The sequence below is a fragment of the Prosthecobacter sp. Pr1 genome, from assembly GCF_057652315.1.
Genome location: NZ_JBYFBS010000005.1, coordinates 230,687 through 344,208, shown reverse-complemented (window position 1 = coordinate 344,208; position 113,522 = coordinate 230,687). Strand labels below are relative to the sequence as shown.

Below are 113,522 nucleotides of genomic sequence, written 5' to 3'. Positions count from 1 at the left end.
TCACGCAGCACGGTGGGCAAAATGAACTGGGCCGCCGCCGTGGTGCAGCCGATTTTCAATTTGCCACGCGGCATCTGGTCCAGCGTTCCGAGCACCGCCCGTGCGTGGCTCATGGACTGCAGGATCGTTTCTGCATGGGGCAGCAGCTCTCGCCCTGCATGCGTGAGGTGTACGTGCTTGCCCTGGCGGTGAAACAGCCGGCTGCCGAGGTCTGTCTCCAGGGACTTGATGGCATGACTGACAGCACTCTGCGTGAGGTGCAGTTCGCGTCCGGTCTGCGTGAAGCTGCCGCTGCGTGCCAGGCGGACGAAGGCGCGGAGCTGTCGGGTGTCGATGGCTTGATCCATGAATGCGATTCATACATCAATTGAAAAACATTGCGCCTTGTTTCTGGCGAAATTCTGGCACGTGGCTCGCCTGATGCTGATATGTCGGTGCATGCAGAAGCTCTCCACAGTCCAAAAATCCACATTAGCCGGGGTCGTTCAACCAGTCCGCATCGGGTTCATTCCCTTGGTTGACTGCGCCCCATTGCTGGTGGCCAGGAAGATGGATCTGTTCCGCAAGCATGGTGTGCATGTCGAGCTGAGCTGTGAGGTTGGCTGGGCCACCATCCGGGAAAAACTGCTCTACGGTCAGCTGGATGCAGTGCACGCCATTGCTGGTCTGGCGCTGGCCATGCGTCTCGGGATCAGCGGTCCGCCATGCCGGGTGGTCGCTCCTTTCGTCTTCAATTTGCATGGCAATGCCATCACCCTCAGCCGGGATCTGTGGAACCGTGGCGTGCGTGATGCCACCAGCTTGAAAAAGCTCATCCGCAGCGCCTTCAGCCGCCGCTTCACCTTTGCCATGGTGTCCCGCTATTCCTCCCACAATTTTCTCCTGCGTAAGTGGCTGCAGGCAGGCGGCATTGATGTCGAAAAAGACGTGCGCATCGTCGCGCTGCCGCCCACGCAGATGGCTTCCAGCCTGGCGGCAGGTCTCATTGATGGTTACTGCGTCGGTGAACCTTGGAACTCTTACGCTGTGGATCAAGGCATCGGCTGGATCGCTGCCACCAGTGAACAGCTCGCCCCTGAGCACCCTGAAAAAGTCCTGCTCACCACCGAGCGATTTGTAGGTGCCCATGCTGCAGAGTTCCAGGCGATCATCAACGCCTTGAAAGAGGCCTGCGAGTTTTGTGATGCCAAGGAAAATCGCCCCGAGGTTGCACGTGTTCTTGCTGACAGCGGCTACTTCTCCGGTTCTGAGAAGATCCTGAAACGCTCGCTGGTCGGCCCGCTGGATCTCGGCTTCGACAAATCCGTGGCAGTCACAGATTTCCACATCTTCCACCGTCGTGACGCCAACCTGCCCGTGAGTGAGCGCGGACGCTGGCTGCTCGATCAGTTCATCGCACACGGTCTGCTGACCAGCAGTCAATACACAGACGCCGCCACCGCATTGCTCGAAGCGTGGACTGCCGAACTCCAATTTCCCAAAGCCAAAGCTGCCGCCCGCACCCCCGCCAAATCCAACAAACGCTCCAAACTCGCTCAAGCATGAATCCCACCACTCCACTCACCCGTCGTTCCATTCTGCGCACCGGCACCACCGCCGGTCTCGGTGCTCTTTTCTCCGGTCTGCCTCAGGGCTGGATCGGCTCCGCCTATGCCGATGATTCTCCCGAGTCACCCGACATGAAGTTTGGCATGATCGCTCTCACCGATTGTTCCAGCATCGTCGTGGCTCACGAAAAAGGACTGTTCAAAAAATACGGCATTAATTCCACCGTCAGCAAAGGCGCCAGCTGGGCGGCGATCCGTGATTCACTAAACAATGGCGATATCCAGGCCACTCACATGCTGCTCGGCATGCCGATCGCCAGCACGATGGGCCTGGGCGGCGCGCCAAAGAAGGCGATGATCGCACCGTGGATCATCAACCGCAATGGCCAGGCCATCACGCTTGCCAACACCTTCAAGGGCAAAGTGGCTGACGATCCAAAGGCGCTGAAGCCTTTCGTGGATGAGGCCAAGGCGAAAGGCAATCCTCTCACCTTTGCGATGACGTTCCCACCAGGAACACATGCGATGTGGATGCGTTATTACCTTGCCGCAGGCGGCATCAATCCCGGCGATGCTGCAGGCGCTGGAGCAGATGTTTCCCTGATCACTGTGCCGCCGCCTCAGATGGTGGCTAACATGAAGGTCGGCAAGATGGACGGCTTCTGCGTGGGTGAACCCTGGAACGCGAAGACCATCGCCGAGGACATTGGCTACACCTCCATCGCCACGCAGGGCATGTGGAAAGATCATCCAGAAAAAGTCTGTGCTTTTACGGAGGAATACGCGGCGAAAAATCCGAAGACCGTCAAAGCGGTGCTCAAGGCGCTGCATGAGTCCAGTGTCTGGCTCGACAAGATGGAGAACCGCGAAGAGCAGGCGAACATCGTCAGCGCTGCGACCTACATCAACTGCCCGCCCGAGGCCATCCTGGGGCGTCTGCAAGGCAAGTACAACATGGGTGACGGTCGCAAATTCAAGGACCCGAACTACATGATCTTCAGTGATCGCAACTGCAACTACCCGCAGGCCAAGTATGCCAAGTGGTGGCTCACTCAGCTCCGCCGCTGGGGCTTTGTGGATGGTGCTCCTGACTACGAAGGTGTCGCCAAGCAGGTCATGCGCTCTGACATCTACGAAGAGGCCATGAAGGAAATCGGCTACACTCATGGTGGTGCCGATGAAAAGCCCGAAACGCTTTTCGACGGTGTCACCTTCGATCCGAAGACCGACCTCGAAGCCTATGCCGCATCATTCGCGGTGAAAACGCTCAAAGCTTAACCCCAGACCGCATAGCCGCATTATGCACCTGATCCAACGCTTCAAACTCGACTCCATCATCCTGCCTCTCGGCGCGATCTTGGTCTGCTGTCTTCTCTGGTATCTCATTGCCGGAAAGTCTGTCATCACTGAAAAAATCGATGACTTCGGTGACAAGATCAAAGTCACCAAACGCGCGGGCCTATCCGCCGATCTCCCGACTCCGGTCGAGACATGGACGGCAAGCAAGCTCTACATCACGGAGCCGTTTGCCAAGCGTGGAGAGTTGGATCAGGGCATCTTGCGGTTCACCTGGATGTCTCTGGTTCTCGTGGTGCAGGGCTACTTCATTGCCCTCGTTATTGGTACGCCGATTGGCTTCTGCCTCGGTCTTTCGAAGAAGTTTGCCACAGCCTTTGATCCCATCATTCAAGTGTTGCGGCCGGTCTCACCGCTGGCTTGGCTGCCACTGGGAATGATTCTCTTCAGCGGGGTGAAGTTTGTGAATGGTGAGGGGCGCACGACCTTTGGTGCCTCTGATGCCGCAGCACTTTTCACCATCGCCATCTGTGCGATGTGGCCCACGGTGATGAACACCGCCGTCGGCGTGCGTGCTGTGCCGCAGGATTACCTGAATGTTGCCAAGGTGCTCAAGCTCTCCAAATCAAAGACGCTTTGGAAGGTCCTGGTTCCTGCCACGTTGCCATACATGTTTACGGGCTTCCGCCTGAGCCTCGGCATCGCCTGGCTTGTGATCGTGGCGGTGGAAATGCTCACCGGCACACCCGGTGTGGGAGGCTTCCTCTGGCAGCAATACAACGCCAACAGTTACGCCCACATCATTCTCTGCATCCTCACCATCGGCGTCGTCGGCTACGTGCTCGATCGCCTGATGAGCGTCGTCGAATCGCGGTTCAAAACCGCTTAACCCTCAACTCTGATCCAGATATGCCGCTTATCGAAATCAAAGGTGCCTCCAAAGGCTTTGGGCTTCCGGGCAGCCGCACGGAGGTTCTCAAGAACATCAATCTCTCCGTCGAGGAAGGCGAGTTCGTCGTCATCGTTGGGTATTCGGGTTCGGGTAAATCGACCTTGATCAATCTGCTCTCCGGCCTGGTCAAACCTGACACAGGAACGGCCCTCATTGAGGGGAAGGTGATCACAGAGCCGGGGCCAGATCGTGGCCTGGTTTTCCAAAATTACTCTCTGTTGCCCTGGCTCACAGTGGAGGAGAACATTGCGCTCGCCGTCGATGAGGTCTTCAAGGACTGGACTCCTGAGCAGCGCAAAGAGCACATCGCGAAACACATCGCCATGGTGAAACTCAGCCATGCGGCACACAAGCTGCCCAAGGAGCTTTCCGGCGGCATGCGCCAGCGCGTCTCAGTGGCTCGCACGCTCGCCATGAATCCCAAGGTGCTGCTCATGGACGAGCCCCTGAGCGCACTCGATGCTCTCACACGCGCCCAGCTTCAAGATGAGATCAGCGACATCTGGATGCAGAATAAAACGACGGTCATCTGGATCACCAATGACCCCGACGAAGCCATCCTGGTGGCTGACAAGGTGATTCCCTTGCTGCCTACATCGCCCGCGACACTCGGTGAGACCATGATCGTGGACATTGAGCGGCCGCGTGATCGCAAGGCGATCAATCACGATCCCAAATTCAAAAAACTGCGCGCCGAACTCATCTGCACGCTGCTGGACGCCAAAGGCCGCAACAAAGTGAAGTCTTCAGTGCAAATCAGCCTGCCTGATATCCTGCCCGAAGACCTCACCTACACCAACTCGCTGCAGTTCCTCAATCGCACCGGGCCGAAGCGCCGCAGTGACAACAAGCGTGAAGAAGTGGAGGTGGCAGCATGAGCGCGATCCTCCCCATGCTCGAACTGGATCGTCTGTGGAAGACCTACGACACCCCAAAGGGGCCGATGACGATCGTCAAAGACTTCAATCTCAAACTGAAGGAAGGCGAGTTTGCCACGCTCATCGGTCACAGCGGCTGCGGCAAAAGCACCGTGCTTATGATGGTCGCAGGCCTGAGCGATCCCAGCCAGGGGAACATGATCCTTGCCGGTCGTGAAGCCAGCGGTCCCGGTCCAGATCGTGGCATCGTGTTTCAGTCGCCCTGCCTGCTGCCATGGATGACGGCCTTTGAAAACGTCATGCTCGGTGTGAACCAGGTGTACTTCACCGCCAGCAAATTGGAGCGTCGTCAGATGGCGGAGTATTACCTCACCATCGTGGGGCTTGGCGATGCGATGCACAAGCATCCCGGTGAACTCTCCCAGGGGATGCGCCAGCGCGTGGGCATTGCGCGCGCATTTGCCCTGCAGCCCAAAATGCTGCTGCTCGACGAGCCCTTTGGCATGCTCGATTCGCTCACTCGCTATGAGTTGCAAGAGGTGCTTTTGGAACTGTGGCGCCGCAACCGCATCACCACGCTTATGGTCACGCATGATGTGGATGAGGCTATCTTCCTCTCTGACCGCGTCGTGATGATGACGGACGGACCTGAGGCGGAAGTCGGTGACATTTTGCAGATCCCCTTCGAGCGCCCACGCAACCGAAAACAGATCATGGAAGATCCGCGCTATTACGAGCTGCGCGAGCGCCTCATCACCTTCCTCAACGACAAATCACACATCCGCCCCAGCCGCGATCCGAAGTTTGTCCCGTCTCCAGACATGGCCGCCGAACTGGCCACCCATGCCGCCCCTTTCCCTGCAGCCGCCGCTTAGCCGAATTAACAACGCACCCCTCCCATACCCACATGAAAAGGCTACTCACGCTTTTGCTCGCGACTTCATCGCTCGCACTCGCCCAAACTCCCGCTCCGAAAACCACGGCTCCCGCCCCAGCGCCTGTCCCCGGCTTCACGCTGGCTCCTCCTCCGCCCACCTACGCTCCCATGAAAATGGGCAAGCTGACAGTCGATGTGCAGGAAAAGATGCGCTACGAAATCCGAGACAATAACTTCGACTTCAACGGCGCAGTCAACAGTCCGCAGGACGCTGCCTGGCTGCTCCAGCGTTTTCGTCTGGGGCTTGGGTATGATTTGAATCCATGGCTCAAGCTCTATGTCCAAGGGCAGGACGTACGTGAAATCGGCGGCAGCCGGGCGCGCCAGATCGGAGTGAACGGCGCTGAAGGCGATGATGTCTTTGATGTCCTCAAGGCCTACATCCAGATCGGCAATCTCAAAAAGGGATTCAGTTCCGTCCTCGGCCGCCAGTTCCTGTCCTATGGCGATCAGCGTCTCCTGGGGCCGCTGGAATGGGCCAATCAGGCACGCACTTTTGACGCCTTTAAGTTTCGCTACACCGCGAGCAAGTGGTCTCTTGATCTCTTCACCGCCAGCCCGGTGAACTTTGCCAACAACAAGTGGAACAAGTCGGACCTCCTTGACCAGGCAGATCACCGCAATGCCTTCATGAGCGGGATCTACCTGAGCACGCTCTTTGTGCCCTTCAACACCACCACGGATTTCTATGTGTTTCACAATCGGGATGACGGCACGGCAAACTTCGGCGCACCGACTGGCTCAACGAGCTTTGTCACTCTTGGCACGCTGTGGAAAGGCGATCCGAAGAAGCTGAACGGCTTTGACTATGACACCGAGATGGACTTCCAAACCGGCAAGGTGGGCGGTCGTTCTCTCACCGCCTACGCCGGCCACTGGGGAGCAGGTTACAACTGGTTGAAACACGCATGGAAGCCACGTTTTGGCCTGCAATACAATTATGCCAGCGGCGATGGTGATCCGAACGACGGCAAGATCGGCACCTTCCAGAACCTGTATCCGACGAACCATCTGTTCTACGGCTACATGGATACCACGGCCTGGATGAATGTGCACAACCCCCAGGTGAATTTCAGCTTCATGCCGACGCCCAAGATGAAGGTGATGCTGGACTACCACCTCTACTGGAACGCCAACAATGCCGACGCGTGGTATCGCGCCAATGGTGCCACCAAAGTTCGCCCTCTCAGCACCGCCGCCAATAACGCCAGTAGCTTCCGAGGCCAGGAATTTGACATCACGATGAGCTACAAACTCAACCCTCACGTCGCGTTTCTGACCGGCTACAGCTACTTCATCGCTGGTGATTACCTGAAGCAGACCGGCGCGGCGAGCAATGCCCAGTTCGGCTACGTGCAGGTGCAGATCGATTTCTAATTTCAATTATTCTCAAGCCGCTCTGACAGATGAAAATCGTTCCTCTCATTCCCGAAAATGCACCCTTCAGTGTGGAGCAGCGTGCCTGGTTGAATGGGTTCCTTGCTGGAGTCCTCAATCGTGGCGCTGCGGCCAGTGGTGCAGCACCTGCGGAAACAAAACGACCCTTGCTCATCGCCTTCGGCAGTCAAAGCGGTAATGCGGAAAGTTTGGCCAAGCGGCTGGCCAGGGAAGCATCGGGTCGGGGTTTTGCAGCGCGCGCTGCAGGCCTCGACTCGCTGCAACCCGCCGACCTTGTCAAAGAACAAAACGTCCTTCTCATCACCAGCACCTGGGGGGAAGGGGACATGCCCGACAATGCCGTGTCCTTCTGGGACAGCCTCAATCAAAATGGCAGCAGTCCGAAACTGGATGGCGTGCAGTACAGCATTCTCGCGCTAGGAGACAAAAACTACGGTGATACTTTCTGCCTGGCTGGCAAGAAGCTCGACACACGCCTCGCCGAACTCGGCGCGAAGCGCATTGTGGACCGGGTTGATTGCGACGTAGAGTTCGACGACCTCGCGAAGAAGTGGAGTGCCAATGCTTTCACCGTTTTGAGCGGAGATTCCTCAGCGACATCTGCCGCAGTCGTTGGTGCAGCAGAGGTAGAAGAGACAGGCTATAGCAAAAAGAAGCCGTTCCCAGCCAAGCTCATCGCCAACGTGCCTTTGAATACCCGGGGCAGCAGCAAGGACACCCGACACATTGCTTTCTCGCTCACCGGCAGCGATCTGACCTACGAGGTCGGAGACGCACTGGGCGTGTTCGTACAAAACTGCCCTGAAGTGGTGGATGCGGTCATCGCTGCGCACGCCTTTGATCCGCAGGCGGTGGTGGCTCTGCCTGACGGTGGCAGCGCACCGCTACGGGAGGCGCTCATCAATCACTACGAAGTGAGAAACCTCTACGGAAAAGGGCCTGAAGCCAGTCTGACTCTCACGTCGTTCGTGGAAAATCTGCGCAAGCTGCAGCCTCGCCTTTACTCCATCGCTTCGAGCATCAAGAAGCATGAGAATGAAGTCCATCTCTGCGTCGCAGCGGTCCGCTACAGCAGCGATGGGGGCTCTCACAAGGGGGTGGCTTCCACGTTCCTTGCGGATCGTCTGCCACTCGAAGAGACCACGGGCATCTACTTCCACGCAGCGAACCATTTTCGCCTGCCTGCGGATCTCACAAGGCCCGTCATCATGGTCGGCCCGGGCACCGGCATCGCTCCGTTCCGTGCCTTCCTCGAAGAACGAGAAGCGACACAGGCTTCGGGGAAAAACTGGCTGTTCTTTGGCGATCAAAAGCGCGCCAGCGACTTCCTCTACCACGACCAGATCATTGAGTGGGTGCAAAAAGGACACCTCACACGGCTGGACACCGCCTTCAGCCGCGATCAGGAAGAAAAGATCTACGTGCAAACACGCATGCTGCAGGCCGCCACAGAACTCTGGCAGTGGCTGGAGGAGGGGGCGCACTTCTATGTGTGTGGTGATGCCAAACGCATGGCCAAAGATGTCGATGATGCGCTGCACAGCATCATCCAAACCGCCGGTGGCAAGACGACCGAGGAGGCCGCCGCCTACGTCAACCAAATGAAAAAGGAGAAACGCTATGCCCGCGATGTCTATTGAACCACTTCCCGCTGTGCTCCCGATGAACACCGATTTTTCCGGTGAGCAGAAGCGCTATCTCGAAGGGTTTTTTGCCGGCATTGCCGCAGGCGGAGTCTCCTTTGGTGATCTGGCGCCTGCACCGGCTGCTGCGCCTGCCGGACCCGCGTTGGATGATCTGACCAAGGAGGAGCGCATCAAACGTGAGTTGCATCCTTTTGATGCCATCGAGCAGCTCGTCATGGATGCACGGTGGAATTCCAAGCCCGAGCCTGAGTCGGTGTTTCGCTACAAGTGGAACGGACTCTTCTGGCTGAATCCCGTCAAAGACGGCTACATGTGCCGGCTGCGGATTCCCGGCGGCATCGTGAAGAGCTATCAGTTGCGGGAGCTTGCTGCCATCGCTCGTGAGCTCACCACGGGTTACATTCAGATCACCACGCGGAACAATTTTCAGATCCGCCTCATCGAGCCGAAGAACTGCCCCGAAGTGCTGCGCCGCATCCAGGGCTGCGGCCTGCACTCCAAAGGTGCGGGTGCGGACAACATTCGCAACATCACGATGAACCCATGTGCGGGCTATGATCCGCATGAACTCATCGATGTGCGTCCTTTGGTGAACGAACTCGCCACGCTCATCATTGCTTCCAAGGAGTTCTATGACCTGCCGCGCAAGTTTAACATCGCCTATGATGGCGGTGGCCTCATCTCAGCGGTGGAAGACACCAATGACATTGGTGCCAGTGCCGTGAAGATCGGCGAGAACAGTGAAGGCATCGAGCCCGGAGTTTACTTCCGCATCGCTTTGGGTGGCGTCACAGGACATCAGACCTTTGCCAGTGACTGGGGTGTCATTGTGAAGCCGGAACAGCTCAATGATGTCATGGTCGCGCTGCTGCGAGTCTTCATTCAGTTCGGCGACCGTACGAACCGCAAGAAGGCGCGTTTCAAATATGTCATTGAAGACAAGGGCCTGGATGGTGTGCTGGCCGAAGCTGAGAAGCTGCTGAAGTTCAAACTCACCCGCCTTGCGCCGACGGCACCGTGCCAGGCTAAACGCGAGTTCTCCCAGCAGGGGCATTCACACGTTGGCATGTTTCCGCAGAAACAGGAGGGCTTGGTTTACATCGGTGCCAGCGTTCCCGTGGGGCAGATGACCGCCAAGCAGCTCGACCGCATTGCAGATCTGGCTGACAGTTATGGCTCTGGTGAGATCCGGCTCACGGTCTGGCAGAACTTCATCATTCCGAACATCAAGGCGGCCTACGCTGCCACGGTGGCAAAGTCGCTGAAGAAGCTTGGCTTTCCCAGCGAGCAGTCGAATCTCAAAAGCGGCTTTGTAGCCTGCACCGGCAACAAGTACTGCAAGTTTGCTGCCACCGATACCAAGGGGCACGCCATCTCCATGATGGAGTATCTCGACAAGCGGGTGAAGCTGGACAGGCCCGTGAACATTCACTTCACCGGCTGCGCACACTCCTGCGCCCAGCATTTCATGGGTGACATCGGGCTGCTCGGCACCAAGGTGAAATCCGAAAGCGGTGAGGGCTATCACATCACGGTGGGTGGCGGCTTCGGCGAGAACCGCAAGATAGGCCGCCAGATCTTCAGTGGCGTGGCCTTCGAATCTCTCGGTTCCACTTTGGAGGCGATGCTCAAAGGCTATCTGGACAAGCGCAGCGCAGAGGAAACTTTTCATGCTTTCTGCAATCGGCACACGGTCGGTCAACTGCAGGAGGTGTTCAGCTCTGAGTCATGATATGCGATCTGGAGCGCTCGATCTCAGCTGGCGGCTCTGCCGTCAGCATCATCGACGCGGCACTGCGTGAGCAGCAGACATTGCGCACTCCTGTCGCTCTTTTCTCCGACGAATACGATTCTAAATCAGTGCGTGATCGCTTCACGCATCTCATCCCGCTGAGCAGGCCGGATCCCGGTGAACAGTATGCATTTGAGGTCAATCTGGACGCCTGCACCGGCTGCAAAGCCTGCGTGGCAGCCTGCCATTCTCTGAATGGCCTCGATGACGGGGAGAGCTGGCGCGACATGGGTTTGCTCGTCGGCACCCGGAAGCAGCCGTATCTGCAAACCGTCACCACGGCCTGTCATCACTGTGTCGATCCCGCCTGTGCGGAAGGCTGCCCGGTGCTGGCTTATGACAAAGACACTGTCACAGGCATTGTGCGGCACCTGGATGATCAGTGCATCGGCTGCAGCTACTGCATTTTGAAGTGTCCGTATGAGGTGCCGAAGTTCAATCTGAAGCGTGGCATCGTGCGCAAGTGCGACATGTGCCAGGGGCGCCTCGCTGAAGGGGAGGCGCCTGCCTGCGTCCAATCCTGCCCCAACGAAGCGATCAAAATCAAGGTCGTGAAAATCGAGGCGGTGGCGGATCGTGGCAGCATCATCACGGGGGCCTTTGATTCGAGCTACACACGGCCTACGACGACCTATGTTTCCACACAGCCTGCGCCCACAACCGCCAGACCTGCGGATGCGGGCCGTCTGGATCTGGATCATGGGCATGATCCGCTCGCATGGATGCTGGTTCTCACGCAGATGAGCGCCGGAGGCTTCATCGGTTGCGCCATTGCCATGTGGATGAACTGGATCACCTTGCAGCAGGCTGCCATCACCAGTGCAGCAGCCCTTGTTGTGGGCTTGGCGGGAGTGGCTTTGAGCACGCTGCATCTGGGGCAGCCATTGAAGGCCTGGCGGGCATTTCTTGGCTGGCGCAAATCATGGCTGTCACGTGAGATCATGGCCTTTGGTGCTTTGCCAGCAGGCGGGCAGGCTATCTTTGTGACCTGGTGGCTGGGGAATTTGGAATGGATGAGGCTGGCTGTCACGGGGACTGCAGTAGCAGCCACGTTCGCCGTGTGGTGTTCGGTGATGGTGTATGTGGACACTCGCAGGCCGTTTTGGTCGATGCAGAATGTCGCCACCAAATTCCTCGGCACGATGTTGCTGCTGGGGGGCGTCTTGTGCGCCGTCGTTTGGAGCTGGACCGGCATGGTCATCGCTTCGTGGGCCATGACATTCTCGCTGGTGTGTCGTTGGAGTTTGTCGCTTTGGGAGATTTCCGGTTATCGGCGGGCTTTGGACGATGAGAACTGTGCCTGGCACAAATCAGCGCGCGTATTGCAGAAACACCTGTCGAAGCAAATCGAAGCGCGAGGGCTGCTGCTCATTGCAACTGGCTTGTTGATCCCTGTCATGATCGCCGCAGGGGCCTCGGTGGGGTGGATGTTGAGCTTGTCGCTGCTGCTCACGTTCGGCAGCCAGTTGATGGAGAGGCTGTATTTCTTCACTGCCGCCGCAGGCTCAAAAATGCCGGGGAACTGACCATGATGAAACTTCCTGCCATGACCTTGCGAGAATGGTCCGGCCCTCTCACGGCCGATCTCGTGCGTGAACCCGCGAAGTTTGGCCTTGGGCAGGTGCCATCCCACCTGATGCCGGATGCGACGACGACAGCGGTCTGTGGCTTTTGCTCCACCGGTTGCGGACTTAAAGTCCACCTCAAGGATGGCGCAGCGGTCAATCTCACACCAGATCCTGACTATCCGGTCAACCTCGGTGCCGCGTGCCCTAAGGGCTGGGAGGCTCTAAGTGTGCTCGACGCGCCGGATCGCGCCAGGATGCCGCTGCTGCATGGGAAGGAGGTCGATTGGGACACTGCATTGCGCTACTTCTGCGACAAGATGCGCGGGGTTCTCGATGAGCATGGGCCCGAAGCTGCCGCCTATCTCAGCACCGGGCAGATCATGTTTGAGGAGATGGCCTACCTCGGCGCTCTGGCAAAGTTTGGAATGGGCATGATCCATGGAGATGGCAATACGCGCCAGTGCATGGCCACTGCTGTTACCGCCTACAAGGAGAGCTTTGGTTTTGATGCGCCTCCGTTCACGTATGCTGATTTTGAAGAAAGCGATGTGCTCGTCTTCATCGGTGCAAATCCGTGCATCGCGCATCCGATCATGTGGCAGCGTGTCCTGCGAAACAAACGCCAGCCGCAGATCATCGTCGTTGATCCACGGACCACGGAGACGGCCATGGCCGCCACTCAACATTATGCCATCAAGCCCAAAAGCGATCTCACGCTCCTCTACGGTCTCGCCCATCTCATCATCCGCGACGGCGGCGTGGACACCTCCTTCGTGGAGCAGCACACCAGTGGCTTTGATGACTTTCAGCGCTTCCTCGCGGACTTCCATCCGGCGCGCGTCTCGCAGGAAACAGGCATTAGTGTGCATCGCCTCGTTCATTTTGCGCAGACCATCATCTCCGGATCACCGCGTGTCTCGTTCTGGTGGACGATGGGAGTGAATCAAGGGCATCAAGCCACCCGCACCGCACAAGCCATCATCAATCTGGCACTGATGACAGGGAACATTGGCAAACCCGGCACCGGCGCCAATTCGATCACGGGACAGTGCAATGCCATGGGCTCACGCCTCTTCTCCAACACCACGAATCTGCTTGGCGGGCATGATTTTCGCAATCCACGGCATCGCGAGAAAGTCGCCGCCGCCACCGGCATTCCGGTGGAGCGTATTCCTGACAGGCCCAGCATGGCATATGATCAGATCCTCAAAGCGGCTGACGAAGGCAAGGTGAAGGCGCTGTGGTTTGTGGCCACCAATCCGAGCCATTCGTGGATTGATCAAAACGAGATCAACCGCATTCTCGACAAGCTCGACTTCGTGGTGGTGCAGGACATGTACTGCACGACTGAAACGGCGAAGCGTGCGCATCTGGTGCTGCCAGCGGCGGGCTGGGGTGAAAAGGAGGGCTGCTTCATCAACAGCGAGCGCCGCATCGGGTACAGTCCCAAAGTTCATCGTGCGCCGGGTCAGGCGCTGGCGGATTTTCACATCTTCCGTCTCATCGCCCATTACTGGGGTTGTGATGACTTGTTTCGTGCATGGAGCAGTCCGGAGGCGGTCTTTCGCGTGCTGCAGCGCTGCACGGAAGACCAGCCCTGTGACATCACGGGCATCAATGGGCATGAGATGCTGCGCAAATCCGGCGGTGTGCAGTGGCCGCTTTCCAGAGCTCAAAGTTCCAAGTTTGAAGCTTCAAGCTGGAGGGAGCGCCGCTTGTTTGAGGACGGACAGTTTTTCACTCCGGACAAGCGCGCGAAGTTTGTCTTTGATGCGCCGGAAGCCGCGCCGGAACAGTGCAGCAATGAGTATCCGTTGATTTTGATCACCGGGCGCGGCACCAGCGCGCAATGGCATACGGAGACGCGCACCGGCAAATCCGCAGTGCTGGCGAAAATGATTCCTGAAGAGTTGATGCTGGATCTCAATGCGCAGGATGCTGTCCGTCTCGGCGTGCGTGATGGCATGATGGTGCGCGTCGTTTCGAAGCGAGCTGAACTCACGGTTAAAGCACGGCTTACCACCACAGTCTCACCCGGCGAGGTGTTTCTGCCGATGCATGACAGCCGCGTGAACCAACTGACGCATGCCTCCTATGATCCTCATAGTCGGCAGCCGAGCTACAAGCACTCGGCGGTGAGGGTGGAAAAGTAGCCTTGTTGCCGGGCCACAAGGATTCCTGTTCCACAGGAACAGGGCAATTTTTAGCTACTCGATTTTTCGCACGGTTGTCAGCGTCAGCGAAGGCTTCCCGTTCTCGCGTGCCTGCGCCAGATCGACGGTGAACTCCACCTGCCAGTCGTTCAGTTCTTCGGGATCTGTCAGCACCTGGCAGATGCGCCATGAGCTGTTGTCCTCGCTCGGTTCCACATAGGTATGGCGGCCGTTGCGGGCTTCGTTGTCGAGGCGGATGCGTTCATGCTCCGCGTAATAAGGCTCCATGAGAGCCTCCAGGGATTCGGCGTTGAGTGGGCTGCTGACGGTGCTGACTGCAGCGGCATAGTTTTCCACGGAGAAGGGGCGCAGGAAGCGGAAGATCTCGGTGCGGATGAGTGCGGTGAATTCGCGTTTGTTGCGTGTGATGTCAGGCGCTTCGGCTGGTTTTTCCTCCTGCTCAGCCGGCTTGAAGTTGGGATCGCGCATACGCTCCCATTCATCCAGCAGGCTGGAGTCGGTGCCGCGCAGCACTCCGGCGATCCATGCCTCCATTTCCTGCACGGGTTCGGTTTTGAAGTTCTCGGGCACGGTCTGCGCCAGCACCTTGTGCACGCCGGAGAGATGCCGCAGCAGCACGCCTTCGGCGCGGTGAAGTTCGTAGTCGTTGATGTAGTCGCTGAAGGTGCGGAAGTTTTCGAACATCTCGCGGGCGATGCTTTTGGGCCGGATGTTCTCCTGGCCGATCCATGGGTGTGCCTCACTGAAGGCATTGAAGGTGCTGTAGATGAAGTCGCGGCAGGGTTTCGGGTATTCCAGCTCCTCCAGCTTGGCGATGCGTTCTTCAAACGGGATGCCTTCGTTCTTCATCGCCACCATGGCCTCGTCCTTCACCTGATCGAGCTGACGGCGCAGGATGATGTCCGGATTTTCGAGGATGGACTCGCAAAGGGTCATCACATCCGCCGCATAGGTGGGCGAAGCGGGGTCAATGAGCGCGAGGGTGTCGATGAGATAAAGCGAGAGCGTGTAGTTCAGCGAGAAATCCTCCTGCAGCTCCACATTGAGCCGCAGCTTGGTGCCGTCCTCGTCACGCTGTGCGGTGGGGATGATCTCGATGATCTTGCGCTGCACCAGTGCGCGAAACAGCTCCCAGGCACGCTTCTCGTGCTGTTTCTTCGCGTTGGTTGTTTCGTGCGAGTCTGCAATGAGCTGACGCATCGCGGCACAGGCATCGCCTTTGCGGCTGAGCACCTGAAGCAGCATGCCATGCGAGACTTGAAAGCGCGACATCAGCGGCTCCGGTGCGGCGCTTTGCAGCTTTTTGAAGGTGTCTTCATTCCAGCCCACGAAGCCCTCGGGTGCTTTCTTCTTCACCATTTTGCGCATCTTCTTCACATCGCCGGCAGCCTTGGCTTCCATCTTCGCATTCTCCACCACGTGCTCCGGTGCCTGGCAGACGACGTAGCCCACATCGTCATACCCACGCCTTCCGGCACGTCCGGTGATCTGGTGGAAGTCACGCGCGCTCAGTGTGGCCACCTTCTCGCCGCCATACTTGCTCAAGCGCGTGAGCAGCACGGTGCGGATGGGCACATTCACACCAACGCCCAGGGTGTCCGTGCCGCAGATCACTTTCAGCAGGCCACGCTGTGCCAGTTTCTCCACCAGCACGCGATACTTTGGCAGCAGCCCGGCATGATGAATGCCCACGCCGTGGCTGAGATACTTCTTCACTTCCTTGCCATAGGGGCTGGTGAACTTCGCGCCCAGCATCGCTTCTTTGATCGATGCCTTTTCTGCGGCGGTGCAGAAGTTCAGGCTCATCAGATCCTGCGCAGCCTGCGCGGCTTCGTTCTGCGTGAAGTGCACCAGATACACCGGCGCTTTGTTGGCCGTCACGAGCTCCTGCAGCGTCACATCCACGGACGTCTGCGCATAGCTGAATTCCAGCGGCACCGGCCGCTCATACGCTGCCACCACGGTGGTCTCGGCCTTGGTCAGGTTGGTGAGCTTCTCTTTGAAGAAATCGGAGCCGCCCATCGTGGCGGACATCAGCAGAAAGCGGGAGTCGCTCATCGTCAGCAGCGGCACCTGCCAGGCCACTCCGCGCTCGCGGTCGGAGTAGTAGTGAAACTCATCCATGATGACTTCGCGAAAGGGGGCCTCAGCTCCATCCCGGAGAGCGTAGTTTGAGAGAATCTCCGCCGTGCAGCAGAGGATGGGCGCGTTACGGTTCACCGTGGCATCTCCCGTCGCCATGCCCACGTTGTCAGGGCCAAAGTCGCGGCACAGGGAAAGAAACTTCTCATTCACCAGCGCCTTGATCGGGCAGGTGTACACGGAGCGGCGCCCTTTCGCGAGGGAGCGAAAATGCAGAGCCAGCGCCACCAGCGATTTGCCCGAGCCCGTCGGAGTGTTGAGGATCACGTTGCGATCATCAAACAGCTCCAAGATGGCCTCTTCCTGCGCGGGGTAGAGCTCCAGATTTTTCTCTGCCACGTAGTCAAGAAACCCCGCCAGCAGCTCGTCATTGGAGCAGTCGGTGGATTTCGGCAGTCGGCGCAGCAGCGGGTGATCAGTCATCTCCTGCCCATCGCCTGCGACCATCACGCATGCAACCGTCTGACGAGATCAAAACGGGGGCGGGAAGAAACCTGGAGGTGGGCGCATGCTCGGGCCGCCGGGGGGGCCTCCCGGGCCACCACGCCGACCGCGTCCGGGTGGGCCTAAGCCGCCGCCGGGTGGGCCACGCCGAGCGAAGCTGGCATCCGGCGTGCCTGCGAACTGACGTGGCACGTAGGGATACTCATTCGTGAGCACGTAATAATAAGTGCCCTGAGGAAATTCGGGAGTCACTCCAAAGCGGCCGTTGCTGGCATCCAGGTCGCCGCTGCCTTCAATGTATTCGTAGTCCTGCACAAAGGCTCCATCATACTTGCCACCGGGAGAGCCTGCAGGGCGGGTGCCTTGCTTGATGGCATAGCTGGAATCGAGTTTCTTCAAGGCGCTGTCGCCATCCTTTGCCGTGCTGTAGCCCCAAGGACCGTAAATGGGAAAACCATCAGCCGCCCAGCCGACGAGCACCACCTGCGGCTTGTCTCCGCTGATCTTCTCAATCATGCCATTGGGGATGCCGTGGTAGTGGTAGGCCCCATTGGGCTGCACATGCGCGTTGCTCGCATCGAGCCCGAGATCAATCGCCCCGCCATGCGGTTCATACTGCCAGCCGCTCGCCGGATTGCCCTGCCACCACTCCGCAGCGAAGGGATCAAAGACAACGCCATTCACCGCGATGCCGAAGGGCTGCATGTGAAACGGCACCGGTTTCTCCGCGACCTTCGGATGCAGCGGCACCTTGTAGTCATAGATCTGTGGCGCGATTACGTTGGGATTATGCCGGTTGGGGAACTGTCCGGGTGTGTGATCGGGAATGCCATTGGCCTGAATGCGGCGGTAATTGTCATCCGTGGTGATCTTCACCTCATTCGGCGGCAGCTTTGACGAAGCGGCGAGGCAGGCGGTCACAAGTGCGGTGCTGATCACTTTGATCAGCATGGCAGGGGTGGCAGAGAGGCGGGAAAATCTCATGTCGGGGAGATAACCCTACAGGCGCGGTTTCGTTACAAAAATAATCTGCCACGGGTTCTCTCGATTCCCGCTTGCTTCCGGGGGGGGATTCCGGTTTGCATCCTGTCATGCCGAAGGACTCACGTTCCCAACCCGCCCGCATCCCGCAGGTCGCCGTTCTTGTCGATACTTCGCGGTCTTACGGCCGTGACATCGTGCGCGGCATCCGGCGCTATGTGGCGGAGCACGGCCCGTGGTCGCTGTATCTGGAGCCGCGCGATCTTCGCAGCCGTTTCCCTGACTGGCTCAAAGACTGGCCCGGAGACGGCATTCTCTCCCGCACTGTCGATGCCGCGATGCTGCGCCAGCTCAAGGCGACGAAGCTGCCGGTGATCGAGCTCCGCACCACGGTGCTGCCGCATTCGTTTCCCTTTGTCGGCATGGACAATCGCATCGTTGGCACGCGGGTGGCGGAGCATCTGCGCAATCGCGGCTTCCAGCGCTTCGCCTGCTATCTGGACACCGCCGAGGCCTTCTTCGTCGAACGCAGCGAGTACTTTGCGCAAACTCTGCGCGCGCATGGCTTCGAGTGCTCCCTTTTCAAATCCGGCGGGGCAGGGGCGAAGCGGCTGCGCTGGGATGAGCACCAGCGCGCCTTGTCCGAATGGCTGACGTCTTTGGAGAAGCCCGTGGGGGTTTTTGCGGTAAATGATCAGCTCGGCTTCTGGCTGCTGGATGCGGCGCGCCGTGCAGGCATCGCCGTGCCGGAGGAGGTGGCGGTGGTCGGGGCGGAGAATGACAACATGCTCTGCGACACCGCCTCCCCACCGCTCTCCAGCGTGCGCTTGCGCGGGCAGGCCGTGGGTTACGAAGCAGCGCGCATGCTCGATGAATGGATGGCGAAACGGCGTGTGCCCAAGCCCGGAGAAAAGCATCTGCTGGCGCCGGGGGACATCGTCGTGCGCCAGTCCAGCGACATTGTCGCGGTGGAGGATCCACGCATTGCCGAAGCGCTGCGCTTCATCCGCCAGCATGCCACGGAGCAGATTGACGTGACGCGGGTTGCGCGGGAGACGGCGCTCTCACGCAGTGTACTTGAGCGGCGCATGAAGGCGCTCATTGGCCGCAGCCCTGGGGAGGAGATCAACCGCATCCGCTTTGCTGCGGTGGAAAAACTGCTCACTCAGACTGATCTCACGCTTGATGCCATCGCCGCGCGCTGCGGCTTCACTCACCCGCAGTACATGGCCGAGGCGTTTCGAAAGCGTGCAGGCATGACGCCGGGAGAGTTTCGCCGACAAAGGGCGGTGATCTAAGGTGCGGGATCGGCAGGAGGCTGCCGCTTCGATTGAAACAGCTTCACCGCCTTGAGAATCATCGCAGCACGGGAACCAAAGACGAATTGGTCGAAGTCCGGACGCAGTTCCATGAGGTGCAGGCACATCGCCTGCAAGATCATCAGATCAGCGCCCATGAAGGAAATGGGTTTCCGGCTGGCAAAATAAAACTTCGCACCGCTGCCAACGGCGATTTCCACCTTCGTCAAATCTTCCACGCGGCCTTCAGCGAGCTTCTTGCGGCGGCAGAGCCAGTGGGAGATGACGCCGTCTTCGATACGGATGGAAAAAAGCAGGGTGGGCAGCACGAACACCGGAAGCAAACATCCCATGCCCAGGCAGATTCCCAGCAGGAGCTTCAGATCCAGCGGGCGTCCTTGATGGTGGTTCATGGCGCCAATCGCCACGGCTGCCACTGCGCCTATCACCAGACCGGCGATAAAAATGGAGCGAATCTGTTTCCAAGTGTTGCCGAATTCAGTGCGCATGGTGGAGCATGTTTTAACTGAAATTTGTCTGCGACGGCAAGAAAAAAGGCGGTTCCGATGATCCGGAACCGCCCTGTGAAACTGCTCAGCGCCTGATTAAGGAACGGACTTCACGCTGGAGAAGATCTTGCCCAGAGTTTCGAGGCTCTTCTCGCTGTCTTTCTTTGAGATCCAGTAGGTGATGGTCAGCACCTTGCCGTCTCCCACTTCGGTGAAGAGGAAGCCGATCACGGCCGGGCCCCACTCCTTGCTCTCGCCGCTCCATGAGATGCGGCTCCACTTGCGGCCGGAGTCTTCAAAGTCTTTCGTTTCCTTGGTGGCGGCATCCACCCTCACCTCATGGTCTTCGGTCAGCCACTTGAGGCTCTCCTCGATGACGCTGTCCATCTGCTTTTCATCGGCCACCACTTCGAGGTAGATCGTGGCCACATTGTCGGGAGATTCGGCGAGGATGCCGTCGTCGGAGGCTTCGGGCTCCCAGGAATCTGGGATGCTCACAGTCGTCGCTGGTTTGTCCTCCGGAAGTTTGACCGTGCCGGCCGGAGCCAGAGCAGGGAAAAGGGTGAGGACGAGGGTTGCCGCGAGGAGGGTGTGTTTCATGGGATAGAGTGCCTTGGCACTACAGATCGCAGCAACGCGGCCCATGGGTTTGCCGCAAATGGTATTCCGGTCGCTTTTTTGCGGTCGGTGGTAAAAAAACGGGGTGGATCACTCGATCCACCCCGGTTCTTTGAAGTGCGTACCAACAGCCATGCAGGAACCACTATCTGAAAATTGCGACTGGCGGCCTTGCGCCGCTTTCGTTGTCTGGTGGTAGATTCACACATCTTGAAGAAGATGTGTCAGAACGATGTAAAACATTCGCAAGAAAGACGGCTTTCGTTCAATAAGGTCAGCCTGACCATTGAGTTTATTGAGCCTTTTGGGTTCTGCGCTTTTGCAGCAGTACCTTGGCCACCAGCAGCACGATCACCAGATTGACCACCAGTGCGGACACATGGATGACGCTGGCTTTCTCGTAGATCGCATAAACCTCGGGTGGCAGGTAGATGCAGCCGCCCACCAAGGCCAGCCATTCGGCCCATGCTTTCTGCTTCCACAGCCCATAGGCCTCCGCAAAGCGGATGGTGGAATACAGCAGCGCCATTCCAGCCATCAACCAGAGCCGCTGGTCGGTGAGGGAGGAAAACAGATCAATGAAGATGTGAGGATACTTCCGGGCCGGATTGAGATGCAAATGCTCCACGATTTCGCTGCTCCACACGTGCAGATCCCGGTGCAGCAGCCCCAGCAGGCCGAAACCCGCCAGCAGGACAATCGCCCCCTTGGCTGCTTCGATCGCGGCCACCACATCAAGACTTTTGTGCAGGCCGGAGGAGGTCATGCGGAAGCATGCGCGGAGAGGGGAGGGCGGCAATGGGAAAGCGGGATGATCATTTCATTGTCTCATCGTCTTGTCTGCCATAAGGGGACGTATTTGAAACGAGATCGACCTCCCGGCAGCGCCGCCATCGTCAAATCTTCTGCGCAATGATGACGAGATGCTTCTTCGGCTGCCTGTCATACTCCAGATGCCGGCAGACACAGCCACGCTGTATCTGCAGTTCGAGTGTCGTTTCATCGTAGCTGCGAGCGAGTTCGCTGGGAGTCATGAGATGGGGATGGGCAAAGAATGCGGGTCAAGACTTGGCGCGGTCAATCTCGGCGACAGACAGTCGAAGGAACAATTCATGGAAGGTTTGTTCTTCGATGCCATTAGAGACAGCGGAATGACTGATCTGGGAACCTGCGAACTTGCACCTGTCGGGTGGCGAGATCGTTGGAATCCCAACCAATGTCGATGACACCAGAAATGGCCTCGATTTCCCAAGCATAGACGACTAGAATTTTCTGCCATTCAAACTGTATGATATCGTGGACTGGGTCCAGTAGCTTCCGCCAAAAAGGCATCAGCAGCTCCACGAAATGGTCTGCATCCGAATACTTGCCCACCGTACCCCAGATGAGAACATCGCCTTGGCCTCTCGATTTGTAGAGAAAATTGCCTGCAGCAAGATCAGACAGAAATTCCTCAGCTTCGTTCTCCCCACCTTTAAGAGGAGCAGGATATGGCTGAAAAAATTCCCCAGCCCAATCTTCCTTTCTTGCTTCTTGGGCAAACTCCTTCACGCGATCTGGAGTGCAGGAAATGGGCAGCGATACTTGAATGAGAACACCTAAGCCCATAGTGCGTGCAATAAGAAGCCCGTGAGTTTAGATTTCAAGGCGTTTGATGATTGCGGTCACTCCACAAACCGCACCGTCACACCCTTCACCTGCGCCGCCATTTTGAGGCCGCGCTCCTTGCCCATCACGCAGATGGCGGTGTCCAGAGCATCGCTCGTCATGCAGTCCGGGGCGATCACGGAGCAGGCGATGCGCGCCGTGAGTCCCAGTCCGGTCTGAGGCGAGACGATGTGGGAGTAACGAACGCCTTCGATCTCGGTGAACTGGTACAAGTCTCCCGATGTCGAAACGCCGCAGTTGTGCAGGCGCACGCTCTCCAGTTTTTCTTCCGTTGCGGCACTGGCAAACTGCCGCAGCTTGATCTCCCAGGCATCTTCTCCCGGCGGCGGATCGCCGATGGCGATGTCGCCACCCGCCATGACGAGGGCGCGGTTGAGGCCGTGTTCACGCAGCACGCGCAGGCCGGCATCGGCGGCGTAGCCTTTGGCGATGCCACCGAGATCGAGCAGCATGCCTGGCTTCAGCAGCGTGATGGTGTGCGCTTTGGCATCCATCTGCACGGCGCGCCAGTCGGTGGCGGTGAGCGCCTGCTGGAGGCGGTCTGCGGGGGGCAGTTTGTGGGTGCGTTTGGTACGCCGCCAGAGGTGGGTGAGATTGCCGCAGGTGATGTCCAGGGCACCCTCAGTGAGGCGTGCGAATTCGAGGGAGTGCGAGATGAGGATGAAGAGATCGTCGCTGGCTTTGAAGGGCTTGCTGGGGCCGGCATTGCAGAGCTGCATGAGCTCGCTGTTGGGCTCGTAGTCGGAGAAGACGGCGTTGAGCGCGGCGATGCGTTTGAAGGCGGCATCGGCGGCGGCTTCCGCCTGGGCTTTCGTATCCGCATGCACGGAGATGCGGAAGGTGGTGGCCATGAGCGGCGCGGAGAAATCGAACCGCTCCAGGGCCTGCGCGGGGAGGGCACAGAGGAGCAGGAAAAGGGGGAGGATGGAATACACGGAACTCACGGCAGGTGGATCGTATCGACGAAAAACCCGGCCTTGGAAAGGCCGGGTGTGCAGTGGGGGCGGGAGGCGCCGATTCCTTGTTACCAGGCTGGCTCTGCGTGCAGCGCGTCGGAGAGATTCATGGAAGGCGCAGAGACAGGGCGGATGCGGGTCGTGATGGGCTTTGCCAGTCCTTCACATGCCATGCGGATGAGAGGGATGACGTCGGTGTTTTGGCAGCGAACGAGCAGCACGCGGCGCTGCGGCAGGCCGTGAAGGTAAATGACACCACCGTCGTGCAACTGGACGATTTCCAAACAATCGCCGCTGCCGGAGCGGCGGCCCAGTTCGGAGGCGGCGGACAGGGTGGCATGCGCCAGCACCAGGATGGCGGCCGTGGGTGGCTCAGCATCGCCCGCGCAATCGAGCAAACGCCCGGCGTCATCAGCGATGGCAATCTGAATGACTTCGGGAATGGAGGCGAGGGCGGTGAGTTCCATGGTCAATGCACAAGGCGGGTTTACGCGGCGAGAGCGTGGGTGGGAAGCTCGTGAGGGGTGGCGGAGGTGCTGTCTGCAGGCGCGGTGCGCAGGCGGAACTGATGCAGCACGGCCTGGGAGATGGCATTCAGCGTTGCCAGCACGTTGCGACCGCTGCGTGCGTCCGATTCGAAGCTGAGAAAGGGCGTGGGCCGGTTGTTGAAGAGGTATTCCAGGTACTCGACCGGTGCGGCATTGGGAAGATCCCGTTTGTTGTATTGAATGACGATGGGCAGGCGGTCAAGCGCGCTGCCGTTCATGCGCAGGTTGGCTTCCAGGCTTTGCAAGGAGTGCAGATTGTCGCGCTGGCGGTCCATCTGGGAATCTGCCACAAAGACCACGCCATCTGCCTGCCTCAGCACGAGTTGCAGCGTGGCATTGTAGGTGATCTGGCCGGGGACGGTGTAGAGATGAAAGGTCGTCTTGTAACCGGGAAGGGCATCAGCTTCGACGGCGAGGAAGTCGAAGAAGAGGGTGCGGTCTTGCGCGGTCGAGAGCGAGACGAGGTCGCTGCAGCCATTGGGGTCCAGCTTGGCGTGGATCTGCTGGAGGTTGGACGTTTTCCCGCTGAGCGGACTGCCGCAGTAGACGATCTTGAAGCTGACGGTGCGGTCGTCGTGATTGATGCTGGGCATGGCGGAGGGGGGTGACGAATGGAATGGAATGAAGACCGCAGCCTGTCGCTGAACGCCGGGCTTTTAGTCCAGCATGCGGGCGAGTTCGCGGGCGATGAGAGTGATCTTGTCGCGCATGCCGGTGGAGGGTTCGTCATCATGCAGCACGCCGATGATGGATTCCCCTGGGAAGCAGAACGTCAGCAAACGACCACCCGCATTGACCGTGAAAGTTTCAGCACCTTCAATGCCAATGAGCGGAGCGAGGCCGCGCAACTGACGGGCGATGTCCGGCGCCTGGCGCTGGAACTCCACGGCATCCTCCTTGGATAAATCCGCATGGCTGAGCACCTGGGAGCCATGCAGGCAGACGCAGGCGCTCAGGCCCGGCTGCAGGGCCAGCAGTTCGACGACGCGTGGCGCAGCCAGTTTCTCCTCAGTGCCCAGCAGGGCGCGCAGCAGGAGCTGATCCGTCTGGGTGTCGAGCGGGGAAAGACCGAGGAAGGAATGCTTCACCGCCGCCATTTTAGCCGGAGCCGCCGCGAGCGGTGTGGCTTGAGCTGCGGGTGTCTTGAACAAAGCGGGGGCAGCCGGAGCGAATTTGGGTTCTGGTCTGGACTGCGGTGCTGCCGCCTCTGAAAACAGCGGTACATTCAGCGACGGGGAACTGAACAACCCACGCGAGGCAGGCTGTGGCACCGGGGCCGCAGGCGTGGAGAACGATGGAATTTCTTCCAGGGCTGGAGCGAAGGAAGGGGTGGGCTGAAACGAAACTGGCGCAGGCGCGGGTGTGGCAAACAGGCTGGAGGCTGGTTTGACCTCGGGCGCGGGTGCAAAAGCAGGGGCAGGGGCAGGGGCAGGGGCAGGGGCAGGGGCAGGGGCAGGGGCAGGGGCAGGGGCAGGGCTCTGTGGTGTGGGAACCTGCCCGAGCAGCTGCGCGCTGCTAAATCCTGATTCCGCAGGGCCTTTGCCTGAAAGGGGGCCGGTGGAGGAGGAGGCAAAAGGATCGAAGGGTTTCACCGACCCTGCCAGAGGTGCACTCGGCGGAGACGCTGAAGGAGCCCCTGATGGCGACGGCGATGCACCGAAGGATTGAAACGCTCCGGCGAGTGGCTGCAGGGTGTTCGATGGCGATGCAGACGTCGGTTGTGCGGAGGGGAATGAGAATGCTGCTGGAGCTGGAGGCGGGGGCGCTTCGGCGGGTGCCGCGAGAGGGGAAAATCCAAACTGTGCAGGTGCGCTGGCTGGCTGAGGAGAGCCAAAGGCTGAGATGGGAGAGGAAGCTGCCGCAGGCTGGTTTTGGGTAAAGGGAGCCAATGCCGCAGCGAACATCGGAGCCGGTTGCTGGGGCTCAGCGGGGGCAGTCGGGGAAGAAGCCGCAAACATGGGCTGCGAATTCTGATCTGGCTGCTGCTGAGGATGGGGCTGCACCGAGAAGCGGGCAGGGGCTGGGGCCGCTGCCGGGCTGGGACTGCCAAAGGTGGCTGCCGCCGCAGGTGCCGCCGACATGTTGGTGAGCGAGTGAAACACCTCGTTCTGGGGCAGCTTGATCTTGAAGTCGCGCTTCGCGTTTGAGAGCGTGTTGCGGAAACCGAAATCGGAGATGCCATCAATGAGCATGCCGAGTTCCAGCACCACGTTGCCGGAGGCAATCTGTTCGTGCAGCGCGCTGGCCTGCACGCTGGTGGTGATCCACGCGGGGAGAGTGGCCGGATTGAAGCCCAGTTCTTCAACACTGTAGCCGACAAGAACTGCGGCGAATCCTAATTTCGCCATGCCCGATGAGCCGGGCGCCCCTGCTGGTGCCTGTGAGCCGAAGGCATTCGGCGCGGGAGCTTGCGGCTGGGAGGCAAACGCGTTTGGCGCGGGTGATTGTGGTTGTGGCGCGAAACCGTTCGGCGCAGGTGGCTCGGCCGGTAGTGGCGTCTCCTTCATGGCAGAGACGAAAGCGGAACCAAAGGGCATTGCGGGGGCCGTGGCCACATCTGAAGGCACAGAGGCTCGCTGCTGTGCTGCGGGCGTGAACAAGGTGGAAATGGATGCCTGTGGCTGCGTTGTCGCGGAAGGCGAAGCAGACCAATTTTCCGCCGGTGCAGGGGCAAACGGGGAAGCGGATGGCGCAGCTGCTGCAGGCTGCTGCTGCGGGCTGCCGAAGAGCGAACCATTTGGGCCACCACTCAATGAGAAGAGAGAGCCTGCCGATGTCGCGGGAGCAGACGCTGCGGGCTGTTGCTGCGGACTGCCGAAGGGCGAACCATTCGGGCCACCACCGAACGAGAAAGGAGATCCTGCTGGTGCTGAGGGAGCGGGCGCTTCGGCTTGCTGTGAGGTGCCAAAGGGCGAACCATTCGCGCCACCGCCTAGAGAGAATGGAGAGCCTGCCGATGTCGCGGGAGCAGGCGCTGCGGGCTGCTGTTGCGGGGTGCTGAAGGGGGAGCCATTCGGGCCACCACCGAACGAGAAAGGAGATCCTGCTGGTGTTGAGGGAGCGGGCGCTTCGGCTTGCTGCGAGGTGCCAAAGGGCGAGCCATTCTGGCCACCACCCAGGGAGAAGGGAGATGCGGCTGAGCTGGCGGGAGCGGGTGCGGCTGGCTGCTGCGGGGTGCCGAAGGGCGAACCATTCTGGCCACCACCGAACGAGAAGGGAGACCCTGCCGGCGCAGAGGCCGCTGGTGCTGCGGGCTGCTGCGGCATGCCAAAGGGCGAGCCATTGGGACTCGCGCCAAATGAAAAAGGCGATGCTGGAGGCTGCTGCGCCGAAGGTTCGGCGTTCGGCGGGCTCATCTGGAAAGGAGTGCCCAGGGGAGATGCAGGCGGGCCGAAGGAAAACGGTGCGGGCGATGGGGCTGCGGCAGGAGCGGGGGCCGCACCATTGACCTCGCGGGCTTGCGCGATCAAACCTGGAAGCTTGGCCGCCGGCAGTGACACCATGCGTGGATCTTGGGGTGAGATGGGCACTTGGAAAAGCGCCGGGCAGACCCGGTAGAGTTCAAAAACCGGCAGTGCCGCCTGTCCGCTGCGCAGGGCGTTTTCCAGCAGGGCAGGTGGCAGGGAAAGCGGCTGCTCCGCAGGCAGCGCCCCCATGCGCACCACTTCGGCTGGGAGCTGGTGGATCACATCCCCGACCGTCAGCGGTGAATTCGTGGGCGTGGCTCCGATGACGCTGAAAGGCGACATTCCTGCGGCTGAATTGATCGGCGGTGCAGCAATCGGTTCGTTGCCAGCTGTTCTGAAAAGTGGATTGCCCCCGACTTGGAAGGGGGATGCACCAGCTGGAAACTGTGTAGGGGGAGACGCTTGCATGGAAGAGGGGCTGTTCGTGCCAGGGCCAGCCATTCTCTGAGGATGTGATCCCGCGAAGTATTGTGGAGGGTCTTGCCCCGGTTCGTTAGAACCGGCCCCTCGCTGGAACAAACTTCGGAACGAAAAACTCATCTGCGGATGTAGCGGCCCGACTTAACAAAATAGCAAGCCTGTGTGAAAAATCTAGTAATTATAAAGAAATGCCTCGGCATTAGCGTTATTTAACTGAGCTTAAGTATTATTGCCACACAGTTCAAGCATTTTTCAGCGGTTTCACTTATCTGAATCATTGTTCAGCATCCTTGTGGCCATGCCGGCCATGATTGCATGCTGCTTCGCGCTAAAAGCAGATACGGCCCTGTCTTTAGTGATCGGATCCAGCCTGTCCGAAAAAGAATTTCAGAATCAATGAATTTTCTCTTGCGCAATTCTTCTTTGAAAGCAATATCCCCGCCCGCTCAATCCGAGCAAAACGACCCCTTCGTCTAGCGGTTAGGACACATCCCTTTCACGGATGCGACACGAGTTCGATTCTCGTAGGGGTCGCCACTCTCTTCAAGAGAGTGGCGGCCGAGGAAAATCAGCCACGACTGATCACCGGCAAAACTGCTGCACAATGGTGCCTACTGCCATGCCATGGTAGTGCTGGCCGGAGATCAGGCCGCCCCGTCATTGTCACCGGAAATTGAAGCTTTGCTGGACACCGCAGGCGCATCCGCTAGGCATGCAGGCATGTCTTCATCAGGCGGCAAACTTTTCATCACGGGTCATCAGGGTCTTGTCGGGCGCGCATTGATGCGTCACTACGCCGGCAAGCCGGAATGGCAGGTCATCACCCGCACCAAGGCCGAGCTGGATCTGCGTGACCAGCATGCCACGGATGCCTTCTTTGCAGCAGAGCGGCCGGACCAGGTCATCCTCGCGGCGGCCACCGTGGGCGGCATCAAGGCCAGCTACACCCAGCCGGTCGATTTCCTGCTCAACAATCTGCAGATTCAAAACAGCGTGCTCTCCGCAGCGCACCGCTTTGACACGAAGAAGCTGCTCTTCCTTGGCAGCACCTGCATCTACCCAAAGGTGGTGGAGATGCCCATCCGTGAAGACAGCCTCATGACCGGGCCCATGGAGGAGACCAATGCGCCGTATGGAGTCGCCAAGATCGCAGGGATCAAGCTCTGCCAGGGCTACCGGCATCAGTATGGGCGTGATTTCATCTGCGGCATGCCGGCAAATTTGTACGGCCCCTTTGATAATTTTGATCCCGAGCACTCGCATGTGCTGCCTTCGCTGATCCGCCGTTTTCACGAGGCCAAGCTGCACAACAAGCCCAGCGTCACCCTCTGGGGCAGTGGCAAGCCGACGCGTGAATTCCTCTTCGTGGACGATCTGGCCTCCGCCTGCGCCTTCCTGCTGGAGAACTACAGCAGCCCGGACATCATCAACATCGGCACCGGCGCGGAGATCAGCATCCGCGATGCCGCAGAGGTCATCAAAACCATCATCGGCTACACCGGTGAAATCCTTTGGGACACCACGCAGCCAGACGGCAATCCGCGCCGCCTGCTGGACGTCAGCCGCATGGCAAACCTGGGCTGGAAGGCCAGCACCGACTTCCGTGAAGGTGTGGCGCGCACCTACCAGTGGTTCCTTGACAATCGCGCCACCGCCCGCGTGTGAACCTGCCCATGAAGTCTAGCTGGACACACCAGCACAACAATGCCAATTGAACCCATGGCCATCCAAGCTTTCCGCCCCGTCCTCATCACCCGCAACACCTGCCGTATTTGCGGCTCACGCAGCCTCACTCCTGTCGTCAGCCTTGGGGATCAATTCATTGGCGGCGTGCTTGCCAGCGCTGATGGCAGCGCCCTCATCAAGCGCAAGGTGCCTCTCGATCTCGTGCGCTGCGATCCTTCGCAGGATGAAAACGCCTGCGGTCTGGTGCAGATGCGCCACTCGGTGCCGCCGAAGGTTCTGTATCATCGCTACTACTATGAGTCTGGCATCAACCAGTCCATGATCGACAACCTCACGGGCATCACCCAGCTCGTGGAGCAGACCGTCAGCCTCCGCGCCAAGGACATCGTGCTCGACATCGGCTGCAACGACGGCACGCTGCTCTCCAGCTACAAGACCCAGGGCCTGCGCCACATCGGCATTGATCCTTCGGACGTGGCCCTCAAGGCCCGTGCCAAGGGCTTTGAAGTGGTGAACGACTTCTTCTCCGCCCGCGCCTTCAGGAGCGTGCACGCCACGGAGAAAGCCCGCGTCGTCACCAGCATCTCCATGTTTTATGACTTGGAAAACCCGCACGCTTTTGTGCAGGACATCGCTGATGTGCTCGCCACGGACGGCATCTGGATCCTGGAGCAGAGCTACCTGCCTGCGATGCTGGACATCAACAGCTTCGACACCATCTGCCATGAGCACTTGGAGTACTACTCCCTCGCCGTGCTGGAGCGCCTCTTCGGTGATCACGGCCTCGAAGTCATCGACGTGCATCTCAACGATGTGAACGGCGGCAGCTTCCGCCTCGTGGTGGCCAATGCCGGCCAGGTCAAGCCTTCCACTGAAGCCGCCGCCCGCGTTCAGGATCTCCGCATCCGCGAGTTCGAAATGGCGATCGATTCCGACGCCCCTTACGCCGTCTTCCGCGAAAACATCGAGCGCATCCGCGCCGACCTCACCGCCTTCCTGCAGAAAGCCAAGGCCGAAGGCAAGCTCGTCCACGGCTACGGTGCCTCCACCAAGGGCAGCACCACGCTGCAGTTCTGCAATGTCACGCCCGATCTCGTGCCCGCCATCGCCGACCGCAATCCAGTCAAGTGGGGCAGCTACACCATCGGCACGCAGATCAAGATCATCTCCGAAGAAGAATCCCGCGCCGCCAAGCCCGATTACTACCTCGTGCTGCCATGGCACTTCATGCCTGAGTTCCTCAAGCGTGAGCAGGAATTCCTCGCCCGTGGCGGCAAATTCGTCGTCCCGATGCCGCAGGTGCATCTGGTGGGTTGATCGTAGCGCAAGCGTTCGCTTGCCTTCAGGAGTGGCGGCAACTCGCCGCCATTCCACATTCGGTTTGAATCCCGCGCCGTGCTCGCTCGTCTAGCCAAACACCTATGGAAGACAAGCCCGAGCCAATGACGAACAGCGCCGCGCTGCGCCGTCTGCTTGTGTTCGCACGCGGGCATTGGCGCATCGCCGCGTGGCAGTTTGCGCTGGCCGTGGCGGGCACCTCGCTCATCTTCGTGTTTCCCGGCGTGGTGCGTTGGTTCATGGATGAAATCATTCCGCAGAAGCGCGGCGATCTCATCTGGCGCGCGGGCGGTCTGGCGCTGCTGGCCTTCGCTTTGCGCGAGGGCCTCTTCTACTTCCGCACCCGGGTGAACTGCACCTTTGAGCAGCGCATGATCACGGATCTGCGCAGCCAGTTGCACCGAAAGATCGAACTGCTGCCCCTGCGCTGGTTTGATCACCAAAGCACCGGCGACATCCTCACCAAGCTGGCCGACGACGTGCCCGCCACGCAGCGCGTCATCCTTGAAGGCATCGAGCAGGGCTGCACCGCCGTGCTGCAGATTCTCATCACCGCCATCGTCATGCTGGTGGCGGATGCCAAGCTCGCGCTCATCGTCCTGGCACCCACGCCGTTCATCGCCGCCGGTGGGTGGATCTACTCGCGCTGGGTCTCCCCGCGTGCCACCGCCGCACGCGAGGCCACCAGCGCGCTCAATGCCACGCTGCACGACACCATCACCGGCATCCGTCAGATCAAGAGCTTCACCGCCGAAGAGATGCGGCAGTGGAAATTCCTCGCCGCCAGCCAGCGTCTCAAAGAAAAGCAGACACGCCTCATGGCCGCCTGGGCCTTTTACGCGCCCTCCATGACGCTGCTCGGAAATGGCGGCCTCGTCCTGCTGCTCATGGCCGGTTCCTGGTGGTGTGTGCAAGGAAGTATGACGCCCGGCCAACTGATGGAATTCCTCCTGCTCGTGGGCTTCCTTTACGAACCCATTGCCCGGCTCCATGGTGTGAATCAAACCCTGCTCAACGGCCTTTCTGCGGCCAAGCGCGTCTTCGCCATCTTGGATAATGAAACCGAGGAGGACCTCGATGCCGGACAGTCGCTCGAAGCCATCCATGGCGAGATCGAATTCAACGCCGTCACCTTCAGCTACCGTGCCGAGAAGCCCGTGCTGCATGACATCTCACTGCGCGCAGCCCGTCATCAAACCATTGCCATCGTCGGGGCCACCGGTTCGGGCAAGAGCACGCTCTTCCAGCTTCTCACCCGGTTCTACGATCCGCAAAGCGGTGCCATCACGCTCGATGGCGTGCCGTTGCAAAAACTCAGCAAACGCTTCCTGCGCCAGTCCTGCGCCTACGTCACGCAGGAGGCCTTCCTCTTTGCCGGAACCGTGCGCGACAACCTCCTCATCGGCAAACCCAGCGCGACCGATGACGAACTCTGGGCCGCTTTGCGTGATGCCTGTGCCGAAGACTTCATCCGCCGCAGTCCCGAAGGCCTCGATGCCGAAGTGGGCGAGCGCGGCGTCCTTCTCAGCGGCGGCGAGCGCCAGCGCCTCGCCCTTGCCCGCGCCTTTCTCAAGGACGCCCCCGTGCTTCTCCTCGATGAAGCCACCTCCGCCGTGGATGTGAAATCCGAGCACCTCATCCAGGCCGCGCTGGCCAAACTCCGCGCCAACCGCACCAGCCTCATCATCGCCCACCGCCTCAGCACCATCGTGGAAGCCGATGTGATCTACGTGCTGCATCTTGGAAAAATCCTCGCCCACGGCACGCATGAAGAGCTGCTGCAAAGCTCCGCGTATTACCGCGAGATGGCCGCGCTGGCGTTCGACGGAGGATAGGCCTCCGGCCTGTCAACGGACTGGGGCTTCCAGCCTGAGTCCGGATCCAAAAACGGAGGCGAGACGCCCCGATCCGCAAGACAGGCCGGAGGCCTATCCTACAAACAAAAACGCCTGAGCGTTTTCACACTCAGGCGTTCGTGGATTCAATGAACTCAGTTCAACTCAGTTCGCGCGGCCGAGGTAGGTGCCGTCTTCCGTCTTGACGCTGATCTTGTCGCCAGGGCCGATGAAGAGGGGGACCTGCACGCGCATGCCGGATTCCGTGGTGGCTTCCTTGTACACGTTGTTGGCGGAGTCGCCCTTCACACCGGCAGGGCTGTCGGTGACGGTCATGATGATGTTCGCAGGGAGTTCGATGCCGGCGACGACGTCATCCGCGAAGACGACGAGGTACTTCTGGCCTTCGATGAGGTAGCCGCGGGTCTTGGCGTCCAGCTTGTCTTCACCGATGAGCACGTCTTCAAACGTTTCAGGGTGGATGAAGTGGTAGCCGTCGCCGTCCTTGTAGCTGAATTCGTGGTTGTCTTTAACGAGGTTCACGGACTCGAGCGACTCATTGGAAGTCATGCGCAGGTTGTACATCTTGCCGATGGTGATGCTGCGGACGGACATCTGCACGAACGAGGCCATGCGCGGTGGCGTCTTGAGTTCGGTGTCGGTGACGACGCAAACGTCGTTGTTGTAACGGACGGCGTGTCCTTTGCGGAGATTGATAACTGGTGTGGCTGGCATAAGAGCGTGTTTCCTTGGCGAGTTTGGCGTGCTTTGCAAGCGCCGGTTCGAGGCCTCCGCGCTTCAGGCGGGCGGCGGCGGAATGGTTTCGGAGTTTATTGACAGGCTGTTTAAGACAGATTCAGCGCCCCGCCTTCGCAGAGCTCCTTCTTGCCGAAGGTCTGCAGGTCGTGGCCCATGGCCTGCGCCACGGACATCCAGAGGCGGTTGTGCGCGGCTTTGTCGAACTTCAGGCTGCGGCCCATTTTGAATCCGCAGCCGCCGCCGATCATGATGTAGGGGATGTTGTCGAGCGTGTGGCTGTTGCCCTTGCCGAGTTCATTGGTCCAGACGAGCAGGGTGTTGTCCAGCATGCTGCCGCCGCCGGTGGCTTCGGGGGTCTCGCTCAGGCGCTTGGCCAGGTAGGCAAACTCACCGGCGAACCAAGTGTTGATCTTGATGAGCTTCTCGTAGCTGTCCTTCTTGTCGTCCGGATCGTGCGAGAGGGAGTGGTGGCCCTCCTGGATGCCGAGCCAGCGCATCTGCGCCATGCCCACGGAGCGCATGTACTGCAGCGTGCCGATGCGCGCCATGTCATTGGCCAAAGAGTTCACCAGCAGGTCGATCTGAATGCGGCTGATCTGCGGCGTGTTGTCGTTCACCAGTTCGATGCTTGGGTCCACCTGCGGCACGGGGTGGATCAGCTTGCCCTGTTTGTCGGCATCGGCCAGATCCTGCTCCATGCTGCGCACCAGTGTCATGTGCTGGTCCAGCAGCGCCTTGTCGCGGGCGCTGAGCTTGGAGGACACTTTTTTCAAATCCTCGCGCACATCGTCCAAAATGCTGACAAGGCTGTCCTTGTCCTTCATGCGGCCATAGACCTTCTTGAGGATCTGATGCGGGTCATCAATGGGGGCCACAGGCTGGTTGCCACCGGCATAGCTCATGCGCGTCCACGGGTCCGCGCGCTCCGGCACTGCCACGCCAAACTCCAGGGAGCCAAAGCGCGTCTTCGTTTCCGCGCGGCTCTGCAGGAAGTTTTTCAACTCCTGATCGATGGAGATGTTGCTGGCCCAGCCAGCGGGATTGCCGCCGCCGCCCATGATGTTGCCCTTGAGCAGTTCATCGCAGGTGAGCAGGCAGCTCATGCCGCGCATGTGGCTGTCGCCATCGCCCTTCACTTTGTTGGCGATGCCGTGCAGCACCAGCATCTGCTTTTTGAACGGCTCCAGCGGCTTGAGGATGGACTTGAAACTGAAATCCGCGCCTTCCTGATCCGGCCAGAACTCGTTCGGCAGCGTGCCGTTCGGCGAGAACATGATGATCAGCCGCTGCTTCCGCTGCGGGGCAGGGGCGCCCGTGATGCTGGGCAGCCCGGCGAGGAAGGGCAGGGCACCGGCAGAGATGCCGAGATCGCGCAGGAATTGGCGGCGGTGAAGGTGTTTCATGGGGCAGGCTTTTTTGTCTGAAGGGGGGATAATAATATACCACCGCAGAAGAGCCTATCTAGCACTGAGGCGGGGGCATTGATCATAAATCTGCCGCCCTTCCTTCGCCCCCATCCTTCCAGCGCACCTTACGGCACTTCCTTGATCTGAATATGCCGGTACTCCATCACGCCGCGGTCGCCTTCCAGGCCGATGGGGCCGGTGGCGGGGAGTTTGAGGGCGTCTTCCAGCACCTCGCCGTTGCAGGTGCAGTGGGCCACGCCGTCCTTCACCTCGACCACGATCTGGTTCCACTCCTGCGGCTTGTACGCCTTCAGCTCCTTATACGGACCCGCCACGAGGTAGTCGCGGCATTGCAGCTGAGGCTTGCGGATGAAGACGCCGCTGTCCGCATTCACGCTGGCGCGGAATTCCAGCTTGAGGGTGAAGTTCTTCGGGAACTCGGCCACGGTGTAAAGCTGGCCGGTGAGCTTGTCCATCTCCGTGGGGAAGGTCACGGCGATGACGCCGTCCTTCACGATGTAGCGCCCCGCATCAGCGGCTTCGGTCTTGCCATCGTGCTTCGCGGTGATCGCGCCCGGATTTGGATCATCCTTCTTCGTCTTCTCGCGGAAGCACCAGCCGGTGAGGTCCTTGCCATTGAAGAGCGAGGTGAAGCCCGCCTCCGGCTGCCAGTCTTCAGCATGCAGTGGAAGAGTGGCGAGGACGAAGAGGAGGGCGGCGATGCGTTTCATGGTCGGGAGGATGGGTGGAATGGGAGTGCAGTTAAACGCAGCTTTTTCTCCGGCCCTGCGGAAAAAAGCAAAACAAAACGAGCGGGGGGCGCAGCAGGATATGGAGTGCGGTCGCGGAGTGAGGAACGAACGAAGCTACCGCTTTCGCAGGCCGGACGGCAGACAAAAGCCACAAGACCCACGAAAGCACATTCTCCTCGGAATGCGCAGGCTGCTCACCTCACGCTCACCATGAGACGCTCGAAAGCGGCAGCTTCACTCGTTCCTCGCTGCGCAGCCACACTCCATATTCTGCTGCGAACGCTCACCACCGACTCACTTCGCCACCACGGTAAACCCTTCCTTGCTGTCCTTGATCAGCCAGCCGGCGGCTTCGAGCTGCTTTCTCAAATTGTCCGCAGCGGCCCAATCCTTCGCCTGCTTGGCATCCCAGCGCTGCTGCGCGAGGGCTTGGATATCGGCTGGCACATCGGCGGCGGCTTCGTCCGCGATGGCAGGCAGCGTGAGGCCCAGCGCGCCGAGCATGAAGTGCAGGCCGTTGCGCGCGGCGGCGGCTTCTTCGGCGGAAAGCGTGGCGGGCTTGAGCTTGTTCAGCACGCCAAAGATGGAGCCGATGGCACCGGGGACGTTGAGGTCATTGAGCAGCACCTCCCAGGCTTCGGCAAACGGGCCTGCTGATTTCGCCTCGGGCAGGGCAGGGGAGAGGGCGGCCAGCGCCTTGTCGGCTTTCGCCAGCTTTTGCAGCGCCTGACGTGCGGAATCCAGACTGTGCATGGTGAAGTTCAGCGGCGCGCGGTAGTGGCCGGAGATCAGCACGTAGCGCACCTCCACGGCGCTGTAGCCGCGCTGTGCCAGGTCTTCCAGTGTGTAGAGATTGCCGATGCTCTTGCTCATCTTGCCGCCATCCACCATAAGGTGGGCCACGTGCATCCAGTGGTGGGCAAAGTGCCCGTGCGTGCTGCAGCAGCTCTGCGCGATCTCGTTTTCATGATGCGGGAAGATGAGGTCCACGCCGCCGCTGTGCAGATCGAAGTCCTCGCCGAGGTACTCCAGAATCATCGCGCTGCACTCCAGATGCCAGCCGGGACGGCCTTCACCCCAGGGGCTGGGCCAGAAGTTCTCGCCGTCCTCCGGCTTGCGCGCCTTCCACAGAGCGAAGTCGGTGAGGGAATCTTTCGTGTACTCGTCGCTGTCCGTCGCGCTGGCGGCCTCGCTGGCACCCAGGCGCAACTCGCGGTCTTCCAGGTGGCTGAGCCTGCCGTAGTCTTTGTAGGAGGAAACGCGGAAATACACGCTGCCGTCCGCCGCCGCGTAGGCATGACCACCGGCGATGAGTTTTTCAATCATCGCCACCTGCTGGGAGATGTGGGCCACAGCGGAGGGCTCGATGTGCGGCGGCAGGAGATTCAGCGCGGCGCAGTCGGCATGAAACTTCTTCGTCCAGCCCTGGGTGAAGGCGGTGAGCGTCTGCCCCGCCTTCTGCGAATCGCGGATCGTTTTGTCGTCCACATCCGTGATGTTGCGCACGTGCAGCGTGGGCGTGCCGGATGCCTCCACCACACGGCGCATGACATCCTGCGCCACGAAGGTGCGGAAGTTGCCGATGTGCGCCGGGCCATAGACCGTGGGGCCGCAGCAGTAGAAGCGCAGCGTCTTGCCATCCAGCGGCGTGGTTTCGCGATCAGTGCGGGTCAGGGTGTCGTGGAGCTTCAGGGCGGGCATGGGGGGCGTGGAAAATGAATGGTGAATGCGGAATGTCGAGCGCGGGAATGAGGAGAGGTGGGTGGCATCAAGAGGCCAAAAGCGGTCAAGGGGGCGGAAACGCACCATCGAAGCGGCATCGTCCTCGTTCTCGTTCTCCTACTCGTCCTCGATCCTGCCACCCCGCCACACCCAGAACATACGCACCGTGCCAGACACGTATTGTAGTCCCGCCTTCAGGCGGTTCTGGTCGCGCTACCCAGAGTCCAGATTCCGGCTAAAGCCGGTACTACGGAACAGCCTTGGGTTGATCGTAGCCGCATTGTCAGCGTTCGCCTATTCCTCATCGTCCTCGTTCTCGTTCTCCTACTCGTCCTCGATCCCGCCACCCCGCCACACCCAGAACATACGCACCGTGCCAGACACGTATTGTAGTCCCGCCTTCAGGCGGTTCTGGCCGCGCTACCCAGAATCCAGATTCCGGCTACTGCGCAGCCGCGAAGCGAACCCGGTACTACGGAACAGCGCTGGGGAGCTCGCGGCCGCCTCCAGCATTCCACGCCACCCACCGATGCCCCTTGACCCCGCCCCGGCATGGCGTATCCTAAGTCCTCTCCAAAACGGGGGCGTACTGGTTTCGACGGGTAGCCTTAGTTCGGAGCTGCATGCCGAGGATGATTCGTTGGCCTCGTTAAACACCGGATCAAAAACACAAATGCAAACTCTAACGAGCTAGCACTCGCAGCTTAAGCCCTGCGACATCCTTCAGGCAATGTCTGGTAGCCTGAACGATGCCACTACCAGGCTGGTTTGTTGGCCGGGCGACCGGGTCACAAACGAGATCAAACAGGACGCTGGGTGAAGAGTAGGCTGTCTCAAGCCGCCTCCCACCGAGACCAAAGATGAGACTGAGCATGGAGACGCTACGGGCAACGACTATTCGGACAGGGGTTCAACTCCCCTCGCCTCCACTTTCTTGAAGTCCAAGGGAGTGCGATGGGTTCTGAGAGTATGATTCCCTGAACTTGGGCCAGCACGTTTGGTGAAATCGGTTTTGGAAACGGCTGTCTGCGGAGTCCTGCGCTGAGGGATCGGGACGATCCATCTCCCCCAAAGCCTCCAGCAGGAGAGGGATCGTCTTGATCCCTCAACGCTCCGCCACTCCCAGGGTTCTTAAAGCCCAGCGTCAAAGCTTGCGATCGGCCCAAATTAAAAGCCCCGCCCTCAATGAATCGACACCACCACGCCCGCTCTCACACGCGTGGCCAGGCGGGCGATGTCCCAGTTCGCCAGGCGCACGCAGCCGTGGCTGGCGCTGCGGCCGATGGAGTCGGGATCGCTCGTGCCGTGCAGGCCGATGCCGGGCTTGTTTAGAGCCACCCAGATCACGCCGACGGGATCGTTCGGGCCGGGAGCGAGCAGATACGTTTCGTCGCCACGCTCGCCGGTCTTCAGGAAGGAGAGGTCATAGCGGAAATCCGGCAGGCGGGCGATGCCCTTCACCTTCCATTCACCCAGCGGGGACACCGTCTGCGCGGAGCCGATGGTCACCGGATAAGCAGCCACGAGTTGGCCGTTTTCAAACAAGCGCAGCATGTTGTCCTTCGTGTCCACCTTGATGGAGATCTGGTCAGCCGTCAGCGGGCCGGACTTGGCCGTGGTTGATTCCTCTTTGGCGGGTTTCGCGTCCTTGGCCTTGCCCTTGTCGGCGACTTTGCCCTTCGCTTCGCTGCTCTTCTTGCCAGACTCGGCCTTGGGCTTCTGCTTGCCCTTTTCCTTCTCGTTGGCTGCATCCTTCTCCGCCAGCAGATCCAGCAGCGGCAGCGTCTTCACGCCGCTGATTTCAAAAGGTTGCACATTCGGCACCCTCAGCGTGTCATCGGCTTTCAATGCGTCCAGCTTGCCGGGGTTCAGCTCCTTGAGGTAATCGATGTCCACGTGAAATTTCTCCGCCACCGCCTCCGCCACACTGGCATACGGCAGCCATTTCAGCTTGGCCATTTCCGGCACTTCCTTCGGCAGTTCGCCCGTGGCTTTGACGTCGGCCTCCGTCACCACGTAGTCGATGAAGACGGCCTTCACGCTGGCCAGGTCCATGTCAGCGAGATCCGGCAGCGGGGCGGTCTTTTCTGGCTGGCCTTCCACCTTGGCAGGAGCGGATGCGGCAGGCAGGGAAGGGAGGCCGTGCGCCTCACGATACAAGCCCAGCGCCTTCTCGGAAAAGCCGCCGAAACGCCCATCGATCTTCCCTGGCCCGAAGTTCGCGCGATCAAGAAACACCTGCAGCCGCGTCGCCGCCTCATGATCCGCGGGCATGGCGGGCGTGGCCTTTTCGCTTGGCGCAGCGGTAGCAGCGGGTTTGTCCGCAGCTTTGGCCTTCACCGTTTTCTTGTCAGCCGCCGCAGCGGGCAGGGATGGCCCGCACAGCAGGCTCAGGCTGAAGGTGAGGGCAAGCAAAGGCGGCAAACGAAGCACAGTGGGATACATGCCTAGCTAACGGCGGTGCTGCGGTAAACGGCTGTGCGCGAATCCACACGCGCAGGTGAAGCAGCCCTGGCCCACGAATAACGCAGCCCCCATTTGGAGTGCGGTTGCGCAGTGAGGCACGAACGCAGCTGCCGCTTTCGCCGTGCCGTGTGGTCCCCGCACGCCAGCAGTTCTCCGAAGGCGGGACCACGTGGGACGTTCACCTGCAGGTCAGCTCACGCCCACCACGCGCCTCTCGAAAAGCGGCAGCCAGGCTCATCCCTCGCTTCGCAGCCGCACTCCAAAGCCTCCCATGCCGCATCAGGGTCATGGATGAAAAAAGGCTGCTCCATTCGAAATGAGCCTTGGAAATCTCCCAGTCCGCCGCCGTGCAAAACTCACGGCCGGGCCGCCCCTGCGAATGGCAGAACCACCCCCGCCACCCGCAGCGATACCAGTGACGAGATACCCTGCACTGAACTCCCGCCCCAGCCCGGGCCGCAACTCCTCTCAGGGCCGCCCGCCACCCACCCGATGTCTCACGCCAAAGTCCATTCACCCCACCGCAGGCTCCGCCTGGCGCTCATCGCCACGGCGGTGTTTGTTGTCGTCTTGTTCGGCGCTTACCACTGGCTGGTCAGCACCGCCCAGTCCACCCTGCGGCGGCGTTTGACCGAGCAAGGACTGAGCCTCACCAGCAGCAGCGAGTCATGGTCTCTCTTCGGCGGGGTCACGCTGAACAACGCGGCGCTGCGCGGCCTGCCGGACAATGAGCCTTTGATCGAAATCAGCGCCCTGCAGGTGGACATCCTCTGGCGGGAAGTGTGGAAATCGCGCACCGCCGTCACGCGCTGGCACACCACGGACGGCACCCTCACCCTGCATGATACCGCCGGGGCGGTGAGCTTTGAGCACTTCACCACCGACCTCTCCGTGCAGGACGACAAGATCGAGATCGCCCGGCTCGACACCGTGAATGGGCCCGTCTCCATCGCCGTGACCGGCCAGATCATCACCGCCACACGCAGCACCCCCGCCACCGCTCAGAACGAGGAGGCCTTCAAGATGAGCCTCAAACCCGTGCGCTCCGTGATGGACATGCTGGATTTCAAACCCGGCGGCGGCACCTTCGCCATCACCGGCGGTTTCACGGTGGATCTCCGGCCCGACGCTGCGCAGTGGACCGCCAGCCTGCACGGCAGCGGCGCCAAGCTGGAGCTGCACGGCGTGCCCATGAAACAGGTGGAGGTGGAGGCCCAGATCTCCCAGTCAGACTTGAAGCTCACCTCCAAGATCGCCTTCGAGAAAGGCACCGCCGCCGTGGACGCCACCCTCGCAGGCTGGCAGGATCAGCCGCTGCTGCTCTCCGGCACGCTCATCGACACCGCCGGGCGCAAGGACACCTTCAAAGGCCAGCGCGCGGGCAAGTTCGACACGCTGACCATCTCCCATCTCAGTGGTGACGCGAATCTGCTGGAGCTCGCGCTCAACATCCCCGTGCTCGCGGCCGGGCTGCCGAAGGACGTCAAGGTCACCACCTTTCCAGACATCATCGCGGAGGACTTCGTTTTCAATTCCGGGGCCCATCCCCCGGAGTGGACGCTCGGCTCCATGCGCATTCGCAAAGCCGCCGACCTCGTGGTCACCGTGCGCGAGCATCCGCTCGTCATTGAGCGCCTCCAGGGCGGGGTCTCCTACGACCACCGCGCGTGGCATTTCAAGGGTTTGAAAGGCCGCATGCTCGGCGGCAGCTTCGCGCTCTCCGCCACTTATGATGGCAAAAAACTCAGCGATGCCAACGTCTCTCTACAGAGCCTGCACCTGGACACCCTCACGCCCTGGGTCGGCAAGCTCAGCACCAAGCTGGAGGATGCGCAGATGACGCTCACCTATCGCGGCGTCATTGGCGATGACCCCAGCAACTCCACCGGCAGCGGCACGCTGGATCTCATCCATGCGCCCATCGTCCACGTGCCCCTGCTGGATCAGGCCTATCAGCTCTTCCCCAAAATCCTCAACCGCGAGAGCGCCCGTGACACCGGGGAGGTGCGCACCACCTTCATCATGAAAAACGGCGTCGCCATGGTGGAGCCCATGAAGGTGATCGGGAAGTCCATCGTCGTCACCGCCCGTGGCACCGTGGATCTGAACAAGCGCACCGTGGATGGCCATGGCCGCGCCAACATACGCGGCTTCATGGGGGTGGTCATCTCGCCCATCAGCGTCGTGTTCATGGAGATGCAGGTGAAGGGCCCGTTTGACGACATCCAAGTCGCCCCGCTGGGCCTGATCGGTGCCGCCAAAAGCGTCCTCAAAAATGCCGCCAAACTCAGCAGCCTCGTCCTCCGCGAAGGCGTCTCCGTTCCCTTCGAAGCCCTCGGCATGTTCCGCCGGCAGAGCGGCCGTGAGGGCGCGAAGGCGGCGGAGTGAGGGGGCGTTTTTGCGACCACGATGCCCCGCCGGGTTCGCTGCAGCTCAGGGGCAGGCTTTATCTCCATGAATATGTGAAGCGGCTTGCCAAACCTTTGGCTGAGATGGAATCAAGCTCCGGATGTTTTGAGCGAATGGCCTGCGCGAATAGGTCGGCGGCAGCAGCGAGCGATGTGGAACTCCAATCGACGACAACGTCTGCGTCGAGATATGGGCCAAGCATTTTGCGGACGGATTCATAGTCATTCGGAAATGCACGCCGCAAGCGTTCCTCCTTGTCTCCGATTGGTTGATACCCGCCGTGCTCGTCGCCGAGATAAACTCTCAATGCTCTGTTGATGTCACAAGGTGCGCTCATGTGCGTAGGCCTGGTTTGTGTTGGAGTTGAGGGTTTGGAGTTGGACATTGTGACATCTGACTATCGCCACGGGATCATGTTAGAAATGGAGATCTGGATAACCTGACCATGCCAGGCGCTCCTGCCGCTCACTCGGAGTGAGTTCGTCCGACAACGCCCAGACATGATGCCACACGATTTCTTCTCCAGGGATTTCTGTATCTTCTCTGGCTACACTCGAAGGAGGGCGGGCCGTGGTGGCGGACCTCTTGTCCCACATGGAGGGAGAGTTTTTCCGCAAGAAGCGCTGGAACATTGGCAATTCCGAAAATGGCATTTTCCCCATGGGGTGCAATCCGCCCAAGACGTATTCCTCCCACAGATAGATACCGCGATCGGGAACTGCGGCTCCCTCGCTCTCCAGCCGTTGCAGCGCTTGAGCTGCCATCGAAAGCGCTTCATCCGATGACGACGCGGAACATTTCAGTCCCGGAATTCCGTCAACCGTCACCTCAAACACTCCAGCCGGTGACTTGATCATGTGAAGGGTGAACCAGCGCCGTCGCAATTCTTTCGGTGTTTCGGCTTTCATTTAAAATAGGATGCGCGTGATGGCGGCTAACGACCCCAATCTCAGCGATAGCGGAGGTCGGCGCGATGGCTGCGTGGGCAAAGGCGGTGGAGCAGTCAGCGTGACAGCCGGAGGCGTTCGCTGCAGCGCGGGGTCAGGCGGCATGGTCATGCTCAAACTCCTCCCAATGAATGACGGCTCTGGTCTGTGGGTGCACTCGAACGACGAAACCAGCAACGCCAACCCGCACAAGGCCAAACAAGAGAGTGATGCCACAGAACGGAAGCAATGCAGCGCGACGCCTGTTGAGTGTCTCAGTCCACTCACGGCCGCGTGGACTCAAACGAATCTGCTCGTCGAGGAACTCGATGTATGACTCGTCGAAGCGCGTCTCCTCCAAACCCGTCACCTCGTCAGCGTGCGCACGGAGCGACGCAGGCAAGCTGTCTGCCGCGCGAACTGCCTCGACGAATAAAGCGTGAGAACTCATGAGCGCGTAATGACGCCAAACAGGTGGATGGTGAACGGTTTTGCTGACATGTTGCACCAAGCTAACAAAAACACCGGTTTGTGCGCAAGAGGCCTGTTGTTTTCCGCCTCTTTTCGGGTGCATCTCTTGCCGGATACCCACCTGCAATTCGTCAGCGCCCATTGGCAGCAGTTTGGCTGCTACTCGATTTCTACAACCCGCAAGATGCTGAGCAAATCGCCGACTGGCATCTTGGGGGCCTCTGCCATGGCGATGATTTCGGCCACCTTGTTTTGATCCAAGGTCATGCACCAATCGACCCACGTTGTTTGGACGACGGCATATTTGCGGCATTTCAAGGTGTGATCATTGTCTGTGCCACCAAACGACCAGGAAGAGCCGGCGGAAAAAGGATCGAGTATTTTTTCGTTCCTCCACCATGCGGTATCAACTCGACGCGTGGGCTGGAGATCAAAGAAAAATCCCTCGTCATCACAACGAATCTTTGTCACCAGGCACAGCCATGCGGCCCCTCGTTTATCTCGGTAGATAATCTGGCAGCCGACTGAACACTGCTGAACGAGCGCCGTTATCGCCTGTCTTTTGCTGTCGACCTGGGTGGTGTCCATGGAATGAGAATCATGAGGAGCCGTGAGTTTGTCAACGGGCACCGAGCTATGCGGCGTCATCGCACGCTGGCAGACGGGCGGGCTTACGCCACACCCATCCTGCGACGAGCGCGCCTTCCGGGACGTAGGTTGGGTGTGTTTGGCGCGCCGAGGTTCCTTGTGCCATGTAGACCCCTTCGCCAAACCGCCCGACTCTGGGCGGCACCGAGATATGCGGCGTCTTCGCTCGCTCACGGACGGGCGGGCTGTCGCCACACCCATCCTACGACGGACGCGCATGAGCGCCACGCCTCCCCTCATGCTCTCTAACGTGGTATGATGTAACATAAAGTTGCAGATTCGGTTTGACTTTGAAAAAACGGACCCAAGTCTGTTCTCATCCTTCGGGTGGCTGGTGTGAAGAACGCGGCGGGCCGGGAGGGGGACAGCGGGGGAGGCAGTGAAGAACTCTGAATCTCGCACCATGCAGGCCGGCGCAGCAGCCGGGCCGGGTGTTCCATGGGGTGCATGCACTCTGGCGGATGCCGGGCCGGTGCGGGCGGTGCCGGTTGTTTCCGAGGGCCTGAGCCCATGCCTCTGCCACGCATCCTGCGTCTCTGCGCATCCCCAGGCCGAACCATGCCAATCAAATACCACTTATTACCACTTACTGCTATGAATCTGCCTGAATCCCAAAGCTTCTCTTCCACCTCCTCCACCGCGCCTGTGCCTGCGCCTGGCATCGGCTCCACCAGCAACGCCTCCTCCGGCCACCCCGGCAAGGGCATCGACTCCTCCTCTTCCACGCCTCCATCCGCAGTCTCTGCAGCCTTCTCCCAGGGCTCCCTGCTTGCGTTTGGCGCTGCCTCTGACGCGTCGCTGCCCGTTGCTGGTGTTGTTGCCTGCGCGGCCTCTTGCGATGCGTCTGCGCCCGCCTCTGACGCTTCTGCCGCGCCCTCATTCTCCGGCTCCGCCGCCGCCTCGGAGGGCGGGTGGCTCACGCCGGAGCAGATGGCGCAGAGGCTCAATGTCTCCCGGCGCTGCCTGGGGAACTGGGCGCGGGACCGGATCATCCCCATGATCAAGATCGGGCGGGTGTGCCGCTTTGACCTGCCGCAGGTGATGGCGGCGCTGAAGCAGCACGAGCAGGGAGCCGCCAAGCGCTGAGAAACCCCCAAGCCCACCATGAACACACCCATGAAACTCGAGCTTGATCGTTTGGAGAAGGTCCGGAAGCGCGGCTCCCGGACCTTCGCCCGCTGCCCGGCCTGCGCTGAACTGGACCGGGACAGGGCGGGGGACAACCTCGTCATCTTTGCCAGCGGCTGCTTTTCCTGCGCCGCCTTTCAGCAGGACCGGGGGCACGCACGCCGCATCCTGGAACTGGCGGGAAATGAGGAGGAAAAACGTAAACTCAGCCGCAGCAGCAACGGGCCGAAGGGCGCGTTTCCGCCGCCACGAAAGCGGCGGGAGCCTGCGCCCGCGCCGCCGGTGCTGCCGCCGGACTTTGATTCCCTCACGCGAGCCGCGCGCTGCCGTGTCTTCGGCTGCCCGGAAACGCAGCAGCTCATCGCGGCGGAGTTTGGCGTGCGGGTGGAGACGATCCGCCGCCTGTCCATGCCGGAGGGCGGAGCACTGGGTTTCTTCCCGCGCATCAGCATCTGCGGCTCGCCCTGCCTGCCGGACCGCATCGGCTACATCTACCCGCAGGGCATCAAGATCCGCCAGCCCTGGGGTGAGGGGGCCGCCGTGCGCTTTGCCTGGGCCTGCGGCCGCGCCACGGAGCCCTGGCGGTACTCCTGCGCCAGCGCGCGCCCCGGCGTGCGGCATTACTACCTCACGGAGGGGGGGGCTGACCTCATCGCCATGGCGGATGCTCTTTCAAACCGAATCAAACCAGAAGATGGTATCGCCATGGTGGCCAGTCCGGGCACGTCCTTCCGGGAGGAGTGGGCGCGGCTGTTTGCAGGCTGCGAGGTGAGCCTCTTCTTTGACACAGATGCCGCCGGGGCCGCCGCCGCCGAGCGCACCACCGCCCTGCTGCGCCCGCATGCCAGCCAGGTGCGAATCCTTCACTTCAAACGCTCATGAAAGACCTCCGCAGCTACCACAATACCCTGGGGGCTGAGGCCCTGGCCGCCCTCGTCAGCGATCCCGCAAACTACACCGTGGTGGCCAACTCCGGCAGCGCCAGCACCCTGAGCACCGCCCCGCCTGCGAGTGCAGGGGGAGGGGAGATCGCCATCACCATCACCGGCCCTGCCGCCACGGGGAGCGCGGTGGATTTCACGGACCTGGACGCACGCCGCATCCACCTGGAGCAGCCGCCGACGCAGCCCGTGCCGGTCTTCTCGCTGCTCTCCCAGCAGATCTCCACGGCAGGAAACCTCACCGTCATCTCCGCGCAGGCAAAGGGTGGCAAGAGCGCCGTCGTGGGCGCGATGATCTCCAGCATTCTCGCTGCCGACGCACCGAAGGCAGAGGAGGACGACGACTTTACTTTCGGGGAGCCGGAGCACGATCTCCTCGGCTTCACCGCCGCCGCGCATGGCGGGCGCGCCGTGGTGCTGTTTGACACCGAGCAGTCGCCTTATGATGCGTGGAGCCTCGTGCAGCGCTCCGCGCAGCGTGCCGGCGTCTCCGGCATGCCCGCCTGCTTTCGCGGTTACTCGCTGGCAGACGTTTCCACGGAGCGGCGCCGCGCCTTCCTCGCTGCCGAAATGCAGCGCGCCCAGCAGGAGTGCGGCGGCATCCACAGCGTGTTTATCGATGGCGTGGCCGATTTGTGCAAAAGCCCGAATGACGACATCGAAGCCTTCGCCTTGGTGGAGCACCTCGCGCAGCTCGCCATCGCCCACGCCTGCCCCTTGATCCTCGTGCTGCATGAGAACCCCTCCGGCCTGGAGACCGGCAAGACGCGCGGCCACCTCGGCAGTCAGCTCGAGCGCAAGGCGGAGAGCAATCTGCGCATCGCCAAAGAGGGCAAAAGCGGTGCCTCCATGCTCTTCTCCGAGCGCTGCCGCCATGCCTGCATCTCCCGCGATGACGCCCTGCGCTTCGCGTGGTCCGTGCCTGATGGCATGCACATGACCGTGGAGCCGGAAACGAAGGAGAGCCGCACCGAGACCGCGCGGCAGAATGAGCAGCCGGAGTGCCAGGCGGTGTTTGCGGGGCATGTGGGGGAGGTGTCTTATTGTGAACTGAAGAAGCTCATCATGACGCGGGCGCATCTTTCCGAATCGAGCGCCAAGCGCCGCATCAAACAGTGGCTGTCCATCGGGATGATCAAGCAAGGCACCCTCGGAAGCTACCTCCGCACCTGATAAACGGGTGCCAGGTTCACTGGGTTCAAAACGGGTTCAAAATGGATTTTGAACCCATTGGGTTCATGGGTTCACGGGTTCATACCCTATATATAGGGTATGAACCCGTGAACCCAAAACCCAGCCTCCAATGGGTGAACCTGAACCTGACCCTGAACCCAATGGTGAACCTGAATGAACCCATAGAACCCACCGCTGGTGCTCGACATTCCTGAACTTATCTCGCTGGGTGGCTTGGGTGCGAGAGGTTTGGGTGGGGGCGGAGTGGTGGGTGAACGCGGAGCGTTGAGGGATCGGGACGATCCCTCTCCTCCAGAGAGTGCGCCTGGGCGAAGCTCTGGCGGAGAGGGACCATCCTGGTCCCTCAGCGCTCCGCTGGGTGTGGCGTTCTTAAAAGAGTGGTCGCTGGGTGGGGTTGGTGCGAGAGGTTTGGGTGGGGGCGGAGCGGTGGATGAAGGCGGAGCGTTGAGGGATCGGGACGATCCCTCTCCTCCAGAGGGGTATCAGGGAGGCATTCCCTCTCCGGGTGGGGCCCATCGGCGGCAGAGATCGTCTTCCCAGAATGCATAGGTGCCGGGTGGCAGGTGGGCTTTGTGAGGATTGCGCCGGATGTAGCGGGCGCATCGGGCGAAGTGGTCGGCATCCCTCACCATGCGGTCGAAGTAATCTTCCTGCCAGAAAGGGCCGGTGAGCCCGAGGGCTTCATTCAAGAGCTTCGCCGTGTAGCTTTTCCAGCTCGACACAATCTTGCCGAGATGCGCTCCTTCCACCAGGGAGAGCAGGACATGCACGTGATTGGGCATGATGACCCGGGAGTGCAGGTGGTAGCGCCGGGCGTCAAAGAACTGCAGGGCCTGCACCACGATGTCATGACAGTCCGTGCGCCGCAATGCGCAGGAGCCATGGCCGGCATCCAGCCAGCGTTCGATGCGGGCGGTGAACCTCTGCTGGTATTCTTCGATCTCTTCAGGAGCATGCGGTTTGGGGTGGATTTCCAGCCATTGATCCCGCTCCAAAGTCCACGCGTGCGTCAATGACGCAGGAAGGGAATCTGCCATGCGAAAGCTGACGAAGTAGCAGCTGCCCGGCTGCTCCCAGTGCGGGAGATGGTTGGCCGATTTCACCACATCCATCTGCGGGTTGAGGAACCGAGGCGTGTCCATGAGGCGCCAAGTTTGGCTCTGCTTGGGGCCTTTGCATCCACGAAGACCGTGTCGGGAATTGATTTTTAAAAGGGGAGGGGCCGTGCCCGCTCTGTCGGAGAGGGATCGTCCCGATCCCTCAACGCTCCGCACTCGCACTCGGCTCCGCGCTGGAAAGACGCGGGTCTCTTCTTTGGCGACGTTGCAGCCATCGCCGCTGCAGATGGGGGATCGGGACGATCCCCCTCCGTTGGAAGGCCCTGCATTCTCTGAAAAATTTTGCGACATTTTCGCGGCCACCCCTTGCGCCAGTTCGTTAATCGGCCATGCATCACACTCACACATGAGCCAAAAAAACTGGGATGTCATTGTCATCGGCGGCGGGCCTGCAGGGGCCACGGCTGCGGCCACACTGCGCCAGGCTGGTCGTAGCGTGCTGGTGCTGGAAAAGGCCAAGTTTCCCCGCTTTCACATCGGCGAATCGCTGCTGCCGTATAACCGCAGCATCTTTGATGAGCTGGGCGTCTGGCCGAAGATCGAAGCCGCTGGATTCATGGTGAAGCGCGGCGCGCAGTTCTGGATGGGCGACGGCTCGATCCACACGCGGATGAATTTTTCCCGGGGCTCGTTCACCGAGTTTCCGGAGTCGCTGCAAGTCGAGCGCGCGACGTTTGACGACATCCTGCTGCGCCATGCGGAGGAGCTGGGCGCGGAGGTGCGGGAGGAGGCGCTGGTCACTGAGCACCGCGTGGAAAAAGACCGCGTGACGGTGAAGTTCCGCGCCAAGGACGGTGTGGAGCACGAGGTGCACGCGGCGTTTCTCATGGATGCCAGCGGCCTGGGCAACTTCACCGCGAACCGCGAGAACCTGCGCGAGTACTACCCCGAGCACAAAAAGATCTCCATCTTCGGCCACTACAGCGGCGTGCAGATGACCACCGGGGAGGAGAAGGGCGACATCCTCATCATCCGCCGTGAAAACTCCTGGTTCTGGATGATCCCGCTTTCCGATGACAAGGTGAGCGTGGGCCTGGTGCTGGATCAGGCGCAGTTCAAGGCGCTGAAGAAGGACCCTCAGGAGGTGTTTGATGATGCCGTGCAAAACACGCGCGCCGTGCGTGAGCGCATGATCAACGCCAAGCCCATCACGCAGGGGCATGTGCTCACCGATTTCTCCTACACGAACCGCAAGCTCGTCTCCGACCGCATCGTGCGCGTGGGGGATGCCGCAGGGTTCATTGATCCGGTGTTCTCCAGCGGCGTCATGCTGGCCATGAGCAGCGGCCGGCAGGGCGCGCAGGTGGTGCATGCGGCCATCGCCGCGGGCAAGGCGTGGACCTTTGCCATGAAGCGCTACGAGTGGGCCACGCGCCGGAAGGTGGGCCGCTTCTGGCAGTTCATTGAGCGCTTTTACACCAAGCACTTCGCGCAGCTTTTCTTCCAGCCGAGCAACAAGTTCCGCCTGCTCTGCGCCATCAACTGCGCACTGGCCGGTCGCACGCAGATGACCTTCGGCACCTGGTGGCGCCTGCGGCTGTTTTTCACGCTGGTGTGGATCCAGAAGTACCACCCGATTGCGAAGCCGATCCGGATTCGGTGAGGCTGGGGGGGCGGCTCTGGAGGAGAGGGATCGTCCCGATCCCTCACACGTGCGCAAGGTAGAGCGGGTGGGCCTGCAAATGCCTCCGCCTCCCACTGTCGGAAGCTCCAAGGACGGCGCACCTTTTTCAGCGCCTGCGATGCAGCAGACCCGAGACTTCGGACCCGGCGCAGCGGTTCCCTACCAGCCCTGCCGCACGCACTACTCTGGAAGGTAGGGATGCGCTGTGCGCGTCTCTGGAATCCTTCGTCCCAGAGGTGGCTGCCGACGCATCGTTCTCCCGCTTTCCAATAGCCTCCGCCTCCCGCTTTCGGAAGCTTCAAGGACGGCGCACCTTTTTCAGCGCCTGCGATGCGGTAGACCCGAAACTTCGGACCCGGCGCAGCGGTTCCCTACCAGTCCTATAGGGCGCACTGGGCGGGCTACCTCACCGCAGCTTCACGCGCAGCATCGGCGCGGAGCGGGTGCCGTTCTCCTTGGTGGCGAAGGCGTGGACGAGGCCGCTTTCCTGGTCTTCGTTGGTCTCGCGGCAGATGATCAGGGTGGCGATCTGGTTGGTGTCGGCGCTGAGGAAATCGGCGAGGTCTTTGCCGCGCAGTTTGCGAGTGCCGCGATTGATGCCCTGGGCGATCTCGAATTTGCCGAGGAGTTTGACTTTGGTGGCCACGGGCAGGTGGCGTTCCAGCTGGGCGGGGTCGTGGGCGGGGGCTTGCTGCCAGGTCAGGCCGGCTTCCTCCCAGGCGTCGGTGCTTTCATCCAGCACGCCGTAAACGGCGAAGGTGCTGTCTGGCACGAAGCTGGCGAAGCCGAGTTCGCTGGGCTCGATGGTGAGCACGAGCTCCGCATCCTCGATGGCGCGACCGCGAAACTTGCTGAGGTCAAAGGCGATGTAGCCTTTGCGGTTGAGGTCGGGCTTGGTGTCCTTGCTGCGCTTCACGCGGAAGAAGGGGTGCGTGCCGAAGTCGTGCGGCGCTTTGTCGGAAGACTGGATGTAGCTGTCTTTGCCATGGCCAAACGCCGTCGTGATGGCCTGCCAGCCGTCTCCGGCATCCATGACGATGGAGGGCTGCCAGCGGCTGGGCTCGGCATCGGCGTCATCGCCGGCGGAGGGGTGCATCTGCTTCTGCGACCAGCCACGGTCCACGCGCTGGCCTTTTTCCAGCTTCCTGGTGGCGGCACCGGTTTTGTCGTCCACCTCCACGAGGCCTTCCATCACTTGCACAAGATACTTGCCGTCCTCTCCGGCGCTGAGGCCGAACTTCGTGCCCCAGTCGATGACTTTCGCATCCTTGGTGTCGATGCTGAATCCTTTGGCTTGAGGCGGGACTTCGGCCACCAAGGTGCCACGGTGCAGCTTGCAGTTCATGCCATCCAGCACTTCCACGGTGGCGGGGGCCTCCAGCACCAGCTCCGCGCCGCTGTCAAAGCGCAGCACGGCCAGGCCTTCGATCAAATCCAGCATCCCCGGCTTCAAGCGTGCGCCCTCCACCGTGGGCAGGCTGCTGCCGGCCCACTGGCACTGCTGTGCGCGGATCAGCGTGGCTACTGTGCCATCGCGCGTGCCATTCAGCCAGACGAAGCCAAAGGTGATGCAGGCGGCTGCTGCTGCGGTGATGGCATGACGCCACCACACCGGCCTGGCGGTCGCGTGTTCTGCGGGAGCGGCCTGCTGGGTGTGCCAGGAGTCGTCGAAGCACAGTTCGGCACGTTGATGCAAGGCCTTGGCAAAGAAGGTGCGCGCTTCTGCATTTTCACGCAGTTCGGTTTCCAGCGCGGCTACTTCGGCGGCGCTGAGTTTTTCATCGGCGTAGCGCTCGGAGAGTTCCAGCAGTCTGAATTGATCGGCAGGCTTCAAGCTCATGCTTCGGCTCCTTCCAGTTGCAGTTCCTTTTCCACGCAGGTCATGAGATTCATGCGGATGCGGCTCAGGGCACGATACACCGCGCCCACTGTGCTGCGGATGCGCTCGGCCACGCCATCGATCTCCAGGTCTTCGTAGTAGCGCAGCGTGACGAGCTGGCGGTGTGCGGCTGGCAGCTTGGCCACGCAGGCGCGCAGGGCATCGCCCCGGCGGTCGGTGCTGTCGCTGAGCTTGGAGACTTCATCGTGCAGGAGTTCCAGCATTTCATCGCTGAGGGGGGTGGCCTCGCGCTTCTTCTGGCGGCGATGCGTGAGCACCTGATGAAAGGCCGTCTTGCGTGCCCAGGCCAGGAAATTGGTGCCGCTCTCAAACTGGTCAAAGCAGCGCCACAGGATCATCTTCGTCTGCTGCAGGATGTCATCCGCGTCATGCGGGGCGGGCACCATGCTGTGGACGTACACGCCCAGGGCACGATCATGACTCGTGAGCAGTTCGAGGAATTCCTGGGTGCGGTCGGGGGAGGACATGGGCGTGGGGGCAGCGTGGAAGCCGCGTACGACATTTACAGTCGCCTGAGGCATGGCTTTGGACAAAATATTTCCCGCCAGGTGCCGCCGCCGGCCTCCCGCTCAGCAGCCTCCCGCAGCGCGGGACCTCCGGGTCCGCAGCAGATGGATCTCGCGGAGCCCACGCTGCGGCTGCGATGTGTGACTCACAGGCCCAGGCTTAATCTATCCTTAAGCGCCACGACAAAAACGGCGAAAATGCCCACTTGGAAAGCGATGGACCATCCCTTCTCATTTCCAGCAAACTTGATGAACGTTTTCGACAAGGCGAATAAAGCCAGGATCACCCAGAGTGGCATGCCAGAAGGCGGCGGCGATCCTGTGTTCGACATCATCGGGGGGATGCAAAACAAGAGCGCCATGCCGAACAATATTTGTCCGGATAGATTTAGAACGACAGCTTTCATCAATTCACGGGTGTAGAATACCTGCCATGTTTTTGGGTGGGCAGCCGCGCCCGTTGAGGCAGAAGATGATCCGCCTTGCGCCCCACCCCTCACTGCGCCGGAGGCTCGATCGTCGAATCAATCTTCTTCAGCGCCACCCACAGGGCCGGGTCTTCCGGATGGCCGTTGAAGAGGACCTTGCCCTCAGGGGAGAGCAGGACCATGCGGGGGATGGTGGCGATGTCGAGGGCCTTGGTGTAGGGGCGCTCAGCGGGCTCGATGAGCCAGGGCAGCTTGGCGTTCTGCTCCTGGCGGATGCGTTCGGCGGTGGCCTCGGCGTTTTCATCGTCCTTGTTCACCGCGGCCACGACGACGCCGTGGGAGGCAAGTGCCTGCGCCTTCGTTTTGAGCGCGGGCATCAGGTTCATGCACGGGCCGCACCAGGAGGCCCAGAAGTCCAGCAGCAGGGCCTTCTTGCCGCCCAGCACATCGTGCAGCGTGGTGGCCTCTCCCTCCGAGGTGGTCAGCGGGGCTTTGAGATCGATGACCAGCGCGGCCATCTTGGCTTCCAGGCGAAACTTCTCCATGGCCTGGATGAAGACCGGCGCCTGCTGCGGGCTGAGCCAGATGGCTTCGAGGATGTTCGCCTTGAAACCGGCGGCATCCTTGGCCTCGCCTGCCTTCAGGGCCTTGATGTAGGCGACGAAGGATTGGATGGCTTCGACGTTTGGCAGTGCGGCGGCGCTGGCCGGATCAAAGCTGCCTGCAAGGATTTCCACTTCAGGCAGAATTTTGACGAGGAAGGGCGTGTTTTGATGCCGCAGGCCCCAGACGAGCTTCGCCTCGATGATCTGCTGGCGCAGCACCCCGGCTTTGTTGGCCTCTTTGGCGAGCTTCTGCAGGTCTTCCTCGGTCGTGTCTTGGGCGAAGAGCCGCTTCACCAGCGCCTGGGCATCGGCCACAGCCTCCTGGGTGGCAGGGGCCTGGGCCAGCAGGGAGATCTGGGCGCAGCAGAAGAGAAAAACACAAAGGGCGGGTTTCATGGCTTTGGAAGCGTCCCCATTTTTGTGACCAAAGTCGAGCAGAAAGTGACCATCCTCGGGAGGAATGAAAGATGCCTCCCACAGGGCGCGACTCCTGTGTCTCTTCATCCATGAAACTCACACTGACCCTGACACTCCTCCTCGCCACAGCCGCGTTTTGCCGCGCTGCGGACAACACCCCACCGGAAGGTTTTACCGCACTCTTCAACGGCAATGACCTTTCCGGATGGTATGGCTGGGGCACCCAGGACCCGAACGACCTCTGGAAGATGACGCCGGAGGAGCAGGCCGCGTATAAGAAGAAATCCATCGAGGGCGGCCTCGTGGATGCCAAGGGCAATGACAAGGGCGACCACGTCAATGCGCACTGGAAGGTGGAGGACGGCCAGCTCGTCAATGACGGCAAAGGCTTGTACCTCACCACCGACAAGGACTACGGCGACTTTGAGCTCATGGTCGACTACAAGATGCTCCCCCTCGGCGACAGCGGCATCTACCTGCGCGGCATCCCCCAGGTGCAGATCTGGGACTTCACGGAGAAGGACGAAAAAGCCGTGGCGCTGGGCAAGCCCTTCGGTTCCGGCGGTCTCTGGAACAACAAGAGTCCTGAGGGAAAGAACCCCCTGAAGCTCATGGACAAGCCCCTGGGCGAATGGAACACCTTCCTCATCCGCATGGTCGGCGAGCGCGCGACGGTGACCTTCAACGGTGAAGTCGTCGTGAAGAACGCCGTGCTGGAAAACTTCTTCGCCAACCGCAAAGCCGGCTACCTCGCCTATGGCAAAAAAGACGCCAAGGCTGCGGACAAGCCTGCTGAGAAAATGCCCAACGGCTGGTTCCCCGATCCCGCCTTTGCCAAAGGCCCCATCCAGCTCCAGACCCACGGCAGCGAAATTCGCTGGAAGAACGTTTATGTCCGCGAGATCTCCGCTGAAGAAGCCAACAAGGAACTGGCAGGCAGCAGCGAAGGCTTCAAGGAATACATCAACGGCAAGGACCTCAGCAACTGGCAGGGAGCCGTGGACAGCTACGAAGTGGTGGACGGCGCGATCACCTGCAAGCCCGGCAAAGGCGGCGATCTGCTGACCAAGGATGAATTTGAAAACGGCACCATCCGCGTGGAATTCAAGCTCCCACCGGCTGGCAACAACGGCATCGCCCTGCGCACCCCGCTGGGTGGTCACTCCGCCTCTGACGGCCTGGAGCTCCAGGTCATCGACAGCGACGGCTACAACGCCAAGCAGGCCGCCGCCGGCAAGAAAGGCCTGGAGCCCTATCAGTACCACGGCTCCCTCTACCACACCGCCGGTGCCAAGCACGGCTACCTCCGCCCCGTGGGTGAATGGAACTTCCAGGAGATCCAGGTCGATGGCCAGAAGATCAAAGTCATCCTCAACGGCACCAAGATCCTCGACGTGGACATCGACAAACTCGACCGCACCCAGATCGCCCACCCACCAAAGGGCCTGGACCACACGAAGGGCTTCATCGGCTTCGCCGGGCACAGCGATCCCGTGGTGTTCCGCAGCTTCAAGGTGAAGGCGAAGTAAGGGCTGCGTTGCGCTACGATGCGCTGATTGTTCAATTCATCACCCGTCAGGCCGAGAGGTCTGGCGGGTTTTTTTCTTCGTATTGGGAAACTGCTTGTCAATGTTTGGTTGATTGTCGTAGGGATGGGATTAACTCCTCATCGTTAATTCGACGCGATGAGGTTGAAAACCAGGTTCAGATCTCGCAGCCATGCTCGACACCGATTTAGAATACGACGTTTTCATCTCTTACAGCAGCAAGGATCGGGGCTGGGTGCGTGGTGAATTATTGCCTCGCATAGAGCAGATGGGCCTTCGGGTCTTCATCGACTTCCGTGACTTCACACGTGGTGCTCTTAGCATCGACGAATGCCAGCGGGGCGTGGAAAAGTGCCGCAAGACTTTGATGGTTCTGACGCCGCATTACATTGAAAGCGGATGGACCGAGATCGAAAGTGCGATGCTGCAAACGGGGGACCCGTCTAATCGAGAGTTACGGTTGATTCCATTGCTCAAGACCGAATGCGAAAAGCCAAGGCGGCTAGGTGTCTTTACACACATAGACTTCACCGAGCGTGCTGACCACGATCTGGCTTGGAAACAGCTCCGCGTTTCGCTGGGAGCGTTACCCGAACCTGAGGTATATGTACAATCAGAGCGTGAGGAATGGTTCCTAGCACATCCCTATCCCATGCCACCGCATTTCACCGGGCGTATAGACGAGCGGCGCATGCTCACTGGCTGGCTGGAAGATGATAAGCATCCGCTTCTCATGATAAGGGCACTTGGTGGCTTTGGAAAAAGTGCGCTCACATGGCACTGGCTCGTAAATGATGTCCAGCCTGAGACTTGGTCACGGGTCATCTGGTGGAGTTTTTATGAGGTCGATGCTAGCTTCGAGTCTTTCCTCGTAGAGTCACTGAACTATCTCGGTGGCGGGGAAATTCCCCTGGAGCAGATGAGGGGCAAAAAAGCCGTCCTCACGCTGCTGAAGTTGCTCCAGCAGCCTGGCATACTGCTTGTGCTGGATGGTTTCGAACGTTTGATGCGGGCCTTCGGTGGTCTTGATGCGGCATATCAGGGCGATGAGTCTAAACTTGAAGACAGCCGCGATTGCATTTCGCCGCTAGCAGATGTTTTCCTCTACCACATCGCGCTTCAACCACACATTCACTCGAAGGTATTGCTCACTACGCGGTTGCGTCCGCGTGTGCTAGAATCAATCGGTGGAGGCGTATTGGTAGGTTGTAAAGAGGAGGAACTGCGGCAGATGCAGCCTGCGGATGCGGTAGTCCTCTTTCGGTCATTAGGTATTCGCGGCACGCATGCAGAGATTGAAGCAGCTTGTGAGCCGTATGGCTTTCATCCACTGAGCCTGCGTCTGCTAGCCGGCTACATTGTCGGGGATTTCTTGCAACCCGGTGACATTGCTGCCACGAAGAGACTGGATGTTGGTGGAGATTTGGTGCAGCGCCAGCATCATGTGCTGGCAGTGGCCTACGAAAGCCTCACGCCTCAGCGGCAGGTACTGCTGGGGCGCATCGCTTGCTTTCGCAGTCCTGTTAGCTACGAGGCGTTACATACGCTGGCGGAGATACAAGGTGAAGTGGTTTTCAAGAACATCTCCTTGGACGCCGACCTGCGGGATCTCGCCGCCCGTGGGTTACTGCATCACGATACGAAGGAGGCACGGTTCGACCTCCATCCCATCGTGCGCCGCTATGCTTATGATCGCCTCGCCGCTCCCGACCGTGTTGTCTCTCATACTCACCTGCGCGACTACTTCTCCGCTGTACCCAAAGTGGTCAATGTGACACGTCTGGAGGACTTGACCTCGGTGATTGAACTCTACCATCACACCCTTCGCTCGGGGCAGTTGGACGAAGCTCGTATACTCTATCGCGAACGCCTGTCCGGTCCGCTCTATTACCAACTTGGGGCCTATTTGTTAACCATCGACTTGTTACGTGCTCTTTTCCCTGATGGTGATGATAGTCCACCACACTTGAGCAATGAAAGCGCCCAATCTTGGACATTGAACTCACTGGCGAATTCCTATAGTCTTAGCGGCCAACCTCGCCGATCTTTGCCACTTTTTGAAAGAGCGAGTATTCTAGCCAAAGATTTAAACAACAAAGAGAATTATGCCATTGGGCTGCTCAACGCAGCTCATATGGCGCAGATTTCGATTGGCGAGCTACGAGCGGCTGAGATTAATTTGCGTGACTACATAGCCATTAGCCGTGAGCTCGAGAATGATTTTATGCTGGCAGTTGGATATTCAGAAACAGGTAGGCTGCTCGCTTGCCGAGGTGCGTTTGTCGAATCCGAACTGGAACTAGAGAAATCGCTGAGGATCTTTGAGAAGCAAAGCTCTGTACAGTCTCAATGCGTTGTCTGGTCTTATGGCGTAATGCTTCAACTACTTATACTACGCATTGGTTCTTCCTTCACAGTCGAGAGCTCACGATCAGCAATATTGTCTGCCAGCCGTGTTCTGGAACTGGCTGATGAGGATGCTCGCACTACTTCCCCCGTTGAGCATGATTACATTCGTGCCTACTGGCTTCTGGGAGCGGCATACCGCGTCGCCGGCCAATTTGACGAAGCCGAACGCCATCTTCATGAGGCGCTAGAACGCTGCTATCGTATTAACGCCGTTGATAGTGAAGCTGATATCTTAATTGATTTGGCACGCATAGGGGCTGCCACAGGTGAGGTGGAAAATGCTCTACGGCTAGCAGAGGAGGCGCGGGTGATTGCGGAGCGATGTGGTTATGTGATACAAGGTGCGGACGCACATCTAGAGCTGGCGAAGTTAGCTTTAGCACGCAGAGAGTATTTGAAGGCGAAGATGCATGCGCAGGAGGCACGAAAGCTGGCCACCTGCGATGGGCCGCCGGATTACACCTACAAGGTGGCTTATGACGAGGCGGGAGAACTACTTGAGGAGTTGGGATAGAATACCCTACCTCAAGCCGCCACTGCCAGCGCTGCGGGCTCCGTCGTCTCCTTGAACTCCAGCTCCTCCTCGATGCGCAGGTTTTCCACGATGTAGGCCTGGCGTTCGGGGGTGTTTTTACCCATGTAGAAGGAGAGCATCTCTTTGACGCTGCGGTGCTCGGAGGGGATGGGTTTGCCTTCGGCATCGACTTCGTGGTCACGCACCTTCACGGGCTCCAGACGCATGTTCGGGCCGATGAAATGCTTGAACTCATCCGGGCTGATTTCGCCGAGGCCTTTGAAGCGGGTGATCTCGGCGGTCTTGCCGCAGCGGTGGATGGCGCGCTGGCGCTCGTCGTCGCTGTAGCAGTAGTAGGTTTCCTTTTTGTTGCGCACGCGGAAGAGCGGCGTCTGCAGGATGTACAGGTGGCCTTTGCGCACGAGCTCGGGGAAGAACTGCAGGAAATACGTGATCATCAGCAGGCGGATGTGCATGCCGTCCACGTCGGCATCGGTGGCGAGCACGACGCGGTTGAAGCGGAGTTCTTCGAGGTCCTCCTCAATCTGCAGGGCGTTGGCGAGAAGATAGAACTCCTCGTTTTCATACACGATCTTGCGGGTGAGGCCGAAGCAGTTGAGCGGCTTGCCGCGCAGGCTGAAGACGGCCTGCGTCTCCACATCGCGGCTCTTGGTGATGCTGCCGGAGGCGCTGTCGCCCTCGGTGATGAAGAGGGTGCTGTCCTCGCGGCGCTTGTCCTTGGTGTCGAAGTGCACGCGGCAGTCGCGCAGCTTCTTGTTGCAGACCTTGGCCTTGCGGGCGTTCTCACGGGCGGCCTTCTGGATGCCGCTGATCTCTTTGCGCTCGCGTTCGTTGGAGTTGATCTTTTCCTGCAGCGACTTGGCGATGTCGGCGTGCTTGTGGAGGAAGTTGTCAAGCTGCGCGGTGATGACGCTGGTGATGTGGCCGCGCAGATTCCGCCCGTTCGTTTCCATGTGGGTGGAGCCGAGCTTGGTCTTGGTCTGGGACTCGAAGATGGGCTCCTGCACCTTCACGCTGACGGCGGCGATGAGGCTGCCGCGCACGTCGGCGGGATCGAACTGCTTTTTATAAAACTCGCGGCACTCCTGCACGATGGCTTCGCGGAAGGCGGCGAGGTGGGTGCCGCCCTGCGTGGTGTGCTGGCCGTTGACGAAGCTGTAGTACTCCTCGCCGTAGCCGGTGCCGTGGGTGAAGGCGACTTCCACGTCCTTGCCCTCAAGATGGATGATGGGGTACTGCGGCTCTTCGGTGAGCTTGGCGCGAATGAGGTCCATCAGGCCGTCCTTGGACTTGAACTTCTCTTCGCCCGATGGACTGCGCAGCAGGAGCGTGAGGCCGGGATTGAGCCAGGCGTAGAAGCGCAGCATCTCGCGCACGAAATCGAGGCGGTAATGCGTGTCTTCCGCGAAGCTCTCCGCATCCGCACGGAAGGCGATGCGGGTGCCGTTCGGCTCGCTGCAGGGCGTGGGCTTGCCCATGTCATAAACGACAATGCCCTGGCTGAACTCGATGGAGCGGGTCTGGTTTTCGCGGATGGCCTGGATCTCGAAGAACTCGGACAAGGCGTTCACCGCCTTGATGCCGACGCCGTTCAGACCGACGGAGCGCTTGAAGACTTCGCTGTCGTATTTCGCACCGGTGTTGATCTGCGCTGCGCATTCCAAAAGCTTGCCCAGCGGGATGCCACGGCCGTAGTCGCGCACGTTGACGGTCTGGTCTTCCGCGATGGTGATCTCGATGGTGTTGCCGTAGCCCATGACGTGCTCGTCGATGCAGTTGTCCAGCACCTCCTTGAGCAGGACGTAGATGCCGTCCTCGGGCAGGGAGCCGTCCCCCAGCTTGCCGATGTACATGCCGGGGCGCAGACGGATGTGCTCGCGCCAGTCGAGGGACTTGATGGAATCTTCAGTGTAACCGTGTGCAGGAGCGGGGGTGGCCATGGGAAGGAAAAAGGGCGAATGACGAAAAACGATGATCTGAGATGGCAGAGAGGGGCGGGAGTGTCAAGGGGGTGTACTGGTCGTACGAGTAGGGCGGGGCGGAGGATTTATGATTTACGATTGATGATTTGGGGATGGGGGCGTGGCAAGGCGCAGCGCAGGCTCAAGCGGATGGGGATCGTCCCGATCCCCCATCTGAGGCGGCGATGGCTGCGGCGTGTATAAAGAAGAAAACCGCGTCTATTCGGCGCGGAATCTTGGGCTAGGGCGGAGCGTGGAGGGATCGGGACGATCCCTCTCCGCCGGAGTGCTGGGATTTCTGCGCGATTCTCAATCCTTCACCGATTTGCGGGCCTCGGTCACGAAGTTCATGAAGAGTTCACGCTGTTCCGCCAAGGCGGCGACGCGGTCTCCCGCTGGCAGCTTGTGGGCTTCGAGGCAGACGTGGCCCTGGTAATCGGCTTCCACGAGCAGCTTGGCGAGCTGGTCGAGCGGGTAGGTGCTCTGATTGACGCCCCGGATGTGGACGGTGTGGCCCAGGCGGTCTTTGACTAGGGCAAAATTGGCCGCAAGGCCGGCGCCGATGAGATCGGTGTCGTTTGAGTTCCAGCAGACGCGCACATTGTCACGGTCGGCAGCGTCCATGATGGTCTTGATGTGCGGCAGTTCGGAGGTGTCCTTGCCGTGGACCTCAAGCCGGATTTCCTGGCCAAAGCCGACGGCGTAGTCGCCCAGCTCCGCCAGCGCCTTGCCGATCTGCGCGAGCGTTTTCTCCACGGGCACGTCCTTGGGGAGGCCGTTGGGCTTCACTTTGACGCCGCTGGCGCCGAGGTCATGGCTGAGCTTGATGTACTGCTTGGCCCCTTCGATGTTCTTCTTCAGCTCGTCCTCCTTGGGGGAGTGAAATTCAAAATTGGTGCCCATGCCCAGGAGGTCCACGGGGGAGTCTTCAAACTGCTTCCGCACCGCCGCGCGCTGCTCGGGGGTGAGATCGGTGCTGACCTTGTGCGCATGGTCGATGCGCAGCTCCACGGCCAGTACCTTGGCGGCATCACAGTTTTTAAGCAGGGTGGGCAGATCCCAGTCTGCGCCCCACATGTAGGTGACGAGGCCAAACTGGATGTTTTCGCCCTTGTAGGAAAGCTTGGCGTCGGCGGCGAAGGCTGCGGCGGCACTGGTGCCGAGGACGGTATGGAGAAAGTGGCGGCGGGAGGACATGGTGGTGGGTGTAAACGCCTGCCACCGGCGGCTCATTGCAGCCGCCTGCCAAAACCTGCGGCCTCAGCGCACTTCGTCCGCCGCCTTTTTCTCAGCAGCGATGTCCTTGCGGCGGAATCCCTGGACGCGTCCATCGCCCTTGTGGAGGTAGATTTTTTTGACATCGTCCAGCCGCATGATCACCCATGGGGAAAGGATGTTTCGCCCGTTCTTGGTATAGACAATGTTGTCCGCCAGATGAACGCAGGAGTGAAAGGCGTCGCCCGTGGTGTTGTCGAGAAAGAAGAGCACGTCGGCGAACTGGTAAGGAGGCTCCACCGGGGTGAACTGCTCCAGCACCTGGCTGGTGGCCAGCCGTGCGTCCAGCAGGTATTGATGAGGCTCGTAGTTGAAAAAATTGAGCGAAGTCCAGTGGCAGTCCGGCATGACGCCATGCTTGGCCATGTCCAGGCCGGGATAGGTGTAGAGCAGCTTGCGGGCGAGCGCGGGCAGAATGTGAACGAGTCCAAGGTCATCCACACCGTCGAGCTCAATGATGGACCGGACCATGGGCTCCAAATCCTTGCGGCGGAGGCCGGTGCCAAAACTCCAGTATTTGATGATTTCCTCGGCGTTTGAGTGTCGGTCGAGCTTGAGGCGGATCATCAGGGTGCGCGTGCGGGTGCAGGCCTTGAAGATGGACCGGGCCTCGGAATCCGACTGGGCGTAATTCAGCAGGACAGGGATGTCGCTGAAGGCAATGGCGTCACCGCGTGTGTAGCTGAGCTGTTTGATTTTGCTGATGATTTCAGGCCGCAGCTTGCTGCCTTGGTACCATTCCTCCACCGAGGTGCCAATGATCAGGACCGGATCCGCCTGATATTCATTCTCCGGGTACTTCGCCAGTTCTGTGTAAATCACCGTCCGCGTTTTCGGGGTCATGCCCTCCAGCTCAGCCAGGGGAGGCAGCAGGTGTATGAAAGACCCTTCTTTGATCAGATGTTTCGGGTTGAGGAGGGTGGAGATCAACGACTCTGACAGGCCGGCTTTGGTAAAAAAGGCGGGCAGGCTGTAGAGTGAGGAGGCGGGGAAGGTCCAGCGCGGGATCGGGCTTGGCAGAGGAAACTCCTCAATGAGGCTGGCTGGTGCCTCCAGGTAGACGTAGGCGCACTTCATCAGGCCCCAGGGTCCGGGCGCGGTGTCGAAAACGGCGGGGCTGGAAGAGGGGGCTGGGGCTGCCGGGGTCTGATTGCTTAAGCCACTGAGGATGACGCTGAGATTTTCGGCACGGGTGATTTGTGCCTCTGAACCCGCCGGGAGTGACAACCCCGCAATGACTGCAGTCAGAACGGACAGGCTGGCTTGACGAGCTATGAAGATGTTTTCTCGAAGGCTCCTGGAGAAGCAAAAAGAGAGGGAGTCTGGAGGCATTGGGTTGAGGCTTGCATGCAAGCATAGGCTGCTTGCACATCATGGGACAATCCCCATGGATGGGGGGCATTTGGTAGAAAACGTGCCATTGAAATGAAAAAATTCATGCTGAATCCGCAGTCATAAAAAAACTCTCCGCTGGCAACGGAGAGTTTTGTCGAGGCTACCGCTGGTTACGGTTTGAAAGACCGGATTGCGGTGACTTTCACCTTGCGGGTGACGTGGTGGCTGTCAGTGGACAGCTCCAGTTCGTCGCCGACTGCCTTGCCGATCAGGGCTTTGGCAGACTCAGAGAGGTAGCTGATGATGTTCTTGTCCAGATCGCCGTCCCAGGCTCCGAGAATGGTGAAGGTGTCCTTGGCACCGGATGCGAGGTCTTCAACATCGACGACCGTGCCGATGCCGACTTTGTCCGTAGGCACATTGGCGAAGTCCGTGCCACGGGCGTTGCGCAGTTCGCGTTCCATCTTGCCCTGCATGCGCAGGAGGACGGACTGCTGGTCGCGGGCGGCCTTGTAGCCGCCGTTTTCGCGCAAGTCACCTTCATCACGGGCGATCTGAATCTCCTTCTTGTTGTCAGGGATCTTGACGTTGACGAGGTCTTCCAGTTCCTGCTTCTTCTTTTCCAGGCTTTCCCAGGAGACGATGAGGGAGTCGTCTTTGTGAGCCCCGGCGTTCTCGTCCATCATGGCTTCCATTTCAGGGCGCACCTTGATGATGCGGGCCATGAGGGAGCGGCGGGTCAGTTCGTCAAAGAGGGAGCCGTTGATCAGGCGCTTGGCCAGCAAGCGGACGTCTTCGTCTTCTGCCTCTGCCACCATCTCGCCGAGGAGAGTCTTGTCGTCTGAGAGCAGGTCCTGGAGGCGGCCAGTGCGCTTGGGTCCGCCTTCCATGTGGTCGCTTTCGATGACGCCGAGGATGGCATGGCCGAGATCGATGTCGAAAACGGATTCCGCCAAGCCTTTGCGCTCGCGGGCCATCCAGATCAGCAGATCGGCGGAGAGCATGCGGTTGCGCAGGGATTTCTTCAGAGCATCGGCCAGCACGTCGAGTTCGTCGTTGGCATCCAGCACCGTGGCGATTTCTGCCACGGCGCGGCCACCGGTCTTGGTGAGGTGGTGCAGGATCTCAGGCACCCAGCCACGATTTGGGAAGGCTTCCGGGAAGGCGCGGTAGATGCGGCCCAGCAGGCTGGCGGAGAGTCCCTTGATGGAATCCGCGAGGACTTCCTTCGTCTCGGTGATGAGATCGGAAATCTTCATGGAGCCCATCGGCGCGGTGGCCGTGAGGTTTTCGAGGAGTTCATCGCGCGCCAGCAGGAGCTGGAGGCACTCCTTGAGGTTGAGCTTCACGCTCTTGCGGGCGGAGTCGGAGATGTCCTGGAAGACGGGGATGAGCTCGGTCTTCGGATCGGAGAAGAGGTCGATGTCCTTCTGGATGCTGGCCAGGGTGGCGAGCTTGGTCTTCAAGTCGCGCGCGGCGAGGAAGGACTTCACCATCTGGGTGCCGGCATTCTCCGCCTGGTCACGCAGCACCAGCTTTTCAGAACGCTTGGCGGGCACCACCACATGGCGGTGCGTCTTGAGCGCACGCTTGGCGCCTTCCCACCACTTCTTGTAGTCGGCGTCGGAGACGATGCGGCCCTTGAGCAGCTTTTCCAGGTCGTCGAGGTGCAGTGTGTTGCCGCTGCTCTTGAGGGCCAGTTCCACCAGTGCGGGGGGATTCTTCGCCGCCATTTCCTTGAGGGAGTCGAGATCCGCCAGACGACGTGCGAGAAGGTGGTCCGGGGAGATGATTTCGAGCGAACTGATCGCAAAGGTGAGCTTGAGCGGATGGCCGGGCTTGCCTTCGAAATCGATCAGCAGGCGGTCGCCCAACAGATCCCATTCAGCGATTCGGCCGACGCCCCAGCTTTTGTGGAGAACGAAAGTTCCGGGTTCAAGTTTGGAAAGTTTCTCGCCGTCAGCAGCAGGGAGCTTGCCTGCGGCCACAATGTTTTGCACCTCTGGATTCATGGGACGCTAAGAGTAAACAGTCAGAATAAGGTAGCAAAGGAAACCTGTAACGATTCATTCACACTTTTCCCGGGTTTACCAAGCGATGCACCACAGCACTTTCAGGTAGCGGCTTTCGGGACAGTTGGACATGACCGGGTGATCCGCACCAGCTCCGGTGCGGTCAATGATCTGCAGGCGGCGTTTGTTCCGGTGCGCGGCGCGCATCACGATTTCCTCAAATTCAGCGACATCCAGCAGGCCGGAGCAGGAGCAGGTGACGAACAGGCCGCCGCGCTTCAGCAGGCCCAGGGCCACGGCGTTCATGTCGTAATACTTGTTGCGGCCCAGCTGGCCTTCCTCGGGGTCGCGGGCAAAGACGAGCTTCGGCGGATCGAGCACCACGGCGTCCCAGAGTGCCCCGTTTTGCTGCATCTGGCGGCCCCAGGTGAAGGTGTCGGCATGCACCCAGTCGATGCGGACCTGGTTCAAATCGGCGTTCTTTTTCGCCTGGGCGATGGCTTTTTCATCGAGATCCACGGCGGTCACGTCTTCGCAGCCTCCATGGATGCGTGCGCTGAGCGCAAAGCCCCCGGTGTAGCTGCACAGGTCCAGCACGCGCCGACCACGGGCCAGATGGCCGAACTTCAGGCGGTTGTCACGCTGATCGCAGAAGAAACCGGTCTTGTGCCCGTCTTCGAATCCGACCTGATAGCGCACGCCATTTTCGCGAATGCGCACTCCGCGCGGGGCAGGGGCGTCCGCTTCCGGCACCTCCGAGTAGCGCATGCCTTCAATGCGGGCGATGTCTGGATCGACCTCGATGAGATGCTGCTTGGTGCCCAGAGCGGCGTGCAGTTTGGGCAGCCAGCGGGACAGGCGGCACCACACGCCGAGCGTGGTGACTTCGATGGAAAGCACATCGGCATAGCGATCGACCGTCAGGCCGCTGAGGCCGTCCCCGTCAGAAGAAATCACGCGCCAGGCGTCGGTGGTTTCATTGAGCCGGAGGGTCTTCAGGCGCAGGTCCAGCGCGGCATCCACCCGGGCATCCAAGGCCTCTTCGGTGAGCACCTCATCGCCATGCTGGAGCACCCGCAGAGGCACCTTGGCATTGGGATTGAAAAAGCCGCTGCCAAAAAGCTGCCCCTCCTTGTCATACACGTTCACCAGATCGCCCGCTTTGGCGTCCGGGGACACGGCGCGGAGCATGTTCGGATACACCGCCGGATGAAACGAAAAGTACTTCATCTGCGCCCAAGGTCGCAGCCAGGACTCGCTGCCAGCAGGAGGCGGAGCGGGAGATTCACGGCGGGGATAACGCGGGGGAGGGGGCATGGGGGAAGTTGACGGTGGTTGAAGGCTCGCTGCGCGGGCGCTGACAGTGGTATGAAGAACTCTGTTCCACAGCCAACAACTGCAAACAACCGCAAACCACAGCAAACAACCGTCATCTTCCCCTCCGCCCCTTTTCCCGCTGGCATGCGCGTTGCTCCCCGCTTAGGTAGGCCTGCATTCCGCTCACACACCATGGCCTCTGAAAAGCCCGTCACTCTCAAAGACCTCACCATCCTCGGCAAAGAGAACATTCCCTCAGGGGGGGGATTCTTGATCCTGCCCAGCCAGCTGGGTTACTTTGATCTGCTGCGACTCGAACTCGTGCTGGCTGGCCGCGAGGTGATCTATGTGGTGAAAAAGGGCGCCGCCCTGCACCCGCTGCTGCGGGTGCATCTGGAGCGTGAAAGCGTGCACGCCATGGAGTTCACCCCGGGTGAAACCGAGACCTCCGCCTACCGCAGCGCCATGGCAGACGCTGCCAAAAGCGGGGCGGTCATCATCTACCTGCCGGCTGAGGCGGCGACGATGGTCTCCCCCATGACCACCGTGCCGGGCACGAAGCTGGAATTTTTGCTCAAGGCCGGCATTCCTGTGCTGCCGCTGCATGTGCACCGCCGTCAGGACACCGCCCTGCCGATCGAGCGGCGCTACAGCGACGCCGAGGTCATCTTCAATTTTGGCAAAGTACTGCAGGGGGACGAAACGAACCTTCCCAACTATCAGGAGCGCCTGCTGCTGCTCTCTGAGCAATGCATCAACGAATGCGCCGCGCTCGAACTCAGCCTCGGCTACGCCTTGATCCTGGGCTTCAAAAAGCATGGCACCCGCAACAGCGTGGTGGATGGCAAGGACGAAAAGATCCTGCGGTTCGACAAAGTTTTTGCCACGGCACTCGCGCTGTCAGAGGTCGTGAAAAAGGAGACCAAAAAGAATCGCGTGGGCATCATCCTGCCTCCGGGTTTGGGCGGTCTCATCTGCAATGTGGCCGTCGTCATGGCCGGAAAGATTCCGGTGAACCTCAACTTCACCGCCGGACGCGCCGCCATTGAAAGCTCCATCCGCCGTGGCGAGATCGACCGCTTCCTCACGGCGGACATCTTTGTGCGCAAGATGCAGAGCTTCCCCTGGCCGCCGAGCAAGCAACTCATCCTCATCGAGCGCATCCTGCCGAAGATGAAGCTCGCCATCGCCAAATGGCTGGTGCTTAGCAAGATCCTGCCTGCGGCGATTCTGGCTGCCATGCTGGGCATTTCCAAAAAAGGCGGGCGCAAAGAGGCGCTGCTGCTCTTCACCAGCGGCAGCTCCGGCGAGCCCAAAGGCGTCGCGCTCACGCATCGCAATCTGGTCGCCAACGTCATGCAGTTCGGCAGCCGTCTCGGCATGCAGAGCAACGACAGCATCCTCGGCTGCCTGCCGCTCTTCCACAGCTTCGGCTGCACCGTCACCCTGTGGTTCCCGATCATCTACGGGCTGCATCTTGTGACTTATCCCTCTCCGCTTGAGGTGAAGAAGCTCGCGCAGCTCATCGAGAAGTATCGCATCACGCTGATGATCTCCACGCCGACCTTCCTGCGCAGCTACCTGCGTGGCGTGAATCGTGAGTCACTGGCCTCCATCAAATACTGCGTGACCGGCGCGGAAAAACTCCCCAGCACCGTGGCGGACGCCTTTGAAACCCGCTTTGGCAAACGTGTGCTCGAAGGCTACGGCCTCACCGAAACCTCCCCGGCTTCAAACTTGAACCTGCCTGATCCCGAATCGCTCGGCGATGAGGAAAGCGGTTATAGCTGGCTGCCAAGCCATCGACAAGGGTCCGTGGGCCACGTCGTGCCCGGCATGGCGGTCCGCATCACCAACCCTGAAACCGACCAGCCGATCCCTCTGCATCAGAGCGGCATGATCTGGTTCAAGGGCCCGAACGTTTTCGAAGGTTACCTCAACGATCCGAAACGCAGCGCCGAAGTGCTGAAGGACGGCTGGTTCCGCACCGGCGACATCGGTCGCGTCGATCTCGACGGCTTCCTCTACATCGAAGGCCGCCTCAGCCGCTTCTCCAAGATCGCCGGCGAAATGGTGCCGCATGAAACCGTCGAAGAAGCTCTGGTGAAAGCCATGGGTCTCGAAAACGAAACTGTGCGCAAGATCGCCGTCGTCGGCGTCCCCGACATCGACAAAGGCGAGGCCCTCATCCTCCTCACCAGCATGCCCGGCGGCCCCGAGCACCAGGAAATCCTCGACCTCCGCTACCGCCTCCTCGACAAAGGCATGCCGCCTCTGTGGATTCCGAAAAAGATGATCCGCGTCAGCGACATCCCTGTGCTGGCCTCCGGCAAGCTGGATGTGCAGAACTGCGAGAAGATCGCGAAGGCTGGGATGTGATCAAAGTAGTCCAGTTGCGCCGCAACTGGTTTGGGAAGAAGACTCCAGTTGCAGCGCAACTGGACAACTTTGCTCCGCGCATCACACAATCAGCATGCAGTCCCCATAGCTAAAGAAGCGATAGCGTTCGCTGATCGCTTCCTCATAGGCCTGCATCACCAAATCTTTGCCTGCAAAGGCGCTCACCAGCATGATGAGCGTGGACTTGGGAAGGTGGAAATTGGTGAGCAGTCCGCCCGCCACACGAAACTCGAAGCCCGGATGAATGAAGATGTCCGTGCTTCCCTGTGTGGCGATGACCTTGCCATGATCGCGCGCCACGGTTTCGAGAGTGCGCAGAGCGGTGGTGCCGACAGGGATCACACGCTTGGCATTTTGCACCGCTTCGGCTGTGGCCGCTGAGACTTCGTAGACCTCCGAGTGCATCTTATGATCGGCGATGTTCTCCACCTTCACCGGCTGAAACGTGCCGACGCCGACGTGCAGCGTCACAAACGTGTGGGGCAGGGGATTCAGGACGTCCGGGGTGAAGTGCAGCCCCGCAGTGGGTGCGGCGATGGAGCCTTCGCTGCGGGCAAACACCGTCTGATAACGCTCGCGGTCCGCAGGTTGGTCATCGCGGCCCATGTAGTGGGGCAGGGCCAGATGGCCATGCTTGGATTCATCCACAACGCGGTCGAACTCGATGATGCGGTCGCCGTTGTCCTCCATGATCTCGACGACCGTGCCCGTGGCTTCGCCAATCGGCACCGTGTGTCCGACGCGAAATTTCTTCCCCGGCTTCACCATGCAGCGCCAGCGCGTGGGCGTCAGCGGGTTGAGACGCAGCACCTCGTGGCCTTGATTGGTGAAGTAGCGCGCCGGAACCACCCGTGTGTCATTCAAGACAAGCATGTCCCCGGCTTCGCGTGAAATGAACTCGCCGACTTCCCGGAACATCCGGTTCTCAATCCTGCCTTCTTTGCGATGCAGCACCATCATCCGCGACGCCGAACGATCCGCCAGCGGTTCACTGGCGATGAGTTCAGGCGGCAGGTGGTAGTCGAAGTCGGAAGTCAGCATGCGGTGCTCTTCCCTAACTTGAAACTTTGAACCTGAAACCTGAAACTTCGCCTTCTCCGTCCGATTTCCCCCAAACTTTGTCCTTCCCATGTCCCGCCGTTCCCGCCTATAAGAGCCGCGTCATCCTTCCAATCATCATGTCAGACAAAAAGCTCAACATCGCCGTCGTTGGCCTCGGTTTCGGGGCGGAATTCATCCCCATCTGGCAGCGCCACCCGCTGACCACCTGCTACGCCATCTGCCAGCGCGATGAGAAGAAGCTCAAGACCATCGGCGATGCCTTCGGCGTGGACGTGCGCTACACGGATTTTAAGGCGATGCTCAAGGATCCGAACATCGATGCCGTCCACATCAACTCCCCGATTCCAGATCACGGCTGGATGAGCATCGAAGCGCTGAAGGCGGGCAAGCACGTGGCCTGCACCGTGCCGATGGCCACCAGCATCGAAGACTGCAAAAAGATCTGCGATCTCGTGAAGAAGACCGGCCTCAAGTACATGATGATGGAGACCGTCGTCTATGCCCGCGAGTACCTCTTCATGAAGGAGCAGCTCGATCAGGGCAAGCTGGGCAAGCTGCAATTCGTGCAGGCCTCCCACCAGCAGGACATGGACGGCTGGCCGAACTACTGGCCCGGCCTGCCGCCGATGTGGTATGCCACGCACTGCGTCGGCCCCGTGGCTGGCATGATCGGCAAGCCTGCCGAATACGTGAGCTGCTTTGGCTCCGGCACCGTGCGCAAAGAATTGCAAAAGTGCTACGGCTCTCCCTTCGCCGTCGAGACCGCGCACATCAAATTCAAAGGCACCGATGTGAGCGCCCGCATCATCCGCAGCCTGTTTGACACCGCCCGCCAGTATCGTGAGAGCATCGACGTCTATGGCGACAAAGCCTCCATCGAATGGCCGCTCATCGAGCATGAACCCCTCGTCCTGCACCGCGCCAAACTGCCCGAGCACAAGATCCCGAAACTGATCAAGACTCCCGACTTCGCCAAACGCCTGCCGAAGCCGATCCAGCACTTCACGACGAAGGGCGTCTACGATCTTGGCAAGAAGACCCATCTCAGCTTCACGCAGGGCAGCGGCCACGGCGGCAGTCATCCGCATCTCGCCAACGAGTTCGCCAATGCCCTCGCTGAAAAACGCCAGCCCTTCCCGAACGCGGCGCAATCCGCCAACTGGACCTGCGTGGGCCTCTGCGCCCATCAGTCCGCCCTGGCCGGCGGCAAGATTGTGAAACTGCCTGCTTTCACCTTGGGTTGATATTGTTGGCCAGTTGCGGCGCAACTGGTTAACTTTGGCCCTGCATGCCTGCTTCGTCCGAATCGTCACCCCGCATCGCCGTCATCACCGGCGGTGCAGGGGATTTGGCGCAGTCGATTGCCACCGAACTGCGGCTGGCCGGGTTTGAGGTGCTGGCCCCCGGACGGGAAGCCCTCGATGTGACGAGCGCCGAATCCGTGCGCAGCTTTTTCGCGGAAGTGAAGCGGCTCGATTTGCTGGTGAACAACGCGGGTGTGTGCCGAGATGTCTCCGTGGCGAAGATGAGCGAGGCCGAGTTCGATCACGTGGTCGATGTGAATCTGAAAGGCGCGTTTCTCGTGGCGCAGTCGGCGGTGAAGCTGATGTCGAAACAACGCTGCGGCCACATTGTGAACATCGGCTCCTACTCGGCGCTCAGCGGTCCGGCGGGGCAGGCGAATTACGCTGCGGCCAAGGCGGGACTGATTGGCTTCACGCAAAGCATCGCCAAGGAATACGGCGCACGAAACATCCGCGCGAACTGCGTGCTGCCCGGTTTTCTGGAAACCAAGATGACGCGCCATCTGCTGGAGGATGCCGCCTGGCGTGAGAGCTTGATGAGCCAGCACACCCTGGGCCGGCTGAACACGGCACAGGACGTGGCACGGTTCGTCGCTTTCCTGCACCGCATGGAAAACGTGAGTGGTCAGGTCTTCCAACTCGACAGCCGCGTGCGGCGCTGGGCTTAAGTACGACAGACACTCCTGTCTGTCGACCAGCGCTTCGCCAGCACATGAGACCTACAAATTAGCCAGCCATATCTATACGGCGGAGCAATGCCCTGGGGCGCCGAGGTCATTTGTGAACGGTGTCCGTCAGCGGTGCCGTTGGCCGACAGACAAGAGAGCCGAGGCTTGGCGAGACAGGCGAAGCCAATCTGTCGTACTACAAAACAAACTCCGGCGGCAGTGGTGCATCCCAGCCTGATGGAAAGCCTTCGAGATTGAGTTCCAGTCGTGATGAATGCAGCGCCTGCCGTGGCAAAATAAGCCGGGCCTCAAGCGCCTCCGTCCACCCGGTCTCGATGAACTCCAGGTAGCAGCGGTCATCGCGGCCATACAATTTATCTCCGACAATGGGCAGGCCCAGATGGTGCAGATGCACGCGGATCTGGTGCATGCGACCGGTTTCGGGCTTCGCTTCGATCAAGGCGAACCGTGCGCCGCCGCGCTCAAAACGCTGCAGCGTGCGAAAGGCGGTGCGGCATTCGGCACCCTGCGGGTGGACGATTTGTTTCACCCAGATGTCAAAGGCCTGCACATCGCGAGCGTTCAAAATGGGCGCGTCCAGCGTCAGTTCCTCCCATTCCGGCCAGCCATGCACGAGAGCCACGTAGGTCTTGTGAATCTTGCGCTCCTGCATCGCCATGCCGAAGAGGCGGGCGAGTTCATGATTTTTGGCAATGAGCACCACGCCGCTTGTTTCGCGGTCGAGGCGATTGATGATGGAGACCTGGCCACCGTTCGCAATTTCATACGCCAGCAGGTCGCACACGCGATGCCAAAGTGTGGGCGGGCCCTTGGGATCTCCCGGATGGATTTGCAGCGGCGCGGGCTTGTTGACCACGATGTAGCCGTCCGTCTCGTCGATGACGGTGAAGGTGGCGTTGTTACGAATGCTCACGGTGGTGACATGCCCGGAAGGGCGATCCGCCAGCCGTAGACGATGGGCTGGGGATTGTTGAGGTATTCGGCGTCATCGAAGTGCCACCACTCAGACTCCAGTTGGATGAATCCGGCCTGCTTCATGGCGGCCTGGAGCATCTGCAGGTTCTGTTTCACCACAGGATCTTTGCCGGTGTAGTTTCGACTCGCTTGCGCGAAGTCCTGGTCAAATCCGGTGGGCATTCGCTGCGGGTTGCCATGCGCATCGACCAGTGTGAGATCGACCGCAATGCCTCCGCAGTGGCGGCTCCATCCCGCATTCGGAGAGAGAAACATGCCCGTGCTGCCGCCTGCCTTGTGCAGCGTCTGCTGCGCCTCCGGCGGTCGATACGCATCCCAGATGCGCAGGCCGTAACCCTGAGCGTGCAGGATCGCCTGGGCCTGCTTCAGTTTTTCCGCCGTTTCCGTCCGCAGCAGGCAGGGCATGTGGGACGGGTAGATGGTTTGTCCGGTGACGTTGTCCGCAGTGGCATAGCGCAGATCGATGGTGATGCCCGGAATCACTTTGCGCACATCCACGAGGCCGCGCTCCCGCGCCAGTTCCAGGGTGCGGCTGGCGTCTAGGGGGCGGCCGGCATCAAGGGTGTTGCTCGCATACAGCGTGCCGCGCCCCTGCTGCGGACTGGCACAGGAACTGAGGGCGGCGAAGCCGAAGAAAATGAGACGCAGGCTGCGCCAGGAATCTGAAGTCATGCTTAGTTTTTGCTTCCGTATTCACGCACGGCAGGCCAAGTTTGCAAACTTCAGCCCACATTCATGCGCTTTCAAATTCTCAACACCCTGCTGCACATTCTGGCCTTTTACATGGGGGCAGGGATCGGCTCCTTCCTCAATGTGGTCATCTACCGCCTGCCGCTGGGGATTTCGGTGAACAATCCCAAGCGCAGTTTCTGCCCCTCCTGCAAATACAAGATCCCGATGTGGCAGAACATCCCGCTGCTGAGCTGGCTGCTGCTGCGTGGGAAATGCGCGAACTGCGGCGGCAAGATTTCCATCCGCTACTTCCTCGTGGAGCTGCTGACCGGCGTGGCGTTCTACATGGTCTTTCTTAAGATAAGTGGGGAGTACGCTCAGGGCGGCAATCCCTGGTTCATGATCAAAGCCTGGGGGCCGCACGTGCTCTGCCTGTGGGTGTTCATGAGTCTGCTGATCTCGGGCACGTTCATCGACATCGACCACTTCATCCTGCCGCATCGGATCACCATCGGTGGCACGGTGGTCGGGGTGCTCGCTTCCTGGTGGGTGCCAGCTCTCGTGGCGGAAACCACCCACACACGCGGCCTGCTCATCTCCCTGGCGAGCGCCGCCCTGGGACTCGGTGGTCTGTGGATCGTGGTGGAGCTGGGCAAGCTGGCCTTTGGCAAAGTGAACCACCGGCAAAAGCCCGCCTTCTTGAAGTCTGCCTCGCCGGGAATGTGCAAGCTGATGGGAAAACTCATGGGCAGTGAGTGGCTGGATGGACCCGTAAAATGGAGCGTCGTTCAGGAAGATGAAGAGCAGCCACCAGTGGTGTCCATCGGACGCAAAAAAATGGAATGGGGTGATATCTTCGGCATGCGTGACTCCGACCATATGGTGATCACCTGCGACGATCTTCAAGTCAATGACCGCACCTGGCAGAACGTCACCGCAGTGATGTGGATGGAAAAACTGCTCGTGAAGTCCGAGGGCAGCGGGGAAGAGTTTCCGCTGGAAGGCGTGAAGATTCTGCATGGCACGGTGTCTCAGGTGGTGATTCCACGTGAGGCCATGGGCTTTGGCGACGTGCTCTTTCTCATGATGATCGGCTCCTTCTGCGGCTGGCAGGCGGTGCTTTTCACCATTTTTGCCGCATCGGTCATCGGCACCCTGTCTGCCATTGTGCCCCGCATTCTCGGCAAAGCCGAATGGAGCGCCAAGATCCCCTTTGGCCCCTACCTCGCCCTGGGCGCCGCCCTCTGGGTCTTCTACGGCCCGCCGATTGTCGAGTGGTATGTGAGCAAGACGATGTGGAGGTGAGCGCTCGCTCATAGACGGGCAAGGGAATTCTTCTGCCCAAGTTTCGGGTTGAAGGCATGTTCGCGAATCCCTACCATTCCTCATCATGGCGGCGCTGCTTGAGATCCCCAGCATCAAGGATGCAACCGCGTTCCATCTGGAGCGCTGGCGGAAAGTTTGCGCCGATTCCAGCCTGAAACGACTGCCGGGCCGCATCGAAACCAACTGCTTCGGACACATCGTCTCGTTGCCGCCCCCTGGATTCTCACACAGCACACGCCAGTCGGCTATCTTCGCTCATTTGCTGACCTCCATGCCTCCGGGCGTATCCGTCGAAGTCGCGGTGCTGACCGAAGACGGCATCAAAGGCATCGACGTGGGTTGGATTTCGGCAAGCCGGGTGAAGCGTGGATTGAAGGACGACGTGCTGACGATCGCGCCAGAGATTTGCGTCGAAGTTGTGTCGCCGGGGAACACCCGGCAGGAGATGGAGAACAAGCGTGAGCTTTACTTCGCAGCTGGTGCTGAGGAGGTGTGGTTCTGCGACCAAAAAGGGGCGCTGCATTTCTTCCTCAAAGGCAGCGCGGAGACGGCGGCCAAGGCGTCAGTGTTGTGTCCTTCAATGCCGAAGCGAGTGAAGGCGTAATAGGCACCTTCTGGCCTGTATCCATGCGCAGCATGCGATTCGACAGGGTCATGCGATGAACTTCATCCTTCGTGTTGGCAAGGTGTTCAATATACGCCGCCGCAAGGAAGCGATCATCATCTGACATGGCGTCGATTAGCTGTTTGATCTCTGTCGGTGTCATGGGTTGAGGATTGACATCACTCCGCCTTCTTCCCGCCTGCTTTCTTCTTGCCTTTGGGTTGTTCCGGCGGGTTGACCTCGCCTTCGAAGGCTTTGTTGCCGAAGGCAAAGCGCGGTGGCGGCATGGTTTCCTTCACCTCGGCTTGCAGACGGATGATTTCGGCTTTGAGTTCCTTCACGGTGTCGGCGTAGGCGGGGTCATCGTAGAAGCTTTTGGTCTCCAGCGGGTCCTTCTCGCGGTCCATCAGCTCCCAGTCATCGATGTCTGGCTTGTAGTAGTGGATGAGCTTGTAGCGGTCTGTGATGACGCCGTAGTGCGGGCGCACGTGGTGCGGCACCGGATACTCGTAGTAGTGGTAGTAGAGGGACTTGCGCCAGTCGGCGGGCGTTTCTCCTTTGAACAATGGCACTAGGCTGCGGCCATGCACATCCGGCAGGTTCGGGCACTGGGCGATGTCGAGGAAGGTGCTGGCGAAATCGATCAGGCTCACGATCTTGCTGCTCGTGCTGCCAGGCTTGATCACGCCGGGCCAGCGCACGAGAAATGGCGTGCGCAGGGATTCTTCGAAGATCCAGCGTTTGTCGAACCAGCCGTGCTCGCCGAGGTAGAAGCCCTGATCGCTGCTGAGCATGACCACGGTATTTTCGGTGAGGCCTTCTTTGTCCAGATAATCGAGCACGCGGCCCACGTTGTCGTCCACCGCCTTCACGCAGGCGAGGTAGTCGTGCATGTAGCGCTGGTAGCGCCATTTCACGAGATCACGGCCAGCGGGTGCTGCCTCGCGGTACTTTGCATTGCGCGGCTCGTAGTAGGCGTCCCAGGCTTTTTTTTGCTCTTCGGTCAAATTACCGGGTGTCACGAGTTTCACGTCACGATCCGTCATGGTGCGGTCGATGCCCATGTCGTGATCGCTCACCGCCTTGCTGCGGCCGGAGTAGCTGTCGAACAGGGTCTCGGGCTCTTCGTAAACGCGGTCCTTGTCGAAGCCGAGGTAACGGACGGGCGGCTCCCACTCGCGGTGCGGGGCCTTGTGCTGGCACATCATCATGAAGGGCTTGGTCTTGTCGCGCTGCTTGAGCCAGTCGAGCGTGAGATCACCGATGATGTCGGTGGTGTAGCCTTGGTATTTCACATTCTTGCCATTGTCGACCATCGGCGGGTTGTAGTACACCCCCTGGCCGGGCAGCACGTTCCAGTAGTCATAGCCCACGGGGTCTGTCATGAGGTGCCACTTGCCGATCATGGCCATCTGGTAGCCTTTTTCATGCATCACCTTCGGGAAGGTGGGCTGGCTGCTGTCGAACTTGCTGTTGCTGTTGTTATAAAAGCCGTTGGCATGCGAGTACTTGCCGGTCTGGATCACCGCACGGCTGGGGCCGCAGATCGAGTTCGTCACCAGGCAGCGGTCAAAGCGCATGCCTTCCTTGGCGATGCGGTCCATGTTGGGCGTTTCGAGCAGCTTGCGGTGGTCGCCATAGCAGCTCATCGCCTGGTAGGCCAGGTCATCACAGAAGATGAAGACGATGTTCGGCGGCTGCGCGGCACTGGCGGCAGACGCAAGCAGAAGGGAGGCAAGGAGAGAGCGAATCATGGTTGGTTGGTCGAAATGCTGCGTTGTCCAACGTGGGAATGCCGGACGCTTTTCAAAAGAATCACCCCGCATGCCCCATGGCCGCAGCCATGAGTTTCTCCTGAGTGGCTTCGGCACGGCTGAAGGCACCGCCGATACGTCCGGCATTGAGCATGAGAATGCGGTCGCTCATGCCGATGAGTTCCGGTAGTTCGCTGGAGACGAGGATCACGGCTTTGCCTGCGGCAGTGAGTTGGTTGATGATCTCGTAGATTTCCAGCTTGGCTCCCACGTCGATGCCGCGTGTGGGTTCATCGAGAAGAATGACCGTGGGCTCCGTGAGCAGCGCTTTGCCGAGCACCACCTTTTGCTGATTCCCACCGGAGAGCTTGCCCACGATCGCTTCAAGGCCGGTCGCTTTGACGCGCAGCGAATCGAACATGCTCTGATTGCGCCGGATCTCGGCATTGCGCCGGATGAATCCACCCCGCACCACGCTGGACAGGGAAGACAGCGAGAGATTGAAGCCAATCTCCTGCTCCAGATGCAGACCGTAGCGGCGGCGATCTTCGGAGGCCAGCACCAGGCCTCGTTGGATGATCGTTTCAGGCGTGAGGCGGCTGAGAGTCTGGCCATTCAGTTCCACGCTGCCGGAAACATGGCGGCCCCAGGCACCGAAGAGATGCATGAGCAGTTCCGTGCGGCCTGCGCCCATAAGCCCGCCAATGCCTAGCACTTCACCGGCACGCAGTTCAAAGCTGATGTCGTGCAGTCTCGCGCTGCCGGTTTCTGCGTCAGTCACGCTCAGGGAATCCACGCGCAGGATTACTCCTCCGGGCTGGCTGGTGCGGCGGGGGAAGAGATCCCCGATCTCGCGCCCCACCATGTGGCGGATGACTTCGGCCTTGCTGGTATCAGCGGCGTTTTTCGTACCCACTGTCGAACCATCGCGCAGAACTGTGATGCGGTCTGCAATGCCGAAAACTTCGTCGAGTTTGTGAGAGATGTAGACGCTTGCGATGCCGCGCTGGCGGAGATCGCGCAGAATGTCGAGCAGGATCAAAACCTCGTGCTCGGCCAGCGCAGCGGTCGGTTCATCCAGAATCAAAATCTTCGAGTCTTTGGCCAGCGCCTTGATGATTTCGACGAGCTGCTTTTGTCCCACACCGAGAGTGCGCACGGGCGCGGCGGGATCGAGATCGACCTTGAAACGGTTCAGCAACACCTGCGCTTCCTGATACATGCGCGGCCAGTCGATGAAGGCCCCCCAGCGGCGCGGCTCACGCCCCAGAAAGATGTTTTCCGCCACCGTCATCTCCTCAACGAGCGCCAGTTCCTGATAAATCACAGCGAGTCCGGCCTTCTCCGCGTCTTTGATCGTTTCAAACCGCGCTTCAGTCCCGTTCACCTCGAAGGAACCCTCGTAGCTGCCATGCGGATGAATGCCTGAGAGCAGCTTGATCAGCGTGCTCTTGCCTGCGCCGTTTTCACCGCACAGCGCATGGATCTCGCCTTCGCGAAGATCAAAGGACACATCTTTCAGGGCGGTGACGCCGGGGAAGCGTTTCGTGATTTTGTGCGCGCTAAGAATCATGGCTGGTTGGGCTGAAACACATCGGCTTCCTTGTGGAAACCATCTTTCACAACGGTCTCCCGCAGGTTTTCCTTCGTCACCGGAATAATGTCCAGAAGTACCATCGGCACATCCATCTTCCCATTGGGGATTGAATCCTTGGCCACCACGGGTTTTCGCTGTGCCAGTTTCAGCGCCAGCTCCGCTTCTTTCGTGGCGATGCTTTCGATGGGTTTGTACACCGTCATGGCCTGCGTGCCCTGAGCGATCCGCTGGCAGGCGGCGAGGTCCGCATCCTGACCGGTGACAATGACCTTGCCCGCGAGGCCTTCTTCTGTCAGGGCCTGGATCGCGCCACCTGCAGTGCCGTCGTTGCTGGCCAGGACAGCGTCAAAGTTCGGACCGTTTTTGGTGATGGCTGCGTTCGTGATTTTCTTGGCGCTTTCGGGTTTCCAGTCTTCCGCCCAGTCCTCGAAGATCACCTCCACCTTTCCAGCGGCGATCAGTGGCTGCAGTACGTTGTCCTGCCCCTGCTTGAAGAGCTTGGCGTTGTTGTCAGTTTTCGCACCATAAATGCGGACGAGCCGCAGCTTGCCACCGGCGGGAATACGGTCTGTGAGAAACTTTGCCTGCAATTCTCCCACCCGGACATTGTCAAAAGTCAGGTAGAGATCCACTTCACAGCCGGTGATGAGTCGATCATATGACAGTACTGGAATGCCCGCCTGATGCGCCAGATTCACCGCCTTGGCCATCGCCGCACCATTGTGTGGGATGATCACCAAAGCGTCCACCTTCTGCGTGATGAGGCTTTCCACGTCCTGCAACTGGGTGGCGTCATTGCTGTTGGCGCACTGCACCAGCACGTCGGCACCTGCGGCCTGTGCTTTGGCAGTGAAGAGATCACGGTCCACCTGCCAGCGTTCTTCTTTGAGCGTGTCCATGGAAAGGCCGATGAGCGGCCTCTGCCTCACCGCCGTGACGCCCGCGCCACCGCGAGCGATGACCAGGCCGATGACGACGCTCAGGGCGCAGGAAACGAGAACAAGCAGGATGCGGGCGGGCATGCCTGCTGTTTTAGCGAATTCAGTCTCGTAGTGCAAGCGTCCCGCTTGCAGTCAGTCAAAAGGGCCACGGTTAAGCGCCATCGTTTGCACCATGCTGCCTTCCCGCGACGCATGCTCTCCTGCGCCCAATTCAGGGCGCGACCTTGGGCCGGCAGGTGAGGTGGGGCGTTTGTCCCAGGGCAGCACTCGCCAAGGCTCGGCCCGCCCTGGGCTGACTCCTTCGCGCCGTTGGCGCAACCGTGTGCGCTGAGCGCATTAAAGTGCCCTGCATGGATCTCCACCTTAGCCAGCGTTCAACTGCACGCTTGTTCTTACTTCTTCGCGGTCTTTTTCGCAGGTGCTTTCTTTGCAGCGGCCTTCTTCGCCGGAGCTTTTTTGGCAGCCACTTTTTTCACCGCAGCTTTCTTGGCCACCTTGGGTTTTGGCTCCGGTGGAGGAGGCGCAAGGTTCAGCTCCATCTCCGGGGCGTCGCCCCAGAGTTCTTCGAGGGCGTAGAACTCGCGCTTCTCAGGCGTGAGGATATGAACCATGACGCTGCCGTAGACGAGGATGATCCACTGGCTCTCAAAATTGCCGTCTTTGACGTCGGGTGGTGTGGCATGCTCTTCCTTCATTCGCTCGACGATTTCGTCGCGCACGGCACGCAGCTGAGGCGTGGACATGGCCGTGACGAGCACGAAGTAGTCGGAGATGGGCGAGAGTCCGCGCAGGTCCAGAATGCGGATGTTCTCCGCTTTTTTGTCATCGGCGTAAAGGGCGCAGGCGCGGGCGATTTCGAGGTCTTCCATGGTTGTGTTGTATCTAACGCACAGCCATAAGCACGGATTTGAGCCTTTTGACAGAACTTTTACACTCCGTTCATGCAGCGTTGACGCAAGCCTCCCCTCATGCGCCACTCTCCCGGCACCATTAATCGCACTTCTGCCTCCGTCCCGCCTGCGTCTGGCTGGTCACCTTGCAGACCAGCCCAAGTGCTCATTAGCGGCGTGGGCTACCGCTGGCGGGGTCAGGGATAAAGCAGGAAGCGCTGCCGCTGGGAGCGGAAGCTCTGGTTGTGGCTCTGCCAGCGCGCCACGATGTTCACTGCGGGAACTCCACGGCGCAGGTCGGAGTAGAGGGATTCGCTGCCGTAAACTTTATTGAAAAGGTTCAGTTTGGAGCCGCCCATGCGGCCAATCACCTTGCCGCCGGTGAGACGGTTGATTTCAGCGAGGAGCAGAACATCGAGTGCGGTGATGTCTGCGGTGGCACGTGGCGAGATGTTGATGCGGACACCACCAAAGCCGTCCTTGGAATACGGTGAGAAACTGACGCCGGGGGTGTTGAGCCGCTGGCAATACGCATAGAGCGCCTGCGGATTCACGCCACTGCCACCGGCGTAGCCAAAGGGGTTCTCAGTGCCGATGCCGATATCCACGGATGTGGCTCCCCCGAGGATGCCGGTGGCGACATAGTAGAACGGGGAGGTGGCGTGCGGGATGTTGGGCGAGGTTTGATACCAATGCAGCCCGGTATCCTGCCAGACCATGCCACGGTTCCAGCCCTGCATCTTGACCACATTGAGGCGTGGTGTGCGGGCCATCCAGCCTCGCGCACCTGCCATCATGGCGAGTTCACCCGCCGTCATGCCATGCACGTAGGGGACGGGGATCTGGCCGACGAAGGATTTCCATTTGGATTCCAACGGCGGTCCTTCCACACGCCAGCCACCGAGGGGATTTGGGCGATCAAGAACCACGAACTGCTTGCCGCATTCGGCGGCGGCTTCCATCGCCACGATCATGGTGCTGATGTAGGTGTAGCTGCGGCAGCCGATGTCCTGAAGATCAAACACCAGCACATCGATGGGGGCGAGCATGGCCGGAGTCGGCTTGCGCGTGGGTCCGTAGAGCGAATAGACGATGAGGCCGGTCACGCTGTCGCGCCGGGTGCTGACGTGCACGCCGGCGCCAATGGTGCCGTCGATGCCATGCTCCGGAGCATACAGCGCGACAAGATTGCGGCCCAGCGCACGCTGCATGGCGGTGCGTGTGCGCTCACCACGGCCCGTCATGCTGGTCTGATTGGTGATGAGGCCGACCCGCTTGCCCTGAATGAGATCAAAGTTGCGGGAAGCCAGCACGTCGATGCCGAGCATGAACGGCCCGGCCTGAGCAGCCTGGGGCTGATAAGCCTGCTGCGGTGCAGGCAGCTCGCACGAGGCTAGAATGAGCGCTGCGAATGCAGCAGCGGTCCGAAGAAAAGCGCGTGGGAAAATCATGCGCAGCCATAACGGCGAATGCCGCATGCAGCAACGTCACGGATCATCGAACTCCGGGGTGCGGATTACTTGCTGACCTGGGCGGTGGATGCGGCCGGGGTGTCGAGCTGCAGCAGGCGTTTGGATTCCTCCAGCGCGAACTTGGCGTCCTTGAAGGGTTCCCAGCTGATGTCCTGCCAGCGCTGCTTGCCCTGGGTGTCGATGAGGATGGTGGCGTGGAGGTTTTCGTTTTCGAAGTCATCGTGGGCACGCACCTTTTTGAAGGCAGCAAGGCTGCTGTCGCTCAGGATGGGGAAGGGGAGGGGCTGGTCGGCTTTGAGATTGAGCTTGGGGCGGATGCCTTCAGCGATCTGCGGTGTTTCGAGCGTGACGGCCACGAGCTGAATGCCGGCCTTCTCAAAGTCAGCGGTGGCTTTGGCGAAGGCTTGGATCTGCTCAACGCAATGCCCGCAGTCATGGCCGAGGTAGAAAAGGAAGAGTGTGGGTTTCTTTGCGGTGAAGTCGGTGCTTTTGACGAGCTTTCCTTCCAGCGTATTGGCTTCAAAAACCGGGGCCTTGGGGGCGCTCCAGTGGACGGGGCCGAGGGAGGCGATTTCAGGGCGGACTCCGCTGTCCGTACGCTTGGGGGGGGCGGTCGGCCAGTCGCCCTGGATGCCGAAAGTTTTGGCAAGCGTATCGAGACGTTTGGCGATGGGCAGATCGCGATCCATGGCGAAGGCCAGCTTGCGGGTTTCCTCGAAGGCTTTTTTAGCCTCTTCGGTTTTTCCGCAGGCCTGCAGAACCTCCGTTTTGATGGCGGAACCGACGAGGTCCTGCGTGAAGTTCTTGGTGAGTTCGGCTGCCTGCACTTTGTCGTCGAATTTGAGCCAGTAACGGGCGAGACGTTCCTTGGGGATGTCGAGCGGCTTGAGGTCTGACAGGAGCTTGTGAGTTTCCGCACGGCGGACGGACCCATCTTTGGTGCCGAGGGCGACCAGCGCCTTGAGTTCGGCGATGGCATTGGCTTTGGCCTTCACCTCAGGTTTTGGGGTTTTCTTCGCCTTGGTGTCCGTGGAGGCTTCTTTGGCGTCTGGCTTTTTGGGTTCGGCCGCCGGTTTGGTGTCTGTCTCGGGTTTGCTGTTCTTGGCGGGGATGACCACGGCTTCGAGGTCCTTCAAGGCAGCGGCGACGGCCGGAGTGTCGCCGAGTTGAAAGCTGGCGAGGCCAAGGGCATGGAGACGCGTGATGTCATGTGTGGCCTGGCCTGCGGGAACCTGCGTGAAGGCTTTGACCTCGTTCCAATTTTCCCATTTGAGCAGAGTCTCGATCAAGCGGGTGCGACCATAGCTGGCGGAGGTGGAGGGCTTGTCGAGGGTGTTGTAGGTGGGGTGGCGTGGAATGGCGATGAGGCTGCGGGCCAGAGCGGCGGCGTCTTTGGCGCGGCCGAGGTCGTTGAAGGTGCGGGTGAGCCACTCCTCGTTGTGCGCGTAATTGTGGATCTGATCCGGCAAAATGTAGGTGCGGATCATGTAGGCGTGATCAACGCGGGTGCTGGCCTCCTGCTGCCATGCGGCATCGTCGGGGCGCTTCAATTTGGAAAACGTGTGGCCGGGCATGTGCCACATATGGGCGATTCCGGGGGCCGCCTGTCCGCACAGTGCACCGGACTTGAGGGCAAAGATGGGTTTGGTCTGATCCCACAAATGGATGCGGTAGTGATGCGCGGGGTGATTCGGCACGGCGGCGAAGATTTGATCAAGCAGGGCATCGACCGCCTGGAGGCTGGACATGGGGGCCTCTTCACGGGAGAACCAGATGCGCCAGACGAGGAAGGCCTTGGCTTCGATGTCCTTGGGGTTGTCCTGAACCAGCGTTTCGAAGTCCTTGATGCAGTCGAGGCTCTTCTGTTTTTTGTCGCGTTTGTCGGGGTCGCGGTAGAGATTTTCGAGGGTGGTGATCCACTTCTGCTCACGTGGCGTGGCCTTGGCTTTGAGCGGGGTGGCTTTCTTGATGAATGCTCTGGCGCGTTTCTCATTGTTCACGTTGGCCATGCTCATGCCCCAGTAGGCCATGGCACATTCAGGATCGATGGCGGCCACCTGACGGAAGGAGCGCTCGGCTTCATAATACCAGAAGCCATGAAGCTGGCCGACGCCCTGGGTGAAAAACTTCTGCGCGTCCGGTTTTTTGGAGCTGATGGGGAAGTTCACCGCATCGCCACAGCCGGGAATGAACACGGCTGCCTGACGCGGGCCTTCATTGAAAGCTTCCCCATTGGCGGAATGGCCTGGGTCTCCATAGGCGTGAAACGCGATGGCGATAGTGAGGGCGGGAACGATGAAGTGGCGCATGGGGTGTTGATTCAAACGCTGATCGGAATGAGAAACTGTGTCTAGTTGGAAAATAAAAATGCCCGGAGGGATCCTCCGGGCATTCACGAACTTGAGCGAGTGAGGGCTTATTTGCCGTATCCAGGCTCTGCCTTGCCGTTTTCGTTGATGTGGCCGGTGGTCCAGAGGATGCCGCGGGTGATCAGATCGAGGTAGCGGGCATCACCGACGGTGGCGGTGTTGTGGCCGATGGTGGTGGAGAAGACCTTGGTCTTGTTCGGGCCGTATTCATTGGTCCAGGCGACGACGCTGGTGGCTTCGGTGGCTTTGGCGTCGGGTGGCAGGGTTTCGCCTTTTTTGGCTTTCGGTGGCACGATCTGCACACCCGTGGCCAGCGGCTTGCCGGTGAGGACCTGGATGTTGTTGTAGAGCTCTTCGTTGATGGTGGTCCAGTTTTCGAGGCCCTGAGTGATCGGGTGGGTTTTGTCGGTGAAGGTAATGGCGATGGGCTGCTGCGGGCCGTGGCCGGTCGATTGCAGGCCGATCATTTCATACCAGCCGGCATTATCGGCTCCGGCTTTCACAGGCTCGCGGAAGTTGCCCCAGCGGTAGCTGTGCATGGCGCAGTGGAGATTGATGGCGGGCTTGCCGGCCTTGTGGGCATCGAGAATGGCGGCGACGTAGGCGGGATCTGTCACGTCGGCGCTGCATTCGTCGTGGATGATGACGTCGAAGTCCTTGGCCCAGTCCTTGGCCTTGTAAATTTCAAAGGTGGCCTTGGTGGTCTTGTCGGGGTTGTATGCGACATCCACAATGGCGTTGATGCGGGACTCGATGCCTTCTTTGAGCACAAGGTGCTGCTTGTCATACTCATGGCAGCAGCCTCCGGCGACGATGAGAACTCGCAGCGGCTTGACGGCGGTATCGGCGGCCTGGGCGAGGAAGAGGGCCGCAGAAACGGCGAGGGTGAGCAGGGGGAAGAAGAGTCGCATGGGTTGGAGGATTTGTTGGAACGAGAGTGCTGATTGCAGCGCGGATGGAACGGGATGTCGAGCGGGAAAATTGCGGGCAGCTTTGACAGCCGGTGGTTCTGCGGCATGTCTGGAGCGTGGGAGATTTTTTATCATTCGAAGATTTGATGGGCTGGAATGCGGTGGCCGGGCGCTTCACGCCGCCGGCGCGGTTGGCGGTGATCGGTGATCCGATCGGGCACTCGCGCAGTCCGCAGATGCACAATCCGGCGCTGCAGGCCTGTGGAATCGACGCGCAGTACATTCGTGTGCAGGTGCCGGTGGGCCATGTGGACGAGGCGTTTCGGCAGTTTGCCGCCTGCGGCTTTCTCGGCGTGAACATCACCATCCCGCACAAATTTGAAGCCTTGGACGCGGTGGATGAGCTCGATCCCCTGGCTCGTCAGCTTGGTGCGGTGAACACACTGGCGATCCGGGATGGCAGACTGCACGGGTACAACAGCGACGGCCCCGGCTTTTTGCGCAGTGTGAAGGAGGCGTTTGGCGCGGGTCTGAAAGATCTGCGTGTGCTCATCCTCGGTGCGGGCGGTGGCGCAGGGCGTGCGGTGGCGGTGCAAAGCGCCCTCAGCGGATGTCAGAAACTGCAGCTCGTGAATAGGTCCCATGCCAAGGTTGAAACCGTGGCCAGCGAGATTCAGGCGCTGGGCGGCTGTCCGGATGTGACGGTGGTGCCCTGGAATGATGATGCTCTTAAATACGCGCTGGCAAACACCGACCTGATCGTGAATGCCACCTCATTAGGCATGAAGCCTAACGATGCCAAGCTGCTGCCAGCGGATGCGGTGCAAGCACGGCACCTCGTCTTTGACATGGTTTACCGGGCCGGGGGCGAGACCCCTCTGCTGGCGGATGCCAGAAAGGCTGGGGCCCGGACCGTGGACGGCCTGACGCTGCTGCTGCACCAGGGGGCGATCTCTTTTGAGCACTGGTTTGACCGGCCAGCCCCGCTGGAAGTCATGCGTGCAGGCTTGCAGAAAGCCGTGATGGAGTGACATAGTACGGGGTCGCATGAGTTCCTCGCGCCATTTTGTCCTCAGCTTTTTTGGGCCTGTCGTCGCTGGCGGAGTCTTTTGCGGGTTCATTGTCCTCCTCTGGAGCTGGCTGGAGCGCCATCACATCTCCCCGCTGGTGACGATGCTGGTGGGAGGGCTGATGGTGGGCATGATCACACGCTGGTTTGTGAGGAACTGCGTGGCGGTGAGCTGCCCGTTTTGCGGCGGGAAAAGCTACGAAATTCCTCACCGGGGAAACCGCTTTGCCTGCAGGGTGTGTGGGAAAGACCACTGATTTGACGCTGAAACCACCGGCTTGTGGGAGCTCTATTTGAGACGCTGCGTCATTGATTTCCTGCTGCTATCCCCTCTATATGGAGGAGGGGCGGCGGGTCGGAGTTGGGAAAAGCGCTTTTTTCCAAGCCATGCTTTTATCAGTGATTCCCTGAGATTTGACGTAGGAAAATAAATCGGCTTGCTGAATCTCTTGAAAGTCGTTACTTATGTCCAGCGTTTGAGTCCACGGCTCCGCCAGCGGCTTTCTAATGAAAGCGCTTTTTCTTCTGACTTTTTCCGCATGATTTTTTCTTTGTCGCGTCCACACACCCCGCATGATCGGGCAGGAGCAGGCGCGTGCATGTCGGAATCGAGTCCGTGCTGATATGATTTTTTCAGCGCGCCTTTCCCCACCAATTTTCCAGGTGCCTGCCACAAGGCGGCCTGGAGTTTCGAACACACCCGGAGGTATCCTATAAGCAATCCATTCCAGCAGTTGAGCGGCGGCAATTTTGCGCCACGTCCCCAGCAAAACCAAGGCACAGGCGGCCCACCGAGGCCTGCGGGTCCGGCCGGCCCCGCTAATTCAGCTCCTGTTCCCGGAGCGCGTCCCACAGGACCCGCCGGACCAGCCTTGGGAGCACCACGGCCCGCAGGACCGGCCCGTCCAGCAGGGGGCTATCAAGGTTCCAGTGGAGCGTTTCGTCCCGGTGGTGGTGGCAATCGTCCAGGCGGTCGTGACCGACCCAATGGCCGTTTTGTGGATCAAACCCGTGTCAACGAACGCATTCGTGCGCCGAAGGTGCGCGTCGTCGAAGAAGATGGTCATCATCAGCTTGGCGTCATCCCGACTTCGCAGGCCATCCGCATCGCCAAAGAGCGTGGTCTGGACCTGGTGGAAGTGGCTCCGAACGCCGATCCGCCCGTGTGCAAAATTGTCAATTACGGCAAGTACAAGTACATCCAGGAGAAGCACAAGAAGGAGGCCCACAAGCATCAGAAGGGCGGCAAGGTGAAGGAAATGAAATTCCGCATCGGCATCGATCCTCATGATTACCTGATCAAAATTACGCATGCGGAAGACTTCCTCGCGGAAGGCCACAAGGTGCGCATCCAGCTGCAGTTCCGTGGTCGCCAGATGGCGCATCAGGAGCTCGGTCACTTGCTTGCCAAAAAGATCAAGGCCGACCTGCTCACCATGGGCCACGTCGATCAGGATCCGCGCATGGCGGGCCGTAACATCAACATGCAGCTCAGTCCGTTACCGGAGCGTCAGCGCCAGCGCAAGTTCAAGACCCACCTCAAAGGTGTCACTGAACACAAGGACATCCTCCACGAAGAGGGGCATGATCCGCGCGAGGACAAGCACGATGAGCATGACGATCATCACGATGATCATGTCGACGGCCATCACTCGGATACGGACCACGCAGACGCGTCCCCGCCACCGATGCAGGCTGAGGCGCCGCCGCCACCAGCCGCTGAATAACTCCAAGATCCCCACGAAGGGCAGGATTCATTTCCTGCCCTTTTTCTTTTACGCCACTGAGGCGGCGAGATCACGCATGGACTGGTTCATGTCCGGCGGGCCGAAGGACGAGGTGCCGCAGACGAAGAGGTTGGCGCCGTGCTGTTTCGCAATGGGGGCCGTGGTGGTGTAAATGCCGCCATCCACTTCGAGGTGGAATTTTAATCCGTTTGCGTCGCGGTAGTCACGTGCCGCAGCCAGCTTTGGCATCGTTTCCTTCTCCATGAAGGGCTGCCCGCCGAATCCTGGCACCACGGTCATGACCAGCAGCAGGTCAATATCGTGGACAAACGGCAGCGCGGCTTCAAATGGCGTGCTGGGGTGCAGGGCGATGCCGCAGTGCAGCCCGGCCGCGCGGATGCGCTTCAGGGTCTCGGCAACGCTGGTGTCGTAGTTTGCCTCGACGTGGATCGTGATGTTCTGCGCTCCGGCCTTGATGAAACGCTCCAGATAGTGATCCGGGCGGTGGATCATGAGGTGCACGTCCAGATACATGTCCGTGCATTTGCGCACCACCTGCACCATTTGCGGGCCAAAGGAAATGTTGTCCACGAAGTTCCCGTCCATCACATCCAGATGCAGCCACTGCGCCCCGGCAGTGGCGGCACGTTTGACTTCAACGTCGATCTTTGACCAGTCAGAGGCCAGCAGGGAAGGGAGGATGAGGTTCGTCGTGTGATTCATGCCTTGAGATAAGGTTCTGGGTTTAAAGTTCAAGGTTTGAGTTGATGCGGACTGCGTTTATAAAACGCGGTGACCGACCCCCTGATCATCAATCCCTTCGACGACGAGTACTACATGCGCGATGCGCTGCGCCAGGCGCGCAAGGCTGCCAAGCAGGACGAAGTGCCCATCGGGGCAGTGATCGTACATCAGGGCACCGTCATTGGCCGTGCCTGGAATCAGGTGGAGACGCTCAAGGATGCCACGGCCCACGCTGAAATGCTCGCGCTCACCCAGGCGGAGAGTGCTCTGGGCGACTGGCGGCTCACGGATTGTGATCTGTACGTCACCAAGGAGCCCTGTCCCATGTGCGCCGGGGCCATCATGCACTGTCGTGTGCGCCGCGTGATCTTCGGTTGTCCCGATGTCAAAGGCGGTGCTGCGGGTGGCTTCTGGAACCTCCTGCAGGCGCCGAATCTCAATCACCGCACCGAGATCACCCCCGGTGTCCTCAACGACGACTGCGTCCGCATCATCAAGGAGTTCTTTGCGGAAGCCCGCCGTCGGCGTGCCGAGGGGCTGGAGCACAAGAAGGGCGCGGCCAAAGAAGCGGCTGACGATGGTGTGGTGTTCGACGGTCCGTAAAAACAGTCACCTTTATGGCGAAGGTTCTGAGAGCACCTGGTTGCAAATCACCTCGCGCAAATAGTTGAGCAACTCTCGTGGCGTCTGTTGGCGCCTTTGGGTCTCGATTCTGGCCCAGTCTAGCAAACGCCAGAGCTGGATGAGTGGCGCGCCCTCGGAACTGAGGCCTAGAGTGTTGCCGCAGCGGCAGTTGGCCAGAGTGACGGTTCCTATGGGGCGCCGTGGCCTCCAGATGCCCAATTCCGCGTCAAAGGGGATGGCATCTCCCTGGTGCTCGGTATTCAGCAGGTATTCCCTCAGAGTGGGATAGCGGTGCTGGCATAGGGGGCAGACGAGAGGGAAATGTCTCTCCAAATATTTGCGCGTAGCCGCGACCACTTCGGCTTCTCTCATCATAAGGCGTTCGGCATGGAATGTCGAAAATCGTCACACATGCCGATATGGAACAGCGGACTGGCCCTGCTGTTCAAATGTCGAAGACGGAAAGCTTTGCTACAGGTCATGCCTGTCCGCGCTGGATCGACTAGGGAGCCTCTCCTGTGAAAGTGGCGATTACTTTCGGGTCCGCGCCGACCTTGATCGCGAAGATTTCGCTGCTCGCGGCGAAGGGGTCGCTGGTGTAGCGCTCGGCGAGGTCGGCGGCAAATTCATCGAGCAGTTCCGCCTTGGCTGGGAAGATATAGAGAGAGTGGCGGTCCGGCGTGACCACCCAGATTTCAGGGCCAAACAGTTCCGCAAAAATCTTAGGCAGCGAGGGGGCCACGAGCAGTGTGGCGTAGAGCGGGGAATCCCCGCGATAGACGGCGTAGGCGATCCTGCCGTCATCGCCTTTGATGAGTTCGGGCTTGAGTTGAAGCAGCCGCTTGTCTGCGGCAGCCTTGGCGCGGGCAGTGAAAGATTCGACGCTGAGACCGAGCTTGGTGAAGGTATCCACGGAGTGTGGTTCGACTCCGCTGACAGCGCTGGTGCTTTCCCTGTAGCAGGTAAACACCGTCTGCTGCGAATTCGGCAGGGTGATGGAATAGGCCCCACGCATGGCCTTTGGCTCGGGCATGAGGAGAAGCGATTCGAGCTTGCGCTCTGGCGCTACGGGCTGCTGGGCGGGCAGGGGATTGGCCGTAAGTAGCAGGAGGCAGAGAAGCGTGCGCATGGCAATCAGTGTGGCGTAAAGTGGCGGTGACGCAAATGCACGGATGTCGGTGAACTGACCTGGACGGGAGGGGAATAATGAACGCGCACAACTGTGAACAACTGAGAGGCAATGTGAATAATTATTTCAAAAAGTGTGAAATAGAGCTTGCGGGATGCTGGGGACTCGCCAGAATGCGCGCTCCCCAAGGCCCGGCCTCTTCAACGAGACCGGCAAATCAAGATCCTCCACGGAGGCTCTTCATTATCGGAACCAGAACCGGAAAAGTCTGCGTATGCTCATTGTGAGCATGGCGCGCTGTCCCCCGAAACTGGCTACGAATAAAGCCAAGGGTTCACAGCTCTTTCACACCATGCCCACCATCAATCAACTCGTCAGACACGGCCGCAAAGATAAAGCGGTAAAGTCGAAGTCTCCTGCGCTTGCAAAGTGCCCGCAGCGTCGTGGCGTCTGCCTTCAGGTGATGACCCGCACACCTAAAAAGCCCAACTCCGCTTTGCGTAAGGTGGCCAAGGTGCGTCTGACCAACGGCTACGAAGTCATCGCCTACATCGGTGGTGAAGGTCACAATCTTCAGGAGCACAGCATCGTGCTGGTTCGCGGTGGTCGTGTGAAGGATTTGCCCGGTGTGCGTTATCACATCGTCCGCGGCACCCTTGACTGCCTTGGTGTTGATGCCCGTCGTCGTGGCCGTTCCAAGTACGGTGCAAAGCGTCCAAAGCCAGGTGCTGCCGCCGCTGCCGCGAAGAAGAAATAATTTCCGCTGATTTCACTCCTAATTTCCACACGCCATGGCCCGCAGAAAACGCGTTTATAACAAAGAGGTTCGCAAGGACAGCCGCTACGACAGCGAACTCGTCGCAACTCTCATCAGCAACATCATGCTTGATGGGAAGAAGTCGCTCGCTGAGCGCATCGTTTATTCCGCCATCGAGGCGCTTAACGACAAGACCGACAGCGTCGATCCTCTTGAGCTCTTCAATCGCGCCATTGAGAACACCAAGCCACGCGTGGAAGTCAAAGCCCGTCGCGTCGGTGGTGCCACCTACCAGGTGCCCCTCGAAGTTTCCCCTCGTCGTCAGGAATCCCTGGCCATGCGCTGGATCGTTGGTTTTGCCCGTGGCCGTAAAGGTCAGGCAATGCACCGCGCTCTTGCCAATGAGCTGAAGGATGCCGCACAAGGGCAGGGGAATGCCGTCCGCAAGCGCGACGACGTTCACAAGCAGGCACAGGCCAACCGCGCCTTCGCCCACTTCCGCTTCTAATCGTTTCACTTTACTGTTTCCGTCCACTTTTCGTTTTTCCGACCCATGTCGAACCCCAATTCCCCCAACCGCGAATACCCACTTGAGCGTACCCGTAACATCGGGATCTGCGCCCACATTGACGCGGGCAAGACTACCCTGACTGAGCGTATTCTGTTCTACACTGGCATGATCCACAAGATCGGCGAAGTGCATGACGGCGCTGCGACCACAGACTGGATGGAACAGGAAAAAGAGCGTGGTATCACCATCACCTCCGCTGCCGTGACGGCACGCTGGAAGCAGCTCAAGGAAGAAGGCATCTTCAAGCTGCGTGAGATGGAAGACATTCGCGTCAACATCATCGACACCCCCGGACACGTGGACTTCACCGCCGAAGTGGAACGTTCCCTCCGTGTGCTCGATGGCGCCATCTTCGTGCTTTGCGGTGTGGCCGGCGTGCAGCCTCAGTCCGAAACCGTTTATCGTCAGGCTGAAAAGTATCGCGTTCCTCGTATCGCTTTCGTGAACAAGATGGACCGCACCGGTGCCAACTTCGACAATGTGGTTAACGACGTTCGCAAGAAGCTTGGTGCCAATGCCTGGCCGATCCTCATCCCGATCGGTGCTGAAGAAGACCTCATCGGCCAGATCGATGTGGTGAACCAGAAGGCGATCATCTACAACGACGATGAAAAGTTTGGTTCCTCCTACAAGGTGCGTGACCTTGAAGGCGCGGAAATCGCCAAGGCCAAGGAAGCTTATGAAGGCCTCGTCGCAGAAATCTGCAACCAGGACGAAGAGCTTGGCATGAAGTTCCTCGAAGAACTGCCAATCACGATCAAGGAAGTGAAGGAAGCCCTTCGCCGCACGGTGATCGCCAACAAGATCATCCCGATGGCCGGTGGTTCTGCCTTCAAGAACAAAGGCGTGCAGTATCTGATCGACGCCGTCATCGATTATCTCCCAGGGCCGCTTGACATTGAGCCGCAGACCGGACAGCTCGTCGACGATCCAGAAACCAAGGTTGAAGCAGTGCCGGATGACAATGGCAAGTTCTGCGCCCTCGGCTTCAAGCTCTGGTCCGACAAGTTTGGCCGTCTCGTGTTCTTCCGTGTGTATTCCGGCAAGGTTTCCAAGGGCGACACGATCTACAATCCCCGCACCCGCAAGTCTGAGCGCGTGGGCCGTCTGATTCAGATTCAGGCCAGCGTTCATAAAGACATCGACACCTGCTACTCGGGTGACATCGCCGCCCTCGTGGGTGTGAAGGACGTTCGCACTGGCGACACCTTCTGTGATGAAGATCTCGACATCCTGCTCGAGCCACCAACATTCCCAGAACCCGTGATCTCGATGGCCGTCGAGCCAAAGACCAAGGGCGACCAGGAAAAGATGGGCAACGCCCTTCAGCGCCTCTCCGAAGAAGATCCAACATTCTTCGTCAAGACCGACGAAGAAACCGGCCAGGTCATCATCGCCGGCATGGGCGAGCTTCACCTCGAAATTCTCTGCGACCGCCTCAAGCGCGAGCACAAAGTGGAAACCACCACTGGCAAGCCGCAGATCGCCTACCGCGAAACGCTTACCATCCCTGCCGATGGCGAAGGCAAGCTGGTCAAGCAGTCTGGTGGCCGTGGTCAATACGGACACGTCGTCATCAAGGTGCGTCCTGGTGAGAAGGGCTCGGGCATCGTCGTCGAAAACAAAGTGGTCGGCGGAACGATTCCGAAGGAATTCATCAACCCAGCCAAGGCGGGTTGCATCGAAGCAGCTCTCAACGGCATCATCGCTGGTTATCCGGTGATCGACATGCACATCGACCTTGTCGATGGATCCAGCCACGAAGTGGACTCCAACGAAAACGCCTTCAAGATGGCCGGCATCTTCGCCGTCAAGGACGCTCTCAAGAAAGCCAAGTGCATTCTCCTTGAACCGATCATGGCTGTGGAAGCTTCCACACCAGAAGATTATCAGGGCGACATCATGGGTGACTTGAACCGCCGTCGTGGCAAGATTCAGGGCATGGACAGCCGCGGCACCACCGCCATCCTGCGCGCTGAAGTTCCCCTTGCTGAAATGTTTGGTTATTCCACCGCCATCCGCACTCTTTCTTCCGGACGCGCCAGCTACTCGATGCAGCCTTCTCACTTCGAGCAGGTCCCGCATCAGATTGTTGAGCAGATCGTCGAGCAGCGTGGAGGCTCCAAGTAACACGGCCCACGCGCACTGAAACCCTACCCTAAGGACCATCGTCATGACAAATCAACGCATCAGAATCCGCCTCCGCGCCTATGACTACCGCGTGCTCGACAAGAGCACCGCCGACATCGTCGAAACCGCGAAGCGCACCGGCGCACGTGTTGCAGGCCCCATCCCGCTGCCAACCCGCATCGAGAAGTTCACCGTGAACCGCTCACCGCACGTCGATAAGAAGTCGATGGACCAGTTCGAAATCCGCACACACAAGCGTCTGCTGGACATCGTTGACCCAACCTCCCGCACCGTGGACGAGCTCAAGAAGCTCAACCTTCCTTCCGGCGTGGACATCACCATCAAGATCTAACTCGATCTCATCACTTTAATAACAGGAGGACACACTCATGAGTCTCGGATTGATCGGTAAAAAACTCGGTATGACCAAAGTTTACGACGCCAAGGGCGACGCAATCTCGGTCACAGTGGTTGACGTCAGCGGCAACACCATTCTTCAGGTGAAGCGCAGCGATGGCAAAGACAAGTACAGCGCAGTGCAGGTCGGCTACGGCGACCAGTTGAAGGATTCCCGCGTGACCAAACCACTGCTGGGCCACTTCAAAAAGCACGGTTGCACGACTGCCAAGCGCATCGTCAAGGAATTCCGCCTCACTGGCGACGACCAACTGCCAGCAGCTGATGCCAAGCTCGACGCGAGCATCTTCAGCAACGGCCAGGTGGTTGACGTCATCGGCAACACCAAGGGCAAAGGTTTCCAAGGCGTTGTGAAGCGCTGGAACTTCGCCGGTCAGCCAGCTTCGCATGGTCACATGATGCATCGTCGTCCTGGTTCCATCGGTTGCCGTCTGACTCCCGGTCTCGTCTGGAAGAACCAGAAGATGCCTGGCCATGACGGCACCACCCGCTGCACCACCCAGAATCTGGTCGTCGTGCAAAGCCGTCCTGAAGAAGGCATCCTGCTCATCAAAGGCGCACTCCCCGGCAACAAAGGCAGCATCGTTGTGGTGCGCCCCGGCAAAAAAGCCGTCGCCAAGAAGTAATAACGAGGAACTGAACCATGTCCGCTACCATTCTCTCAGCCGACGCCGCCAAGGCGGCTAACATTCAACTGACCGAGGGCTATAAAGGCTCTCAGGCTCTCAACGACACGCTGGTGGCCTACCGCGCCAACCGTCGCCAGGGCAACGCCCACACCAAGAACCGTTCTGAAGTTTCCGGCTCCGGCAAGAAACTCTGGAACCAGAAGGGAACTGGTAATGCTCGTATGGGCAGCAAGCGTTCCCCCATCTGGAGTGGTGGTGGTGTCGTCTTCGGCCCACGCAACACAACCGTTTGGGCCAAGAAAACCACCAAGGGAACCAAGAAGCTCGCTCTGCGCGCCGCTTTGACCGCCCGGATCCTTGATGGTGAAGTGCTCACCACCGGCAGCTTTTCCGTGGCTGATGGCAAGACGAAGAGCTTCATCGCCGCCGTCAATGGCCTGACCACCGCGAAAAATGTGCTGCTCATCGGCAAAGGCTTTGATGAACTCACCTTCCGCGCCGGCCGCAATGTCCAGAACGTTCAGCTTATCTCCGCTGACGAAGTGAATGCCGAACACCTCCTTCGCTATCGCAGCGTTGTGGTGACCGGTGACGCCCTTGAAACCCTTGCCAAGAGGACCGCCTGATCATGAAAGACCTTCATAAAGTCATCAAAAACATCCGTCTCAGCGAAAAAGCCACGCTGCTGGGCGAACAGAACAACGAGTACGTGTTCTCTGTGGACGTCGAAGCCACCAAGATCGACATCAAACAGGCCATCGAAAAGCTGTTTGGCAAAAAAGTCACCGGTGTCCGCACTGCGAACTATGACGGCAAGGCCCGTCGTGAGCGCCGCGCCGATTACGGCCGCACCAATCACTGGAAGAAAGCGATCGTCCGCCTCAAGGCTGGCGAAAAGTTCGACCTCGCGTAACCCCAGGCCCGCAACCCTTTAACTTATCCTACCGTCATGGCGCTGAAAACATTCAAGCCAACCACGCCCACCAATCGCTATAAAGAGTGGAACTCCTTCGAGGAGATCACCAAGCATTCTCCGGAGAAAAGCCTTACCGTGGCTCTCCGCAAATCCGGTGGCCGTAACAACACTGGCCGTATCACCTGCCGTCACATCGGTGGTGGTCACGACAAGCGTTACCGTCTCATCGACTTCAAGCGGTCCCGCCGTGATGAAGCAGCCAAAGTGGTCGGCATCGAATACGATCCGAATCGCTCCGCTCGCATCGCCCTCGTCGAATACAAGGACGGCCAGCGCGCCTACATCCTCGCTCCAAACGCTCTTAGCGTCGGTGCTTCGGTGATGGCCGGCGAAAAAGCCGCTCCTGAAGTGGGCAACGCGCTTCCGCTGAGCAAAATCCCTCTCGGTACTTCGATCCACAACATCGAACTCTCCCCAGGCAAAGGCGGCGTCGTCGCCCGTGCCGCAGGCCAGGCCGCTGTGCTCTCCAACCGTGAAGGTGACTTCGCCCTGGTCCGCATGCCTTCCGGAGAAATCCGCAAGATCCTCTCCGTCTGCTACGCCACGATTGGCCAGGTCGGCAACGTCGAGCACATGAACGTCGTCAGCGCCAAGGCGGGCCGCACTCGCTGGCAGGGTACACGTCCAACCGTCCGCGGTATGTGTATGAACCCGATTGACCATCCGAACGGTGGTGGTGAAGGTCGTTCCAAGTCCGGTGGTGGTCGTCAGCACCTGCTCAGCCCTTGGGGCCACGCGAAGGGTGAGAAGACCCGCAACAAGAAGAAGGCGACCAACAAGCTCATCATCCAGAGCCGTCACGCCAAGAAGTAATCCATTCCTCACTCACGCACTCACATGGCACGCTCCCTCAAAAAAGGTCCCTTCGTTCAGCAAGCCCTCCTCGACAAGGTGGACAAGCTTAACGACGCCAAGCAGAAACGCCCCATCAAGACTTGGGCACGTTCCTCCATGGTCACTCCTGACCTCGTCGGCCACACCTTCCTGGTCCATAACGGCAAAGACTTTGTCTCTGTCTACGTGACTGAAAACATGGTCGGTCACCGCCTCGGCGAGTTCTCCCTGACCCGTCTGTTCAAGTCTCACGGTGCTGTCACCGTCAAGGCTGCCAAGTAATTCCTGAGCATCGAGCTTTTTCATGTCACTCCGCACTTCCATCACCTGCATCACTTTCTCGCTGCTTCTTGCAGTGGGTGTGTCAGGTCTGCGTGCGGATGACAGGCTCGAAAATCAGGAACTGCACATCTCGCTCCAAGTCGCCGCCGCGAAGATCCAAGCCCAGGATGCTCAAATCCTTGCGGCCAAGGATAAGAACGACGCACTGGCTCAGAGCGCCGCTGCCGCCAATGCTGAAACCAACGAACTGAAAGATCGCTACGAAAAACTACGCGGTCTCCTCGAAGGTCTTGGTGTTGGAGCACTCGAAAACTCCAAGGATCAAACTCAGGAGCGCCTGCTCGCTGCACTCAGCGACCTGCGCATCATGAAAGAGCAGCGCGACGAACTCGCCAACGCTCTGATTGAACTCGCTGAGTCGGGCATGGGCCTGATGAAGAGCGCTCAAAACGCTGATCCTGCCGCCGCCGACCGTCTGAACAAAGCCATTACCACTGCCGATGCCGCGCTTGTCAAAGCCGGTGGTGGTCAGAACGGTCAGGCTGTGGGTGACCTGCAAAACGCCCGTGTCGTCAGCCTGAAGAGTGAACTCGGCATCGCCGTTCTCTCCATCGGTGCTAAAGATGGGGTCAAGCCGGGTATGCCCTTTGAAATTTACCGCGAAGACAAGCCCATCGCGAAAGTCCTTGTTACTGAAGTCCGCAACTCTGTTTGTGGTGCGGTAGTCCAGGAACTGGCCACTGCCAATGATCCCGTCCGCGTCGGTGACCGGGGTCGCGTCGATCTCAACAAATCTCTCTAACGAAGTCAAGAACCCCCCCTCGCTTTATGTCCGTCCGTTCCGTCCTCAAATACGCCAGGATCTCCTCGCAGAAAGCCCGTCAGGTCACACGTGCCATCACCGGCATGCCCGTCTCCCAGGCGCTGAGCGTTCTCGACTTCACTCCAAAGAAAGCCGCCTTCCTTGTTGGCAAGACTCTTCGTTCCGCCATCGCGAATGCTGAGAACAACCACGAGCAGGATGCCTCTGAATTCATCGTTCAGTCCGCCATCGCCACTCCCGGCCCGGTCCTGAGTCGCATCATGCCACGCGCCCGTGGTTCAGCCGCTCCGATCAAGAAGCGCATGACTCACATCACCGTCATCATCGGCGCACCTAAGGCTGAAGAAGCCAAGGCTGAAGGCGAGAAGAAGGCTCCTAAATCCGCCCGCCGCAACGCTCCTGCCCTCAAGAAGGCAGCCAGAGCCAAGAAAGCTTCTGAATAACCGCAACGCCCCCTAACCGCACCTCTTCACTTTATGGGACAGAAAGTAAATCCGATCGGCTTCCGCCTTGCAGTCACCAAAGACTGGCGCTCCAAGTGGTACGCACCTGAAAAAGAATACGCAGACTCGCTCCACAGCGACCTTGCCATCCGTGCTTACCTCAAGGAAAAGCTCATGCAGGCCGCCATCTCCAAGATCGTGATTGAGCGCGCTTGGAACCAGGTCCGCGTGACTCTTCACACCGCCCGCCCGGGTCTCGTCATTGGCCGTAAAGGTCAGGAAATCGACGTCATGAGCCAGAAGGTCTCTGAAATGTGCGGTGGCAAGCAGGTCAAGATCGACATCTTCGAAATCAAGCAGCCAGAACTCGACGCCCAGCTCGTCGCAGAAGCCGTCGCTGTTCAGCTTGAGCGCCGTATTTCCTTCCGCCGCGCCATGAAGCGCTCCGTGCAGACCGCCATGGACATGGGTGCTGATGGCATTCGTCTCCGCTGCGCTGGCCGTCTCGGTGGTGCTGACATCGCCCGTGCTGAGTGGTATCGCCAGGGCAAGGTGCCTCTTCAAACCCTGCGTATTCCGATTGATTATGGCTTCGCTGAAGCTCGCACTGTTTATGGCATCATCGGCGTCAAGTGCTGGATGAACCGTGGCAATGCTCCAGAAGGCGTGTCCCGTCCTTCCGGCGACCGTCGCCCACGCAGAGATGACCGTGGTGATCGCCGTCCTGGCGCTCCTGGTCCCCGCGGTGGTGACCGTGGCCGTCCAGGTGGTGGTGGTGGTGGTGGCTATGGTGCCCCAGCTCCAGCCCCCGCTCCAGCAGCCCAGGCTTAATTTGCCCTTTTCTTTCGAACTAAACCCTTTCCACCGGACCTAGACGTATGGCCCTTCTTCCAAGCAGAGTAAAATATCGCAAATCGCAGCGCGGCAACCGCGGCGGCAACGCCACCAGCGGCAACAAACTGGACTTTGGTGACTTCGGTCTCCAGACCCTTGAGCGCGGCTGGATCAAAAACATCCACATTGAAGCCTGCCGTGTGGCCATCACCCGCTACCTCAAGCGTAAAGGAAAAGTCTTCTGCCGTATTTTCCCTCACAAGCCAGTCACCCAGCGTCCACCGGAAGTCCGAATGGGTAAGGGTAAAGGCGCTCCAGAATTCTGGGTTGCAGTGGTCCTTCCAGGACACATGCTCTTTGAAATCTCCGGCGTGAACGAAGCCACCGCTCGTGAAGCCTGCCGTCTTGCCGCTACGAAGCTGGGCCTCCGCTGCCGCTTCGTCAGCCGCGAAAGCCTGCACAAATAACCAACGCGAACTGAATTATGAAGATCAAAGAACTCCGTGAATCGACTGTGGAAGAACTCTCCGCACGCCGTCGCGAACTGAAGCAGGAAGCGCTGAATCTGCGTGTGCAGCAGAGCGCAGGTGGCGGTCAGCTCGAAAATCCAGCCCGTCTGACCCATATCCGCCGCGAGATCGCCCGGATCGAAACCATCATCACCGAGCGCACCCGCGCTGCGGCTGCCAAGAAGGCCGCCTGATCCGGTCATCACCCCCTGAAGCATTTCTAATATCATGAGCGAACCCACCGCAGCAGCCCCTGCAGCCACCGAAAAACCAGCCGTGCGCAAGACGCGCGTCGGCACCGTGGTGTCTGACAAGATGACGAAGACCATCGTCGTCAAAGTCGAACGCCGCGTTCCGCATCCAATCTTCAAGAAGATTGTGCGCAAAACCTCCAAGTTCTATGCCCACGACGAAAACAGCGTGGCCAAAGAAGGTGACAAGGTGCTGATCGCTGAAACCCGTCCTCTTTCCAAGCTTAAGCGCTGGGAGCTGATCGAAGTGCAGAAGCACTAGTCGTATTTTTTGAACCCCCTAACCTGACCAGGAGAAACAGTTTATGTTGCAAATGGAGTCCTCAATCCCGGTGGCTGACAACACCGGTGCCCGACTGGCCACGATGATCGGCGTGCTCGGCAAGAAAAACACCCGCTTCGCCTACGTTGGCGACATCATCACCGCCCACGTGCGTGAGTCGACCCCGACCGCAGCCGTGAAAAAAGGTGAAGTCGTCCGCGCTGTGATCGTGCGCACCTCGCATCCAATCCGCCGCGTCGATGGTTCGATCCTGCGCTTTGACCGCAATGCCATGGTGATCATCGACAAAGACAACAACCCGCGTGGCACCCGCATCTTTGGCCCAGTGGCCCGTGAACTGCGCGACAAAAACTTCATGAAGATCGTTTCCCTCGCACCTGAAGTGCTGTAATTCCAATGAGCCGTACCAAGACCCACGTTAAAAAAGGCGACAATGTCGTCGTCATTTCCGGAGCCGCCAAAGGCGCCCAGGGAGTCGTTCTGGCAGTGCAGACCGCTAAAAACCGCGTGCTCGTCGAAGGCGTGCGCATGATCAAGAAAGCGATCAAGCCAACCCAGCAGAACCAGGCCGGTGGCTTTCAAGAGCAGGAAGCCCCGATCCACATCTCAAATGTCAAGCGCGTTGATGCGCCTGTGAAAGAGAAGAAAAAGAAAGTTGCGAAGAAGAAGGCCAAGGCCTAAAGCAACGCCCCCCATTTGCCTCCCCCCTCGTCATCGTCGCTCCCGCACGGTGCGATCATCGAGGGAAAGGCGGCACAGCCCAAACTGAATCATGGAACACATCCTACAGACCCTATATAAAGAAAAACGCACTGAGCTGCAAACCCAGCTCGGTCTTGCCAACATCCACCAGGTCCCCCAGCTCAAAAAAATCGTCGTGAACTGCGCCATCGGCAGTCAGGCGGAGCGTAAGCAGGCGATCGAAGACGCCGTGAATGAAGTGACTCTCATCACCGGCCAGAAGCCCGTCATCACCAAGAGCAAGAAGGCAATCGCCAACTTCAAACTGCGTGAAGGTGAAAACGTCGGCGTCAAGGTCACCCTTCGTGGTGGCAAGATGTATGACTTCATGATGCGCCTCGTGCGCACCGCCATCCCTCGTATCCGTGACTTCCGTGGTGTCGCTCCCCGTGCCTTTGACGGTCGTGGCAACTACACCCTCGGCGTCGCCGAACAGTCGATCTTCCCAGAAATCGAGCTCGATAAGATCAAGCGTCAGCTTGGTTTCGACATCACCTTCGTGACCAGCACGAACAATGATGACCATGCGCGTGAAATGCTGCGCACCCTGGGCATGCCATTCCGCACCCGCGTCGCTCAGCCGAAGAAGGAAGATGGCACTGAAGCCGCCGCATAACCCCAACACCCGGACACCCTCAGCGTCATGACCGACCCGATCGCAGATTTTCTTACCCGCATCCGCAACGCCTGCTCAGCACAGCAGGAGCAGGTGCTCATTCCCTTCTCCAAGTTGAAGGCCGAACTCTCCCGCATCTTGCAGGAAGAAGGCTACATCTGGGGCTACGAAGTGGACACCAACGCCACCCATCCCCGCCTTAAGCTCAAGCTCAAGTATCAGGACAAGACCGCCGTCATTCGCAAGATCGACCGCGTCAGCAAGCCTGGTCTGCGCAAGTATGTCGGCAGCACCGAGATTCCTCGCGTCCTCGGCGGCCTGGGCATCTCCATCCTTTCCACACCACGCGGCATCATGACAGGTGCCAAGGCCCGCAAGGCCAAAGTGGGCGGTGAACTCCTCGCCACTGTCTGGTAACCCCCAACCGTCACAACCATCATGTCACGCGTAGGCAAACAAATCATTTCCATTCCAGACAAGGTCACCATCAAGGTTGGTGACGACCGCTCTGTGCAGGTCAAAGGCCCAAAGGGCGAACTCGGCTGGACTCTTCCTCTCGGTGTTAAGGTCAATTCGGACGCCAAGACCATCAACGTCACCCGCGATTCCGAAGACCGCAAAGTGCGCGCCCTCCATGGCACCACCCAGCGTCTGATCTCGAACATGCTCATCGGCGTCAGCCAGGGCTACACCCGCAATCTTGAGATCCACGGCGTGGGTTTCCGTGCTGCGGTCAAAGGTTCGAACATCGATCTTCAGCTTGGTCAGTCCCATGACCGTCTGCACCCCATTCCAACGGGCGTGAAGGTGACCGTCACCGAAAACACCAAGATCGCCATCGAAGGCATCGACAAACAGGTTGTCGGCCAGCTCGCTGCTGACATTCGTGCTTACTACCCGCCAGAGCCTTACAAGGCCAAGGGCGTGCGTTATGTGGGCGAACACATCCGCCGTAAAGCCGGCAAATCCGTCAAATAATTTCCGGAGATACTCATCATGGCTCTTACCAATCGCAAAGATATCCGCGCTCGTATCCACAAGCGCATCCGCCGCAAACTCAGCGGCACCGCCGAGCGTCCCCGTCTCGCAGTTTACTTCTCGAACACGAACGTTTACGCCCAGGTCATCGACGACACTGCCGGCAAGACAATCGTTTCGGCTTCCACCAAGGAAAAAGGCTACGGCGCTGGCAAGGCCAACGTCGAGAACGCCACGAAAGTCGGTGCTCTCCTCGCTGAGCGCGCCATGGCAAAAAACATCACCGAAGTGGTCTTTGACCGTGCCGGTTTCATTTATCACGGCAAGGTGAAAGCCCTTGCAGATGCCGCCCGTGAAAAGGGTCTGAAATTCTAAAACCGCCTCACGTAAATTTATGGCCGAAGAAACAGTAGTTATCGATCCCCCAGCCGCCGCACCTGCGGAGGCTCCTGCACCAGCTCCGACTCCTTCCTACGGTGGTTTCCGTGGTCGTGATGATCGCGCGCCGCGTGAGACGGATGGTGTCGAAAAAGTCGTTCACATCAACCGATGCGCCAAGGTGGTCAAAGGTGGTCGTCGCTTCAGCTTCAGCGCACTCGTCGTTTCCGGCGATGCCAAGGGCAAAGTGGGCTGCGGTTTTGGCAAGGCCAACGAAGTCTCCGACGCCATCAAGAAGGCGACCGAAGCTTCCCGCAAGAACATGTTCTCCATCTGCCTCAAGGACAGCACCATCCCTCATGAAGTGGTGGGCTCCCATGGCGGCGGACACATCCTCCTCAAGCCTGCCACGGCAGGTACCGGCATCATTGCTGGTGGCGGCGCTCGCGCCGTTCTTGAAGCCGCAGGCGTCAAAGACGTGATCGGCAAGTCGCTGGGTTCCAGCAACCACGCCAACGTTGTCCGCGCTACTCTTGCTGCGCTCACCGCACTGCGCCCTGCCGATGAAATCCTCCGCGCTCGCGGCAAGGAAATCAAAGAGCGCAAGGCCCTCTGATTGAATCTCTTTTTCCTCTCTTAAATTTCCATGCAACTCCAAGACGTCAAACCCCGCCCCGGTGCCAAGACGCGCCGCAAGCGCATCGGCTGTGGCGAAAGCTCCGGTCACGGTAAAACCTCCGGTAAAGGCAACAAAGGTCAGATGGCACGCGCTGGTCGTGGCATCCGCCCCGGCTTTGAAGGTGGTCAGATGCCGATGCATCGCCGTCTGCCAAAGAAGGGCTTCAACAACAAGCAGTTCAAGGACGTCTTCGAAGTCGTGAACGTTGGCGAACTTAATGAAGCCTTCCAGGATGGCGCTGTCATCAATGAAGCCGCACTGCGTGAATCGGGTCTGGTGAGCCGCAATTGCGATTTCATCAAGATTCTCGGCACTGGTGATCTTGCCCGCAAGCTCACCGTCCAGGGCGCAAAAGTCAGCGCTACGGCCCGTGAAAAGATTGAGAAGGCCGGCGGTTCCATCGCTGCCTGATTTTTTCTGACCCAACCAACCTCTTTGATGGGCCGGTCTCCGCGCAGCGAATGCTGTCAGGAAGCAGGCCCATCTTCGCTTAGAGCCTCTCTCTCATGATCTCCGCTTTCGCCAACAGCTTCAAAGTCCCCGAACTTCGCTCGCGCATTCTTTTCACCCTGGCGATGATTGTCATCGTCCGCATTGGCACGTCCATCACACTTCCGGGTGTTGATGCCACCGTGCTGAATGCTTGGATTGAAAACAAAGCGGGTGACAATGCCTCTGGTGCCTCACAGGTCGCCGCGCTGCTCAATATCTTCAGCGGGGGTGGGCTGCAAAACTGCGCTATTTTCGCTTTGGGCATCATGCCCTACATCAGCGCCAGCATCATGCTGCAGCTCCTTACGGCTGTCTGGCCTCCTCTGAGCAAACTGGCTCGTGAAGAAGGTGGTCGTCAGAAGATCACGCAGTACACCCGTATTGCCACCATTGTGCTCTGCGTCTTCCAGGCCACACTTCTGGCCCAGTCTTTGCACGATCCTGCCCAGAACTACCTCATGGCTGGTTTGCAGGATGCCATCGATAAATTGGGCGGACGGCCGCTCGTTCCAAACTACGGGGCTGGATTCGTTTTCACCAGCGTTATCACCATCACTGCAGGCACCATGCTGATGATGTGGCTGGGTGAGCAGATCACGGACCGTGGCATTGGCAACGGGGTCTCCATCCTCATTTGCGTGAACATCGTTTCCGATCTTCCAGGCGCTCTGATTCAGGTCTGGCAGACATTCGTGGGCAGCATCAAGGCCAGCCCTGCCAGCGCCTTCACTCTCGTCCTTCTCATGGGCTTCATGATTCTCGTCATCGCTGGTGTCATTGCCCTGACCCAGGCGACACGACGCATCGCGATCACCTACGCCAAGCGCGTCGTCGGTCGCAAGGTCTATGGCGGTCAGACGCAGTATCTGCCGCTCAAGATCAATTATTCCGGCGTCATGCCGATCATCTTCGCCCAGGCCATTCTTCTGTTCCCCTCCACCATTCTGGCTTCGCTCTTCAAGGATGTGAACTGGATCCAGCGCATGGCGCTGTTTATCAGCAGTGGCTGGGTTTATTATGTGGCTTCCTCTCTGCTGATCTTCTTCTTCAGCTACTTCTGGGTGGCCACGATGTTCCAGCCCACACAGATTTCCGAAGACCTCAAGAAGAGCGGTGGCTACGTCCCGGGCATTCGCCCCGGCAAGCCGACTGCCGACTTCCTCGACTTCACCATGAGCCGTCTCACTTTTGCGGGTGCAATCTTCCTCACAGGTCTCTATGTGATGCCGGGCGTCGTCAGCAGCTCGATGAAAATTTCCAGTTCCGCTGCGCAGTTCTTTGGTGGCACCAGCCTGCTGATCCTCGTTGGTGTGGTGCTTGATGTCATGCGCCAGGTCGAAACGCATCTCCTGCAGAGCCACTATGATGGTTTCCTCAAGAAGGGCCGTATCCGTGGTCGTGTGGATCGCATCCAGCAAGGCGCGCGCGCCGTGGACTCCACCACCGTCGTGTGGCTGTGGGTTGCTCTCGCCATCATGGTCTTGATTGGTGTCGTGTATAAACTTGCCCTTAAGTGAGCTTCATCCAGCGCGTCATGGCTTTTGTAAAATCCGGGAACATCCCAATCCGTCACGGCGCGCAGCAGCAAGGTATCCGCAGGGCCTGCCAGGTCGCACGTGATGTGCTGATCAAAACCGCCTCACAGGTCCATGTTGGGGTGACGACCGCCGAAGTTGATCGTTTTGCCGCCGCCGAAATCAAGGCGTGCGGCGCCACCAGCGCCTTTCTCGGCTACCGCCAGTTTCCTGGCACCATCTGCATCTCCATTAACGAAGAAGTCGTTCATGGCATCGGTGGTCCGCGCGTGATTCAGGATGGCGACATAGTCAAAATCGATGTCGGTGTCTATTACGACGGCTGGGTAGGGGACAATGCTCTGACTGTACCTGTTGGCAATGTCGCCAAGGAAACGCTGCACCTTTTGGCGGCTACGGAAGAATCACTTCTCAATGCCGTCAAATATGCACGTGACGGCTGGATGCTTGGCGATTTGTGCCACAGCGTGGAACACCACGTCACCCAATATGGCTACACCGTCGTGCGTGAGTTCGTCGGCCATGGAGTCGGCAGAAAACTTCACGAAGAGCCGCAGGTGCCGAACTACGGAAAAAAAGGCGACCGCCCACGTCTTAAAGCCGGCATGACTCTGGCCATCGAGCCCATGATCAACATGGGAACAGGGAAGACACGCATTCTTGAGGACAAATGGACTGTAGTCACCACAGACCGCAAACCATCTGCACATTTCGAGCATGTGGTTCTCGTCACGACGGACGAGCCTGAAATCCTCACGGCCCGCGACCGCATGTTTCCAAAAGGGGTTGCTGACCTCACGCCTAGGCCGGTTTCAGAACTGGGCTGATCCGGCTCTCGTGGCAGCCGCTACACTTGATAGGATTCGGGCCTGACAGGGTTATGGCTGTAGGCGTTTTCCGACTGCCTATATTTTTTTTCTTCCGCCGCTCTGTCGCTGGACTGCTTCTAAGCGCATGCCAGATTCGTAATCTCGCGTGCGATTGAGCTTGGATGGTTATCCACGTGCGCGATCCGATTTTGACATGAAAGACACCGCCCCTTCTTCCCATTCGTCATCGCCGAAAGGCCGCGCCGGATGTTTCGTGATCATCTTGTTGGTATTAGCCGGCGGCGGCTGGCTGTGGATGCACCGCCCAGCACCTCCAGCAGGAGGGATGGGCGCGGCCGGCAAAGGTGGCGCGAGAGGGGGGATTGCCGCAGTAACCGTCGGGGAAGTGAAGCAAGAAGACTTCGAGGAATGGGTAAGTCTTGCAGGCACCGTTACACCTCTAAATGTGGTGGTGGTGCGCAGTCGTGTGGACGGGCAGCTGGACAAGGTGCGATTTGTGGAAGGGCAGATGGTCAAGGCGGGTGATTTGCTCGCAGAGATTGATCCGCGTCCCTTTCAAGTGACTCTCGACCAGGCCAAAGGGCAGCTGGCCCGGGACGAGGCCTTGCTGGCCAATGCCAACAAAGATCTCAGCCGATACACCGAATTGCTCAAGCAGGACTCCATCGCGAAACAGCAGGTGGACACTCAAATCTCCTTGGTGCGGCAGTATGAATCAGCCTTGATTTCGGATCGTGCCACGGTGGCGAGTGCGGAACTTCAGCTCAGCTACACCAAGGTCACGGCTCCGCTCACCGGGCGGGTTGGCTTGCGTCAGGTGGATGCGGGCAACATGATCCGTGCCTCGGATGTGAACGGTCTTGTCATCATCACGCAGATGGATCCCATTGGCCTGATCTCCTCCATTCCCCAGGAGCGTGTGGCTGCTGTGCGCAAGCGTCTCGCTGGCAGTGAACCCGTGTTGGTGGAGGCCGTGGACAAGGAGATGAACAAGGTGCTTGGACGCGGCAAGCTGCTGACGACCGACAATCAGATTGATGTCACCTCAGGCACCTTGAAACTGAAGGCGGAGCTGCCCAATGCCGACGGCCTGCTGTTTCCGAACCAGTTTGTCATCACGCGCCTGCTGGTGGACACAAGGACGAAAGCCACAGTGGCACCAGCAACAGCCATCCAGCGCGGTGCCAAGGGCGCCTATGCCTATGTTCTGAAAGAAGAGGACAGCACCGTCACCTTGCGCAATCTCGTCACCGGGCCCGTCCAAGGAGAGCGTGTTCTCATCACTGAAGGATTGAAGCCGGGAGAAAAGGTGATCACTCAGGGAGTGGATCGTTTGCGTGATGGCGCCAAAGTGGAAGTCATCACGCCCGGCAAGACGGCACCTGGAGAGCGCCCCAAAGGAGACAAACCCAAAGGTGAAGGGAAGGGGAGCAAAGGCGCGCCATTGTCATGATGGCTGAAATCGCATGAAGATTGACGCATGAACCCCTCCCGCATCTTCATCGAGCGCCCTGTCGCCACCACCTTGCTGATGGTGGCGGTCCTGCTTGTGGGCGGGCTGGCTTACCGGCTGCTGCCGGTGGCGGCATTGCCCCAGGTTGATTATCCGACGATCCAGGTCGTCACACTTTATCCTGGCGCGGGACCCGAGGTGATGACCTCCTCCATCACCGCCCCTTTGGAGCGTCAGTTTGGGCAGATGCCCGGCCTCGCGCAGATGTATTCGATCAGCAGCGGCGGCTCTTCGGTGATCACGCTGCGGTTCACGCTCGGGCTCCGTCTGGACATAGCCGAACAAAGCGTGCAGGCGGCCATCAATGCCGCCGCAACACTGCTGCCCACGGACCTGCCCAATCCGCCGATCTATAACAAGGTCAATCCGGCCGATGCTCCCATCATCTCGCTGGCGCTGACCTCGCAGACGCTGCCGCTCATCAAGGTGCAGGACGCCGCTGACACGCGGCTCGTGCCCAAGCTGTCGCAGATTTCCGGGGTGGGCCTTGTCTCGCTCAGTGGCGGCATGCGGCCTGCGGTGCGCATTCGTGCCAATCCGGTGGCCCTCTCCTCACGTGGCCTCAGCACCGAGGATCTGCGCAATGCCATCGCCATGGGAAATGTGAACCAGCCCAAGGGTGGTTTCGACAATGCCACGCGCAGCAGCACGGTCGATGCCAACGACCAGCTGCTCTCCGTCGATGACTACCGCAATCTCGTCATCGCCTGGCGCAATGGCGCCGCTGTGCGAGTGATCGATGTTGCTGACGTGGTGGATGATGCCGAGAACATGCGCCTCGCCGCGTGGGCGGATGTGAAGCCTTCGACGACAGTGCAGCCAGCGGTCGTCGTCAATGTGCAGCGCCAGCCGGGAGCCAATGTCATCGAAGTGGCTGACCGCATCAAGACGATGCTGCCGAAGCTGAAGGAGAATCTGCCTCAGTCGGTGGATGTGCAGCTTCTCACTGATCGGACGACCACGATCCGTGCTTCCGTAGAGGATGTGCAGTACGAACTTCTGCTCTCCATCTTCCTGGTGGTCGCGGTGATCTTTGTCTTCCTGCGCAGTCTGCGTGCGACGTTGATTCCGGCGGTCGCGGTGCCTCTTTCACTCGTGGGCACCTTTGCCGTGATGTGGCTGTGCGGTTTCAGTTTGAACAACCTGACGCTCATGGCGCTGACCATCGCGACGGGCTTCGTTGTGGATGACGCGATCGTGATGATCGAAAACATCGCGCGATACATCGAGAATGGTGAAGAGCCGATGCCGGCTGCGCTGAAAGGGGCGAAGCAGATTGGTTTCACCATCATCTCGCTCACCCTGTCCTTGATCGCGGTGCTGATTCCGCTGCTATTCATGCAGGATGTGGTGGGCCGATTGTTTCGTGAATTCGCCATCACGCTGGCCATTTCCATCGTGATCTCGGCGGTCGTCTCACTCACCCTGACGCCGATGATGTGCGCCCGCCTGCTGAAGCATGGCAGGGAAGGGCCGATCGCGCAGAAAGTGTCGCGTGGTTTTGATGCCATCATCTCTCTCTATGGCCGGGTGCTGCGTGTGGTGCTTGATCACGGCGCGACGATGATGCTGGTTTTTGCCGCCACACTCGTGGCGACCGGGCTGCTGTATCAAAGCGTCTCGAAGGGCTTCTTCCCATTGCAGGACACCGGTCTTATTCAAGGCTTTGTCGAGGCACCGCAAAGCGTGTCTTTCGCCGCGCTGGGCCAGAGGCAGCAGGAGCTCTCACGTCTGGTCACGGAGGATGAGGCCGTGAAAAGTGTTTCGTCCTTCATCGGCGTGGATGGCGTGAACACCACTCCCAACACGGGACGCATGCTGATCAATCTTGTGCCGAGGCATGAGCGGAATGTGACCGCCGCGCAGGTCGTCCGACGTCTGCAGGACAAGGCCAATCGTCTGCCGGGCGTGCAGCTGTATCTGCAGCCAGTGCAGGATTTGAACATCGAGGACCGCGTAAGCAGGACCCAGTTTCAATACACGCTTCAGTCTCCCAGTATTGAATCGTTGCAGTCATGGACGCACCAGTTGGTGGACGAACTGCGGAAATCACCCCTGCTGGCGGACGTGGCCGACGACCTGCTGGACAAAGGTCTGCAGGCGCGCGTGGTGATCGACCGTGAAACGGCGAGCCGCCTCGGCGTGACTGTCGCCGCCATCGATGCGGCACTCTACAATGCCTTTGGGCAGCGGCTTGTTTCGACCATTTTCACCCAGAGCGGGCAGTATCGTGTGGTGCTGGAGCATGGTCTGGAGTTCCAGTCAGGACTCTCGGCTTTTGAACAGGTGCGCGTCCCTTCCACCGGTGGCCAGCAGGTGCTGTTGAGCACGATGGCCAAAATCATCGAGGAGCCCGCCACGCTGGCCTTTGCACATCAGGATCAATTTCCCGCCGCCACCGTCTCTTTCAATCTGGCACCCGGTGCCTCTCTGGGGGCTGCGGTGGCGGAAATCGAACGCATCAAAGACGACATCAACATGCCCGAAAGCATTGAGACTGCCTTTGCCGGCACAGCGCTCGCGTTTCAAGGCGCGCTGAGCAATCAGCTGCTGCTCATTCTTGCCGCCGTCGTCGTCATGTATCTGGTGCTCGGCATCCTCTATGAGAGTTTCATTCATCCGCTGACGATTCTTTCGACGCTGCCGTCCGCTGCAGTGGGTGCCCTGCTGGCGCTGGAACTCACGCATACCGAACTCGGCGTCATGGCCATCATTGGCATCGTGCTGCTGATCGGCATCGTGAAGAAGAACGCCATCATGATGATCGACTTTGCCATCGAGGCTGAGCGTGAGCACAACATGCCGCCGCGGGAAGCCATCTATCAGGCCTGCCTGCTGCGCTTCCGCCCGATCCTCATGACCACCCTTGCCGCCTTGCTCGGTGCGCTCCCGCTCATGATTGGCAGCGGGGAGGGCTCCGAGCTGCGCCATCCGCTGGGACTTACGATGGTGGGTGGTTTGCTTGTCAGCCAGTTGCTCACCCTCTTCACCACACCGGTCATCTATCTGATGTTTGACCGCTTTGCGCCTTCACGCCGGGAAGAAGAGGCGGCTGAAATTCCTGCCATTGCATGAATTTGACCGACACCTTCATCCACCGTCCCGTGGCGACCACGCTCGCCACGCTGGCGATCGCGTTGTCAGGTGTCCTGGCTTACACGAATCTGCCGGTTTCGCCCTTGCCGCAGGTAGACATGCCTTCGATTTCCGTCTCGGCCTCTCTGCCAGGTGCGAGTCCCGAAACCATGGCCGCCACGGTGGCCACACCGCTGGAGCGCACGCTGGGTCGTATCGCGGGGATCACGGAGATGACCTCATCCTCTTCGCAGGGCAGCACGAGCATCAGCCTGCAGTTTGACATCAGCCGCGACGTGGACAGCGCTGCTAGGGACGTGCAGGCCGCCATCAATGCGGCGCGCAGTTTGCTGCCCACAGGCATGCCTGGCAATCCGACTTACCGCAAAATGAACATGTCGGACTCGCCGATCATGATCATGGCGCTGACTTCGGACGTCGCCACCTCTGGCCAGATGTATGATGTCGGGTCCACGGTGATTGCGCAGAAGATTTCACAAATCGAAGGCGTGGGCAGTGTCAGCGTCGGCGGCAGTTCGCTGCCCGCCGTGCGCGTCAGCATGAACATGCCGGCCATGACGCGGGCGAACCTCACCATGGAAGACGTCCGCGCCGCCATCGCCGCTGCGAACGTGAACCGGCCCAAGGGGGTGGTTGAAGATGAAAATCGACGCTGGCAGGTGCTGGCAAGCGATCAAATGGACAAGGCTGACGAGTACAAAAACGTCATCGTCAGCTACGTCAATGGTGCGGCCGTACGGCTGGCGGATCTCGGTGAAGTGACGGATTCTGTGCAGGACGCCTACAACTACGGCAGCACCAATGGCAAGGTCTCCGTGTCGCTCATCGTCTTCCGTCAGGCCGGAGCGAACATTATCGAGGTGGTGGACAAGATTAAAGCCATGATGCCAAAACTCCGTGCGATGGCTCCCGCCTCGATGGATCTGGACATCACCATGGAGCGCACAGTGACCATCCGTGCCTCGATTGATGATGTGCAGTACTCGCTGCTGATAGCCACCTTGCTCGTCATCCTGGTGGTGTTCGCGTTTTTGCGCCGGGTGCGGGCCACTTTGATTCCGGGCGTGGCGGTTCCGGTGTCCCTGCTGGGCACTTTTGGTGTCATGTATCTCTGTGGCTACAGTCTGGACAATCTCTCACTGATGGCCCTCACCGTCAGCACCGGCTTTGTGGTTGATGATGCGGTCGTCGTGCTGGAAAACATCACCCGCCATGTCGAAAACGGCGTGCCCGTGATGGAGGCGGCGCGCCGGGGGACGCGTGAAGTGACTTTCACGGTCATTTCGATGAGCGTCTCACTGATCGCCGTGTTTATTCCCATCCTGCTCATGGGAGGTCTCATGGGGCTGTTGTTCAGAGAGTTCGCCGTCGTGCTCTCCGTTGCCATTGCCGTTTCGCTCGTGGTTTCACTCACCACCACGCCGATGATGTGCGCGCGTTTGTTGAGCGCAGAAAAGGAAGGCCACAAGCCCGGTTATTTTGCACGGCTGTCGGACGGCATCTTTCACTGGATTCAGTCATTCTACGCCAGCACGCTGCACATCGCCCTGCGGCATCACTGGCTCACATTGACGGCGCTCATCGGCATCGTCGCTCTGACCGCTTGGCTCTATGTGACGATCCCCAAGGGCTTTTTCCCGCAGCAGGATGCGGGCCTGCTCATTGGCGGTATCAGCGCGGATCAGAACATCTCGTTCCAAGCCATGCGCGAGAAAATCATCGAGATCGCCAAGATTGCGCAGGCAGATCCAGCGGTTGAAAAAGTGAATGCAAGCTGCGGTTCTGACTCACGCATGGGCGGGCCGAAAAACAGCGGCAGAGTCTTCATCTCTCTCAAACCGTTGAGCCAGCGTGATACGGTCGATGTCGTGCTGGCTCGTTTCCGAGCAAAGCTTTCAAAAATCGCAGGTGCCACCCTGCTGCTGATGCCTTCGCAGGATTTGCGCATTGGCGGGCGCTCCAGCCGTGCCTTGTATCAATACACGCTTCAGGCCGGGGATGTGGAGACCCTGCGCAAATGGGAGCCGCGTGTGCGTCAGGCACTCCTTGGTCTCAAGGAACTCGTGGATGTGAACAGTGATTTCGAAGACAAGGGCACCGTCACCAGGCTAGTTATTGACCGTGACGCCTGCGCTCGTGTTGGGGTGAGCATGCAGGCGGTGGACAGTGCGCTGAACAGCTCTTTCGGCCAGCGCATGGTTTCCACGATCTATGCGCCGCTGAATCAATACCGCGTGATTTTAGAGTCATCTCAAAATGACGACCCCGGAGCCTTTGATCAGGTGATGGTGCGTTCCGACTCCGGCAAGCTCGTGCCATTGAACCAGCTTTCGCGGTGGGAGTTCGCGCCTGCTGCGCTGTCCATCAGCCATCAGGGGCAGTTCGCGGCGCTGACCTTTTCGTTCAACATCCCGCCCGGAGTGGCGTTTGCAGACGCCACGGAAGCCATCACGAATGCGGTGAACAAACTGCAGATTCCCGAAGACGTTCAGCGCGTTTTTGCCGGCACGGCGGGTGCCTTCCAGGCCTCGCTGGACAGCCAGCCCGTCCTGATTCTCACCGCTCTGCTCGTCATCTATCTCGTCCTGGGCATTCTCTATGAGAGCTTCCTCCATCCGCTGACGATCCTCTCGACCCTGCCTTCCGCAGGAGCAGGGGCTTTGCTTGCCCTGTATGTCTGCGGTATGGATTTCACGGTGATGGCGATGATCGGCATCTTCCTGCTCATCGGAATCGTGAAAAAGAACGCCATCATGA

Annotated in this window: 101 protein-coding genes, 1 tRNA gene and 1 other RNA gene (2 of these 103 running past the window's edge); 60 read left to right on the top strand and 43 right to left on the bottom strand. The window is 59.6% G+C overall.

Going from position 1 to position 113,522, the window contains the following annotated elements; genetic code table 11:
- Window positions 1-347: the 5' portion of a LysR family transcriptional regulator gene (locus tag AC24GY_RS11120; RefSeq protein WP_461526063.1), read on the bottom strand. 568 nt of this gene lie to the left of the window's left edge; the window shows 347 of its 915 coding nt (coding positions 1-347); its start codon is at window positions 345-347; its stop codon lies off the left edge, out of view.
- A 91-nt stretch (window positions 348-438) separates the two neighbouring features.
- Here AC24GY_RS11120 and AC24GY_RS11115 point away from each other — a divergent pair, with 91 nt between their 5' ends.
- From AC24GY_RS11115 to AC24GY_RS11070, 10 genes are read left to right on the top strand one after another with little or no spacing between them, the layout of a single operon-like run.
- Window positions 439-1,545, top strand: a complete 1,107-nt coding sequence (locus AC24GY_RS11115) for a CmpA/NrtA family ABC transporter substrate-binding protein (protein WP_487682826.1) — start codon at window positions 439-441, stop codon at window positions 1,543-1,545.
- Entirely contained in the window at window positions 1,542-2,825 is a 1,284-nt protein-coding gene (locus AC24GY_RS11110) for a CmpA/NrtA family ABC transporter substrate-binding protein (protein WP_487682824.1), read from the top strand. The genes AC24GY_RS11115 and AC24GY_RS11110 overlap by 4 nt, the downstream gene beginning before the upstream one ends.
- Before the next feature lie 22 nt (window positions 2,826-2,847).
- The gene (gene ntrB, locus AC24GY_RS11105) at window positions 2,848-3,732 is read left to right on the top strand and encodes a nitrate ABC transporter permease (RefSeq protein WP_487682822.1); all 885 of its coding nucleotides are present in this window, start codon (window positions 2,848-2,850) and stop codon (window positions 3,730-3,732) included.
- A gap of 20 nt (window positions 3,733-3,752) precedes the next feature.
- On the top strand, window positions 3,753-4,673 hold the full coding sequence (locus AC24GY_RS11100) for an ABC transporter ATP-binding protein (RefSeq protein ID WP_487682819.1): 921 nt from the start codon (window positions 3,753-3,755) through the stop codon (window positions 4,671-4,673).
- A complete protein-coding gene (locus tag AC24GY_RS11095) occupies window positions 4,670-5,548 on the top strand; it encodes an ABC transporter ATP-binding protein (protein WP_487682817.1) in 879 nt (292 codons plus the stop codon). Before AC24GY_RS11100 ends, AC24GY_RS11095 begins: the two co-directional genes overlap by 4 nt.
- A gap of 32 nt (window positions 5,549-5,580) precedes the next feature.
- Window positions 5,581-6,987, top strand: coding sequence for an alginate export family protein (locus AC24GY_RS11090; RefSeq protein WP_487682815.1), 1,407 nt, complete (start codon window positions 5,581-5,583; stop codon window positions 6,985-6,987).
- A gap of 29 nt (window positions 6,988-7,016) precedes the next feature.
- Window positions 7,017-8,648 (top strand): diflavin oxidoreductase, encoded by a 1,632-nt coding sequence (locus tag AC24GY_RS11085; RefSeq protein WP_487682814.1) that lies wholly within the window; start codon window positions 7,017-7,019, stop codon window positions 8,646-8,648.
- 22 nt (window positions 8,649-8,670) lie between these two features.
- On the top strand, window positions 8,671-10,386 hold the full coding sequence (locus AC24GY_RS11080; protein ID WP_487682812.1) for a NirA family protein: 1,716 nt from the start codon (window positions 8,671-8,673) through the stop codon (window positions 10,384-10,386).
- On the top strand, window positions 10,383-11,972 hold the full coding sequence (locus AC24GY_RS11075) for a DmsC/YnfH family molybdoenzyme membrane anchor subunit (protein WP_487682810.1): 1,590 nt from the start codon (window positions 10,383-10,385) through the stop codon (window positions 11,970-11,972). The genes AC24GY_RS11080 and AC24GY_RS11075 overlap by 4 nt, the downstream gene beginning before the upstream one ends.
- A 2-nt stretch (window positions 11,973-11,974) precedes the next feature.
- Window positions 11,975-14,167 (top strand): molybdopterin oxidoreductase family protein, encoded by a 2,193-nt coding sequence (locus AC24GY_RS11070; protein ID WP_487682808.1) that lies wholly within the window; start codon window positions 11,975-11,977, stop codon window positions 14,165-14,167.
- A 54-nt stretch (window positions 14,168-14,221) separates the two neighbouring features.
- Here AC24GY_RS11070 and AC24GY_RS11065 read toward each other — a convergent pair whose 3' ends face one another.
- Together AC24GY_RS11065 and AC24GY_RS11060 are read right to left on the bottom strand one after the other, a co-directional pair.
- Window positions 14,222-16,753, bottom strand: coding sequence for a DEAD/DEAH box helicase (locus tag AC24GY_RS11065; RefSeq protein WP_487682806.1), 2,532 nt, complete (start codon window positions 16,751-16,753; stop codon window positions 14,222-14,224).
- A gap of 48 nt (window positions 16,754-16,801) precedes the next feature.
- Complete coding sequence (locus AC24GY_RS11060; protein ID WP_487682804.1) at window positions 16,802-17,758, bottom strand: YHYH protein; 957 nt, start codon at window positions 17,756-17,758, stop codon at window positions 16,802-16,804.
- A gap of 107 nt (window positions 17,759-17,865) precedes the next feature.
- On the opposite strand from AC24GY_RS11060, the gene AC24GY_RS11055 reads away from it, so the two are divergent.
- Window positions 17,866-19,053: a XylR family transcriptional regulator gene (locus AC24GY_RS11055; RefSeq protein WP_487682802.1), complete on the top strand. Its 1,188-nt coding sequence runs from the start codon at window positions 17,866-17,868 to the stop codon at window positions 19,051-19,053.
- Here the strand turns inward: AC24GY_RS11055 and AC24GY_RS11050 are convergent.
- The 9 genes from AC24GY_RS11050 to AC24GY_RS11010 all read right to left on the bottom strand — a co-directional run bounded on the left by AC24GY_RS11050 (window position 19,050) and on the right by AC24GY_RS11010 (window position 27,101).
- Window positions 19,050-19,562, bottom strand: a complete 513-nt coding sequence (locus AC24GY_RS11050) for a hypothetical protein (protein WP_487682800.1) — start codon at window positions 19,560-19,562, stop codon at window positions 19,050-19,052. The genes AC24GY_RS11055 and AC24GY_RS11050 overlap by 4 nt on opposite strands.
- 96 nt (window positions 19,563-19,658) lie before the next feature.
- Window positions 19,659-20,162, bottom strand: a complete 504-nt coding sequence (locus AC24GY_RS11045) for a hypothetical protein (RefSeq protein ID WP_422318546.1) — start codon at window positions 20,160-20,162, stop codon at window positions 19,659-19,661.
- Between the two features lie 310 nt (window positions 20,163-20,472).
- A complete protein-coding gene (locus tag AC24GY_RS11040; RefSeq protein ID WP_487682798.1) occupies window positions 20,473-20,946 on the bottom strand; it encodes a DUF2127 domain-containing protein in 474 nt (157 codons plus the stop codon).
- 130 nt (window positions 20,947-21,076) lie between these two features.
- Window positions 21,077-21,214, bottom strand: a complete 138-nt coding sequence (locus AC24GY_RS11035; protein ID WP_487682796.1) for a hypothetical protein — start codon at window positions 21,212-21,214, stop codon at window positions 21,077-21,079.
- Between the two features lie 103 nt (window positions 21,215-21,317).
- Window positions 21,318-21,731, bottom strand: a complete 414-nt coding sequence (locus AC24GY_RS11030) for a hypothetical protein (RefSeq protein ID WP_422319796.1) — start codon at window positions 21,729-21,731, stop codon at window positions 21,318-21,320.
- Between the two features lie 113 nt (window positions 21,732-21,844).
- On the bottom strand, window positions 21,845-22,783 hold the full coding sequence (locus tag AC24GY_RS11025; RefSeq protein ID WP_487682794.1) for an FAD:protein FMN transferase: 939 nt from the start codon (window positions 22,781-22,783) through the stop codon (window positions 21,845-21,847).
- Between the two features lie 89 nt (window positions 22,784-22,872).
- Entirely contained in the window at window positions 22,873-23,271 is a 399-nt protein-coding gene (locus AC24GY_RS11020) for a hypothetical protein (protein ID WP_487682792.1), read from the bottom strand.
- Between the two features lie 20 nt (window positions 23,272-23,291).
- Window positions 23,292-23,945: a GTP-binding protein gene (locus AC24GY_RS11015; RefSeq protein ID WP_422319793.1), complete on the bottom strand. Its 654-nt coding sequence runs from the start codon at window positions 23,943-23,945 to the stop codon at window positions 23,292-23,294.
- Between the two features lie 63 nt (window positions 23,946-24,008).
- The gene (locus AC24GY_RS11010; RefSeq protein WP_487682790.1) at window positions 24,009-27,101 is read right to left on the bottom strand and encodes a hypothetical protein; all 3,093 of its coding nucleotides are present in this window, start codon (window positions 27,099-27,101) and stop codon (window positions 24,009-24,011) included.
- 600 nt (window positions 27,102-27,701) lie between these two features.
- Here AC24GY_RS11010 and AC24GY_RS11005 point away from each other — a divergent pair.
- The 4 genes from AC24GY_RS11005 to AC24GY_RS10990 all read left to right on the top strand — a co-directional run bounded on the left by AC24GY_RS11005 (window position 27,702) and on the right by AC24GY_RS10990 (window position 32,098).
- Window positions 27,702-27,776, top strand: a tRNA-Glu gene (locus AC24GY_RS11005).
- A gap of 183 nt (window positions 27,777-27,959) precedes the next feature.
- Window positions 27,960-28,904, top strand: coding sequence for a GDP-L-fucose synthase family protein (locus AC24GY_RS11000; RefSeq protein WP_487682788.1), 945 nt, complete (start codon window positions 27,960-27,962; stop codon window positions 28,902-28,904).
- Between the two features lie 54 nt (window positions 28,905-28,958).
- Window positions 28,959-30,242, top strand: a complete 1,284-nt coding sequence (locus tag AC24GY_RS10995) for a class I SAM-dependent methyltransferase (protein ID WP_487682786.1) — start codon at window positions 28,959-28,961, stop codon at window positions 30,240-30,242.
- 104 nt (window positions 30,243-30,346) lie between these two features.
- A complete protein-coding gene (locus AC24GY_RS10990; RefSeq protein WP_487682783.1) occupies window positions 30,347-32,098 on the top strand; it encodes an ABC transporter ATP-binding protein in 1,752 nt (583 codons plus the stop codon).
- A 165-nt stretch (window positions 32,099-32,263) separates the two neighbouring features.
- Here the strand turns inward: AC24GY_RS10990 and AC24GY_RS10985 are convergent, their stop codons facing one another.
- The 4 genes from AC24GY_RS10985 to cysS form a co-directional block, all read right to left on the bottom strand.
- On the bottom strand, window positions 32,264-32,833 hold the full coding sequence (locus tag AC24GY_RS10985) for an elongation factor P (RefSeq protein WP_184338114.1): 570 nt from the start codon (window positions 32,831-32,833) through the stop codon (window positions 32,264-32,266).
- Between the two features lie 110 nt (window positions 32,834-32,943).
- A complete protein-coding gene (locus AC24GY_RS10980) occupies window positions 32,944-34,260 on the bottom strand; it encodes a DUF1552 domain-containing protein (protein WP_487682781.1) in 1,317 nt (438 codons plus the stop codon).
- Between the two features lie 128 nt (window positions 34,261-34,388).
- Entirely contained in the window at window positions 34,389-34,994 is a 606-nt protein-coding gene (locus AC24GY_RS10975; RefSeq protein WP_487682779.1) for a 3-keto-disaccharide hydrolase, read from the bottom strand.
- 315 nt (window positions 34,995-35,309) lie between these two features.
- Entirely contained in the window at window positions 35,310-36,716 is a 1,407-nt protein-coding gene (cysS, locus tag AC24GY_RS10970) for a cysteine--tRNA ligase (RefSeq protein ID WP_487682777.1), read from the bottom strand.
- Window positions 36,717-37,317: 601 nt separating this feature from the next.
- On the opposite strand from cysS, the gene ssrA reads away from it, so the two are divergent.
- Window positions 37,318-37,669, top strand: a transfer-messenger RNA (tmRNA) gene (gene ssrA / locus AC24GY_RS10965).
- Between the two features lie 250 nt (window positions 37,670-37,919).
- On the opposite strand, the gene AC24GY_RS10960 is transcribed toward ssrA, so the two are convergent.
- Window positions 37,920-39,182 carry a L,D-transpeptidase family protein gene (locus tag AC24GY_RS10960; RefSeq protein ID WP_487682775.1) on the bottom strand — a complete coding sequence of 421 codons (1,263 nt, stop codon included), beginning with the start codon at window positions 39,180-39,182 and terminating at the stop codon, window positions 37,920-37,922.
- Between the two features lie 513 nt (window positions 39,183-39,695).
- Between AC24GY_RS10960 and AC24GY_RS10955 the strand changes: the two genes are divergently transcribed.
- On the top strand, window positions 39,696-41,591 hold the full coding sequence (locus tag AC24GY_RS10955) for a hypothetical protein (protein WP_487682773.1): 1,896 nt from the start codon (window positions 39,696-39,698) through the stop codon (window positions 41,589-41,591).
- Window positions 41,592-41,649: 58 nt separating this feature from the next.
- On the opposite strand, the gene AC24GY_RS10950 is transcribed toward AC24GY_RS10955, so the two are convergent.
- From AC24GY_RS10950 to AC24GY_RS10935, 4 genes are all read right to left on the bottom strand, one after another.
- On the bottom strand, window positions 41,650-41,949 hold the full coding sequence (locus AC24GY_RS10950) for a hypothetical protein (RefSeq protein ID WP_487682771.1): 300 nt from the start codon (window positions 41,947-41,949) through the stop codon (window positions 41,650-41,652).
- A 79-nt stretch (window positions 41,950-42,028) separates the two neighbouring features.
- Entirely contained in the window at window positions 42,029-42,520 is a 492-nt protein-coding gene (locus AC24GY_RS10945; RefSeq protein WP_487682769.1) for a hypothetical protein, read from the bottom strand.
- A gap of 133 nt (window positions 42,521-42,653) precedes the next feature.
- The gene (locus AC24GY_RS10940; protein WP_487682767.1) at window positions 42,654-43,151 is read right to left on the bottom strand and encodes a hypothetical protein; all 498 of its coding nucleotides are present in this window, start codon (window positions 43,149-43,151) and stop codon (window positions 42,654-42,656) included.
- A 17-nt stretch (window positions 43,152-43,168) separates the two neighbouring features.
- Window positions 43,169-43,597: a hypothetical protein gene (locus tag AC24GY_RS10935; RefSeq protein WP_487682765.1), complete on the bottom strand. Its 429-nt coding sequence runs from the start codon at window positions 43,595-43,597 to the stop codon at window positions 43,169-43,171.
- 654 nt (window positions 43,598-44,251) lie between these two features.
- On the opposite strand from AC24GY_RS10935, the gene AC24GY_RS10930 reads away from it, so the two are divergent.
- The 3 genes from AC24GY_RS10930 to AC24GY_RS10920 are packed head-to-tail and all read left to right on the top strand — an operon-like array spanning window position 44,252 to window position 46,899.
- The gene (locus AC24GY_RS10930) at window positions 44,252-44,743 is read left to right on the top strand and encodes a helix-turn-helix domain-containing protein (protein WP_487682764.1); all 492 of its coding nucleotides are present in this window, start codon (window positions 44,252-44,254) and stop codon (window positions 44,741-44,743) included.
- A gap of 30 nt (window positions 44,744-44,773) precedes the next feature.
- Window positions 44,774-45,667: a toprim domain-containing protein gene (locus AC24GY_RS10925; protein ID WP_487682762.1), complete on the top strand. Its 894-nt coding sequence runs from the start codon at window positions 44,774-44,776 to the stop codon at window positions 45,665-45,667.
- The gene (locus tag AC24GY_RS10920) at window positions 45,664-46,899 is read left to right on the top strand and encodes a hypothetical protein (protein WP_487682760.1); all 1,236 of its coding nucleotides are present in this window, start codon (window positions 45,664-45,666) and stop codon (window positions 46,897-46,899) included. Before AC24GY_RS10925 ends, AC24GY_RS10920 begins: the two co-directional genes overlap by 4 nt.
- 503 nt (window positions 46,900-47,402) lie before the next feature.
- On the opposite strand, the gene AC24GY_RS10915 is transcribed toward AC24GY_RS10920, so the two are convergent.
- Window positions 47,403-48,062, bottom strand: a complete 660-nt coding sequence (locus AC24GY_RS10915) for a transposase (RefSeq protein ID WP_487682758.1) — start codon at window positions 48,060-48,062, stop codon at window positions 47,403-47,405.
- Window positions 48,063-48,384: 322 nt separating this feature from the next.
- Between AC24GY_RS10915 and AC24GY_RS10910 the strand changes: the two genes are divergently transcribed.
- Window positions 48,385-49,641 (top strand): NAD(P)/FAD-dependent oxidoreductase, encoded by a 1,257-nt coding sequence (locus AC24GY_RS10910; protein ID WP_487682756.1) that lies wholly within the window; start codon window positions 48,385-48,387, stop codon window positions 49,639-49,641.
- Window positions 49,642-50,068: 427 nt separating this feature from the next.
- Here AC24GY_RS10910 and AC24GY_RS10905 read toward each other — a convergent pair whose 3' ends face one another.
- From AC24GY_RS10905 to AC24GY_RS10890, 4 genes are all read right to left on the bottom strand, one after another.
- Entirely contained in the window at window positions 50,069-51,502 is a 1,434-nt protein-coding gene (locus tag AC24GY_RS10905) for a CBM96 family carbohydrate-binding protein (protein WP_487682753.1), read from the bottom strand.
- The gene (locus AC24GY_RS10900) at window positions 51,499-52,029 is read right to left on the bottom strand and encodes a sigma-70 family RNA polymerase sigma factor (RefSeq protein WP_487682751.1); all 531 of its coding nucleotides are present in this window, start codon (window positions 52,027-52,029) and stop codon (window positions 51,499-51,501) included. The genes AC24GY_RS10905 and AC24GY_RS10900 overlap by 4 nt, the downstream gene beginning before the upstream one ends.
- A 185-nt stretch (window positions 52,030-52,214) precedes the next feature.
- Window positions 52,215-52,475, bottom strand: coding sequence for a hypothetical protein (locus AC24GY_RS10895; protein ID WP_487682749.1), 261 nt, complete (start codon window positions 52,473-52,475; stop codon window positions 52,215-52,217).
- 89 nt (window positions 52,476-52,564) lie between these two features.
- Window positions 52,565-53,497, bottom strand: coding sequence for a TlpA family protein disulfide reductase (locus AC24GY_RS10890; protein ID WP_487682747.1), 933 nt, complete (start codon window positions 53,495-53,497; stop codon window positions 52,565-52,567).
- Between the two features lie 110 nt (window positions 53,498-53,607).
- On the opposite strand from AC24GY_RS10890, the gene AC24GY_RS10885 reads away from it, so the two are divergent.
- Both AC24GY_RS10885 and AC24GY_RS10880 read left to right on the top strand, forming a co-directional pair.
- Window positions 53,608-55,047, top strand: a complete 1,440-nt coding sequence (locus AC24GY_RS10885) for a 3-keto-disaccharide hydrolase (protein ID WP_487682745.1) — start codon at window positions 53,608-53,610, stop codon at window positions 55,045-55,047.
- A 190-nt stretch (window positions 55,048-55,237) separates the two neighbouring features.
- Complete coding sequence (locus tag AC24GY_RS10880; protein WP_487682743.1) at window positions 55,238-57,988, top strand: toll/interleukin-1 receptor domain-containing protein; 2,751 nt, start codon at window positions 55,238-55,240, stop codon at window positions 57,986-57,988.
- An 11-nt stretch (window positions 57,989-57,999) separates the two neighbouring features.
- Here the strand turns inward: AC24GY_RS10880 and AC24GY_RS10875 are convergent, their stop codons facing one another.
- From AC24GY_RS10875 to AC24GY_RS10855, 5 genes are all read right to left on the bottom strand, one after another.
- Window positions 58,000-59,949 carry a DNA topoisomerase IV subunit B gene (locus tag AC24GY_RS10875; protein ID WP_487682741.1) on the bottom strand — a complete coding sequence of 650 codons (1,950 nt, stop codon included), beginning with the start codon at window positions 59,947-59,949 and terminating at the stop codon, window positions 58,000-58,002.
- 330 nt (window positions 59,950-60,279) lie between these two features.
- Window positions 60,280-61,167 carry a sugar phosphate isomerase/epimerase family protein gene (locus AC24GY_RS10870; protein ID WP_487682739.1) on the bottom strand — a complete coding sequence of 296 codons (888 nt, stop codon included), beginning with the start codon at window positions 61,165-61,167 and terminating at the stop codon, window positions 60,280-60,282.
- Window positions 61,168-61,230: 63 nt separating this feature from the next.
- Entirely contained in the window at window positions 61,231-62,322 is a 1,092-nt protein-coding gene (locus AC24GY_RS10865; protein WP_487682737.1) for a hypothetical protein, read from the bottom strand.
- Window positions 62,323-62,750: 428 nt separating this feature from the next.
- On the bottom strand, window positions 62,751-64,592 hold the full coding sequence (locus AC24GY_RS10860; RefSeq protein WP_422320086.1) for a GreA/GreB family elongation factor: 1,842 nt from the start codon (window positions 64,590-64,592) through the stop codon (window positions 62,751-62,753).
- A gap of 75 nt (window positions 64,593-64,667) precedes the next feature.
- Window positions 64,668-65,909 (bottom strand): class I SAM-dependent rRNA methyltransferase, encoded by a 1,242-nt coding sequence (locus AC24GY_RS10855; protein WP_487682735.1) that lies wholly within the window; start codon window positions 65,907-65,909, stop codon window positions 64,668-64,670.
- A gap of 192 nt (window positions 65,910-66,101) precedes the next feature.
- Between AC24GY_RS10855 and AC24GY_RS10850 the strand changes: the two genes are divergently transcribed.
- Window positions 66,102-68,288: an AMP-binding protein gene (locus AC24GY_RS10850; RefSeq protein ID WP_487682733.1), complete on the top strand. Its 2,187-nt coding sequence runs from the start codon at window positions 66,102-66,104 to the stop codon at window positions 68,286-68,288.
- 81 nt (window positions 68,289-68,369) lie between these two features.
- On the opposite strand, the gene queA is transcribed toward AC24GY_RS10850, so the two are convergent.
- Window positions 68,370-69,350, bottom strand: coding sequence for a tRNA preQ1(34) S-adenosylmethionine ribosyltransferase-isomerase QueA (gene queA / locus AC24GY_RS10845; RefSeq protein WP_487682731.1), 981 nt, complete (start codon window positions 69,348-69,350; stop codon window positions 68,370-68,372).
- A 137-nt stretch (window positions 69,351-69,487) separates the two neighbouring features.
- Here queA and AC24GY_RS10840 point away from each other — a divergent pair, with 137 nt between their 5' ends.
- Together AC24GY_RS10840 and AC24GY_RS10835 are read left to right on the top strand one after the other, a co-directional pair.
- Window positions 69,488-70,615 carry a Gfo/Idh/MocA family protein gene (locus tag AC24GY_RS10840; RefSeq protein WP_487682729.1) on the top strand — a complete coding sequence of 376 codons (1,128 nt, stop codon included), beginning with the start codon at window positions 69,488-69,490 and terminating at the stop codon, window positions 70,613-70,615.
- Window positions 70,616-70,659: 44 nt separating this feature from the next.
- On the top strand, window positions 70,660-71,343 hold the full coding sequence (locus AC24GY_RS10835) for an SDR family oxidoreductase (RefSeq protein WP_487682727.1): 684 nt from the start codon (window positions 70,660-70,662) through the stop codon (window positions 71,341-71,343).
- A 196-nt stretch (window positions 71,344-71,539) separates the two neighbouring features.
- Here the strand turns inward: AC24GY_RS10835 and AC24GY_RS10830 are convergent, their stop codons facing one another.
- Both AC24GY_RS10830 and AC24GY_RS10825 read right to left on the bottom strand, forming a co-directional pair.
- Window positions 71,540-72,277: an RluA family pseudouridine synthase gene (locus AC24GY_RS10830; protein WP_487682725.1), complete on the bottom strand. Its 738-nt coding sequence runs from the start codon at window positions 72,275-72,277 to the stop codon at window positions 71,540-71,542.
- Entirely contained in the window at window positions 72,274-73,011 is a 738-nt protein-coding gene (locus tag AC24GY_RS10825; protein ID WP_487682723.1) for a M15 family metallopeptidase, read from the bottom strand. Before AC24GY_RS10825 ends, AC24GY_RS10830 begins: the two co-directional genes overlap by 4 nt.
- A gap of 63 nt (window positions 73,012-73,074) precedes the next feature.
- Here AC24GY_RS10825 and AC24GY_RS10820 point away from each other — a divergent pair, with 63 nt between their 5' ends.
- Window positions 73,075-74,316: a prepilin peptidase gene (locus tag AC24GY_RS10820; protein ID WP_487682721.1), complete on the top strand. Its 1,242-nt coding sequence runs from the start codon at window positions 73,075-73,077 to the stop codon at window positions 74,314-74,316.
- An 85-nt stretch (window positions 74,317-74,401) separates the two neighbouring features.
- The gene (locus AC24GY_RS10815; protein ID WP_487682719.1) at window positions 74,402-74,941 is read left to right on the top strand and encodes a Uma2 family endonuclease; all 540 of its coding nucleotides are present in this window, start codon (window positions 74,402-74,404) and stop codon (window positions 74,939-74,941) included.
- Between the two features lie 179 nt (window positions 74,942-75,120).
- Here the strand turns inward: AC24GY_RS10815 and AC24GY_RS10810 are convergent, their stop codons facing one another.
- From AC24GY_RS10810 to AC24GY_RS10780, 7 genes are all read right to left on the bottom strand, one after another.
- Window positions 75,121-76,695 carry a sulfatase family protein gene (locus tag AC24GY_RS10810; RefSeq protein ID WP_487682717.1) on the bottom strand — a complete coding sequence of 525 codons (1,575 nt, stop codon included), beginning with the start codon at window positions 76,693-76,695 and terminating at the stop codon, window positions 75,121-75,123.
- Between the two features lie 61 nt (window positions 76,696-76,756).
- Entirely contained in the window at window positions 76,757-78,268 is a 1,512-nt protein-coding gene (locus AC24GY_RS10805) for a sugar ABC transporter ATP-binding protein (RefSeq protein WP_487682716.1), read from the bottom strand.
- Window positions 78,265-79,314 carry a sugar ABC transporter substrate-binding protein gene (locus tag AC24GY_RS10800; protein ID WP_487682714.1) on the bottom strand — a complete coding sequence of 350 codons (1,050 nt, stop codon included), beginning with the start codon at window positions 79,312-79,314 and terminating at the stop codon, window positions 78,265-78,267. Before AC24GY_RS10800 ends, AC24GY_RS10805 begins: the two co-directional genes overlap by 4 nt.
- 311 nt (window positions 79,315-79,625) lie before the next feature.
- Window positions 79,626-80,102: a ribosome silencing factor gene (gene rsfS, locus AC24GY_RS10795; protein WP_487682712.1), complete on the bottom strand. Its 477-nt coding sequence runs from the start codon at window positions 80,100-80,102 to the stop codon at window positions 79,626-79,628.
- A 218-nt stretch (window positions 80,103-80,320) separates the two neighbouring features.
- Window positions 80,321-81,574 (bottom strand): exo-beta-N-acetylmuramidase NamZ family protein, encoded by a 1,254-nt coding sequence (locus AC24GY_RS10790; protein WP_487682710.1) that lies wholly within the window; start codon window positions 81,572-81,574, stop codon window positions 80,321-80,323.
- A gap of 65 nt (window positions 81,575-81,639) precedes the next feature.
- On the bottom strand, window positions 81,640-83,904 hold the full coding sequence (locus tag AC24GY_RS10785; RefSeq protein ID WP_487682708.1) for a peroxiredoxin family protein: 2,265 nt from the start codon (window positions 83,902-83,904) through the stop codon (window positions 81,640-81,642).
- 107 nt (window positions 83,905-84,011) lie between these two features.
- Window positions 84,012-84,875 carry a ThuA domain-containing protein gene (locus AC24GY_RS10780; protein ID WP_487682706.1) on the bottom strand — a complete coding sequence of 288 codons (864 nt, stop codon included), beginning with the start codon at window positions 84,873-84,875 and terminating at the stop codon, window positions 84,012-84,014.
- 116 nt (window positions 84,876-84,991) lie between these two features.
- Here AC24GY_RS10780 and aroE point away from each other — a divergent pair, with 116 nt between their 5' ends.
- The 3 genes from aroE to infC all read left to right on the top strand — a co-directional run bounded on the left by aroE (window position 84,992) and on the right by infC (window position 87,671).
- Window positions 84,992-85,906 (top strand): shikimate dehydrogenase, encoded by a 915-nt coding sequence (gene aroE, locus AC24GY_RS10775; RefSeq protein ID WP_487682704.1) that lies wholly within the window; start codon window positions 84,992-84,994, stop codon window positions 85,904-85,906.
- 16 nt (window positions 85,907-85,922) lie between these two features.
- Entirely contained in the window at window positions 85,923-86,201 is a 279-nt protein-coding gene (locus AC24GY_RS10770; protein ID WP_422318013.1) for a hypothetical protein, read from the top strand.
- A 741-nt stretch (window positions 86,202-86,942) separates the two neighbouring features.
- On the top strand, window positions 86,943-87,671 hold the full coding sequence (gene infC / locus AC24GY_RS10765; RefSeq protein WP_487682701.1) for a translation initiation factor IF-3: 729 nt from the start codon (window positions 86,943-86,945) through the stop codon (window positions 87,669-87,671).
- A 48-nt stretch (window positions 87,672-87,719) separates the two neighbouring features.
- Here the strand turns inward: infC and rpe are convergent, their stop codons facing one another.
- Window positions 87,720-88,394, bottom strand: a complete 675-nt coding sequence (gene rpe / locus AC24GY_RS10760; RefSeq protein ID WP_422318272.1) for a ribulose-phosphate 3-epimerase — start codon at window positions 88,392-88,394, stop codon at window positions 87,720-87,722.
- Between the two features lie 69 nt (window positions 88,395-88,463).
- Here rpe and tadA point away from each other — a divergent pair, with 69 nt between their 5' ends.
- On the top strand, window positions 88,464-89,018 hold the full coding sequence (gene tadA, locus AC24GY_RS10755) for a tRNA adenosine(34) deaminase TadA (protein ID WP_487682699.1): 555 nt from the start codon (window positions 88,464-88,466) through the stop codon (window positions 89,016-89,018).
- 523 nt (window positions 89,019-89,541) lie between these two features.
- Here the strand turns inward: tadA and AC24GY_RS10750 are convergent.
- Window positions 89,542-90,168 carry a hypothetical protein gene (locus tag AC24GY_RS10750; protein WP_487682697.1) on the bottom strand — a complete coding sequence of 209 codons (627 nt, stop codon included), beginning with the start codon at window positions 90,166-90,168 and terminating at the stop codon, window positions 89,542-89,544.
- Between the two features lie 352 nt (window positions 90,169-90,520).
- On the opposite strand from AC24GY_RS10750, the gene rpsL reads away from it, so the two are divergent.
- From rpsL to AC24GY_RS10610, 28 genes are all read left to right on the top strand, one after another.
- A complete protein-coding gene (rpsL, locus tag AC24GY_RS10745; protein ID WP_397384263.1) occupies window positions 90,521-90,925 on the top strand; it encodes a 30S ribosomal protein S12 in 405 nt (134 codons plus the stop codon).
- Window positions 90,926-90,959: 34 nt separating this feature from the next.
- Window positions 90,960-91,433: a 30S ribosomal protein S7 gene (rpsG, locus tag AC24GY_RS10740; RefSeq protein WP_397384262.1), complete on the top strand. Its 474-nt coding sequence runs from the start codon at window positions 90,960-90,962 to the stop codon at window positions 91,431-91,433.
- 45 nt (window positions 91,434-91,478) lie between these two features.
- Window positions 91,479-93,626 carry an elongation factor G gene (gene fusA / locus AC24GY_RS10735; RefSeq protein ID WP_422318263.1) on the top strand — a complete coding sequence of 716 codons (2,148 nt, stop codon included), beginning with the start codon at window positions 91,479-91,481 and terminating at the stop codon, window positions 93,624-93,626.
- A 43-nt stretch (window positions 93,627-93,669) separates the two neighbouring features.
- Entirely contained in the window at window positions 93,670-93,978 is a 309-nt protein-coding gene (gene rpsJ / locus AC24GY_RS10730) for a 30S ribosomal protein S10 (protein ID WP_294398955.1), read from the top strand.
- A gap of 37 nt (window positions 93,979-94,015) precedes the next feature.
- On the top strand, window positions 94,016-94,669 hold the full coding sequence (rplC, locus tag AC24GY_RS10725; RefSeq protein WP_422318261.1) for a 50S ribosomal protein L3: 654 nt from the start codon (window positions 94,016-94,018) through the stop codon (window positions 94,667-94,669).
- Between the two features lie 17 nt (window positions 94,670-94,686).
- On the top strand, window positions 94,687-95,298 hold the full coding sequence (rplD, locus tag AC24GY_RS10720) for a 50S ribosomal protein L4 (protein WP_422318259.1): 612 nt from the start codon (window positions 94,687-94,689) through the stop codon (window positions 95,296-95,298).
- Between the two features lie 2 nt (window positions 95,299-95,300).
- A complete protein-coding gene (rplW, locus tag AC24GY_RS10715) occupies window positions 95,301-95,585 on the top strand; it encodes a 50S ribosomal protein L23 (protein ID WP_294398963.1) in 285 nt (94 codons plus the stop codon).
- Between the two features lie 36 nt (window positions 95,586-95,621).
- Window positions 95,622-96,461: a 50S ribosomal protein L2 gene (rplB, locus tag AC24GY_RS10710; protein ID WP_397384258.1), complete on the top strand. Its 840-nt coding sequence runs from the start codon at window positions 95,622-95,624 to the stop codon at window positions 96,459-96,461.
- Window positions 96,462-96,485: 24 nt separating this feature from the next.
- Window positions 96,486-96,764 (top strand): 30S ribosomal protein S19, encoded by a 279-nt coding sequence (rpsS, locus tag AC24GY_RS10705; RefSeq protein ID WP_294398970.1) that lies wholly within the window; start codon window positions 96,486-96,488, stop codon window positions 96,762-96,764.
- 22 nt (window positions 96,765-96,786) lie between these two features.
- A complete protein-coding gene (locus AC24GY_RS10700) occupies window positions 96,787-97,566 on the top strand; it encodes a hypothetical protein (RefSeq protein WP_422318255.1) in 780 nt (259 codons plus the stop codon).
- Window positions 97,567-97,592: 26 nt separating this feature from the next.
- Window positions 97,593-98,030, top strand: coding sequence for a 50S ribosomal protein L22 (gene rplV, locus AC24GY_RS10695; protein WP_487682691.1), 438 nt, complete (start codon window positions 97,593-97,595; stop codon window positions 98,028-98,030).
- A gap of 33 nt (window positions 98,031-98,063) precedes the next feature.
- Window positions 98,064-98,861, top strand: a complete 798-nt coding sequence (rpsC, locus tag AC24GY_RS10690; protein WP_487682689.1) for a 30S ribosomal protein S3 — start codon at window positions 98,064-98,066, stop codon at window positions 98,859-98,861.
- Window positions 98,862-98,908: 47 nt separating this feature from the next.
- A complete protein-coding gene (gene rplP, locus AC24GY_RS10685) occupies window positions 98,909-99,331 on the top strand; it encodes a 50S ribosomal protein L16 (RefSeq protein ID WP_397383893.1) in 423 nt (140 codons plus the stop codon).
- A 17-nt stretch (window positions 99,332-99,348) separates the two neighbouring features.
- Complete coding sequence (rpmC, locus tag AC24GY_RS10680) at window positions 99,349-99,567, top strand: 50S ribosomal protein L29 (protein ID WP_294398985.1); 219 nt, start codon at window positions 99,349-99,351, stop codon at window positions 99,565-99,567.
- 34 nt (window positions 99,568-99,601) lie between these two features.
- A complete protein-coding gene (gene rpsQ, locus AC24GY_RS10675) occupies window positions 99,602-99,886 on the top strand; it encodes a 30S ribosomal protein S17 (protein WP_397383894.1) in 285 nt (94 codons plus the stop codon).
- 43 nt (window positions 99,887-99,929) lie between these two features.
- Window positions 99,930-100,298, top strand: a complete 369-nt coding sequence (rplN, locus tag AC24GY_RS10670; protein ID WP_294398988.1) for a 50S ribosomal protein L14 — start codon at window positions 99,930-99,932, stop codon at window positions 100,296-100,298.
- Window positions 100,299-100,303: 5 nt separating this feature from the next.
- Window positions 100,304-100,588 carry a 50S ribosomal protein L24 gene (rplX, locus tag AC24GY_RS10665; protein ID WP_300202268.1) on the top strand — a complete coding sequence of 95 codons (285 nt, stop codon included), beginning with the start codon at window positions 100,304-100,306 and terminating at the stop codon, window positions 100,586-100,588.
- A gap of 91 nt (window positions 100,589-100,679) precedes the next feature.
- A complete protein-coding gene (gene rplE / locus AC24GY_RS10660) occupies window positions 100,680-101,264 on the top strand; it encodes a 50S ribosomal protein L5 (RefSeq protein WP_397383895.1) in 585 nt (194 codons plus the stop codon).
- A gap of 27 nt (window positions 101,265-101,291) precedes the next feature.
- On the top strand, window positions 101,292-101,681 hold the full coding sequence (rpsH, locus tag AC24GY_RS10655) for a 30S ribosomal protein S8 (RefSeq protein ID WP_395730657.1): 390 nt from the start codon (window positions 101,292-101,294) through the stop codon (window positions 101,679-101,681).
- Window positions 101,682-101,702: 21 nt separating this feature from the next.
- Complete coding sequence (rplF, locus tag AC24GY_RS10650; RefSeq protein WP_397383896.1) at window positions 101,703-102,242, top strand: 50S ribosomal protein L6; 540 nt, start codon at window positions 101,703-101,705, stop codon at window positions 102,240-102,242.
- Between the two features lie 15 nt (window positions 102,243-102,257).
- Window positions 102,258-102,617 (top strand): 50S ribosomal protein L18, encoded by a 360-nt coding sequence (gene rplR / locus AC24GY_RS10645; protein WP_422318276.1) that lies wholly within the window; start codon window positions 102,258-102,260, stop codon window positions 102,615-102,617.
- Between the two features lie 19 nt (window positions 102,618-102,636).
- Window positions 102,637-103,236, top strand: a complete 600-nt coding sequence (gene rpsE / locus AC24GY_RS10640) for a 30S ribosomal protein S5 (RefSeq protein WP_422318246.1) — start codon at window positions 102,637-102,639, stop codon at window positions 103,234-103,236.
- 30 nt (window positions 103,237-103,266) lie between these two features.
- A complete protein-coding gene (rplO, locus tag AC24GY_RS10635) occupies window positions 103,267-103,710 on the top strand; it encodes a 50S ribosomal protein L15 (protein ID WP_461526820.1) in 444 nt (147 codons plus the stop codon).
- Between the two features lie 95 nt (window positions 103,711-103,805).
- Entirely contained in the window at window positions 103,806-105,308 is a 1,503-nt protein-coding gene (gene secY, locus AC24GY_RS10630; protein ID WP_397383899.1) for a preprotein translocase subunit SecY, read from the top strand.
- A complete protein-coding gene (gene map, locus AC24GY_RS10625; RefSeq protein ID WP_487682682.1) occupies window positions 105,305-106,153 on the top strand; it encodes a type I methionyl aminopeptidase in 849 nt (282 codons plus the stop codon). The genes secY and map overlap by 4 nt, the downstream gene beginning before the upstream one ends.
- 196 nt (window positions 106,154-106,349) lie before the next feature.
- Window positions 106,350-107,609, top strand: a complete 1,260-nt coding sequence (locus AC24GY_RS10620; RefSeq protein WP_487682680.1) for an MdtA/MuxA family multidrug efflux RND transporter periplasmic adaptor subunit — start codon at window positions 106,350-106,352, stop codon at window positions 107,607-107,609.
- A gap of 27 nt (window positions 107,610-107,636) precedes the next feature.
- On the top strand, window positions 107,637-110,744 hold the full coding sequence (locus AC24GY_RS10615; protein WP_487682679.1) for a multidrug efflux RND transporter permease subunit: 3,108 nt from the start codon (window positions 107,637-107,639) through the stop codon (window positions 110,742-110,744).
- Window positions 110,741-113,522 carry the 5' portion of an efflux RND transporter permease subunit gene (locus AC24GY_RS10610; protein ID WP_487682677.1) on the top strand. Its footprint extends 335 nt past the window's final position, so only the first 2,782 of its 3,117 coding nucleotides appear in the window; it begins with the start codon at window positions 110,741-110,743; the stop codon falls past the right edge of the window. Before AC24GY_RS10615 ends, AC24GY_RS10610 begins: the two co-directional genes overlap by 4 nt.

What these genes read in the sequence shown, in the direction of transcription:
- AC24GY_RS11115 (WP_487682826.1), top strand. Translation starts at nt 439, where the DNA reads ATGCAGAAGCTCTCCACAGTCCAAAAATCCACATTAGCCGGGGTCGTT.
- AC24GY_RS11110 (WP_487682824.1), top strand. Translation starts at nt 1,542, where the DNA reads ATGAATCCCACCACTCCACTCACCCGTCGTTCCATTCTGCGCACCGGC.
- ntrB (WP_487682822.1), top strand. Translation starts at nt 2,848, where the DNA reads ATGCACCTGATCCAACGCTTCAAACTCGACTCCATCATCCTGCCTCTC.
- AC24GY_RS11100 (WP_487682819.1), top strand. Translation starts at nt 3,753, where the DNA reads ATGCCGCTTATCGAAATCAAAGGTGCCTCCAAAGGCTTTGGGCTTCCG.
- AC24GY_RS11095 (WP_487682817.1), top strand. Translation starts at nt 4,670, where the DNA reads ATGAGCGCGATCCTCCCCATGCTCGAACTGGATCGTCTGTGGAAGACC.
- AC24GY_RS11090 (WP_487682815.1), top strand. Translation starts at nt 5,581, where the DNA reads ATGAAAAGGCTACTCACGCTTTTGCTCGCGACTTCATCGCTCGCACTC.
- AC24GY_RS11085 (WP_487682814.1), top strand. Translation starts at nt 7,017, where the DNA reads ATGAAAATCGTTCCTCTCATTCCCGAAAATGCACCCTTCAGTGTGGAG.
- AC24GY_RS11080 (WP_487682812.1), top strand. Translation starts at nt 8,671, where the DNA reads ATGAACACCGATTTTTCCGGTGAGCAGAAGCGCTATCTCGAAGGGTTT.
- AC24GY_RS11075 (WP_487682810.1), top strand. Translation starts at nt 10,383, where the DNA reads ATGATATGCGATCTGGAGCGCTCGATCTCAGCTGGCGGCTCTGCCGTC.
- AC24GY_RS11070 (WP_487682808.1), top strand. Translation starts at nt 11,975, where the DNA reads ATGATGAAACTTCCTGCCATGACCTTGCGAGAATGGTCCGGCCCTCTC.
- AC24GY_RS11065 (WP_487682806.1), bottom strand. Translation starts at nt 16,753, where the DNA reads ATGACTGATCACCCGCTGCTGCGCCGACTGCCGAAATCCACCGACTGC.
- AC24GY_RS11060 (WP_487682804.1), bottom strand. Translation starts at nt 17,758, where the DNA reads ATGAGATTTTCCCGCCTCTCTGCCACCCCTGCCATGCTGATCAAAGTG.
- AC24GY_RS11055 (WP_487682802.1), top strand. Translation starts at nt 17,866, where the DNA reads ATGCCGAAGGACTCACGTTCCCAACCCGCCCGCATCCCGCAGGTCGCC.
- AC24GY_RS11050 (WP_487682800.1), bottom strand. Translation starts at nt 19,562, where the DNA reads ATGCGCACTGAATTCGGCAACACTTGGAAACAGATTCGCTCCATTTTT.
- AC24GY_RS11045 (WP_422318546.1), bottom strand. Translation starts at nt 20,162, where the DNA reads ATGAAACACACCCTCCTCGCGGCAACCCTCGTCCTCACCCTTTTCCCT.
- AC24GY_RS11040 (WP_487682798.1), bottom strand. Translation starts at nt 20,946, where the DNA reads ATGACCTCCTCCGGCCTGCACAAAAGTCTTGATGTGGTGGCCGCGATC.
- AC24GY_RS11035 (WP_487682796.1), bottom strand. Translation starts at nt 21,214, where the DNA reads ATGACTCCCAGCGAACTCGCTCGCAGCTACGATGAAACGACACTCGAA.
- AC24GY_RS11020 (WP_487682792.1), bottom strand. Translation starts at nt 23,271, where the DNA reads ATGGAACTCACCGCCCTCGCCTCCATTCCCGAAGTCATTCAGATTGCC.
- AC24GY_RS11015 (WP_422319793.1), bottom strand. Translation starts at nt 23,945, where the DNA reads ATGCCCAGCATCAATCACGACGACCGCACCGTCAGCTTCAAGATCGTC.
- AC24GY_RS11010 (WP_487682790.1), bottom strand. Translation starts at nt 27,101, where the DNA reads ATGTCGCCTTTCAGCGTCATCGGAGCCACGCCCACGAATTCACCGCTG.
- AC24GY_RS11000 (WP_487682788.1), top strand. Translation starts at nt 27,960, where the DNA reads ATGTCTTCATCAGGCGGCAAACTTTTCATCACGGGTCATCAGGGTCTT.
- AC24GY_RS10995 (WP_487682786.1), top strand. Translation starts at nt 28,959, where the DNA reads ATGGCCATCCAAGCTTTCCGCCCCGTCCTCATCACCCGCAACACCTGC.
- AC24GY_RS10990 (WP_487682783.1), top strand. Translation starts at nt 30,347, where the DNA reads ATGGAAGACAAGCCCGAGCCAATGACGAACAGCGCCGCGCTGCGCCGT.
- AC24GY_RS10985 (WP_184338114.1), bottom strand. Translation starts at nt 32,833, where the DNA reads ATGCCAGCCACACCAGTTATCAATCTCCGCAAAGGACACGCCGTCCGT.
- AC24GY_RS10980 (WP_487682781.1), bottom strand. Translation starts at nt 34,260, where the DNA reads ATGAAACACCTTCACCGCCGCCAATTCCTGCGCGATCTCGGCATCTCT.
- AC24GY_RS10975 (WP_487682779.1), bottom strand. Translation starts at nt 34,994, where the DNA reads ATGAAACGCATCGCCGCCCTCCTCTTCGTCCTCGCCACTCTTCCACTG.
- cysS (WP_487682777.1), bottom strand. Translation starts at nt 36,716, where the DNA reads ATGCCCGCCCTGAAGCTCCACGACACCCTGACCCGCACTGATCGCGAA.
- AC24GY_RS10960 (WP_487682775.1), bottom strand. Translation starts at nt 39,182, where the DNA reads ATGTATCCCACTGTGCTTCGTTTGCCGCCTTTGCTTGCCCTCACCTTC.
- AC24GY_RS10955 (WP_487682773.1), top strand. Translation starts at nt 39,696, where the DNA reads ATGTCTCACGCCAAAGTCCATTCACCCCACCGCAGGCTCCGCCTGGCG.
- AC24GY_RS10950 (WP_487682771.1), bottom strand. Translation starts at nt 41,949, where the DNA reads ATGAGCGCACCTTGTGACATCAACAGAGCATTGAGAGTTTATCTCGGC.
- AC24GY_RS10945 (WP_487682769.1), bottom strand. Translation starts at nt 42,520, where the DNA reads ATGAAAGCCGAAACACCGAAAGAATTGCGACGGCGCTGGTTCACCCTT.
- AC24GY_RS10940 (WP_487682767.1), bottom strand. Translation starts at nt 43,151, where the DNA reads ATGGGCGCTGACGAATTGCAGGTGGGTATCCGGCAAGAGATGCACCCG.
- AC24GY_RS10935 (WP_487682765.1), bottom strand. Translation starts at nt 43,597, where the DNA reads ATGGACACCACCCAGGTCGACAGCAAAAGACAGGCGATAACGGCGCTC.
- AC24GY_RS10930 (WP_487682764.1), top strand. Translation starts at nt 44,252, where the DNA reads ATGAATCTGCCTGAATCCCAAAGCTTCTCTTCCACCTCCTCCACCGCG.
- AC24GY_RS10925 (WP_487682762.1), top strand. Translation starts at nt 44,774, where the DNA reads ATGAAACTCGAGCTTGATCGTTTGGAGAAGGTCCGGAAGCGCGGCTCC.
- AC24GY_RS10920 (WP_487682760.1), top strand. Translation starts at nt 45,664, where the DNA reads ATGAAAGACCTCCGCAGCTACCACAATACCCTGGGGGCTGAGGCCCTG.
- AC24GY_RS10915 (WP_487682758.1), bottom strand. Translation starts at nt 48,062, where the DNA reads ATGGACACGCCTCGGTTCCTCAACCCGCAGATGGATGTGGTGAAATCG.
- AC24GY_RS10910 (WP_487682756.1), top strand. Translation starts at nt 48,385, where the DNA reads ATGAGCCAAAAAAACTGGGATGTCATTGTCATCGGCGGCGGGCCTGCA.
- AC24GY_RS10905 (WP_487682753.1), bottom strand. Translation starts at nt 51,502, where the DNA reads ATGAGCTTGAAGCCTGCCGATCAATTCAGACTGCTGGAACTCTCCGAG.
- AC24GY_RS10900 (WP_487682751.1), bottom strand. Translation starts at nt 52,029, where the DNA reads ATGTCCTCCCCCGACCGCACCCAGGAATTCCTCGAACTGCTCACGAGT.
- AC24GY_RS10895 (WP_487682749.1), bottom strand. Translation starts at nt 52,475, where the DNA reads ATGAAAGCTGTCGTTCTAAATCTATCCGGACAAATATTGTTCGGCATG.
- AC24GY_RS10890 (WP_487682747.1), bottom strand. Translation starts at nt 53,497, where the DNA reads ATGAAACCCGCCCTTTGTGTTTTTCTCTTCTGCTGCGCCCAGATCTCC.
- AC24GY_RS10885 (WP_487682745.1), top strand. Translation starts at nt 53,608, where the DNA reads ATGAAACTCACACTGACCCTGACACTCCTCCTCGCCACAGCCGCGTTT.
- AC24GY_RS10880 (WP_487682743.1), top strand. Translation starts at nt 55,238, where the DNA reads ATGCTCGACACCGATTTAGAATACGACGTTTTCATCTCTTACAGCAGC.
- AC24GY_RS10875 (WP_487682741.1), bottom strand. Translation starts at nt 59,949, where the DNA reads ATGGCCACCCCCGCTCCTGCACACGGTTACACTGAAGATTCCATCAAG.
- AC24GY_RS10870 (WP_487682739.1), bottom strand. Translation starts at nt 61,167, where the DNA reads ATGTCCTCCCGCCGCCACTTTCTCCATACCGTCCTCGGCACCAGTGCC.
- AC24GY_RS10865 (WP_487682737.1), bottom strand. Translation starts at nt 62,322, where the DNA reads ATGAAGTGCGCCTACGTCTACCTGGAGGCACCAGCCAGCCTCATTGAG.
- AC24GY_RS10860 (WP_422320086.1), bottom strand. Translation starts at nt 64,592, where the DNA reads ATGAATCCAGAGGTGCAAAACATTGTGGCCGCAGGCAAGCTCCCTGCT.
- AC24GY_RS10855 (WP_487682735.1), bottom strand. Translation starts at nt 65,909, where the DNA reads ATGCCCCCTCCCCCGCGTTATCCCCGCCGTGAATCTCCCGCTCCGCCT.
- AC24GY_RS10850 (WP_487682733.1), top strand. Translation starts at nt 66,102, where the DNA reads ATGGCCTCTGAAAAGCCCGTCACTCTCAAAGACCTCACCATCCTCGGC.
- queA (WP_487682731.1), bottom strand. Translation starts at nt 69,350, where the DNA reads ATGCTGACTTCCGACTTCGACTACCACCTGCCGCCTGAACTCATCGCC.
- AC24GY_RS10840 (WP_487682729.1), top strand. Translation starts at nt 69,488, where the DNA reads ATGTCAGACAAAAAGCTCAACATCGCCGTCGTTGGCCTCGGTTTCGGG.
- AC24GY_RS10835 (WP_487682727.1), top strand. Translation starts at nt 70,660, where the DNA reads ATGCCTGCTTCGTCCGAATCGTCACCCCGCATCGCCGTCATCACCGGC.
- AC24GY_RS10825 (WP_487682723.1), bottom strand. Translation starts at nt 73,011, where the DNA reads ATGACTTCAGATTCCTGGCGCAGCCTGCGTCTCATTTTCTTCGGCTTC.
- AC24GY_RS10820 (WP_487682721.1), top strand. Translation starts at nt 73,075, where the DNA reads ATGCGCTTTCAAATTCTCAACACCCTGCTGCACATTCTGGCCTTTTAC.
- AC24GY_RS10815 (WP_487682719.1), top strand. Translation starts at nt 74,402, where the DNA reads ATGGCGGCGCTGCTTGAGATCCCCAGCATCAAGGATGCAACCGCGTTC.
- AC24GY_RS10810 (WP_487682717.1), bottom strand. Translation starts at nt 76,695, where the DNA reads ATGATTCGCTCTCTCCTTGCCTCCCTTCTGCTTGCGTCTGCCGCCAGT.
- AC24GY_RS10805 (WP_487682716.1), bottom strand. Translation starts at nt 78,268, where the DNA reads ATGATTCTTAGCGCGCACAAAATCACGAAACGCTTCCCCGGCGTCACC.
- AC24GY_RS10800 (WP_487682714.1), bottom strand. Translation starts at nt 79,314, where the DNA reads ATGCCCGCCCGCATCCTGCTTGTTCTCGTTTCCTGCGCCCTGAGCGTC.
- rsfS (WP_487682712.1), bottom strand. Translation starts at nt 80,102, where the DNA reads ATGGAAGACCTCGAAATCGCCCGCGCCTGCGCCCTTTACGCCGATGAC.
- AC24GY_RS10790 (WP_487682710.1), bottom strand. Translation starts at nt 81,574, where the DNA reads ATGATTTTCCCACGCGCTTTTCTTCGGACCGCTGCTGCATTCGCAGCG.
- AC24GY_RS10785 (WP_487682708.1), bottom strand. Translation starts at nt 83,904, where the DNA reads ATGCGCCACTTCATCGTTCCCGCCCTCACTATCGCCATCGCGTTTCAC.
- AC24GY_RS10780 (WP_487682706.1), bottom strand. Translation starts at nt 84,875, where the DNA reads ATGCGACTCTTCTTCCCCCTGCTCACCCTCGCCGTTTCTGCGGCCCTC.
- AC24GY_RS10770 (WP_422318013.1), top strand. Translation starts at nt 85,923, where the DNA reads ATGAGTTCCTCGCGCCATTTTGTCCTCAGCTTTTTTGGGCCTGTCGTC.
- rpe (WP_422318272.1), bottom strand. Translation starts at nt 88,394, where the DNA reads ATGAATCACACGACGAACCTCATCCTCCCTTCCCTGCTGGCCTCTGAC.
- AC24GY_RS10750 (WP_487682697.1), bottom strand. Translation starts at nt 90,168, where the DNA reads ATGCGCACGCTTCTCTGCCTCCTGCTACTTACGGCCAATCCCCTGCCC.
- rpsL (WP_397384263.1), top strand. Translation starts at nt 90,521, where the DNA reads ATGCCCACCATCAATCAACTCGTCAGACACGGCCGCAAAGATAAAGCG.
- rpsG (WP_397384262.1), top strand. Translation starts at nt 90,960, where the DNA reads ATGGCCCGCAGAAAACGCGTTTATAACAAAGAGGTTCGCAAGGACAGC.
- fusA (WP_422318263.1), top strand. Translation starts at nt 91,479, where the DNA reads ATGTCGAACCCCAATTCCCCCAACCGCGAATACCCACTTGAGCGTACC.
- rpsJ (WP_294398955.1), top strand. Translation starts at nt 93,670, where the DNA reads ATGACAAATCAACGCATCAGAATCCGCCTCCGCGCCTATGACTACCGC.
- rplC (WP_422318261.1), top strand. Translation starts at nt 94,016, where the DNA reads ATGAGTCTCGGATTGATCGGTAAAAAACTCGGTATGACCAAAGTTTAC.
- rplD (WP_422318259.1), top strand. Translation starts at nt 94,687, where the DNA reads ATGTCCGCTACCATTCTCTCAGCCGACGCCGCCAAGGCGGCTAACATT.
- rplW (WP_294398963.1), top strand. Translation starts at nt 95,301, where the DNA reads ATGAAAGACCTTCATAAAGTCATCAAAAACATCCGTCTCAGCGAAAAA.
- rplB (WP_397384258.1), top strand. Translation starts at nt 95,622, where the DNA reads ATGGCGCTGAAAACATTCAAGCCAACCACGCCCACCAATCGCTATAAA.
- rpsS (WP_294398970.1), top strand. Translation starts at nt 96,486, where the DNA reads ATGGCACGCTCCCTCAAAAAAGGTCCCTTCGTTCAGCAAGCCCTCCTC.
- AC24GY_RS10700 (WP_422318255.1), top strand. Translation starts at nt 96,787, where the DNA reads ATGTCACTCCGCACTTCCATCACCTGCATCACTTTCTCGCTGCTTCTT.
- rplV (WP_487682691.1), top strand. Translation starts at nt 97,593, where the DNA reads ATGTCCGTCCGTTCCGTCCTCAAATACGCCAGGATCTCCTCGCAGAAA.
- rpsC (WP_487682689.1), top strand. Translation starts at nt 98,064, where the DNA reads ATGGGACAGAAAGTAAATCCGATCGGCTTCCGCCTTGCAGTCACCAAA.
- rplP (WP_397383893.1), top strand. Translation starts at nt 98,909, where the DNA reads ATGGCCCTTCTTCCAAGCAGAGTAAAATATCGCAAATCGCAGCGCGGC.
- rpmC (WP_294398985.1), top strand. Translation starts at nt 99,349, where the DNA reads ATGAAGATCAAAGAACTCCGTGAATCGACTGTGGAAGAACTCTCCGCA.
- rpsQ (WP_397383894.1), top strand. Translation starts at nt 99,602, where the DNA reads ATGAGCGAACCCACCGCAGCAGCCCCTGCAGCCACCGAAAAACCAGCC.
- rplN (WP_294398988.1), top strand. Translation starts at nt 99,930, where the DNA reads ATGTTGCAAATGGAGTCCTCAATCCCGGTGGCTGACAACACCGGTGCC.
- rplX (WP_300202268.1), top strand. Translation starts at nt 100,304, where the DNA reads ATGAGCCGTACCAAGACCCACGTTAAAAAAGGCGACAATGTCGTCGTC.
- rplE (WP_397383895.1), top strand. Translation starts at nt 100,680, where the DNA reads ATGGAACACATCCTACAGACCCTATATAAAGAAAAACGCACTGAGCTG.
- rpsH (WP_395730657.1), top strand. Translation starts at nt 101,292, where the DNA reads ATGACCGACCCGATCGCAGATTTTCTTACCCGCATCCGCAACGCCTGC.
- rplF (WP_397383896.1), top strand. Translation starts at nt 101,703, where the DNA reads ATGTCACGCGTAGGCAAACAAATCATTTCCATTCCAGACAAGGTCACC.
- rpsE (WP_422318246.1), top strand. Translation starts at nt 102,637, where the DNA reads ATGGCCGAAGAAACAGTAGTTATCGATCCCCCAGCCGCCGCACCTGCG.
- rplO (WP_461526820.1), top strand. Translation starts at nt 103,267, where the DNA reads ATGCAACTCCAAGACGTCAAACCCCGCCCCGGTGCCAAGACGCGCCGC.
- secY (WP_397383899.1), top strand. Translation starts at nt 103,806, where the DNA reads ATGATCTCCGCTTTCGCCAACAGCTTCAAAGTCCCCGAACTTCGCTCG.
- AC24GY_RS10620 (WP_487682680.1), top strand. Translation starts at nt 106,350, where the DNA reads ATGAAAGACACCGCCCCTTCTTCCCATTCGTCATCGCCGAAAGGCCGC.
- AC24GY_RS10615 (WP_487682679.1), top strand. Translation starts at nt 107,637, where the DNA reads ATGAACCCCTCCCGCATCTTCATCGAGCGCCCTGTCGCCACCACCTTG.